The 115343-nt window shown below is 36.3% G+C and carries 104 protein-coding genes and 1 other annotated feature (2 of these 105 cut by a window edge); of the genes, 67 read left to right on the forward strand and 37 right to left on the reverse strand.

The window, feature by feature from the left end; all coding sequences use genetic code 11:
• Together I580_RS04110 and I580_RS04115 are read right to left on the reverse strand one after the other, a co-directional pair.
• On the reverse strand, positions 1-605 hold the 5' portion of the coding sequence (locus tag I580_RS04110) for a lipoate--protein ligase family protein (protein WP_010772568.1). 244 nt of this gene lie to the left of the window's left edge; 605 of the gene's 849 nt are visible here — the first part of the coding sequence; it begins with the start codon at positions 603-605; its stop codon lies off the left edge, out of view.
• On the reverse strand, positions 598-957 hold the full coding sequence (locus I580_RS04115) for a hypothetical protein (protein ID WP_010772567.1): 360 nt from the start codon (positions 955-957) through the stop codon (positions 598-600). Before I580_RS04115 ends, I580_RS04110 begins: the two co-directional genes overlap by 8 nt.
• Before the next feature lie 193 nt (positions 958-1150).
• On the opposite strand from I580_RS04115, the gene I580_RS04120 reads away from it, so the two are divergent.
• The 11 genes from I580_RS04120 to I580_RS04165 all read left to right on the forward strand — a co-directional run bounded on the left by I580_RS04120 (position 1151) and on the right by I580_RS04165 (position 11810).
• On the forward strand, positions 1151-2149 hold the full coding sequence (locus I580_RS04120) for a thiamine pyrophosphate-dependent dehydrogenase E1 component subunit alpha (RefSeq protein WP_010772566.1): 999 nt from the start codon (positions 1151-1153) through the stop codon (positions 2147-2149).
• Positions 2146-3135 (forward strand): alpha-ketoacid dehydrogenase subunit beta, encoded by a 990-nt coding sequence (locus I580_RS04125; RefSeq protein ID WP_010772565.1) that lies wholly within the window; start codon positions 2146-2148, stop codon positions 3133-3135. The genes I580_RS04120 and I580_RS04125 overlap by 4 nt, the downstream gene beginning before the upstream one ends.
• A gap of 2 nt (positions 3136-3137) precedes the next feature.
• Positions 3138-4079 carry a sugar-binding transcriptional regulator gene (locus tag I580_RS04130; protein WP_010772564.1) on the forward strand — a complete coding sequence of 314 codons (942 nt, stop codon included), beginning with the start codon at positions 3138-3140 and terminating at the stop codon, positions 4077-4079.
• Between the two features lie 121 nt (positions 4080-4200).
• Entirely contained in the window at positions 4201-4635 is a 435-nt protein-coding gene (locus tag I580_RS04135) for a YwiB family protein (protein ID WP_010772563.1), read from the forward strand.
• Between the two features lie 75 nt (positions 4636-4710).
• Positions 4711-5343: a DNA-directed RNA polymerase subunit delta gene (gene rpoE / locus I580_RS04140; RefSeq protein WP_010772562.1), complete on the forward strand. Its 633-nt coding sequence runs from the start codon at positions 4711-4713 to the stop codon at positions 5341-5343.
• Between the two features lie 306 nt (positions 5344-5649).
• A complete protein-coding gene (locus tag I580_RS04145) occupies positions 5650-6483 on the forward strand; it encodes a PRD domain-containing protein (RefSeq protein WP_010772561.1) in 834 nt (277 codons plus the stop codon).
• 21 nt (positions 6484-6504) lie between these two features.
• Complete coding sequence (gene nagE / locus I580_RS04150) at positions 6505-8499, forward strand: N-acetylglucosamine-specific PTS transporter subunit IIBC (protein WP_010772560.1); 1995 nt, start codon at positions 6505-6507, stop codon at positions 8497-8499.
• Positions 8500-8835: 336 nt separating this feature from the next.
• Positions 8836-9192, forward strand: a complete 357-nt coding sequence (locus I580_RS04155) for a hypothetical protein (RefSeq protein ID WP_010772559.1) — start codon at positions 8836-8838, stop codon at positions 9190-9192.
• 14 nt (positions 9193-9206) lie between these two features.
• Positions 9207-9368 carry a hypothetical protein gene (locus tag I580_RS17050; RefSeq protein WP_010772558.1) on the forward strand — a complete coding sequence of 54 codons (162 nt, stop codon included), beginning with the start codon at positions 9207-9209 and terminating at the stop codon, positions 9366-9368.
• Between the two features lie 242 nt (positions 9369-9610).
• The gene (gene tuf / locus I580_RS04160; RefSeq protein ID WP_010772557.1) at positions 9611-10798 is read left to right on the forward strand and encodes an elongation factor Tu; all 1188 of its coding nucleotides are present in this window, start codon (positions 9611-9613) and stop codon (positions 10796-10798) included.
• A gap of 115 nt (positions 10799-10913) precedes the next feature.
• Positions 10914-11810 (forward strand): PhzF family phenazine biosynthesis protein, encoded by an 897-nt coding sequence (locus tag I580_RS04165; RefSeq protein ID WP_010772556.1) that lies wholly within the window; start codon positions 10914-10916, stop codon positions 11808-11810.
• A 308-nt stretch (positions 11811-12118) separates the two neighbouring features.
• On the opposite strand, the gene mprF is transcribed toward I580_RS04165, so the two are convergent.
• Both mprF and I580_RS04175 read right to left on the reverse strand, forming a co-directional pair.
• The gene (mprF, locus tag I580_RS04170; RefSeq protein WP_010772555.1) at positions 12119-14707 is read right to left on the reverse strand and encodes a bifunctional lysylphosphatidylglycerol flippase/synthetase MprF; all 2589 of its coding nucleotides are present in this window, start codon (positions 14705-14707) and stop codon (positions 12119-12121) included.
• A gap of 10 nt (positions 14708-14717) precedes the next feature.
• Entirely contained in the window at positions 14718-15437 is a 720-nt protein-coding gene (locus tag I580_RS04175; RefSeq protein ID WP_010772554.1) for an alpha/beta fold hydrolase, read from the reverse strand.
• A 175-nt stretch (positions 15438-15612) separates the two neighbouring features.
• Between I580_RS04175 and I580_RS04180 the strand changes: the two genes are divergently transcribed.
• The 12 genes from I580_RS04180 (at position 15613) to I580_RS04235 (ending at position 29539) form a co-directional block, all read left to right on the forward strand.
• Entirely contained in the window at positions 15613-16230 is a 618-nt protein-coding gene (locus I580_RS04180) for a lysozyme family protein (RefSeq protein WP_010772553.1), read from the forward strand.
• Between the two features lie 142 nt (positions 16231-16372).
• A complete protein-coding gene (locus tag I580_RS04185; protein WP_010772552.1) occupies positions 16373-18709 on the forward strand; it encodes a cation-translocating P-type ATPase in 2337 nt (778 codons plus the stop codon).
• A gap of 39 nt (positions 18710-18748) precedes the next feature.
• Entirely contained in the window at positions 18749-18982 is a 234-nt protein-coding gene (locus tag I580_RS04190) for a hypothetical protein (RefSeq protein WP_010772551.1), read from the forward strand.
• Positions 18983-19034: 52 nt separating this feature from the next.
• Positions 19035-19949 (forward strand): SPFH domain-containing protein, encoded by a 915-nt coding sequence (locus I580_RS04195; protein WP_010772550.1) that lies wholly within the window; start codon positions 19035-19037, stop codon positions 19947-19949.
• Between the two features lie 255 nt (positions 19950-20204).
• Entirely contained in the window at positions 20205-22112 is a 1908-nt protein-coding gene (dnaG, locus tag I580_RS04200) for a DNA primase (protein ID WP_010772549.1), read from the forward strand.
• A gap of 75 nt (positions 22113-22187) precedes the next feature.
• Positions 22188-23294, forward strand: a complete 1107-nt coding sequence (gene rpoD / locus I580_RS04205; RefSeq protein WP_010764887.1) for an RNA polymerase sigma factor RpoD — start codon at positions 22188-22190, stop codon at positions 23292-23294.
• Between the two features lie 158 nt (positions 23295-23452).
• Positions 23453-25432 carry a cell division site-positioning protein MapZ family protein gene (locus I580_RS04210; protein ID WP_010772548.1) on the forward strand — a complete coding sequence of 660 codons (1980 nt, stop codon included), beginning with the start codon at positions 23453-23455 and terminating at the stop codon, positions 25430-25432.
• Between the two features lie 109 nt (positions 25433-25541).
• Positions 25542-26246, forward strand: a complete 705-nt coding sequence (locus I580_RS04215) for an AzlC family ABC transporter permease (protein WP_010772547.1) — start codon at positions 25542-25544, stop codon at positions 26244-26246.
• Positions 26239-26565: an AzlD domain-containing protein gene (locus I580_RS04220; protein ID WP_010772546.1), complete on the forward strand. Its 327-nt coding sequence runs from the start codon at positions 26239-26241 to the stop codon at positions 26563-26565. Before I580_RS04215 ends, I580_RS04220 begins: the two co-directional genes overlap by 8 nt.
• A gap of 19 nt (positions 26566-26584) precedes the next feature.
• Entirely contained in the window at positions 26585-27454 is an 870-nt protein-coding gene (locus tag I580_RS04225; protein WP_010772545.1) for a CvfB family protein, read from the forward strand.
• Positions 27455-27577: 123 nt separating this feature from the next.
• Positions 27578-28063, forward strand: a complete 486-nt coding sequence (gene fur, locus I580_RS04230) for a ferric iron uptake transcriptional regulator (RefSeq protein ID WP_010772544.1) — start codon at positions 27578-27580, stop codon at positions 28061-28063.
• A 120-nt stretch (positions 28064-28183) separates the two neighbouring features.
• Positions 28184-28426 (forward strand) — a binding site (T-box leader).
• Between the two features lie 84 nt (positions 28427-28510).
• Positions 28511-29539, forward strand: a complete 1029-nt coding sequence (locus I580_RS04235; RefSeq protein WP_010772543.1) for a 3-deoxy-7-phosphoheptulonate synthase — start codon at positions 28511-28513, stop codon at positions 29537-29539.
• A gap of 62 nt (positions 29540-29601) precedes the next feature.
• Here the strand turns inward: I580_RS04235 and gap are convergent, their stop codons facing one another.
• Positions 29602-30612, reverse strand: coding sequence for a type I glyceraldehyde-3-phosphate dehydrogenase (gene gap, locus I580_RS04240; RefSeq protein WP_010772542.1), 1011 nt, complete (start codon positions 30610-30612; stop codon positions 29602-29604).
• A gap of 227 nt (positions 30613-30839) precedes the next feature.
• Between gap and I580_RS04245 the strand changes: the two genes are divergently transcribed.
• Complete coding sequence (locus I580_RS04245; protein WP_010772541.1) at positions 30840-31832, forward strand: DUF4003 family protein; 993 nt, start codon at positions 30840-30842, stop codon at positions 31830-31832.
• 197 nt (positions 31833-32029) lie between these two features.
• Positions 32030-33343, forward strand: a complete 1314-nt coding sequence (obgE, locus tag I580_RS04250) for a GTPase ObgE (RefSeq protein ID WP_010772540.1) — start codon at positions 32030-32032, stop codon at positions 33341-33343.
• 112 nt (positions 33344-33455) lie between these two features.
• Here the strand turns inward: obgE and I580_RS04255 are convergent, their stop codons facing one another.
• Positions 33456-33899, reverse strand: coding sequence for an Lrp/AsnC family transcriptional regulator (locus tag I580_RS04255; RefSeq protein ID WP_010772539.1), 444 nt, complete (start codon positions 33897-33899; stop codon positions 33456-33458).
• Positions 33900-34226: 327 nt separating this feature from the next.
• Here I580_RS04255 and I580_RS04260 point away from each other — a divergent pair, with 327 nt between their 5' ends.
• The 14 genes from I580_RS04260 to I580_RS04320 all read left to right on the forward strand — a co-directional run bounded on the left by I580_RS04260 (position 34227) and on the right by I580_RS04320 (position 48694).
• Positions 34227-35408, forward strand: coding sequence for an MFS transporter (locus tag I580_RS04260; RefSeq protein WP_010772538.1), 1182 nt, complete (start codon positions 34227-34229; stop codon positions 35406-35408).
• Between the two features lie 81 nt (positions 35409-35489).
• Positions 35490-36761 (forward strand): kynureninase, encoded by a 1272-nt coding sequence (gene kynU, locus I580_RS04265; protein WP_010772537.1) that lies wholly within the window; start codon positions 35490-35492, stop codon positions 36759-36761.
• Positions 36762-37097: 336 nt separating this feature from the next.
• Positions 37098-37244, forward strand: coding sequence for a hypothetical protein (locus I580_RS16900; protein WP_155855920.1), 147 nt, complete (start codon positions 37098-37100; stop codon positions 37242-37244).
• Positions 37245-37383: 139 nt separating this feature from the next.
• Complete coding sequence (locus I580_RS04270; RefSeq protein ID WP_010772536.1) at positions 37384-38136, forward strand: polyphosphate polymerase domain-containing protein; 753 nt, start codon at positions 37384-37386, stop codon at positions 38134-38136.
• Positions 38126-38803 carry a DUF4956 domain-containing protein gene (locus tag I580_RS04275; RefSeq protein WP_010772535.1) on the forward strand — a complete coding sequence of 226 codons (678 nt, stop codon included), beginning with the start codon at positions 38126-38128 and terminating at the stop codon, positions 38801-38803. Before I580_RS04270 ends, I580_RS04275 begins: the two co-directional genes overlap by 11 nt.
• Positions 38804-38812: 9 nt before the next feature.
• Positions 38813-40687, forward strand: a complete 1875-nt coding sequence (locus tag I580_RS04280) for a carbohydrate-binding domain-containing protein (RefSeq protein ID WP_034860419.1) — start codon at positions 38813-38815, stop codon at positions 40685-40687.
• A 69-nt stretch (positions 40688-40756) separates the two neighbouring features.
• Positions 40757-41329 carry a hypothetical protein gene (locus I580_RS04285; RefSeq protein WP_010772533.1) on the forward strand — a complete coding sequence of 191 codons (573 nt, stop codon included), beginning with the start codon at positions 40757-40759 and terminating at the stop codon, positions 41327-41329.
• Positions 41330-41429: 100 nt separating this feature from the next.
• On the forward strand, positions 41430-42122 hold the full coding sequence (locus I580_RS04290; RefSeq protein ID WP_010772532.1) for a response regulator transcription factor: 693 nt from the start codon (positions 41430-41432) through the stop codon (positions 42120-42122).
• Positions 42115-43410, forward strand: a complete 1296-nt coding sequence (locus I580_RS04295) for a sensor histidine kinase (protein WP_010772531.1) — start codon at positions 42115-42117, stop codon at positions 43408-43410. The genes I580_RS04290 and I580_RS04295 overlap by 8 nt, the downstream gene beginning before the upstream one ends.
• 68 nt (positions 43411-43478) lie before the next feature.
• Entirely contained in the window at positions 43479-44411 is a 933-nt protein-coding gene (rnz, locus tag I580_RS04300; RefSeq protein WP_010772530.1) for a ribonuclease Z, read from the forward strand.
• Positions 44412-44422: 11 nt separating this feature from the next.
• On the forward strand, positions 44423-45223 hold the full coding sequence (locus tag I580_RS04305; protein WP_010772529.1) for an SDR family NAD(P)-dependent oxidoreductase: 801 nt from the start codon (positions 44423-44425) through the stop codon (positions 45221-45223).
• Positions 45224-45295: 72 nt separating this feature from the next.
• Positions 45296-45736 carry a LapA family protein gene (locus I580_RS04310; RefSeq protein ID WP_010772528.1) on the forward strand — a complete coding sequence of 147 codons (441 nt, stop codon included), beginning with the start codon at positions 45296-45298 and terminating at the stop codon, positions 45734-45736.
• A 132-nt stretch (positions 45737-45868) separates the two neighbouring features.
• Complete coding sequence (recJ, locus tag I580_RS04315) at positions 45869-48178, forward strand: single-stranded-DNA-specific exonuclease RecJ (RefSeq protein WP_010772527.1); 2310 nt, start codon at positions 45869-45871, stop codon at positions 48176-48178.
• 3 nt (positions 48179-48181) lie between these two features.
• Complete coding sequence (locus I580_RS04320) at positions 48182-48694, forward strand: adenine phosphoribosyltransferase (protein WP_010772526.1); 513 nt, start codon at positions 48182-48184, stop codon at positions 48692-48694.
• 64 nt (positions 48695-48758) lie between these two features.
• Here the strand turns inward: I580_RS04320 and I580_RS04325 are convergent, their stop codons facing one another.
• On the reverse strand, positions 48759-48959 hold the full coding sequence (locus I580_RS04325) for a hypothetical protein (protein WP_010772525.1): 201 nt from the start codon (positions 48957-48959) through the stop codon (positions 48759-48761).
• A 160-nt stretch (positions 48960-49119) separates the two neighbouring features.
• Positions 49120-49773 (reverse strand): PAQR family membrane homeostasis protein TrhA, encoded by a 654-nt coding sequence (gene trhA, locus I580_RS04330; protein ID WP_010772524.1) that lies wholly within the window; start codon positions 49771-49773, stop codon positions 49120-49122.
• 130 nt (positions 49774-49903) lie between these two features.
• Here trhA and I580_RS04335 point away from each other — a divergent pair, with 130 nt between their 5' ends.
• From I580_RS04335 to I580_RS04415, 17 genes are all read left to right on the forward strand, one after another.
• A complete protein-coding gene (locus I580_RS04335) occupies positions 49904-50746 on the forward strand; it encodes a DegV family protein (protein ID WP_010772523.1) in 843 nt (280 codons plus the stop codon).
• A 169-nt stretch (positions 50747-50915) separates the two neighbouring features.
• Complete coding sequence (locus I580_RS04340) at positions 50916-51803, forward strand: SGNH/GDSL hydrolase family protein (RefSeq protein ID WP_010772522.1); 888 nt, start codon at positions 50916-50918, stop codon at positions 51801-51803.
• A 5-nt stretch (positions 51804-51808) separates the two neighbouring features.
• On the forward strand, positions 51809-52471 hold the full coding sequence (locus I580_RS04345; RefSeq protein WP_010772521.1) for a YpmS family protein: 663 nt from the start codon (positions 51809-51811) through the stop codon (positions 52469-52471).
• Between the two features lie 20 nt (positions 52472-52491).
• Positions 52492-53001 (forward strand): peptide-methionine (S)-S-oxide reductase MsrA, encoded by a 510-nt coding sequence (msrA, locus tag I580_RS04350; RefSeq protein ID WP_010772520.1) that lies wholly within the window; start codon positions 52492-52494, stop codon positions 52999-53001.
• A 4-nt stretch (positions 53002-53005) separates the two neighbouring features.
• Positions 53006-53224, forward strand: a complete 219-nt coding sequence (locus tag I580_RS04355) for a YozE family protein (protein WP_010772519.1) — start codon at positions 53006-53008, stop codon at positions 53222-53224.
• Between the two features lie 97 nt (positions 53225-53321).
• Positions 53322-54755 carry a S41 family peptidase gene (locus tag I580_RS04360; RefSeq protein WP_010772518.1) on the forward strand — a complete coding sequence of 478 codons (1434 nt, stop codon included), beginning with the start codon at positions 53322-53324 and terminating at the stop codon, positions 54753-54755.
• 163 nt (positions 54756-54918) lie between these two features.
• The gene (gene lepB / locus I580_RS04365) at positions 54919-55473 is read left to right on the forward strand and encodes a signal peptidase I (RefSeq protein ID WP_010772517.1); all 555 of its coding nucleotides are present in this window, start codon (positions 54919-54921) and stop codon (positions 55471-55473) included.
• An 8-nt stretch (positions 55474-55481) separates the two neighbouring features.
• Positions 55482-56345: a ribosome biogenesis GTPase YlqF gene (gene ylqF, locus I580_RS04370; protein ID WP_010772516.1), complete on the forward strand. Its 864-nt coding sequence runs from the start codon at positions 55482-55484 to the stop codon at positions 56343-56345.
• Entirely contained in the window at positions 56335-57102 is a 768-nt protein-coding gene (locus I580_RS04375) for a ribonuclease HII (protein WP_010772515.1), read from the forward strand. Before ylqF ends, I580_RS04375 begins: the two co-directional genes overlap by 11 nt.
• 65 nt (positions 57103-57167) lie before the next feature.
• Positions 57168-58049, forward strand: a complete 882-nt coding sequence (gene dprA / locus I580_RS04380; protein ID WP_010772514.1) for a DNA-processing protein DprA — start codon at positions 57168-57170, stop codon at positions 58047-58049.
• Between the two features lie 120 nt (positions 58050-58169).
• Complete coding sequence (gene topA / locus I580_RS04385) at positions 58170-60248, forward strand: type I DNA topoisomerase (protein WP_010772513.1); 2079 nt, start codon at positions 58170-58172, stop codon at positions 60246-60248.
• A 73-nt stretch (positions 60249-60321) separates the two neighbouring features.
• Positions 60322-61647 carry an FADH(2)-oxidizing methylenetetrahydrofolate--tRNA-(uracil(54)-C(5))-methyltransferase TrmFO gene (gene trmFO, locus I580_RS04390; protein ID WP_010772512.1) on the forward strand — a complete coding sequence of 442 codons (1326 nt, stop codon included), beginning with the start codon at positions 60322-60324 and terminating at the stop codon, positions 61645-61647.
• Between the two features lie 224 nt (positions 61648-61871).
• A complete protein-coding gene (gene xerC / locus I580_RS04395; protein ID WP_010772511.1) occupies positions 61872-62771 on the forward strand; it encodes a tyrosine recombinase XerC in 900 nt (299 codons plus the stop codon).
• Between the two features lie 145 nt (positions 62772-62916).
• Complete coding sequence (gene hslV / locus I580_RS04400) at positions 62917-63465, forward strand: HslVU peptidase proteolytic subunit (protein WP_010772510.1); 549 nt, start codon at positions 62917-62919, stop codon at positions 63463-63465.
• Between the two features lie 15 nt (positions 63466-63480).
• Entirely contained in the window at positions 63481-64884 is a 1404-nt protein-coding gene (hslU, locus tag I580_RS04405; protein ID WP_010772509.1) for an ATP-dependent protease ATPase subunit HslU, read from the forward strand.
• 246 nt (positions 64885-65130) lie between these two features.
• The gene (gene codY, locus I580_RS04410; protein WP_010772508.1) at positions 65131-65922 is read left to right on the forward strand and encodes a GTP-sensing pleiotropic transcriptional regulator CodY; all 792 of its coding nucleotides are present in this window, start codon (positions 65131-65133) and stop codon (positions 65920-65922) included.
• A gap of 12 nt (positions 65923-65934) precedes the next feature.
• On the forward strand, positions 65935-66810 hold the full coding sequence (locus tag I580_RS04415; RefSeq protein ID WP_010772507.1) for an aldose 1-epimerase family protein: 876 nt from the start codon (positions 65935-65937) through the stop codon (positions 66808-66810).
• 65 nt (positions 66811-66875) lie between these two features.
• Here I580_RS04415 and plsY read toward each other — a convergent pair whose 3' ends face one another.
• Positions 66876-67502 carry a glycerol-3-phosphate 1-O-acyltransferase PlsY gene (gene plsY, locus I580_RS04420; RefSeq protein ID WP_010772506.1) on the reverse strand — a complete coding sequence of 209 codons (627 nt, stop codon included), beginning with the start codon at positions 67500-67502 and terminating at the stop codon, positions 66876-66878.
• A gap of 116 nt (positions 67503-67618) precedes the next feature.
• On the opposite strand from plsY, the gene I580_RS04425 reads away from it, so the two are divergent.
• From I580_RS04425 to I580_RS04455, 7 genes are all read left to right on the forward strand, one after another.
• Entirely contained in the window at positions 67619-68044 is a 426-nt protein-coding gene (locus tag I580_RS04425; protein WP_010772505.1) for a CoA-binding protein, read from the forward strand.
• 123 nt (positions 68045-68167) lie between these two features.
• Positions 68168-70246 (forward strand): DNA topoisomerase IV subunit B, encoded by a 2079-nt coding sequence (gene parE / locus I580_RS04430; protein ID WP_010772504.1) that lies wholly within the window; start codon positions 68168-68170, stop codon positions 70244-70246.
• Between the two features lie 12 nt (positions 70247-70258).
• Complete coding sequence (gene parC / locus I580_RS04435) at positions 70259-72739, forward strand: DNA topoisomerase IV subunit A (RefSeq protein ID WP_010772503.1); 2481 nt, start codon at positions 70259-70261, stop codon at positions 72737-72739.
• 277 nt (positions 72740-73016) lie between these two features.
• Positions 73017-75263 carry a formate C-acetyltransferase gene (pflB, locus tag I580_RS04440; protein ID WP_010772502.1) on the forward strand — a complete coding sequence of 749 codons (2247 nt, stop codon included), beginning with the start codon at positions 73017-73019 and terminating at the stop codon, positions 75261-75263.
• Positions 75264-75328: 65 nt separating this feature from the next.
• Positions 75329-76093 (forward strand): pyruvate formate-lyase-activating protein, encoded by a 765-nt coding sequence (pflA, locus tag I580_RS04445; protein WP_010772501.1) that lies wholly within the window; start codon positions 75329-75331, stop codon positions 76091-76093.
• Positions 76094-76189: 96 nt separating this feature from the next.
• On the forward strand, positions 76190-77116 hold the full coding sequence (locus tag I580_RS04450) for a manganese-dependent inorganic pyrophosphatase (protein ID WP_010772500.1): 927 nt from the start codon (positions 76190-76192) through the stop codon (positions 77114-77116).
• Between the two features lie 105 nt (positions 77117-77221).
• Positions 77222-78157 carry a DUF1803 domain-containing protein gene (locus I580_RS04455; protein ID WP_010772499.1) on the forward strand — a complete coding sequence of 312 codons (936 nt, stop codon included), beginning with the start codon at positions 77222-77224 and terminating at the stop codon, positions 78155-78157.
• 82 nt (positions 78158-78239) lie between these two features.
• Here I580_RS04455 and I580_RS04460 read toward each other — a convergent pair whose 3' ends face one another.
• Positions 78240-78779 (reverse strand): DUF2179 domain-containing protein, encoded by a 540-nt coding sequence (locus tag I580_RS04460; RefSeq protein ID WP_143141657.1) that lies wholly within the window; start codon positions 78777-78779, stop codon positions 78240-78242.
• Positions 78780-78984: 205 nt separating this feature from the next.
• Between I580_RS04460 and cls the strand changes: the two genes are divergently transcribed.
• Entirely contained in the window at positions 78985-80445 is a 1461-nt protein-coding gene (gene cls / locus I580_RS04465) for a cardiolipin synthase (protein ID WP_010772497.1), read from the forward strand.
• Positions 80446-80610: 165 nt separating this feature from the next.
• Here the strand turns inward: cls and I580_RS04470 are convergent, their stop codons facing one another.
• The 3 genes from I580_RS04470 to I580_RS04480 form a co-directional block, all read right to left on the reverse strand.
• Positions 80611-81033 (reverse strand): alpha/beta fold hydrolase, encoded by a 423-nt coding sequence (locus I580_RS04470; RefSeq protein ID WP_034860352.1) that lies wholly within the window; start codon positions 81031-81033, stop codon positions 80611-80613.
• 218 nt (positions 81034-81251) lie between these two features.
• Positions 81252-81677 (reverse strand): nucleoside deaminase, encoded by a 426-nt coding sequence (locus I580_RS16430; RefSeq protein ID WP_010772494.1) that lies wholly within the window; start codon positions 81675-81677, stop codon positions 81252-81254.
• Positions 81678-81760: 83 nt separating this feature from the next.
• Complete coding sequence (locus I580_RS04480; protein WP_010772493.1) at positions 81761-82072, reverse strand: winged helix-turn-helix transcriptional regulator; 312 nt, start codon at positions 82070-82072, stop codon at positions 81761-81763.
• Between the two features lie 147 nt (positions 82073-82219).
• Between I580_RS04480 and I580_RS04485 the strand changes: the two genes are divergently transcribed.
• Positions 82220-82612, forward strand: coding sequence for a VOC family protein (locus I580_RS04485; protein WP_010772492.1), 393 nt, complete (start codon positions 82220-82222; stop codon positions 82610-82612).
• 53 nt (positions 82613-82665) lie between these two features.
• On the opposite strand, the gene I580_RS04490 is transcribed toward I580_RS04485, so the two are convergent.
• From I580_RS04490 to cysK, 9 genes are all read right to left on the reverse strand, one after another.
• Positions 82666-84009, reverse strand: coding sequence for an FAD-dependent oxidoreductase (locus I580_RS04490; RefSeq protein ID WP_010772491.1), 1344 nt, complete (start codon positions 84007-84009; stop codon positions 82666-82668).
• Positions 84010-84339: 330 nt separating this feature from the next.
• Complete coding sequence (locus I580_RS04495; protein WP_010772490.1) at positions 84340-85563, reverse strand: amidohydrolase family protein; 1224 nt, start codon at positions 85561-85563, stop codon at positions 84340-84342.
• Positions 85564-85583: 20 nt separating this feature from the next.
• On the reverse strand, positions 85584-86939 hold the full coding sequence (locus I580_RS04500) for a hypothetical protein (protein ID WP_010772489.1): 1356 nt from the start codon (positions 86937-86939) through the stop codon (positions 85584-85586).
• A 348-nt stretch (positions 86940-87287) separates the two neighbouring features.
• Positions 87288-88205 carry a homoserine O-acetyltransferase MetA gene (metA, locus tag I580_RS04505; protein ID WP_010772488.1) on the reverse strand — a complete coding sequence of 306 codons (918 nt, stop codon included), beginning with the start codon at positions 88203-88205 and terminating at the stop codon, positions 87288-87290.
• Positions 88206-88391: 186 nt separating this feature from the next.
• Entirely contained in the window at positions 88392-93401 is a 5010-nt protein-coding gene (locus I580_RS04510; RefSeq protein ID WP_010772487.1) for an Ig-like domain-containing protein, read from the reverse strand.
• An 800-nt stretch (positions 93402-94201) separates the two neighbouring features.
• On the reverse strand, positions 94202-95551 hold the full coding sequence (locus I580_RS04515; RefSeq protein WP_010772486.1) for an NADH oxidase: 1350 nt from the start codon (positions 95549-95551) through the stop codon (positions 94202-94204).
• A gap of 254 nt (positions 95552-95805) precedes the next feature.
• Positions 95806-96186 (reverse strand): RidA family protein, encoded by a 381-nt coding sequence (locus I580_RS04520; RefSeq protein ID WP_010772485.1) that lies wholly within the window; start codon positions 96184-96186, stop codon positions 95806-95808.
• A 13-nt stretch (positions 96187-96199) separates the two neighbouring features.
• On the reverse strand, positions 96200-96637 hold the full coding sequence (perR, locus tag I580_RS04525; protein WP_010772484.1) for a peroxide-responsive transcriptional repressor PerR: 438 nt from the start codon (positions 96635-96637) through the stop codon (positions 96200-96202).
• Positions 96638-96840: 203 nt separating this feature from the next.
• Positions 96841-97770, reverse strand: coding sequence for a cysteine synthase A (gene cysK, locus I580_RS04530; RefSeq protein ID WP_010772483.1), 930 nt, complete (start codon positions 97768-97770; stop codon positions 96841-96843).
• Between the two features lie 338 nt (positions 97771-98108).
• Between cysK and I580_RS04535 the strand changes: the two genes are divergently transcribed.
• Positions 98109-99104 (forward strand): 4-hydroxy-3-methylbut-2-enyl diphosphate reductase, encoded by a 996-nt coding sequence (locus I580_RS04535; protein WP_010772482.1) that lies wholly within the window; start codon positions 98109-98111, stop codon positions 99102-99104.
• A gap of 57 nt (positions 99105-99161) precedes the next feature.
• Here I580_RS04535 and I580_RS04540 read toward each other — a convergent pair whose 3' ends face one another.
• The 3 genes from I580_RS04540 to I580_RS04550 all read right to left on the reverse strand — a co-directional run bounded on the left by I580_RS04540 (position 99162) and on the right by I580_RS04550 (position 102749).
• Positions 99162-100019, reverse strand: coding sequence for a glucosaminidase domain-containing protein (locus I580_RS04540; RefSeq protein WP_010772481.1), 858 nt, complete (start codon positions 100017-100019; stop codon positions 99162-99164).
• A 394-nt stretch (positions 100020-100413) separates the two neighbouring features.
• The gene (gene tkt, locus I580_RS04545; protein WP_010772480.1) at positions 100414-102408 is read right to left on the reverse strand and encodes a transketolase; all 1995 of its coding nucleotides are present in this window, start codon (positions 102406-102408) and stop codon (positions 100414-100416) included.
• A 98-nt stretch (positions 102409-102506) separates the two neighbouring features.
• Positions 102507-102749: a DUF896 family protein gene (locus I580_RS04550; RefSeq protein WP_010772479.1), complete on the reverse strand. Its 243-nt coding sequence runs from the start codon at positions 102747-102749 to the stop codon at positions 102507-102509.
• A gap of 306 nt (positions 102750-103055) precedes the next feature.
• Between I580_RS04550 and lexA the strand changes: the two genes are divergently transcribed.
• Entirely contained in the window at positions 103056-103676 is a 621-nt protein-coding gene (lexA, locus tag I580_RS04555) for a transcriptional repressor LexA (RefSeq protein WP_034860350.1), read from the forward strand.
• Between the two features lie 135 nt (positions 103677-103811).
• Here lexA and I580_RS04560 read toward each other — a convergent pair whose 3' ends face one another.
• From I580_RS04560 to aroA, 12 genes are all read right to left on the reverse strand, one after another.
• Positions 103812-104312, reverse strand: coding sequence for a dihydrofolate reductase (locus I580_RS04560; protein ID WP_010772477.1), 501 nt, complete (start codon positions 104310-104312; stop codon positions 103812-103814).
• 18 nt (positions 104313-104330) lie between these two features.
• On the reverse strand, positions 104331-105278 hold the full coding sequence (locus I580_RS04565; RefSeq protein ID WP_010772476.1) for a thymidylate synthase: 948 nt from the start codon (positions 105276-105278) through the stop codon (positions 104331-104333).
• 12 nt (positions 105279-105290) lie between these two features.
• The gene (locus I580_RS04570) at positions 105291-107177 is read right to left on the reverse strand and encodes an ABC-F family ATP-binding cassette domain-containing protein (protein WP_010772475.1); all 1887 of its coding nucleotides are present in this window, start codon (positions 107175-107177) and stop codon (positions 105291-105293) included.
• Between the two features lie 56 nt (positions 107178-107233).
• Positions 107234-109297 (reverse strand): cation:proton antiporter, encoded by a 2064-nt coding sequence (locus tag I580_RS04575; RefSeq protein ID WP_010772474.1) that lies wholly within the window; start codon positions 109295-109297, stop codon positions 107234-107236.
• A 19-nt stretch (positions 109298-109316) separates the two neighbouring features.
• On the reverse strand, positions 109317-109595 hold the full coding sequence (locus I580_RS04580) for a hypothetical protein (RefSeq protein ID WP_010772473.1): 279 nt from the start codon (positions 109593-109595) through the stop codon (positions 109317-109319).
• Between the two features lie 158 nt (positions 109596-109753).
• Positions 109754-110140, reverse strand: a complete 387-nt coding sequence (locus I580_RS04585; RefSeq protein ID WP_245558656.1) for a hypothetical protein — start codon at positions 110138-110140, stop codon at positions 109754-109756.
• 151 nt (positions 110141-110291) lie between these two features.
• A complete protein-coding gene (locus I580_RS04590) occupies positions 110292-110483 on the reverse strand; it encodes a hypothetical protein (RefSeq protein ID WP_010772471.1) in 192 nt (63 codons plus the stop codon).
• Positions 110484-110703: 220 nt separating this feature from the next.
• Entirely contained in the window at positions 110704-111552 is an 849-nt protein-coding gene (locus tag I580_RS04595; protein WP_010772470.1) for a DegV family protein, read from the reverse strand.
• A 75-nt stretch (positions 111553-111627) separates the two neighbouring features.
• Positions 111628-112773 (reverse strand): LCP family protein, encoded by a 1146-nt coding sequence (locus tag I580_RS04600; protein ID WP_010772469.1) that lies wholly within the window; start codon positions 112771-112773, stop codon positions 111628-111630.
• Between the two features lie 111 nt (positions 112774-112884).
• Positions 112885-113733 carry a prephenate dehydratase gene (gene pheA / locus I580_RS04605; RefSeq protein ID WP_010772468.1) on the reverse strand — a complete coding sequence of 283 codons (849 nt, stop codon included), beginning with the start codon at positions 113731-113733 and terminating at the stop codon, positions 112885-112887.
• Positions 113734-113745: 12 nt separating this feature from the next.
• Positions 113746-114246 (reverse strand): shikimate kinase, encoded by a 501-nt coding sequence (locus I580_RS04610; protein WP_010772467.1) that lies wholly within the window; start codon positions 114244-114246, stop codon positions 113746-113748.
• Between the two features lie 14 nt (positions 114247-114260).
• A protein-coding gene (aroA, locus tag I580_RS04615) for a 3-phosphoshikimate 1-carboxyvinyltransferase (protein WP_143141656.1) crosses the window boundary here: on the reverse strand, positions 114261-115343 show its 3' portion. It continues 180 nt past the right edge of the window; only the last 1083 of its 1263 coding nucleotides appear in the window; its start codon lies beyond the right edge, outside the window; the stop codon is at positions 114261-114263.

Genomic DNA, 115343 nt, shown 5'->3' on the forward strand with positions numbered 1-115343 from the left:
TCGTGTAAACTGGCTTCATAAAAACGTCGAACACTTTCACCACGCTTTTGCTGGTCACCATTGATGCTTAAATAAATCATGATTGCCGTTCCATTTTTTACTCGACGTTGGGCAATTCCGGCAAATTTCTTCCCATCGATGCTTAAATCAAATGTACCAGGACAATAAGAATTGGTGATTTCAAAGGCTTCTATAGGATGTAGGGAATCTTCAAAACCAAGTCTGATCCAGTTCCACATGTGCGTATAAGCTTCATCAATACTCAATTTTTTATGTTCAGTATTTGGCAAAATCAGCGAAAGGTTTAAAATACCAGTGTCTGCAATCACACCCAAACCTCCTGCATTACGGATCACTACATTATAGTCATCCTTTTTTAAAGAAGCCAAGCCACTTTTTAAGTCATTAACTCTAGTATCTTTCATACCAAGAATCATAGCTTGGTCCAGCTGCCAAAAATGAACGATCGGTTGTTGATTTATCCCTGCAAATGTGGTTAAAGTATCTGTTAATGCAAAAGGAAGAAAATAATCTTTTACGGTTAAGCAGTTTTGATCATATAAAAACACTGTGTCTGATGTAAAGAGTTGATTTAAATTAGTCATTTTGGTCTTCATCCTGTTTTACGCGAGAAACGTAGTCCTTCACTTCTTTATTCATTTGATTATATTCGTTCGTAAAACGCATTGGTTTACTGATAATTCTCATGGGCATGGTAGCTAAAAACTTACTAAAATCTTGTCTAGCTTCCTCAGTCAAACGACCAGGTTTAGAAACCAGTCGTTCATATAGATAATGATAAAATTGATTCATTGCATCAATATCGATACTCATTTGATTATGACACTCGGTACATTCGATACTGGAAATGATTTCATTCATGTATTGAATATCATGGAGTGTTTCTTTTTGGCAATGCATGCAAAATAGCATCGCTTCTTCATCATGAAATAACATTTGTATCCACCTCCATGTTCTATTATAAACGATTTAGATGAAAAATCATGCTAATCTGTGTAGAAATAACAAGGAAAGTAGATAATCTTTAAGGAAAACAAAAAAATGGCAAGAAAATCTTGCTATCGGATAGAGAAAACTATAGAATATTTACATATGATTCAGGAGAGAACAATTGTAAAGGAGTGAGAAAATGAACCGAGTCAAAGCAAAAAGTGTACAACCCATATCGCTAAATGAATTAGATGCATTAAAAAAAATGTGGGAAATTCGAATTTTTGAAGAAACAATTCAAGAGCTTTTCGAGACTGGGGAGCTATATGGTACGATGCATTTGTGTATCGGACAAGAAGCAACAGCTGTTGGGGGAGCGGGTATATTAAAGCTAAGTGACTGGATGGTTTCGACACACCGAAACCACGGGCACTGTATTGCTAAAGGAACTGATATTAGAAGTATGTTTGCCGAGATGTTGGGGAAGAAAACTGGAACTAACGAAGGGAAAGGCGGAAGTATGCATATTGCAGATCTTGCGGTAGGCAATTTGGGCTCAAACGGGATTGTAGGTGCGGGTTTTCCGATTGCAGCAGGGGCTGCTTTGAGTGCACAGATGCAAGGAACAGACCAGGTTGTACTATGTTATGCTGGAGACGGTGCTACAAACGAAGGTAGCTTTCATGAAGCATTAAACTTGGCCTCTATTTGGCAATTACCAGTTATTTATTTTATTGAAAATAATCAGTATGGAATGAGTAGTTCAATTGAACAAATGGTCAATATAGAGAAACTTTCTGATCGTGGACAAAGTTATGGCATTGAAGGCATAACAATCGATGGAAACGACTTAGCTGCCGTGTCTGACACGGTCTCACGGGCAGTGCAAAAAGCTAGAAATGGTGACGGGCCAACCTTGATTGAAGCCTTAACCTATCGACATAAAGGACACTCAAAATCGGACAAATTGAAGTATCGTTCAGAAGATGAATGCCGGAAATGGCAAAAAAATAATGATCCAATTGTACGCTTAGAAAAAAAACTACTTCAAAATACAGCACTTGAAGAAGCTGAGATTAGACAAATAGAACTGAAAATCCGAAAAGAGATGGCAGACTTAGTTGCTTCAGTCAAACTAGATCATGAACCAACAGCTGAGGATTTATGGACACATGTTTACGCGGAGGACGAAGTATGAGAACAATAACCTATTTACAAGCCATAAACGAAACGTTAGATGAAGCGTTGGCACTTGATGAACATGTTTTTCTTTTAGGTGAGGATATTGGCGTGTATGGTGGAGGGTTCGGGGCCACTAGCGGACTTCAGGAAAAATACGGCAAGCAACGTGTTCGTGACACCCCTATTTCAGAAAGTGCTATCGCTGGTGCTGCGGTAGGAGCTGCTATGACGGGGATGCGCCCGATAATGGAGTTGCAATTTTCTGATTTTATTACGGTTGCAATGGATCAATTGGTCAACCAAGCAGCAAAAATGCATTATATGTATGGTGGAAAAGTGAACGTTCCTTTAGTCATGCGAACTGCGGCTGGATCTGGTACAGGAGCTGCTGCACAACATTCTCAAAGTTTAGAAAATTGGATGGCTCATATACCAGGTCTGAAAGTAATCCAGCCAACTACTGCATATGATGCTAAAGGGTTACTCCATGCGGCTATTAAAGACAACAATCCTGTTATGTTTTATGAGCACAAACTTTTATACAAAACAATCGGAACAGTTCCAGAAGAACCATACGCGATACCTATTGGGGTTGCAGATGTCAAACGAGCTGGTGAAGATGTTACGATCATTGCTACAGGGATCATGGTCAATAAAGCTTTAGAAGTGGCAGAACTCGTAAAAGAAAAAGGGATTTCTGTGGAAGTCATCGATCCGAGAACTTTAGTACCACTTGATAAAGAAACCCTCTTAACCTCTGTCGAAAAGACTAAGCGTGTTATTGTTGTGACTGAAGCTGTAAAAAACAGTGGGTTTAGTGCAGAGCTTACGTCTGTTATCGCTGAATCGCCAATCGGAACGAAGTTAAAAGCGCCAATCATTCGCTTAGGTGGAGAATTTGTACCAATGCCTGCACAAAAGATGTTAGAGTCACAAGCGATTCCTCAGGTTAATTCATTAATACAAGCGGTGGAGCAAATCATGACAGAAGTTGAGGTTTAGCGATGAAGATTAGTGAAGATCGTAGAAAAATGTTAAAAATTGTTACAATGTACTATGAGCAAGGATTAACACAAGCGATAATTGCAAGAAAAATGGGGATTTCACGACCTGTTATTTCAAAAATTTTACAACAGGCAAAAGAATCTGGTATTGTTTCGATATCGATCAAGGATGAGTCTGCTTATGCAGTTGAATTAGGATTACGTATTGAGACAAAATATCAGTTAGATGATGTGATCGTGATACCAACAAATGAACAAAAACAACCTCAGACAATAAAAAGAGAAGTTAGTCAAATTGCTGCTTTCTATCTCAAAGAACGGTTGGAAATCGGGATGAATATTGGGTTGTCATGGGGAACAACATTGGCAGATATGATCGATGAGATGCCCTATTGCTCATTTCCGACGATTAATGTCTCACCTTTAGTCGGGGGTATTTCTAGCGAACATCTTTATTTCGATACAAATCATTTAGTCTTTAGATTAGCGGAAAAGCTCAACAGTCGTTGTCAATATTTTTATGCACCAGCATTGGCTGAAAGTATTGAATTAGCAGACGTTTTAAATAAGACGAACTTAGTTGGAAATGCTCTAGAACAGGCAAAAAAAGTCGATTTTGCGATTATTGGCGTAGGAAACCCTAATGAGAGTTCTACTTGGAAGCAATTAGGGTATATTGAAGAGAAAGAATTACAAATCATCAAAGAAACAGGTGTTAAAGGCGATGCTGTAGCGTCCTTATTTGACAAAAATGGTCAAACGGTGAACAATGAAATAAGTAAGCGGATGTTAGGGATTAAGGTAGAAGATTTGGTGAACATACCAGACCTAATGATTATTGGTTGTGGCAAGGAAAAAGCTGAAAGTATTAAACCATTATTGGTTGGTAAATGTTGTACAATATTAGTTGTTGATCAAACGATCGCAGAAGCGTTGCTTTAAAATTTAGCTCAGCCTAAACAATCCTACTCCGCTGACCATTCTATCTAGGTTCAAAGGCTAGTCTTTCATGTGAATTTTGAACGAGGCCTATTGAGTTTTTAATTGAAGGAGAGTGTTTTTAATGGATCTATCACAAGGAACTCCAGTATCCATCCAACTGAAAACAGTTGTGGAGCAAGCTGGTGACAAGAAGAATTTTTATTTTGATTTGGAAGGTCAAATCGTAAAAATTGGCGATACATTGTATATTCGCTATAAAGAAGAGCAAGAAGAAGGTGATCCTGTTCCTGTAACAATCAAAGTTGAACCAGATGGTAAAATTCAATTGATTCGTGCAGGTGGTCTTAGAATGCGTTTGAAATTTGCGTATCAGGAACGTTTGGAGACAAGCTACAAAACACCTTATGGTTTATTCCAAATCACTACTTTTACACGTAACTTACGCTTTAGTTTGAAAGATCAGCCAGTTGCAGGTAGTATTTTGATTGACTATGATTTATACTCTCAAGCCGAAAAAATCGGGGAATATCATTTAGAACTAGAATTTACTGCGTAATTATGCAATAATCAATTGATTTTTTCTTCATGTTTTTGTATGATAAGGAGTAGACTGTGAAAGGACGTGTACCGTTTGGAAATTAATGTATTTGACGGGTTGAACAAAGATGAATTATCCATGATCGAAGTTGCGCACGCAATTTTAGAACAACGTGAAGATGTGATGGACTTCTCTGATTTAGTAAACCAAATTCAAAATTATCTTGGAAAATCTGACAGCGAAATTCGTGACTCTTTAGCACAATTTTATACTGACTTAAATATTGATGGCAGTTTTATCTCTCTTGGAGATAACCGTTGGGGCTTGCGCTCATGGTATCCGATCGATTCTATCGACGAAGAAGTAACACATGGTTTAGATGAAGACGAAGAAGATAAACCACGCCGTAGAAAACGTAAGAAAGTCAATGCGTTCATTATTGATGCGAATGATGAAGATGTAATCGACTACAACGATGATGATCCGGAAGATGCTGAATTAACGGATGATGATGACGATGATATTCTTTACGATGATGATGACGATGAAGAAGATGAAGAGATCAAAGCATATAACTCAGATCTTCAAGAAATCGGTGCAGATTCTGATGATGAAGAAGAAGAGTTACCAGGAATTGAAGAAGATCTTACAATTATCGATGAAGATGATGTAGACGATGATTTTGATGATGACGATGAATATGCAGATCCTGAAGAGGAAGCATAAAAGTTTCATGTATGAGTGTTCTTAACCTAAGAACACTCATATTTTGATTTGTTAAACTATGAATAACTAGATTTTTTTGTTTAGTAGAAAAAAACGAATCAAAATGATTGACAAATGGTCTATATCTTTGTAAACTATCACTGTTAACAAAACTAAATAGCGTTTTCATGTGACTAGATAATACTAGGCATGGAAGAATTTCATTAAAATATGATATACTCATATTTTGACGGGATTGTTCTATGCTTTTTTTGTTGTCTTTTAACAAGGGAACGGACAATCTACTTCTGCAGAAGAGGAATGTTTATGAAAATCAAAAAGGTGCTCAATCAAAATGCTGTACTCGTCATCGACAAAGAACAAGAAAAAGTAGCTGTTGGCAAAGGCGTGGGTTTTAACAAAAAGAAAAATGATGTATTATCCCCACAACAAGTGGAGCGAATGTTTGTAATGGAACCAGAAGGCTTGAAAAAGTTGCAAGTTTTATTATCACAAATCGATGAAAAGTATTTTTTTGTCACAGAAGAAATCATTGTTCATGCTGAGACGATTCTTGGTGAGAAGCTGAATGAACACATCAATATTGGTTTAAGTGATCATATTGCGTTTGCAGCTGAGAATATTCAAAATAACATCATTGTGAGAAATAAGCTTTTACACGAAATCGAAATTCTGTATACTGAAGAGTTTTCGATTGCACAATGGGCAGTTGATTATTTGACACAAACGTTGGGGATTCCTTTTAGTTATGATGAAGCTGGCTACATCGCGATCCATATTCACAGTGCTCGTAGTGGACGAACGGATAATAGTAAAAGTATTCGTGAAGTCACAATTGTTTCAGAAATTATTCATTTGATCGAGCAAGAATTGGGGATCAATATCCATGATGAAAAGATGAGTCTAAGTTATTCACGATTAGTCAATCATCTACGCTTGTTTATTCACCGTTTTCAGCAAAGTCAGTATGCGGTTTTGGACGATGAAATTTTGGATATTGTGCGCAAAAAATATGCAGAAAGTTACGAGATATCGAAAAAGGTTCAAGTTTTGTTAATGAGAAATTTTCACTACCAAGTTCCAAATGAAGAATTAGGTTATCTGGCTATTCATATCGAACGGCTGAAGATGATCAAATAAAAGACAAAGGAAGAGACAAAAATGAAAGCATATATGCAAAGAATGGGACGCTCGTTGATGCTTCCTGTAGCGGTATTACCAGCTGCTTCTCTATTAGTAGGGATTGCAAACTGGATCGTAGGAACTGTTGGACCAAGCGCTGCTACAACATTTTTAATGAATGGCGGACTCGCTATTCTTGATAATTTAGCACTATTATTCGCTGTTGGTTTAGCACTAGGTATGTCAAAAGACAAGGATGGTTCTGCAGCACTTGCAGGGTTAGTTGCGTATTTAGTTCCTAAAGCGGTTTTGAGTACAGCTTCTGTTCAATCATTAATGGGATTGAAAGACATTGCTGACGTAAGTCCAGCATTCAACAGCATGGGAAACAATGTGTTTGTTGGGATCGTAGCAGGTTTAACAGCTGCTGCAATGTATAATAAGTTCCATAATGTGAAATTGCCAATGGCTCTTTCATTCTTTAGTGGTAAACGTTTAGTTCCAATCATGTCAGCTATTGCTATGTTGGCTATTTCATTTGTATTATTATTTATTTGGCCAGTTGTTTATGATGGACTAGTGGCATTTGGTGAAGCAATTTCTAGTTTAGGTTTTGTTGGAGCTGGGTTATATGGATTCTTCAACCGTCTATTGATTCCAACAGGCTTACACCATGCGTTGAACTCAGTTTTCTGGTTTGATGTTGCAAATATCAATGATATCGGTAACTTCTTAGCTGGGCAACAAGCTTTAGATTCAGGTAAAGCAATTATTGGTCAAACTGGTATGTACCAAGCTGGTTTCTTCCCAGTAATGATGTTCGGTTTACCAGCTGGAGCATTCGCAATTTATCAATGTGCTCGTCCAGAGAAGAAAAAAGTAACGGCTTCATTAATGTTAGCCGCAGGCTTCGCTTCTTTCTTTACAGGTGTTACTGAACCCTTAGAATTTTCATTTATGTTTGTTGCATGGCCATTATATGTAGTACATGCTATTCTTACAGGTCTATCATTAGCGTTCGCTGCATTTATGCATTGGACTGCTGGATTTGCATTTAGTGCTGGATTTGTTGACTTCTTCTTAAGTCTAAAAAATCCAGTTGCAAATCATCCTTTGATGCTAGTTGTTCAAGGTGTAGCTGTAGCTGCTATTTACTACTTTGCTTTCCGCTTTGCAATCACTAAATTTAATTTAATGACTCCTGGTCGTGAAGAGGGTGAAGGCGAAGAAACACCTGACTTAGATGCTACAGGTGATAACAAATTTGCAATTTTAGCAAATAAAATCTACCAAGGTCTGGGTGCTGATGCGAACGTTACATCAATTGATAATTGTACAACTCGCTTGAGATTAACTGTAAAAGATACAGGCAAAGTCGATCAAGCGAAAATTAAAGCAACAGGCGTTCCTGGTGTGAAAGTCATTGATGATACAAATATTCAAGTAATCGTCGGTACGGAAGTGCAATTTGTAGCAGATGAAATGAATAAAATCCGTAACGGTGCAGCTCCTGTTACAGGTGAACCTGCAAAAAAGCCTGAAGTGAAAACAGAAGCACCAAAAGTAACAGCAAAAGAAACTGAATTATATGCTGTTGCAAACGGAAAAGTTATACCAATTTCTGAAGTACAAGACGATGTTTTTTCAGCAAAAATGATGGGTGATGGTTTTGCAGTTATCCCAACTGATGGTGAAGTAACAACTCCTGTTGCAGGTAAAATCACAAGTATTTTCCCAACAAAACATGCGTTAGGAATTCAAACAGATTCTGGTATCGAAGTGTTGTTACACATGGGCTTAGACACAGTTGAGCTAAAAGGTGCACCATTTACTTTACATGTTGAAGAAGGTCAAGTATTAAAACAAGGTGATAAAATTGCAACAATCGATCTAGCAGCTTTAGAAACTGCTGGTAAAAAATCTGATTTGATCGTTGTATTTACAAATCAAGATGTTGTTGAAAGTTACGATTTAACAAAAGCAAATCAAACAGTTGCCGCTAATGATTCAATTGGTAAAGTAACTGTAAAATAAGCTGATAAAAGCTACCTGAGACTATTCTTAGGTAGCTTTTATTGCTTTTCTTGCTTTATTTTTTTTCTATGATATGGTTAAAGTGTAATTGATTTATGTTATTTAGCTTCAAGAGCTAGCCTATCGGTAAAAGATAAAAAAACAAATAAGGTAAACTGTACCTTAGTTATTTTTTTTATTTTTTTGTTGAGGTTGAACAAGCTCTTTCAGCTTTTAAATTAGGAGGAGATTATCTTGCATGAATAACGCTGGACACAAAGAAGTGCCAGTTGATGATCATACGGTTTCTTTGTGTCATATTGGGTAAATATGATAAAGATGAAGGAGCGTAATCACATGATTATTATTAAAGGAAACAATCCGAGAAAAATCGACAAAATTTGGGAATTAGTAAAAAAAGAGCATACAGGGAAAAAAGTGGCAATCGTTGGCTATCCTGGAGAAATTCCACATAATTTTATTCGCGCAAAGCAAATGCCTACCTACGAAACAATGACAAAACACAATACACTTGACGATTTAACACGCTTTTTAAAAGACACAAAAGATCGATTTGAAGCAATCATTCTATATCTTGATTGTGAATCTCATTTGATAGAGTCAATAAAGGAAACAACAAAGTCTTATAAAGAAAAGTTTATTTTAACTGTTTATGATGAAAATGTATATGAGCAAGTGGTGCATAGAGAATAAAGGTGGTAAATGGTATGAAAGAAAAGACGGAACAATTGTTAGGACTGATCAAAAAATTCCAAACAGAAGATCTTTCATTAGATGATGCAATAGAACTTCGACGATTATCTGCAGAATTTACGAATGTCTGTGGTGAAACCGTTGAGCAGAAGATGGATCAGTTTTATAAGAAATGAGTAATTAACTGAAGGAGTTGCTTCTGCTCCTGCCGATTATTCAGATTTCTTGTGGCTGAGATATGACTCGTAGAGTTATGTTTCAGCCACTTTTTTATAGTTAAATCCTATCACTTATAAATAGTAAGCAAATAAGTTGTCTATTTGGTTTAAAGGTATATAATAACACTATAAAGGTCAGGGAAGGTCAACGAGGAATTGATTTTCTACTGAATCTTTAAACAAAATAGGAGGTTTGTAAAATGGCAAAACAACATTATGACAGAAGTAAACCACATGTAAATATCGGCACAATCGGACATGTCGATCACGGGAAGACAACATTGACCGCTGCAATCACAACAGTATTAGGAAAAAAAGGCCTAGCAAACCCACAAGACTATGCTAGTATTGATGCAGCACCAGAAGAACGTGAACGTGGGATCACAATCAACACATCTCATGTCGAATATGAAACAGAAGCTCGTCACTATGCTCATATTGATGCGCCAGGGCACGCAGATTATGTTAAAAATATGATTACAGGTGCGGCACAAATGGATGGAGCAATTTTAGTAGTATCAGCAACAGATGGTCCAATGCCACAAACACGGGAACATATCTTGTTATCTCGTCAAGTGGGCGTAAAATATTTGATAGTTTTCCTTAACAAAGTCGACTTAGTTGATGACGATGAATTGATCGATTTAGTTGAAATGGAAGTTCGTGAGTTACTAAATGAATATAATTTCCCAGGAGATGATACACCTATCATCAAAGGTTCTGCTTTAAAAGCCTTACAAGGAGATTCAACTGCAGAAGCTGCTATTATGGAATTGATGGATACTGTGGATGCATATATTCCAACACCTGAAAGGGATACAGATAAACCATTATTACTACCAGTGGAAGATGTCTTTTCAATTACAGGACGCGGAACAGTTGCATCGGGTCGTATCGATCGTGGAAAAGTAAGTGTTGGGGATGAAGTCGAAATTGTCGGAATCAAACCTGATACACAAAAAGCTGTCGTTACAGGAATTGAAATGTTCCGTAAAACATTAGATTATGGGGAAGCTGGCGATAATGTTGGAGTTCTTTTAAGAGGGATCACTCGTGATGAGATTGAACGTGGTCAAGTTATTGCAAAACCTGGTTCGATTACACCACATACGAAATTTATCGCAGAAGTTTACGTATTGACTAAAGAAGAAGGTGGACGTCATACCCCATTCTTTACGAATTACCGTCCGCAATTTTATTTCCGTACAACAGACGTGACAGGGGTTGTAGAATTGCCGAGTGGTGTTGAAATGGTCATGCCTGGAGATAACGTAACGATGGATGTCGAATTGATTCATCCAATTGCAGTAGAACAAGGAACCACATTTTCAATTCGTGAAGGCGGACGAACTGTTGGTTCAGGTATTGTAACTGAAATCGAAAAATAAATGAAAAAGAATCTTTGATGCTATGGATCAGAGATTCTTTTTTTGATTTATAAAAAATTCGAGAAGTGATCAATCTATGCTATACTATTTAACAAAAAGAGTAGGGGTAAAATAAATGAAATGTACGGTTGTACAAGTAGATGCATTTACAGAAATTGCTGGACAAGGAAATCCAGCTGGAGTTGTGTTTGAGGGAGACAAGTATACCACTGAAGAAATGCAGGCAATTGCAAAGAAAGTCGGTTTTAATGAAACAGTTTTTATTTGCCTCAGTAAAAGTAAAAACGCTGCACTTAAATTAAGATATTTTACGCCTGGTCATGAAACACCCCTTTGCGGACATGCAACAATAGCAGCTATTTTTGCTCTATATAATGAAAAAAAAGACCAGCGGCTACACATTGAAACAGGTGTTGGTATTCTGCCAATCAGATATGTTGAAAAAACAAAACAAATTACAATGAAACAAGCGGAACCAAAATTTATTGAGTTTAAAGGAGATAAAAGTGCACTGTGTCTAAGCTTGGGGATTGAACAAAATGATCTCCACCCTAATTTGCCAATCAAATATGGGAATACTGGATCATGGACCTTAATCATACCGGTTGTGAATGCTTCAATTTTAGACAAAATGAAGCCAAGTCCAGAAATGTTTCCAGATGTTTTGAACGAGTTACCTAAGTCATCGGTCCATCCGTTTGCGGTTATTTCTGAACATGAAGGCACATTCACAGCGAGGCATTTTTCTTCACCGTACTCTGGAACAATAGAGGATTCAGTCACAGGTACAGCTTCTGGAGTGATGGGAGCTTACGTATTGAATCACATTTATGAGAATGATGAAGAGAAAGAGATCCGTGTTTCACAAGGGAAACATGTTCAAAGGCAAGGGGTAGTTTCAGTTCATGTTATTCGTTCTAAAATTGGTGCGCACCAAGTCAGTATTTCTGGAACAGCTTGTCTAAATAAACAATTTGAAGTAATGATAGAAGATAGAAAGCAAGAAGAGTGAGGTAAAAGAGTCTAATGTTTGCCACTGATAGCTAAGTATGGACAGTTTTTCATTCGTACAACCTTGTATTTTTCAGCAAATTCAGCTTATTTCCGAGGGCATCAAATCTTAATGCTTCAGCATATAGAAACTAAAGAAAGCCACGCATCTATCAGATATTCTGTATTGTATACCATCGAATTACTTCGTTTTTTTGCGAGGGACAACAATGTGCTGGAAGTTTAACATAGTAGCTGAATTTTCACCATCTTTTATTCGGATTTTAAGGGGCTGAGATATAACTCAAACAGTTAGCTCAGCCCCATTTTTTATCGTTGATATCTATTTCTCAGAATCCGACGAACACCATGTACTTTCTTTTGTTTTTCAATAGGAGCATTATCTATGATCAACAAAGCAATCATCACGTAAGCGATAAAGCTATTTCTTGAATAGAGAGTATATCTGGATGCCCATTGTGCGGCATATTTTTCTTTGTAATCCCGAAGTCCTCGGAATGAATAAAAACGTGAGCCGAATTCATAGACAAGATAAGCGACTCGTTCTTGAATGAAGCTCTTTTTTGATGTACCAACATTGGACAGGGGAGCCATCCCTAAATTAAAATAGTTGAATCCTTCTTCATTCATATAATTGAATAAAGAAATAAACAAGTAATCCATTACACCAGACGGAGCTTTTTTACTATAGCGCATCAAATCGATCGTAGCTTCTTCTTTGCTATATGTGGGCATAATGTTTGCGAATGCAATGATTTCACCAACCTGATTCTTTGCGACAGCAATTTTTCCCCGTTGTAAGTAACGCTCAGAAAAGAATCCTAGAGAGAATCCTTTTTCTTTGCGGCTGCCTAACCACTCATCTGAAACCTGTTTTAATTCTTGCATTAGTTCTCTAGAAAAAGGCGGAGTTAGCACTTCAAAGCGATAGTTTTCCTTTGTAAAACGATTCATGACTGCTCTTTCGCTTTTCATTTTTTTACCTGACAGTGTAAAGTTTGGCAGGTCAACATGAGCTTCTTCTCCCATTTTAATAAAGTCATAGCCGAATTCATGTAAAAACATGACTACTTCTTCAGATGCTTCATAGAAAACAGGTAGATATCCCCAACGATCGGCATCATTGATGAATTGTTCAACAGCTTTGGGAAAATCTTCTTTTTTACCAGAGGGATCGCCCATGACAATACATTTATTGTTTAACGTTTTAAACTGTAGTAAAACGGTATCCTCATTATTTTGGTCAGTATAGATAAACATATCTTTATCTTGAAGAAAGATTAATTGACTATCCGTATTTCCGCCATAAGTAGTGAATAACGTCAAGGCACGATCCTCATCCAACGGCATCCCAATAGTGTGGCGATGCCCTTCCAGATAGCGGATGAACAAATAGCTAACCAATGTTACTAGCAAAATACCAACAAAACCAGAGAACCAGATTTTTTCTGATGGAAACAAAAAGAATTCGATAAAACGATGATTCCGATGAGGAAATGTCGGTAAATTGTATACGCCGATCACAATATATAAAATAGTCAACGCCAGAAAGATGATTCCGTCGATTGTCATCATTTCCCATGAGTAAACAAGTTGTTCTCTGAAAAGTTCTGTTTTTGAAAAAATAATGATTACTAACAGAAGTGAGAGGAAAATAATAACACCCCAACTGAAGTCTTTAATAAACGTATAGATCAAAGTAGTCAAAATCAAACCGATTGTTGGAAGATAAGCCCGTTTGACTCTTGCTGCAATTCCTCGGCCTGTGAGCAACAAGAGAAACCCAAGTAAAATTGCAGGAAGTTGCGTAATAAGATGAAAGGAAAGTGGGTTTAATTGTTTTAACCATTTAAATTGACTAAAGGCTTCAGGAATCGTTGCGGAAAGAACAATCATAATACCAGAAAAATACATAAGAAAAACGACGAATTTATGCGCCAGTTCGGTCGATAATTCTCTAGGAATACCAGAATAGCGTATATTTAAGCTAGTACTTAGATTTTTTATAAAGAAGATGGCACCAATTATAAAAGGCACAATATAATAGAACAAGCGATAAAGTAAAATCCAAGCAATTACAGTTTCTCGGTCGATCCCTAGCGCTGATAAGCCGATGATCATCATGATATCAAAACTGCCTAACTCACCTGGGATCATCGAAACAATTCCGATAACAGAAGCAGCGATAAAAAGCGGCATAACTTGTAGCGGATTCATTTGAACGCCCATCAACATCCCGATCAGCAAGAAGCTTCCTAGAACACCAGTCCATTCTAAAAAAGAAGTAACAATAAGACCAATTCGGGTTTTAGCATCAATATCACCAACATAGTCATCTTTCCTAAGTAAACTTATGATTAAAACACTTGGGAAATATAAACCGCCACCAATCAACCAAATCCAATACTGTTGCAAATAATCATTAGTATGACCAAACATAACGAGAAAAAAAGCGAATAAACTATAAATAGACAAACCGGACATTAAGAAAATCAAAATTTTTGAAAGAGCCCTAACAACTGATTTCCCATCTTTTTCTTTACCGTAAAATTCTGAACGTAAGCCGATACTGACCAATCCACCAAATCCAGCGATATTATTGATTGTATTGATCAACCAACTACTCTCTAGTAGAAAAAGTTTTTTCGGTTTTTGTTTTAAAATATTGTTCAAAATCACGTCATAGCCAATCATGGGAAAAACGGCAACAAGACCGATCAAAAACATGAGGAAGACTTTCCATACGGCAATATCTTGGAAAATAGTGCTTAGCTGATCAAGTGAGATTGTTTTACTGATCGATAGTAATTCACGAATAATAATAATAACGACTGAAAAAATGAAAATACTTTTAAAGTAACTGACATGATCTTTAAACCATTGGAACATTTTTTTCATTTAATTACACCTACTTTTCTTTTAAAAACCTTAAAATTTCTTGATTGAATGTCTCTGGATCTTTTTTAGCAAAAGAATGACCCTTCTTTGGTACTAGAACAAAAGAAGCACAAGGGATTTCTTTGGCCAAATAAATTGAATGACTTTGCTTGATAATATCATATTTACCCACAATCACTAATGTTTTTTGAGTGATTTGCTTTAAATCTAGCGTCGAGATACCTATATCATGTAGCATTAAGCTAGTAACTAATAGTTGTTCTCTAGCTTTTTTACTAAACAAAGCGACTAGTTTTAGAACCATAAACTCTAATACAGTGATCACCCTTATAGGAAAAATTACACCTTGAACTAGAGTGTTTCCAGCATTTAACACAAGACGCTGAACATAGCTAGGATATTTTTTTACAAAAACAATGGCCAGATTGGCACCATCACTAAAACCGACAACATTTGCTCGGACGATGTGTTCATGCTCCATGATGGAATGAAGATCTTCCGCCATCTGCTCAAACGTTAAAGTCTCACTCTGATTCGTTGAGCGACCATGACCGCGACTATCTATTGTATATACAGTGAAATAGCGGCTAAATTCAGGTACTTGTTTTTTAAAATAGTTCCCACTTCCACCGTTGCCGTGAAGCAAAAATAAAGGCATGCCCTTTCCGGAAACTTCATAATAAATCAAACTATTATCAGCAGTTAGCAAAAACTTTTTTTGTTTTTTCATATTTTTACCACCTATCGTATTCAGTATATCGGTTTTTCATTCTATTTTAAACTAAAATACGTACGAAAATAGGTCAAATTTTTATTAAAGAATCATAAAGAATTCGTTTTTTTTTAGATTTTTTTTGAATAATCAAGTATGATAAACTCTACTCACAAAAAGTTTGGATGATAAAATGAGCAAATTAATGAAAATCGTAAAGCGGATATTTTTATTAGTGCTACTACTCTTAGTAGTTGGTTTAGGTTATTTAGGTGTTAAAATTCGCCAAAATGTTCAACAAGTTGTGACCTACGAAACGGAAGTAGAGCAGGCAGTCAAAGCAAACAATATTCCTGAATACAAAAATTTAGTTTTAGCAATTATTTACACAGAATCAAAAGGTCGTTCTGAAGATTTGATGCAAAGTAGTGAGAGTGCATACGGCAAGCGACAAATGATCGGAACTTCTAAAGAGAGTATTGATACAGGGGTTTCTTTTTTGGCTCAGTCGATTAAAAAGGCAGATGAAGCTGGTTGTGATATTTGGACCGCTGTCCAAGCTTATAATTTCGGGTTAGACTACATTGATTTCGTAAAAGGGCGCGGCGGGGAGAATTCCATTCGTCTAGCGGAAGAATATTCAAAAGAAGTGCTGTCACCATTATTAGGAAATACTGATCAAAAAACATATCGTTACTATCGTCCGCAAGCTGTTATTTATAATGGGGGTTTTCTATACAGCAATGGTGGAAATATGTTTTATGCGGATTTAGTCAAAATGAATCAGCAATTTATTAAATGGTTAAAGTAAATGTACTACTCAAATATTGATCCTCGAGAATATCGTCTATTAAATAGTACGAATTCTCGAGGATTTTCTTGAACTTCTTTCTATTTACAAGTAAACTAAAGAGGATATATTTTTAACAAGGAGAAAGTAGGGAATCAAATCCATGACAAATAAGTTCGACTTGAAACAAGGATTAACTCAATCAGAGGTTGAGGAACGAAAATCAAAAGGGTTACAAAATGACTACGAAGAAAATGTTGCCAAATCGACCAGAGATATTATTTACGATAATGTAATGACATTGTTCAACTTTTTAAATTTCGGAATTGCACTTTGTTTATTATTTGTTGGAGCCTATTCCAATTTAGCATTTTTGGCAATTATATTAGTAAATATGGGGATGGGGATCTACCAAGAAATCCATGCAAGAAATTTAGTACAGAAATTATCAATTGTTGCTAAAGAGAGCGTTCATGTTATTCGTGAGGGCAAGCAATTGGAAATCGACACTAAAGAATTAGTGATAGATGATATTGTGGTGATCTCTGCTGGAGAACAAGTACCTTCAGATATGGAAGTTTTAGATGGGCAAGCAGAAGCAAATGAAGCGTTATTGACTGGTGAGTCTGACCTGATTGAAAAAACAGAAGGAGATATTTTATTGTCGGGTAGTTTTCTGGCAAGCGGTCAAGTATATGGAAAAGTCATCCATGTTGGTGCGGATAATTATGCGGTTAAAATTACAGCTGAAGCGAAAGTGCATAAACCAATCCAATCAGAATTAGTGAATTCTATTCGTAAAGTTTCTAAATTTACAAGTTTAGTCATTATTCCTTTGGGAATCATTTTGTTTATTGAAGGATTTATGATTCGTGATTCTGGTTTAGAAGCTTCTGTTGTTGCCTCTGCAGCAGCACTACTTGGAATGCTGCCAAAAGGTTTGGTTCTTTTAATTAGTATCACATTAACCACAGGTGTGGTTAAGCTTGCAAAAAAAAGAATACTTGTGCAAGATATGTATTCAATTGAAACGTTAGCCCATGTTGATACTCTTTGTTTAGATAAAACAGGAACCATCACAGAAGGAAAAATGAAAGTTCAAAAAGTAGAAGTATTACATCCGAATTATCATGAGAATTTTTTTCAAGTCATTGGTAGCTATCTTGCAGAAAGTACAGACAACAATATTACGATGCAGGCTATTCGTGATCATTTTGAACTGTCAAATCGCTATGGAGCGGTTAAAACTTTACCGTTTTCTTCTGAGCGAAAATGGGGCGCAATCGAATTTAAAGAATTAGGAACCGTTTACCTTGGTGCACCTGAAAAATTAGTTGCTGTTGATCGTTTGCCGAAAGAAGTGACTGAAGCTCAAGAAAATGGGTATCGTGTGTTGATGTTAGGAATTGCTGAAAATATGTCGTTAAACGAAGAGAAGATGCCATATTTAGAACCATTGGCAGTTATAGAAATCGATGACCCAATCCGCCAAAATGCCAAAGAAACGTTAGCATATTTACGTGAAGAAGGTATTGATCTTAAAGTGATCTCTGGCGATAATCCAGTCACTGTTTCTAATATTGCGCGTCGTGCTGGTTTATTTGGTTATGAGTCATATATTGATATGTCAACGATGAAGACAGAAGAAGAAGTGCGCAGTGCAGTAAATAATTATACTGTTTTTGGTCGCGTAACGCCTCAACAAAAACGGACGATCGTTCGCGAATTAAAAGATAATGATCATGTGGTTGCCATGACTGGTGATGGTGTAAATGATGTTCTAGCATTAAGAGAAGCAGATTGTAGTATTGCCATGGCAGAAGGGGATGGCGCAACAAGACAGATTTCTAATTTAGTGTTACTAGATTCTGATTTTACAACGTTGCCAGATGTCTTGTTTGAGGGAAGACGTGTTGTTAATAACGTGACGAAGGTTGCAAGTGTCTTCTTTATTAAAACAATCTATTCCTTTATTTTATCCATGATTTGTGTATTCACGACAATTGCATTTCCATTTATACCCATTCAAATCACGTTGATCGATTTAGCTATCGAAGGATATCCTGCATTCTTCTTGTCCTTTGAAAGTGATAAACGAAAAGTACGGGGGAAATTTTTACCGACAGCTTTAAGAAATGCTTCGGTTAATGCAGTGTTGGTAGTGTTAAACATTGTTGTGGTTTATTTGCTAGGACAAAATCACGGATTTTCGCAAATCGACACAACAACATTGATGTATTATCTATTGATTGGTATCAGTTGTATGGCAGTTGTTCGTGCGTGTTTACCATTCAATCCATTACGAATCTTCTTAGCTGTTACAACAGTAGGTGGGATTTATGTGGCAGCTATGTTATTCCATAGTATCTTAGAAGTAGGATTTTTAACTTCGCAAACGTTACCTATTTTTGCGGTGTTAATGTTAATCAATGTTATTATTCGAATCACGATCGGCCTTTTTCAAATGAAAAAAGCAGGGAAAACGATCAAAGATCTTTAAAATATGAGGGAAAAGTATGAAAAACAGGGAGGGATATTTATGAGTGGAGAATATCAAATGCGTAAAACGATCGGGAAATGTTTTCGATCGGTTACAGATAACTTTAATGGAGTTGTTCGGATTTACGGAAGTCCATACACCTATCGTGTCATAAATGGCATCCCTGAAAAGGGGGCGATGTTGGAAGTCGTGGATTTTTCAAGTACTGAATTATTTGTAACGGTAAACAACTACTTATTCGAAAGTGATGTGAATTATATTGATAATCCTTAATATTCTAATCTTTATTATTGTTCTTGTATTAATTCTGGTGCTTATTTCAAAAATGGTCATCATTGTTCAACAAGGTGAAGTCAAAATCGTTGAGAGCTTTGGGAAATATGTTAAAACAATCGATCCAGGGTTGCATTTTTTGATCCCTGTGTTATACAAAGTAAGGGGACGCGTTTCTTTAAAACAGACACCTTTAGAAATCGAATCTCAAAGTGTAATTACTCGAGATAATGTAATCGTAGAAGTTGACGAGGCAATCAAATATCATGTGACAGATGTTCGAGCATTTGTTTATGATAATGAAGATTCAGTGACCTCTATGATTCAAGACTGCCAGTCAAACTTACGTGGGATCATCGGGAAAATGGATTTAAATGAAGTACTTAATGGTACTGAAGAAATCAACGTTAGCCTTTTTGAAAGTGTTAAAGATATCACTGCAGGTTATGGTTTATCGATCGATCGTATCAATATCGGTGAGATATCTGTTTCAGATGAAATTGTAAATTCAATGAATAAACTGATCACGGCTAGTCGAGATAAAGAATCAACAATCACCATTTCTGAGGGGAGAAAACAATCGATTATTTTAGATTCTGAAGCGAATGCATCACAAATGCAAATTGATGCTGAGGCAAGAGCAAAACAAACGAAAATTGATGCTGAGGCACGCGCAGAGCGGACGAAGATTGATGCAGATGCTGAAGCTGAAAGAATTCGTATTACAACAGAAGCTGAAAGACAACGTATTTTAGCATTGAATCAAGCAATTAAAGATAGTGATTTAAATGAGCAGGCTTTGGCGTATTTGGGGATTGAAGCATTTAAACAAGTCGTTAGAAGCGAAACTAATACGGTTATCTTGCCAAGCAATATGACAGAGCTAGGAAATATTCCTGTAGCAAAAGAATTATGGAATGTGCAAGATACTAAAAACCAAACAAATCATAGCCATGTTGAAAAGTAACTTAGATAATATGAAAAAACAGATAGTCACTATCTGTTTTTTTCATATATTCAAGTCATTGAATTAACCATAAAAATATTATGTAAACATAGAATGACTATGAAAATAAAAATGCAATTTACTTGAAAATTATGTTTAATATGATACAATGAATCATGTGTAATTGTGTCTTTTGAAAGTCGCGCTGAAGATTTCAGTGCTTTTTTACTGACTATCGCATAAATTAGCTTTCAGCTATTTTTGGAGGTGAGAACAGTGGCACAAAGAATTCCTCAGGAAGTCATCGAGGAAGTAAGACAACGTACGAATATTGTTGATGTGGTTGGACAGTATGTTCAATTGAAAAAATCTGGCAAGAATTATATGGGTCTATGTCCGTTTCATGAAGAACGTTCCCCTTCATTTTCAGTAGCAGAAGACAAACAAATTTTTCATTGTTTTGGCTGTGGAAAAGGTGGAACTGTTTTTAATTTTTTGCAAGAAATTGAAGGAATCAACTTTCCCGAATCAGTACGTAGGGTAGCCGAATTAGAACAAATTCCAGTCAATATTGATTGGGCAAATACGACAGAGACTGATTCGATAGAAAATTTACAAAATCGCAAATTGGTCGAACTGCATAAAAAAGCAGCTGAATTATATCATCATGTTTTGATGAATACGCAAATTGGTGAACCAGCATTGAATTATTTGTTGGAACGTGGTTTGACAAAAGAGCTCATTGAAACGTTCAAAATCGGTTTTGCTCCGCAGAAACGTGATTTTTTAAGTCAGGTATTCCAGAATGAAGATATCGCTGAATCATTATTTAAGGAATCTGGTTTGTTTATTCAAAGAGATAATGGAGAATTTCTGGATCGTTTTTACCAGCGAGTTATGTTTCCAATCAATGATGATCGTGGCAATGTAATTGCTTTTTCTGGAAGATTGTTGAAAACAGAAGACTTTTCAGGCGACGACATGCCAAAGTACTTAAACAGTCCGGAAACTGTCTTGTTTAATAAAAGAGATACTCTCTTTAACTTTGACAAAGCGCGTAAAGAGATTCGTAAAGAAAATACTGTATTTTTATTTGAAGGATTCATGGATGTGATTGCCGCTTGGCAAGCAGGGATTACAAGTGGTGTTGCTTCAATGGGGACTAGTTTAACGAATGAGCAGATTAGAAAGCTTGAGCGAGTAGCCAAAGAGCTAGTAGTTTGCTACGATGGAGATAAAGCAGGAGTTGAAGCAACGAATCGTGCCATTTCATTACTGAGTGAACACAGTCGTTTCCAATTAAGTATTGTTAGTATTCCAGAAAAATTAGACCCAGATGAGTATTTAAGAAAATACGGTAATGAATCATTCCGTGAGTTGGCTTTGCATGGTCGAGAAACTGTGTTCAGCTTTAAAATGCAATATCATCGTTTAACAAGAAACATGAATAACGAGAAAGAACAGCTGGATTACGTAAATGCTTTACTACAAGAATTAGTATCAGTACAATCACCTTTGGAACGTGATCGTTATTTAAATCAGTTAGCGCAAGAATTTCAGCTATCTTTTCATTCATTAGAAGAGCAGTTCAAGCAACTCGAAACACAACAGCGTTCTAATAAGAGAAGGGAAAGACAGCAGTCGGCGGTCCAGCCACCTGAATATTTCGAAATCGATGAGATGCAGGAACCACCGGAAACATTTGAGCAATCGGGCAATCCAACTGTTCAAAACACATTACCGTTGACTAAGGTGGAAAAAGCTGAGCGAACATTGTTGTATCGTTTGATGAATGAACAAAGTATTCGTAATCAATTGATTCAACGACCTGATTTCAGTTTTGCTCATGATCACTATCAGGAACTATACTTGTTGTTGGATAGTTACATGAGTATACATTCTGACTTTCTACTTGCTGATTTTATTGATTATTTAAAAGAAGCGACGATTAAAAAATTGGCAATTGATATTTCCCTACAGACGATTTCAGAAGAAAGTTCTGAGCGGGAAATAGCAGATGTGATAAGAGTGATCGAAAATTCTAGTCTAGAAGATCAGATTAGTGAAAAGCAACAACAAAAAAAAGAAGCCGAAAGATTAGGGAACAAACAATTAGTTGATGAACTGTCAATTGAAGTAATCGGCTTAGTAAGACAACTGCAAAAAAGTCGTACAGTGTCCTAAAAAACTCTTTAGACAATGTATCTGACTATTATTTATATATTCATCCGAATGGAAAAATGAAGGGGGCCTTCTTTCATGGAAAAAGAAACAGAAAAAAAATATGCAGCTGCATTGGCAGCCTTTATCAAAGAAAATAAGCCTAAAGGCAACGTTTTTTATGATGATCTAACAAACACATTAGCAACGCCATTTACATTGAATGCTGACGAAATGGAAAAATTAATTCAAAAAGTTGAAGATGCTGGTATCAGCGTGGTCGACGAAAATGGTGACCCAAGTGAACATAGTCTTAAAAAAGACGCAAAAGTTGCTGAAAAAGCCCAAATGGAAGATTTATCTGCCCCGACTGGTGTTAAAATCAATGACCCTGTTCGTATGTATTTAAAAGAAATCGGACGTGTTCAATTATTAACAGCAGCAGAAGAAGTAGAACTAGCATTAAAAATCGAAGAAGGCGATCAAGAAGCCAAGCAACGTTTAGCAGAAGCTAACTTGCGTTTAGTTGTTTCAATCGCAAAACGTTATGTTGGACGCGGTATGCAATTTCTGGATTTGATTCAAGAAGGAAATATGGGTCTAATGAAGGCTGTTGAGAAATTCGACTATCGCAAAGGATTTAAATTTTCGACGTATGCAACTTGGTGGATTCGTCAAGCAATCACTCGTGCGATCGCTGACCAAGCTAGAACAATTCGGATTCCTGTGCATATGGTGGAAACGATTAATAAATTAATTCGAATTCAACGTCAGCTACTACAAGATTTAGGTCGGGAACCGACACCTGAAGAAATCGGTGCGGAAATGGATTTACCAACTGAAAAAGTGCGTGAAATCTTAAAAATTGCGCAAGAGCCAGTGTCTTTAGAAACACCAATTGGTGAAGAGGACGACTCACATCTAGGTGATTTCATTGAGGACCAAGATGCAACGAGTCCTGCTGAGCATGCAGCATATGAGTTATTGAAAGAACAGTTAGAAGATGTACTTGATACGTTAACTGACCGTGAAGAAAATGTTTTACGATTACGTTTTGGTTTAGATGATGGACGTACAAGAACATTAGAAGAAGTAGGAAAAGTTTTTGGTGTAACTCGTGAACGGATTCGACAAATCGAAGCAAAAGCATTGCGCAAATTACGCCATCCTTCTCGTTCTAAACAATTGAAAGATTTCCTAGAATAAGAAATTTTTTTTGGAAATTTGAACAGCTCTTTTCGATTTTTTTCGGAGAGAGCTGTTTTTAAACAATCGTAACAAAAAAGTTAGATAGTACATATTGGAAGAAACGCGATTTTATGGTAGATTAGATTTACGAATGTTTAGAATGTGAGGCGGAAAGAATGACGAAGCAATGTCCGAATTGCGGAACTGAAATAGATAACCAAAAAGATGCATGTCCAAAATGCGGTTATTCTTTTAAAAAAGGTCAGTCTACAGAGGAAAAAACACCTAAAATAGACGCTAAACCTAGTGAAGAATCGGAAGATACTTCTAGTTTTTCTAATAAAGAAAAAAATGAAAATATCGAATGGTCTGAATTAAAAGATATGAGCATAGGCCACGTCATGACGATGTTTAATGAACAGCGACCAGAAGAAAAAACAACAGATTTAGGAAGAAATACAAATAATGAAGAAAAATCACCGTCAAACGAAGAAAATAGCAAGAATCTCAATGATGAGACCGTTTCACAAGATTCGAAGGCTGACGACCTTGTAAATACTGCTGCTTTGGATCAGTATATCAATGACCATAAAAATGATAATCCAACTGTTGAAACACCATCTGAAACGAGCAGTTCAGTAGAATCTGATGAAAAAACAGACACAGATGAGCAACCTGAGCTGTCTGGTGAACCATTAGATTCCAAAGCTACAGAACAAGATGAAGCGAACAAAAACGAAGCGAATCAAAAATCGACGCAACCATCCGATGAAAAAGTATTACAGGAAAAAAATAAAGCTCCTAAAGAAGAAATCACCAAATTTGCTAAACCAAATACTGAAACAACCGAATCTAAAACAATCGGACCTAAGGCTTTGCCAACAAAGGCAACTGATATTCCGTCAAAAAGTAAAAAACCTGAAGAAATCGAGATGGATGCAGCGCCTATATTCTTTAAAGATGCAGAGGAAGCTAAGTCTGCTAAAAATCAATTTGAGCAACCTGTAGTCGAAAAGAAAAGTTCAAAAGAAGGAGAAAACAACTCTTCAAAAGATGTTTCTATTAAAAACTACAAAAAAATGTCAGTCATTTTAGCTGCAGCGGTCGTTCTTACGGCTGGTTCATGGTTTGCATATAGTCAGACTCAGAAGAAATCGACAACTGGTGGAGAAGTGACTCAAAAACAAGAAAAATTAGCGACTCAAACAGAAAAAGAGTTAAGGAGCTATTTTACGGATGACAAACAACAGTTTCTTAAACCAGAAATGGTAAGTGTCAATCCGAAAACGATCAAAGAAAATCTGTCTGCTCTAAAAAACGAAGCTAACTATAATGAGCTTGAAACACTTTATAATAAAGTGACAGATAAACAAACTGCAATCACAAAGATAAATGAGCTGTTTGCTCAACCGATTATTGATGGCAGTAAGTTGAAAGATGTAGTAATTAAAGCTGACAAAAAAGTTGATATTGCTAAACGAGAAGAAAAAGATGATTTTGATAAATTATTGAATCAAGCAAGAGATCAAGCAATGAGTCAATATGATCAATTACAAAAAGCAAAAGCGTCAGTGGATGTTTTTTACCAAAACAATGAATTCACTGGATCACTGACAAGAGAAAATTACGCAATAGCAAAAGCCGACGTTGACAAGGTTAAAAGTGAAGTATTACGTAAACCATTATCGGAAGTTTTGGTTAAAGCAGATAAATCATTGACAGAAGCCGAGTCAGTTGTTTCTTCACAACAAGAACTTACAGACCAAGCACCTGTTCAAGCAAGTGAAACTCCAGTGGGAGATTATCAAGAGAGAAACACTCAAACGCCAAATGGGTTACAGCCGGATTCTAATACTTTTTCAGCACCTAATGCGGATGGTGTCTATACAGATCCTGTATATTCAGTCAATGCAAATGATGTTAGCGACATGAGCAATCCTGCTTGGAGTTGGGCGCCTGGTATTCAAGAAAAAGTTATTGCAACTTGTATTGAACGTGGCTATATTACAGCAGGCGCTTACTCATTACAACCTGCCAGAATCATTAATGGCGAAGGGTATTATAATTTATATGGATCAGATAACCAATATCTAGTAACGATCAATGCAAAAACTGGTTGGTTTAAAGGAAATGCCTCAAGAAACGCTGGAAGGTAACGTCTATTGTTTACAGAAAATGAACGTGAGACAAAAGTGATAGACTTTTGTCTCGTTTTTCTTCCATAACAGCATCAATGACGATTGATTTTATTACAAGGAGAATAGTATGGAAAAAAAAGAATATCTAACTTTTAGAGAAGGAGTAAATGCATGTATACCAACAATTTTGGGGTATTTAGGCATCGGGATCGCAGCCGGAGTTGTTGGTAAAAATGTTGGGTTATCAATTATAGAAATTGCATTGATGTCGATTTTAGTCTACGCAGGTGGAGCGCAATTCATTATCTGTGGGATGTTGGCGATCCATTCGCCGATTTCAGCAATTATCTTTACGACATTTTTAGTGAATTTACGTCACTTTTTGATGAGTATGTCAGTGGCTTCATATTTTAAAAATGAACCGTTGATTACAAGTATTGGAATTGGAACGCTTCTAACCGATGAATCATATGGCGTTCTTATGTCATCATTAGCAAATGATCATCGCATTAGTTCTGCTTGGACTCATGGCTTGAATATTACCGCTTATGTAGCTTGGATCTTTTCAACTATTCTTGGTGGTTTGTTAGGTACATGGATTCCAGATCCTTATCTGTTAGGATTAGACTTTGCTTTGGTTGCAATGTTTGCTGGATTATTTATTTTACAAGTCGATGTACCGATAAAAAAACATACGAAAGAGACATTGATTGTGTTAGGTACAGTTTGTCTATCCCTTTATTTTTTTATGGGCTTTTTTTCACCAGAACTCTCAGTTTTATTCGCAACTCTTTTGGGTTGCACAGTTGGGGTGGTGAATCATCATGAGTAATAATTATGTATTATTAACAATTTTAGGTTGTTCGATCGTAACCTGGATTCCACGGATTTTGCCTTTTTTGATTTCTAAGCGAGTTGATTTTCCTGAGTGGTTTCTTCGGTTTTTATCCTATATCCCGATTTGTATCTTGACGGCACTCTTATTTCAGAGTATTTTAGAAGTTCAGGCAACGGGCTTTCCTAAAGTAAAAACGTTAGAAGCGTTAAGCTGTATTCCTACTTTACTTGTTGCGATTCGAACCAAAGATTTAATGAAAACAGTTGTCGTAGGAATCGTTACAATTGCATTACTACGTATTTTTTTAGGCTAAGTGCCAGAAGGAGAAAATTATGAACGAACTATTAGCGAATGTTTTTACAGCATTAGTCATCGATGAAAATGACAGTTATTACTTTTTACAAAAAAACGGCATCACGTTGCGCTTATCCAAAGAAGAAGGCAGCCATGAAATTGGTGAAGCAGTGGAAGGGTTTGGCTATTTGAATCAAAAACAAGAACCCGAGATGACAACGATTATTCCAACAGCTCGAGTTGGTCAATATGCTTTTGGAACAGTGACGGGCACAAGACGTGATTTAGGCGCTTTTGTAGACATTGGTCTTAAGGACAAGGATGTGGTTGTCTCTTTAGATGAACTGCCTGTTATGCGTGAATTATGGCCGAAAAAAGGAGATCAATTAATGATTGCCTTGAAAGTGGATAATAAAGAGCGTATTTGGGGTGAATTAGCAGACGAGAAAATCTTCAAAGCGATGTCTAAACCAGGAACGCAAGAGCTGAAAAATGAAAATATTAGTGGAATCGTTTATCGCTTGAAAATGATTGGTTCATTTATTTTGACAGATGATTTCTACATTGCGTTTATTCACCCATCGGAACGTTATCAAGAACCTCGTTTGGGTGAACGTGTGAATGGTCGTGTCATTGGCATACGGCCAGATGGGGTGGTAAATATTTCCTTGAAACCTCGTGCTTATGAAGCAATCAGTGATGATGCAGCGATGATTTTGACCTTTTTAGAGCGATCCACTGATCATAAAATACCATTCACGGATAAATCTAACCCAGAAGAAATTAAGCAAACATTTGGTATAAGTAAAGCACAATTTAAGCGGGCAATTGGGAATCTAATGAAGCAGGGAAAAATCACTCAAGACGCTGGTTTTACAATTTTGAAAGAAGAACATCTAGAAAAATAAAGGTTTTTTCATTCTAATTGAGAATCACTTGCAAATGTATTAGAGTTATTTTATACTTATTATAATTTGATACTATTAATTATGGTTCTAGATTAAAATAATTATAAATAAGGGGCTGCATTTATGGATTCTACTGCTGCTTTAAAAAAAACAAAAAAACAATTGCATGAATCTGGTTTCAAACTGACGCCTCAGCGAGAAGCAACAGTTTTGGTATTACTGGAAAATGAGAAAGACCATCTATCAGCGGAAGAAATTTATTTTTTAGTGAAACAAAAAAGCCCAGAGATTGGTTTAGCAACTGTGTATCGTACATTAGAAATTTTAACTGACTTAAAAGTCGTAGATAAGGTAAGCTTCAACGACGGATTAGCGCGTTATGACTTACGTAAAGAAGGAGCCAAACATTTCCATCATCATCTTTTATGTTTGGAATGCGGAAACATTGAAGAAGTGGAAGAGGATTTATTAGGCGAAGTGGAAGAAGTTGTTGAACAACGGTATCATTTCATGGTGAAAGACCATCGGTTAACTTTCCATGGTATTTGTCAGGAGTGTCAACAACAAAAGAAAAAATTACCAACTGAAGAGGCTGCATCAGAAGGCTGAGATTTTAAATAAATGAATCAGGGAACAAAAGATTAATTTTTGTTCCCTGATTCATTTATTTTTATTTGTAAAATAGATTGACAATTCTGAAAGAATCTCTTACAATGACTTCAATAAACAATAAAAGTTTTGATAAGAACTAGTAAGATAGTACAGGTGTACAGAAAGTAGCCGGCTGTTGAGAGGCGCATAAACCTAACGTATCTGAATTCCTCTTTGAACTTCACACCGAATGGAGTAGGCTGTGACGGTTATAGGTGCCCGTTATTGTGCCAAGGTATAATTTTGTACCTGACAAGTCAATGAGTGTAAGCTGATTGTAAACAAAGGTGGTAACACGGATCGTTCGGTCTCGTCCTTTTCAGAAATGAGAAGGTCGGGGCTTTTTTATTTTATGGTTCTTTTATTTATTGTTTGAATATAAGTGAAATGAAGGGAAGTTATTGTATGAGTTTTAAAACATTGAGCCAACCAATCAATTTTGAACAAGTCAAATCATTATCTAAGCTAACACCAGAACAAGACCAGTTAAAAGCTGCTCGAGATCAAGAGTTAAAAGATATTATTGAAGGGAAAAGTGATAAAATTCTATTAGTGATTGGACCTTGTTCTGCTCACAATGAAGAAGCTGTCATGGAATATGTTATTCGTTTAGCTAAACTACAAGAAAAAGTCCAAGATAAAATCTTTATGGTACCACGAGTTTATACGAATAAACCAAGAACCAACGGCGACGGCTATAAAGGGTTACTTCACCAACAAAATCCAGAAGGAGAAAGCAACTTAATTAAAGGTATTGCAGCAGTTCGTAGCTTGCATAATCGTGTTATTAGTGAAACGGGTTTAACAACAGCGGATGAAATGCTTTATCCTGAAAACTTGGAATTTGTTCAAGATCTAGTGAGTTATATTGCTGTTGGTGCGCGTTCTGTAGAAGATCAACAACATCGTTTTGTTGCCAGTGGAATTGACCAACCAACAGGGATGAAAAATCCAACTAGTGGAAATTTGAATGTGTTATTCAATTCCTTATATGCAGCGCAACAAAAACAAGAGTTTATTTTTAATGGATTGGAAGTAGAATCAAGTTCAAATCCTTTAGCACACGTAGTGTTGCGGGGAGGATTAAATGAATATGGGGAAAACATTCCTAACTATCATTATGAGGATTTGTTGAAGGTAGTGAATCTTTACAAGGCTGGAAACTACAAAAATCCCTTTATTTTGATCGATACAAATCACGATAATTCAGGAAAACAGTATAAAGAGCAAATTCGCATCGTTAAGGAAACCTTGATCAATCGTTCTTGGAATGCAGACATGAAAAAATGGGTTCGCGGTTTTATGATTGAAAGTTTTCTTGAAAGTGGACGTCAGGAAGCTGATGGTAAAGTCTTTGGTCAATCAATTACTGATCCATGTTTAGGGTGGACTGAAACGGAAGAATTGGTTAATTACATTGCTGAACACGCTTAATAGAACGATAAAAAGAGTTGCTCATGAAATAAATAGGAGCAACTCTTTTTGTTTCATATAGATTATAAATTTGCAAATTTTTCCAATAAACGAATCATTTGACAAGTAAATCCATACTCATTATCATACCAAGCAACTGTTTTAACTAGTTGGAAATCGCCAGAAGTTGTTACTTCTGTTTGAGTCGGATCAAAAATTGATCCTTCGGTTGTACCAATCACGTCGCCAGAGACGATCTCACGATCATCGTAACCAAATGAAGGGTTGTCGATTGTATGTTTTTTGATCGCTTCATTGATTTGATCTGCTGTTACTTTTGTTTTTAAGATGGAGACTAATTCCGTTAATGATCCATCTACCACAGGTACACGTTGTGCATGACCTTGTAATTTTCCATTCAGTTCAGGGATAACCAATCCGATTGCTTTGGCTGCACCAGTTGAATGAGGGATTGTATTATCAGCAGCTGAACGAGCAGCTCGTAAGTTACCACCTTTTACAGGTCCGTCCAATAACATTTGCGTAGATGTATATGCATGAACTGTTGTCATAGTCCCTACTTCAATGCCAAATTCATTATTTAAAAAGTAAGCCATTGGTGCTAAACAATTGGTTGTACATGATCCGGCTGAAATAATTTTATCATCAGGTGTTAAGGTATCATCATTAACATTATAAACAATGGTTTTCATATCACCAGCAGGTGCTGAAATCACTACTCGTTTTGCACCTGCATCTATATGAGCTTGGGCTTTTGCTTCAGAAGTATAAAATCCAGTACATTCTAAAACAATATCAACACCATTTTCTGCTACCCATTTAAGTTTGCTGGCATCAGCTTCTGCGTAAACTTTCGTTTCCTCACCATCAACTACGATTGAATCTTCCGTTGCAGTTACTTTTCCTGGATAAGTACCATGAGTAGAGTCGAATTGTAATAACTGAGCCAACATCGTTGGACTTGTCAAATCATTGATTGCTACAACTTCAATATCATCGGAAACTTCTTTGATGCGGCGGAATGCAAGACGACCAATTCGACCAAATCCATTAATTCCTACTTTTACTGTCATACTAAATTTCCTCCTTTGATAATTTAGAGCAAATATACAAACTTGTCTTATTTGATCCAAACTACTATCTGATAGACAAGTTCGTCGCGCTCGACAAATTTAAAATGACCAGCTTTTTATAATCACTCATTTAAAAAAGCAATTATATCAGCTATACTTGTAGCATGAACGCTTTTCAGATTTTTGTCAAAAATCTTGTCTTTTACAATGGAAAAGGGGGTAGTAAAATGAATAGAGACCACGTTATTGATTTGCTTCAAATGAACTATCGAGAAATTAAAGAGGGAAAAGGGAGAGGATTTGACAAAAGAGTTGCGTATACCATTGCGCAATCATATACGGCTAAAGCGCATCATTTTTCAGACTATGACTATCGCCGCATGGAAGAAATACTTAAAGCAGAGCTAAGTGTTTTCAATTTGTTACGCCAGCCAGTCAGAGGGCTTTTACTAGGAATGATGTTAGCGAATAATAAATCGAAAGAGTTAGACATTCAGACACTACTCCTTGATTATCAACGTTTATGCGATGTTGGTTTTCAACGATCTTCTTATTCCTATTTTTCGGCTTACTTGCTTCTGTTTACAAAAACAGCTGAGAAAGAATTTATCGTTCGTAAGGCTCGAAGTATTTTTGAAGAATTAAAGAGTCATCATTATTTTCTCACAGGCGCTAAAGATGGAGCGATTTCAATTACTTTGGCACAACAAGAAAAATTAGAATCATTAACAAGTAAACAAATTGCTTATCTAGTAGAAGAGTACTATCAGATTTTAAACAAGAATGGGTTTTATAAGTCAAGTGAACTTCAATTTGCTGCAGCAACAGCAGCGATGCTGACTGGATATTTTTCTCATGAATTAATTGAAGTGATTATTCGCTTGATAGTAGATTTGAAACAAATCGGGATCAAATTTAAAAAGTCACTGTATAATAATGTAGTAACGCTTGCTTTTTTAGCTACTATAAAAGAGATTGATTTTCAAGCATTGAGAGGATATTTAGAATGTCTTGAAAAAAAGACGAATTTACGTTTTTACAAAGAATTTCGTCAGTCATTAGCTTTAAGTCTAATGATTCAAGAAGAAATGAACTACTTAATGAAGGATGACAATTTAAATATGTCGGCATTAACAATTACTATGATAATGGCGCAAGAAGCTAGTGCAGCAGCTGCGGCTATCGCTGTATCGATGGCAGCGGTGAATTCTAGTTCATAAAAACGAATTTGGCTAGACAAATTCAGGTTTAACCTTTACAATAAGAAAGGCTTTCAAACAGAATATGTTATCGAAAAGCGAATAAAAACGAATAACTAAATTTGTAAAAAAGTAAACTAAAAGAAGTGATAAGGAATGGTGTTCATAGTGGGAGCCCAGTACCTTAGCATAATTTCTTTAAGATAGGAGGACAAAATATGTCCATGTTTTTAGATCAAGTAACGATTGACGTCAAAGCCGGTAAGGGCGGAGATGGAATGGTTGCTTTTCGTAGAGAGAAATATGTACCAGATGGTGGACCAGCCGGAGGAGATGGTGGTCAAGGAGGAGATGTGATTCTTGTTGTAGAAGAAGGCTTGCGTACTCTGATGGATTTCCGTTTTAATCGTCATTTTAAAGCACAACCTGGTGAAAACGGTATGAGTAAAGGAATGCACGGACGGGGTTCAGAAAATACTTTTGTAAAAGTTCCGCCAGGCACAACGGTTCGCGATGCTGAGACTGGTACATTGATCGGGGATTTGATTGAAAATGGTCAAACTTTGACTGTTGCAAAAGGCGGACGTGGCGGTCGCGGTAATATCCGCTTTGCATCTGCAAAAAATCCAGCCCCTGAAATTGCTGAAAATGGTGAACCAGGCCAAGAAAGAAAAATTGAATTAGAATTAAAAGTCTTAGCTGATGTCGGTCTAGTTGGTTTCCCATCAGTTGGAAAGTCGACATTGCTATCTGTTATTTCGTCAGCTCGTCCAAAAATCGGCGCTTATCACTTTACAACATTAGTACCTAATCTTGGAATGGTATCAACAAGTGATGGTCGGAGTTTTGCAGCTGCGGACTTACCTGGTTTGATTGAAGGTGCCTCTCAAGGAGTTGGTCTTGGAACTCAATTCTTACGTCATATTGAGCGGACAAGAGTTATTTTGCATGTAATTGATATGAGTGGGATGGAAGGACGCGATCCTTACGAAGATTACTTAGCGATCAACAAAGAGCTAGCATCTCACAACCTGCGTTTGATGGAACGCCCACAAATTATTGTAGCAAATAAAATGGATATGCCTGAAGCAGAAGAAAATTTAAAGAAATTTAAGGAAAAAATTGAAAAAGAACGAACAGATGAGTATGCAGATCATCTCCCAATTTTCCCAATTTCGGGAGTGTCACGTAAAGGAATCGAACCTTTACTTAATGCAACAGCCGATTTAATCGACGTTACACCAGAATTTCCGTTATATGAAGAAGAGATCATTGAAGATACAGTTCACTATGGTTTCCAACCAGAAGGACCAGAATTTACAATCGATCGAGATTCAGATGCAACTTGGATTTTATCTGGAGAGTCCTTAACAAGATTATTCGAGATGACCAATTTTGAGCATGATGAAAGTATTATGCGATTTGCTCGTCAATTGCGCGGTATGGGTATAGATGAAGCATTACGTGCACGTGGAGCGAAAGATGGGGATATCGTTCGAATCGGTGAATATGAATTTGAATTTGTAGATTAAATGAAATCCAATATAGAAAGAAGCTGATGATTCTCATCGGCTTTTTTTTAAGAAGTATTGGTGATTTATTTCACAAACGTAAAAAATACTTAAACAAAAGAGAAAATGGTTTTCATTCATTGTCTGTATCAAGGCACAACTGATTTTCCACAATTGTTTCTAAAACAACCGAGCTTTTAACTTGAGCAAATTGCATCCATTTTGCAAGTAAATCTTTCATTTCAGTTGTACTAGTCACGGTTGCTTTCACTAAGTAGTTAACTTCTCCACTAACGATATGAACCTCATTAACATAAGGATTGTTTTTTAGCAGTTCTAACACTTTTTCTACAGAAAGGGTGACTTGGGTTAATTCTGTAAAAAAGGTAATTGTTTGTAAAACATGCTCCAGAGAAATTTGAACCGTAAAGTTTTTAATGATTTCTTGTTCAACCAATTTATCAATTCGTTCTTTTACACTAGGGCGACTTAAATTAATTTTTTGGGATAATTCAACGATAGAAATTCGTGAGTTTTCATGAAGAAGTTTTAACAGTTTGCGATCGATTTTATCCAAAGGTATACGTCCTCCTATTTTTTCTCTTTTGTAGGTTTATTATAGTGGATAATACGTAAGTTTTCCATAGAAAATTTAATTCATGGAGAAGGATATCGATGATTTTCTTGAAAAATAACAGATATAAAAATACTGTTTTCATATTGTAAAAATATGTAGCTTACTTTTTCTATTTCAGAAGAAAAGCGCTTGCATTTTGTTCATAATTTTATATACAGCAAACATGAAAGTTGGTTATGATTGAGGTATCTTAAGATTACTTGAGTATTTATTGGTAAATGAATTGTTTCTACATGTTAAAAGGCAGACTAAAAAGGAGCATTTTTTATGGTGAGAAACAGGTGGTTAAAATTTTTTTTGTTGTATTTAGGTGGGGTTGTAGTCTCGTTAAGTCAATTAAAATTAGTTCCGATTCAAAATGAAATAGGGACTGAGCTTGACGTAAGCCTCTCAAGTGTATCGTGGTTAATGTCGATTTTTACGATTTCTGGTATTTTTTTGGCAGTTCCTGGCGGTACATTTGTCACACGTTTTGGTCCCAAAAAACTATTGATGGGGTTGATGGGATGTCTGGCCCTTGGAAATATCGGAGGAGCTGTTTCAAGTAGTTTTTGGACTTTAATGATTTCAAGAGCTATTGAGGGGATTTCTTTTTCAATGATCATTATGGTTGGAGTAGTCTTGATCAATTTTTGGTTCAAAGATGGTAATAGTGGTACCGCAACTGGTCTATGGGGGACGTTTTCAGCATTAGGATCCATGCTAGCAATGAATCTTTTCAAACCCGTGGCACAAGTTTGGGGCTTACGTTCACTTTGGATGATCATTGCAGGAGTATCATTATTCTTGTTATGTTTGTACTTTCTTTTGTTAGACGAACCAACTAGTCGAACGATTGCTGAGCAAGAAAAAGACAAGGGATCATTTAAAATAGCGATAGAAAATAAATCGATATGGTTGTTGGCACTTGCCCAAGGAGCTATGGCTTTCATATTATTCACATTTATTAACCTTTACCCCGTGATGTATACCCAGCAATATGGAGTGTCAGAGACAGTAGCGAATAATTACACGGGGTATTTCGGGTTATTTGGTATCCCCTTTGGTGCATTTGCGGGTTATTTGATTGATAAAACCAAAAAAGGGCGGATAATCATTTTCTGTTCATTTTTACTCATGTTAATAGCTATTTTTGGGATGGGCTATTTATCAAATGAAATTAGTTTTATAGTACAGCTTTTCGCGCTTTCAGCAGGTGCCAGTTTATCTTCTTCATGTGTTATGATTTTAGCTCCTAAAGTGGTAGCTGAGGAGCGATTGATTGGTGCTAGTATTTCATTTATCAATTTATTTTATTATATCGGAATTTTTATAGGGCCACCTATTGTTACCAAAGTTAGTGAAGTGAGTCAGTCATGGGTGGTCCCTATCTATTTACTCGGTGGTGTAGGCATTATCGCACTATTAGCGGTTTTGGGTTTTATTAAAGTAAATACAGAACAACAATGATTATGATTGAGTTTGTTAAAAATGTAGTGTTTTTTCAAGAAATGACTACTTTAAAATAAAAAATTGGGATGGTGGCAAATCATGGAAAGAGAATTTCGAACAGAGCTTACGTTTGCAAAAGAATTGGATGCAAAAGATCCGCTTAGAAACATTAGAGATCGTTTCTATGTTCAGTCAAATGAAATATACATGGATGGTAATTCACTGGGTCTAGCATCAAAAGACGCAGAGAAGGCATTACTTAAGATGATGGATATTTGGAAAAATGAAGGAATTAAACTATGGGATGGTTTGTTTCATTATGCTGGCAAATTAGGAGAGATGTCGGCACCGTTGATTAATGCATATCCAGAAGAAGTAGTAATAACAGGCAGCACAACAATTAATATCCATCAATGTATTAGTACATTATACAAACCGAATAAAGAACGCTATAAGATATTAGTTGATGATTTAAATTTCCCAACAGATCGTTATGCGATTGATAGTCAAGTTCGCTTACATGGCTATGATCCAAAAGAAGCGGTCAAGGTAGTGAAAAGTGCTGATGGCCGCTTTATTGATGAATCTGCCATTATTGAAGCAATGACAGAAGAGGTCGCAATCATTTTACTGCCAACAGTTTTATATCGTAGTTCACAAGTATTAGATATGAAGCGAGTAACTGCAGCTGCTCACCAAAGAGGTATTCTGATTGGTTGGGACTTGTGTCATGCGATTGGCGCGATTCCGATGGACTTTAAAGAGATTGATCCTGATTTTGCAGTTTGGTGTACGTATAAGTATTTGTCTGCAGGACCAGGTTCGATTGCAGGTCTTTATATGAATCAAAAACATTTTAAAGAAACACCAGGTTTGGCAGGTTGGTGGGGAAATAAAGATGATACGCAATTTGAATTGAAACATGAATTTGAACATCAACGTGATGCTAGTGGCTGGCAAATCGGCTCACCAAGTTTTTTAGCGATGGCACCATTAGAGGGGACACTATCCATTTTTAACGAAGTAGGAATGACCAAAATTCGTGAAAAATCATTATCGATAACCGCTTACTTAATGTACTTAATTGATGAAAAACTTACAAAATATGGTTATTCAATCGGAAATCCTCGTGAAGATAATAAGCGTGGCGGTCATGTGTGTTTGGAACATGAGGAAGCATACAGAATTTGCAAGGCGTTAAAAGCAGCAAAAATTATTCCCGATTTCAGAGAACCAAATGTCATTCGCTTAGCACCAATCGCTTTATACAACACATATGAAGAAGTTTATACATTAGTTGAAACACTAGAAGATATTGCAATGAATAAAATATATGAGCAGTTTAGTAATGAACGGACATTAGTTGTATAAAATAAATCGGTAAGGTGAAAATCATCCGTATCGATATACCTAAAGAAATCAAGAAAAATGAAACAGAACTGCAATTACTCCAGCTGGCATGTCAGTTTAATATGGTCATTGAGCTAAAAGAACTCTTAAAAAAAGAGTTCCAATATGTTCTGATGAGTTGAGTATATCTCGATTTAGCACCAAAGCTTGAACTAACGGATTCGTTGTCCCAGGCGTCGCAAGAGTGGAGATTATTATGATTGGTAGCAGCGTAGATAGAGCAAATACAGCAAAAATTACCATTGGTTTAGGGGCAGTTGAATTAGATAATCTTTTATAGTTGCTTTGACAAAGGTAATGACACACTATGGCATCGTGAGGGCTACTTTAGAAAATGAAACTGTTTCAACTGGGATCAATACTTATAAAAAACATCTAACAATGGAAGCTGTAGCAAAAGATCAAAACAAAAAATATACACCTGTTGTTGAGTTATTTAAATAGATAATTTCCTTTTTCACCAGTGTTTATTCAAAAAAGAGAACGAGACAAAACTAATGATTAGTTTTGTCTCGTTCTTTTTTTTAAGCTTCGTTTATGGTTGCTTTTATATACTGAGTGTAGTTCAAAGGAGGAGAATATAATGGTTAAACTAAAAAATAACTTTCAAAGAAAAGAAAAAAAATACACATTGTCAAATCGACAATATCGTTTATTACGAGAAAAACTACAAGCCTTTATGAAAGAAGATGCATATGGACTACATACAATTATTTCAGTTTATTTTGATACCAAAGATTACGAAATGATCCGCCACTCTGTAAATAAACCAGTCTATAAAGAAAAATTTAGAATTCGCAGTTACGGTATTCCGAAAGAAGAATCTAATGTTTATTTAGAAATAAAAAAGAAAGTCAGTGGTGTGGTTTATAAAAGAAGGGTTGCAATGGCTTATCAAAAAGCAAAAGGATACATTCAACATCCTCATGCGCTTAAACTAGAGGCGAGTAAAGATCAACAAATCAAACAAGAAATCGACTGGTTGCTTGCTAGAAAAAGGTTAGAGCCTAAAGTGATGATTGCATATGATAGACGTGCACTTTTCACTTCTGAAAACGAAGATTTTAGAGTGACCTTTGATTTCAACATTCGCTATCGAAAAGAAAATTTAACACAAGCTTTAAATGATGAAGGAGAACGAGTAGCGCCAGAAATTGATGTTTTGATGGAAGTCAAAGCATTAGGAGCCTATCCATTGTGGTTTTCGGAAATACTAACAGAGTTAGAGATTTATCCGACCTCATTTTCAAAGTATGCGCAAACATATCAGCGTTATCTATATGTGCCTAGCCCATCAAGACTTAAACAAAGAGAGGAATTTAGTTATGTTGTCTAGTTTATTAATTGAAAGCTCTGTTGACTTATCATTCAAGCAGCTTTTAGTCTGTGTTATCACTTCCATTATATTTGGACTGTTAGTTGCCAGTGTCCATATGTATCGAAATGTATATAGTAAAAATTTTGTAATCACGTTAGCAGTTTTACCCGTATTGGTTCAACTAGTAATTATGTTAGTCAATGGGAATCTAGGTACAGGCGTCGCTGTTTTAGGAGCGTTTAGTTTAATCCGATTCCGTTCAGTTGCAGGTGGTGCTAGAGAAATCACTAGTATTTTTTGGTCAATGGGTATTGGTTTAGCAACTGGGATGGGCTTCGTAGGTTATATTGTTTTATTTTCGATTACTATTGCTTTCTTTTTATTGATTTTGAATACGATCCACTTCGGCGAGAAACAAAAAGTTGCAGAAAGAGAAATAAAAATCACGATTCCCGAAGATCTTGATTACCCAGATCTCTTTGACGATCTCTTTCAACACTATACCTATGCAGCAAGTCTAGACTCAGTAAAGACGACTAACATGGGTAGTTTATATGAACTACGTTACCGGGTCACATTGAAGGATAATCGAAAAGAAAAAGAATTAATGGATGCAATACGTGTAAGAAATGGCAATTTAACGATTATTTTTGGTAAAGTTTCGACTAATAGAGAGGAATTGTAGGTGAATTTAATGAAAAAAAAGAAATTTGGTTGGGCAATAGCAACTGTATTACTCATTCCATTTACCGGATGCTCAACTAGTGAAACTACTAATACAACGACATCAACTTCAAAAAATAAAGAGCAAATTGTTGCAGTTCAAGACGCAAAAAAAACAGTCGAAAATAAATATGGTGTATACAAGGATGAAGATTTTGATGAAAGCTATGATGAAAAGACAGCGACAAAAATAAAGTTAAATGACTCTGGTAGTACAATTACTGGTTCAGGTGTTTCTGAGAAAGATACTACGATTTCGATTACTGCTGGTGGAACGTACATTGTGTCAGGTGACTATCATGGTCAAATAAAAGTAAATGTGACTGACGAGACGGTTCATTTAGTGTTAAACAATGTTGAAATATCGAATGATTCGTCTTCTGCAATTTATGTGCAACAAGCTAAAAAAGTGATCACAACTTTGGTACAGGGAACAAAAAACATTCTGTCAGATGGTACTGACTATTCGTTAGCCTCTGCGGATCAAACAGAGCCGGATGCTGCATTTTACAGCAAAGATGACTTAACGATCAATGGGACTGGTAATTTAGAAGTTAGTGGAAACTATAGTAATGGTATCCGTAGCAAAGACGATTTAGTGATTACAAACGGAACGATTGAGGTCTCTGCTAAAAACAATGCAATCAAGGGAAAAGACTCTGTATCGATTGCGGATGGCGTATTCACTTTAAATACAGTTGAAGGTGACGGTATCCAAGCAAATAATAGTGCAGATGCAGATAAAGGGTGGATCGCAATCGATGGGGGAGATTTTACAGTCCAATCAGGAAATGACGGTATTCAAGCAGAAACAAACTTATCGGTCTCAAACGCTAAGCTTCAAATTCAAACAGCAACTGGCTATGACGATCAATCAATAAATGCCACAGCCAGCTACAAAGGACTAAAAGCTTCTGGAAATATTGTTATAGAGGATGGGACATTTGATTTGAATACGACAGACGATGCTATTCACTCAAAAGCAGCTGTCACTATTAATAATGGAACTTTTTCGTTAGCTAGCGGTGATGATGGCATTCACGCAGATAATGAGCTATTGATTAATAACGGAACGATCAAGGTAAGTCAATCTTATGAGGGATTAGAAGGTGCCACAGTGACGATCAACAATGGTGATATTTCTGTCACGGCTTCTGATGACGGGATCAATGCTGCAGGAGGAAGTTCTGGAGAAACAGATACAGGAGGGCAATTCGGTGCAGACTCATTCGATGAGCCAAATGGACAACCCGGAATCGGTGGCGATAACACTAAGTTTATAGAAATAAATGGCGGAACCACCTATGTTAATACCGATGGTGACGGTATCGATAGCAACGGTGATGTTAGAATGACTGATGGAACGCTAATTGTAAATGGTCCTACCGATAACGGAAATGCAGCACTTGATTATGATGGGACTTTTACTATGAATGGCGGCGTATTTGTTGCAAGCGGTAGCTCTGGAATGGCAATGAGTGCTAGCGATTCTTCTGCTCAAGCAGCACTAAGTTTATATTTTGATAAAACACAAAAAGCTGAAACTTTGATCAATTTAAAAAATTCTGCAGGGGATACAATCATTTCTTTTGCACCAGAAAAAGACTTTTCTCACATAGCAATTAGTTCACCTACTTTAAAAGTTGGTGAAACGGTGATCTTATCCACTGGTGGTAGTGAATCAGGTACAGCTAAAAATGGGGTATATAGTAATGGAAACTATTCAAAGGGAACAGAACTAGCTAAAATTTCAATTGACAATATCTTAACATCAGTTGATCAATCTGGCACAGAAGTAACAGTCAATCAAATGGGGAACGGGCCTGGGGGACAACCACCAAGATAATTGATTTTCATTGATTTATTGACTAGTTTATTGATAGAATAAGAATATCAAATAGAACGAGGTGGTCGTATGTCTAAACGTGTTATTATTATGCATTTCGAAGTCGAGAGCCAAGCTTACCAAGCATTTTCAGAAATAAAAAAATTGTATACTGAGAGAAAAATAAAAGGGGAACAAATGGCTGTAGTAACCCATGTCAATGATGGTGTTCATCAGTTTAAAATCGATGATTTTCTTGATTTTACAGGTAATGACCACACAGCAAAGAATAGTATGATTGGGATGCTCATTGGTATATTAGGTGGCCCGTTAGGTATTCTATTAGGCTGGTTTGCAGGAAGTTTATTTGGCGCTTCGCAAGATGCCAAAGAAATTCAAGGAGCCCAAACAGTTTTCGAACATGTAACAAAGCAAATCGGTGAAGGGGAAACAGGTTTGATCTTGATTGCTGAAGAAGACGACAATCGACCATTAAACCAATTGATCATGAACGAATTAGGTGGAGAAATCACTCGTTTAGATTTTGAAGACGTTGAAAAAGAAATCACAGATGCTAAAGATGTAGAAAAAGAAACAAAAGATTCTGCTCAAAAATCTTGGCAAGATAAAAAACAAGACTCAAATGAAAAAGAAGAAAACTAATCGATGATCAATGTTAAAATAAATAAATAAGCAAAACGAAGACGTGACAAAGAAATTCTTTCTACTCGTCTTCTTTTTTGCTTATAAGGATGTGAAAACAATGCTGAAAATACTATTAGTCGAAGATGACGAAATCCTATCGGACAGTATTTTAGAAATTTTATCTGAAATTGGAGAAATCGTTCAAATTTTTGATGGAGAAGAGGCGTTATATGAAGGTGAACGAGGAATTTATGATCTGATCGTACTGGATTTGATGTTGCCTTCAATGTCCGGTGAGCAAGTCTTAACCGCTTTACGAAAGAAAAATATCTATACACCTGTTTTGATTTTAACTGCCAAAGATGGGTTAGAAGATAAAGTCAATGGCTTTAAAAATGGGGGCGATGATTATCTAACTAAACCATTTCATCGGGAAGAATTATTGCTACGTGTTCAAGCACTAGCTCGCCGTTCTTTAGGAATGAATGATAAGAATAAGTTGATTGTGAACGAGTTGTGTTTGGATCTCGATAATCGACAAGCTAGTTTTAAAGGAAATGAACTCACTCTTCAAGGAAAAGAATTCGATTTATTACATTATCTAATGCAGAATCAGGGACGGATCATCACCAAAGATCAATTATTCGATCGCATTTGGGGCTTTCAATCAGACACAACGTTAACAGTTGTTGAAGTTTATATGAGCAATCTAAGAAAGAATTTAAAACCGTTTAGTATTGATCGTTGGATCAAAACACTGCGTAATGTTGGTTATCTTTTTGAAGTACCAGAGGGGATGGAGCATGAATAAACAACTAAGCAAAAAACAAAGATTCAATTATTTTTTGATAAACTTAATTTCTTTTGCGAGTATCTTTTTAGTGTTAGGGTTAATTGTTTTTCAGTTAGTACAAACCTCTATTTACCAAACAGTGGATCATGACTTACAACGACTCGCAGGGGATCAAAAATTTCTAGAACACCAACTGATACAAACGGAACGATCACAAGGAAATTCGCTACAGGTAGGTAAATTTGATACACCACCGCCCAATAATTTCCAACAGCAAGTAATTCTTTGGTCAAAAGATGGGGACATACTGAATGAAGCTGAGTTAGGATCTCGCTTCTATGATTTTCAAAATTTGAAATTATCAACTGATAATTTACGTAAAATCAGTAATATCCAAACGAAAGACAGCAATGATCGTTCGTTGCAATTTCGCTCAATCACTCTATCGATTAAAAATCAGAATCAAGTTGCTTACATCCAGCTGTTAGTAAATACCGATCCGATCAAAGGAACCGTAGAACGGTTTAAACAAATACTAATCGTCTGTATGATTATTTTCGGCTTATTATCGATTGCTCTAAGTTATTTTCTCTCTAAATGGTTTATGAAGCCTATTTTAATTTCTTGGAAAAAACAACAAGAATTTGTTGAAAATGCGTCTCATGAGTTACGAACACCGTTAACGATTATTCAAGCAAAATTAGAAAAATTATTCACCAAACCAAATCATACGATTTTAGAAGAATCTGAAACGATCGCCTTATCGTTGGATGAAGTTCAACGTTTAAGTCAACTTACAAGTGACTTATTGTTGCTAGCTCGATCAGATTCCAACTCTTTAACGCTAGAAAAAGAACCTGTAAAAGTCAACAGTTTCTTAAACACACTCCTTTTACCATACCAAGATTTGGCAACAGCAGAAGAAAAGGAGTTTGTTATCGATCTTGGTGAAGAACAGCAAATAATTTTCGATAAAAAAAGGATTCATCAATTATTGATCATTTTGTTGGATAATGCACTTAAATATACTGCACCTGGCGAAAAAATTACCGTCTTTTCAAGTATTAAAAATGGAGAGTGGCAAATTAAAATCAGTGACACGGGGATTGGTATTGCTGAAGAAAAGAAAAAAGCTGTTTTCGAACGGTTCTATCGTGGAGAAGAATCTAGAAATCGGAAAACGGGTGGCTATGGAATCGGGCTAGCGATTGCTAAGTGGATTGTGGACGAACACCAAGGAAAAATCGAATTAACGGATACAGACCCCAAAGGAACGACAGTTGCTCTGCGTTTTCCCGTAAAATAAATATTATTTGCTAAAGCGACGACTTTCTTCTAAAATAAAGAAGAAGTTTAAAGAAAGTTAGGTAGCCAATGGAATTACAATTTTTAGGTACAGGCGCTGGGGTTCCAGCAAAACATCGTAACGTGAGCAGTATTGCTCTGAAATTATTAGACGAAAGAAATGCAGTCTGGCTGTTTGACTGTGGTGAAGGAACACAATTACAGATTTTGAAAAGTAACATACGTCCAAGAAAAATCGAAAAAATCTTTATTACTCACTTACATGGAGATCATATTTTTGGCCTTCCAGGTTTATTGAGCAGTCGTTCGTTTCAAGGTGGGAATGAAAAATTGGAGATTTATGGACCAGTTGGGATTGCTGATTATGTTCGAACAGCACTAAAAGTTTCACAAACTCGTCTTGCTTATGAACTAAAGTTTATAGAAATTACTAAAGCAGGGACTGTGTTTTCAGATAAGCAATTTACAGTGTCTTGTTTACCATTAGATCATGGGATCGAAAGTTTCGGTTATCGAATTGTAGAAGCGGATCACGAAGGTGAATTACAAGTAGAAAAACTAGCTGCTTTAAATATTCCTTCAGGTCCTATTTATGGAAAAATCAAACGAGGTGAAACTGTAGAATTACCAGATGGTCAGGTGATTAACGGGAAAGAATTCGTTGGTGAGAAGAAAATAGGCAGAATCGTCACCATTTTAGGGGATACAAGAAAAACTAAAAATAGTGTATCACTTGCAGAAAATGCAGATGTTTTAGTTCATGAGAGCACTTTTAACAAAAAAGAAGAGAAAATGGCAAAAGCCTATTATCATTCTACCAGTCATCAGGCAGCACAAGTTGCACTAGAAGCAAATGTCAAAAAATTAATATTGACTCATATCAGCGCTCGTTACTTAACTGGTGATATTATCCAATTAGAAAATGAAGCGAAAGAAATATTTCCAAAAACAAAAATTGTGAAAGATATGGAAATTGTCGAGATACCATTTAGAAGCGAGTAAGGAGGAAAAACATGTTTAATGGGCAAGATTTAACAGACAAGGTTATTGTCGTAACAGGTGGCTCCGCAGGTTTAGGGGAACAAATATGTTATGAAGCGGCAAAACAAGGGGCAATCGTTGTTGTCTGTGCTAGAAGGATCAACTTAATTGGAAAAGTGAAAGAAATGTGTGAAGAATTGAGCGGTAAAACAGCGCATTCTTTCCAATTAGATATTGCAGATCCTGACAATGTAGATGCAGTTTTTGAAAAAATCGAGACAGAAGTGGGGCCTGTGGATATCCTAGTCAATAACGCTGGCTTTGGGATATTTGAAAACTTTATAGATATTGATTTGGCGGTCGCCAGAAATATGTTTGAAGTGAATGTTTTAGGTATGATGGTCTTTACTCAAAAAGCTGCTGTTCAGATGGCTGAAAGAGGGACTGGACATATTATCAATATAGCTTCGATGGCTGGAAAAATGGCTACAGCAAAATCAACTGTTTATTCAGCTACTAAGTTTGCTGTTTTAGGTTTTTCAAATGCCTTGCGTTTAGAATTAAAACCTTTAGGAATTTCTGTCACAACGGTCAATCCTGGCCCTATTAAAACTGAATTTTTCGATAAAGCGGATCCTACTGGCGACTATTTAGCTTCTGTTGATCTATTTGTTTTAGAGCCAAATAAACTAGCAAAAGAAATCGTGAATGTGATGGGTACCTGGAAACGTGAGATTAATCGTCCTCGAATCATGGAAGGTGCGTATCGTTTGTATACTTTATTTCCGCACATAGGCGATTTATTAGCTAGTGGCGTATTAAACAAAAAATAATTTATCTAGCTGTATGCAGAAATACAATGAAATTAGTCTGTTATATTTTTTGAATATAAGGAGGGAATACTTATGAAAAATCAGTGGCGTGTAGTTATTGGGCTTGTTTTAGTTCTGATCGTAGTCATTTTTGCGGTATTGAATAATCAAACAGTTCCAGTCAGCTTCGGTTTTGCAAAAATCTCAGGTCCATTGATCCTGATCATCCTAGGATCTGCTATCGTGGGTGCTTTGATTGGTCTTTTGACCTCAACAACAACGATGTGGAAGCAAAAAAAACAGGTCAAAGAATTAAAAAAAGACATCGAAGCCTACAAAAATGATGCAGATAAAGTGACACAAGAAGAAGTAGAAAAAGTTAAACGAGCATATGAAAACCAATTGACTGAATTACAAGCAAAATATGATGATGCACTTGCGCAAACACCTTTATCAGTTGTCAATGACGCAGAACCAGTCGGTAGCCGAGTAGATCATTTTACGAAACCGAGAAATAACGACGAAAAAATATAAAGAATATAAATAAAAAAAGCGAAGATAAAAGGATAAATATTTTGTCTTGGCTTTTTTATTTGCGGATATTTAGGATACATTCTTTAGTTTTCCTGTTCTATTTGATATAATTACTTGGTTAGGAGTGACGTCGTGAAAAAATCAAAATATACATGGCAATTAAGGGAACAGTCAGAATTGCCAGAAGAGTTTTCAACTATACTAACAAATGAACAGATTAATCCATTATTAGGTCAAATTTTATGGCATCGTGGCATTCAATCTCAAGAAGCGTTGGAGATGTTTTTACGCCCTACGGTGGAAAATCTTTATGACCCTTTTTTGATGTACGACATGGAAAAAACAATCATTAGAATCCAAGACGCTGTGGCTCAAGGCGAAAAAATCTTAGTGTATGGAGATTATGATGCTGACGGGATTACAAGTACGACGGTCATGAAAGAGGCGATCGAGCTTATTGGTGGAGAAGTAGACTATTTTCTGCCAAATCGATTTATTCATGGATATGGACCGAATGTAGCAGTTTTTAAAGAACAGATTGAAAATGGAGTTCAGTTGATTATAACTGTAGATAACGGTGTTGCAGGGCATGAAGCAATCAATTATGCAACAGAGCAAGGGATCGATGTGATTGTTACTGACCATCACGAGCTACCACTAGAATTACCCAATGCCTTTTCGATTATTCACCCAAAACATCCCCAAGGACATTATCCATTTGGTGATCTGGCAGGTGTTGGAGTAGCCTTTAAAGTTGCAACAGCTTTATTAGGAGAACTACCTGCTGAATTTTTAGATTTGGTTGCGGTCGGAACTATTGCAGACTTAGTTTCACTGACGGATGAAAATAGAGTTCTTGTCAAAATGGGGCTAGAAATGATTCAAAACGGCGAGAGAATTGGTTTAGATATCTTGATCCATCTAGCCGAACTCAAAAAAGAGTCGATTAGTGAAGAAAATATCGGTTTTACGATTGCCCCGCGTTTGAATGCTTTAGGTCGATTAGGTGATGCAGCTCCAGGGGTCGAATTGATGACGACCTTTGATGAGGAAGAAGCAGAACAGATTGCACTCTATATTAACAGTCAAAATGATGAACGGAAAGAAATTGTTGCTACAATCACAAAAGAAGCGTTTGAGTTGATAGAACCGACAGATTCAATTCATATTGTCGCTAAAAAGGGTTGGCATGAAGGGGTTCTAGGGATCGTTGCTGGAAGAATCATGCAAGAGACTGGAAAACCAGCGCTCGTGTTAACGATTGATGATCAAGATGAATTTGCCAAAGGGTCTGGTCGTAGCGTATCAGCTCTAAACTTATTCGACGCATTAAGTGAAATTCGTGAGGATTTTACTCATTTTGGTGGCCACCATATGGCTGCTGGGATGACATTACCTGTTGCGAATATTCAGAAAGTACAAGAACACCTACTCAATTATCTAGAAATAAATCAAATCGATCTTTCGCAAGGGCAAGAATTAATGATCGATGAATCATTAAAAGTCTCTGAAGCAACGATTCCATTTATTCAACAATTAAAAATCCTTGCTCCCTTCGGCACGGATAATCCTGTACCAAATTTCTTGTTCGAAGATGTTTCAATTGAACAAAGTCGGCAAATTGGGGCGGATAAAAGCCATCTTAAATTTCAGTTAAGTCAAGCAGGAGCTAAATTAGATGCTATCGCCTTTCAAATGGGAAACCAAGCGGATGAATTTGGTCAAGGGGTTACGAATATCGCTGGTCAATTATCCATAAATGAATGGAACGGAAATAAAAAACCTCAGTTGATGGTCAATGATTTTTCAGTAGATGGTGTTCAGCTTTTTGATTTTAGAGGGAAAAATGGGCGTCAAAAGGAAATACCTACTAAAAATACACTTTATATTTATTTTAATAAGGAAAGTAAAAAGTTAATCGATGATCAAGCAACGCAGCTGTTGTTTTCTACTGTGGAGGAGGCCGTGGCAATCATCGAGACATCGAACAGTCAACAAGTTGTTTTTGTCGATTGTCCTGATGATATCGATTCTTTAAAACAAATCACCCAAGCAGGAAAAATAGAACGTGTTTATGTGATGGGAATTTCTCAAGAAGAAGCCTATTTAAATGGGACTGGCACTAGAGAACAGTACGCTCAACTTTATACGTTTGTCAGACAACAAGAACAAGTGGATGTTCGATATAAATTGAATGTGGTAGCGCAACACTTAAAAATTCAAGAAAAATTATTAATTTTTATGATTCAGGTGTTTTTTGACTTAGGATTTGTTACAATAGAAAACGGTGTTTTAAGAAAAGTTGAAAGTCCTGAAAATCATCCATTGACGGAAAGTAAGGTCTATCAAACTCGCTTAAAAAAAATCAAAATAGAAGAGTTTTTGTTATACAGCGATCGTGAGACATTACAACAATGGCTGTGGAATGAGGAGGAAGTATAAAAGATGGATTTAAAAGATTATATTGCTAGTATTCCAGATTATCCAGAAAAAGGCGTTATCTTTAGAGATATCTCGCCGTTGATGGCAAATGGCGAGGCCTATCGTGAAGCGACGAAACAAATCGTTGATTATGCTAAAGAAAAAAGAATCGACATGGTTGTAGGACCTGAAGCACGTGGTTTCATTGTGGGCTGTCCTGTGGCATATGAATTAGGTGTTGGATTTGCTCCTGTTCGTAAAAAAGGGAAGTTACCTCGCGAAACGATCGAAGTAACATATGATTTGGAATATGGTACAGATACATTGACTCTTCATAAAGATGCGATTACTCCTGGCCAACGAGTATTGATCTGTGATGACTTGTTAGCAACAGGCGGCACAATCAAAGCAACTATTGAATTGATCGAGTCGCTAGGTGGTATTGTAGTCGGTTGTGCCTTCCTAATTGAGTTGATGGATTTACATGGGCGCGATAAAATCACTGGTTATGAAATTGTTACATTGATGGAATATTAAAAAAATCTTTACTCTAGAAGAATCTAGGGTAAAGATTTTTTATTTTCGAAATAGAAATAAATTTCTATGGGTATTTGCGATAGACATATCGTTGTTGTTCATTTTTTTTTCTAGTATGAGAGTATCTTTTCTCATCCCATAGCATGAACCATATAATAAATAGAGGGCTAACAATAAGTAAAGCGGACTGTAACCCTAACGTACCTAAGAAAATGCCAATAATTAATACAACAAATAATAACCCGCCACGACGAACTGCTTTCATTCTTAATCACCTCATAATTTTTATCGAACAAACGTTTGTATAGTTATTATACGAATGTTTGTTCGGTTTGTAAAGAGATAAATTCAAAAAAAGAGACTTCTTTTTGATTTCTCAAACAGAAGTCTCTTAAATACTGTATTTAAAAGGTTTACACAAAATTTTAAGTATAAAGTAAAATTGAAAAGAACATGAATCCAGCACCCAACATAACAAACAGATGCCAAACTACATGCATAAAGCGAACACTTTTTAAACTGTAAAATGCAGCGCCTAGTGTATAAGACACACCACCTGCTACTAGTAAAGCGATTCCTGTCGCACCTAAGGAGTTGTAAAGCGGCTTAGCGGCAATAATACAAAGCCAACCCATAATGATATAGATTACAGTGGAGACGTGTTTCACAGTTTCTTGTTTATGGAGTGTTAAAGATTTGTAAACTACTCCGCTGATTGCCATGACCCAGATTAGTACAAACAATAGCCAGCCTAGCCACCCTTTGATACTTAACAAACAAAATGGTGTATAGCTTCCAGCAATCAATAAGAAAATCGAACTATGATCAAAAACTTGAAATACTTTCTTTGCTCTAGTAAAAATCAAACTGTGAAACAACGTTGAAGATAAGAACAAAAGAATGAGCGTTGCTCCATAAATAGCATACGAAACAACATGAACTGGGGAACCAAGGCGTCCACCTTTGACTAATAATATCACTAGTCCAGCAATACTTAATCCAGCCCCAATCCCGTGAGTCACAGCGTTAAGTACTTCATTTAAAATCATATATTTTCTGGAGAATTTTACTTTTTCCAAGAAATCAACTTCCTTCATTTTAATTTGGTGAAAAATAATTCTTAGTCTGTTATAATAAAAACAGACATTCAAGCCTCAAAAGTATTTTACCACGAATTGAGGTTGTTTTTAAAGAAAGAGTGATAAAATTATGACAAATGTTAAAATTGTGACTGATTCTTCATGCACAATGCTGAAAAGTGTACGCGATGATTTAGATATCCAAATGATGCCTTTATCTGTAATGATTGACGGCGTGGTTTATGCTGATGATGATCATTTAGATGGAGAACATTTCATGGAATTGATGAGTACGGCTAAAGCTTTACCTAAAACGAGTCAACCACCAATTGGCGAGTTTGTGGAGTTATATGACCGTTTAGGCGCGGACGGCAGCGAGGTCATTTCGATTCATATGACAAAAGGGTTAAGTGGCACTGTAGAAGCTGCTAGACAAGCTGGAAATCTTAGCTCTGCTAATGTTACAGTGATTGACAGTGATTTCACTGACCAAGGTTTATCATTCCAAGTAATTCAAGCGGCTAAGCTAGCTAAGAATGGTGCAAGTGTGCCAGAAATCTTAGCTGAAATCAATCACGTTAAGGAAAATACTAAACTTTTTATCGGGATATCGACGTTGGACAACCTAGTTAAAGGCGGTCGAATTAGCCGAGCAACAGGTCTTTTATCCAGCATTTTTAATATGAAAGTAGTAATGGACTTCGATCAGACAGAACTGATTCCAGTTGCCAAAGGTAGAGGGATGAAAACATTTAATAAGTGGTTTGATGAGTTGAAAAGCGAGTTGAGTTCACTGTCAAATGTTCGCCAAATCGGTATTTCTCATGCTGATGGGTTAGAATTAGCCAACGGTTTTAAAGAAGGTCTGCAAGCACTTTTCCCTGATATGGACATTCCTGTGTTGCATACAAATCCTGTTATCGCAACACACACCGGCAAAGGCGCTTTTGCTATTATGTACTATACAGATTAAACAGTGAGTTTTGAGCGGATCAAACTGATCTGCTCTTTTTTTACAACATTTTTAAAACTTTTACTGTACAAATGGATATAAAATAGCGATAATTTATTTTAATAGAACTAAAAAGCCATCTAATGGAATCACTATTGTTTTGGTGATTTCTGGCAAGGGAAGGGATACAATGAAATTATTTTTTCAAAAAAACTGGTCTAGTTTTGTACTATTTTTAGTCACGATACTTGGGGTATTTTTAGTACTGATCATGGCAGTTCCTAAAGCTAAACCGATCTTGGGAACTGGCGCAGCACAGACGGCAACTAGTGAAACAAAAGAAGTAATACGCTATACAGCAATCGGAGACTCACTGACAGAAGGTATTGGTGATTTGACAAATTCAGGTGGATTTGTTCCACTTGTTGCCAGTGATTTGCAAGAACAGTATCGTTTAAACGGTGTACAAACGGATAACTTCGGAAAAAATGGAGACCGAAGTGATCAAATTTTGAAACGAATCAAAAAGAATGAAGACATCCAAAAAGGGCTGACTGCTGCAGATGTCATTACCTTAACGGTTGGTGGAAACGACTTAATGAAAGTCATTAAAGGTGATGTATTCCGTTTAACAAAAGACTCATTTAAAAAACCGTTGAAACACTATCAAAAAGAAGTTGAGAAATTACTAACAGAGATTCGCAAGTATAATGAAAAGGCCCCCATTTACGTTTTAGGTATATATAATCCATTCTACCTTTATTTCCCTGATATTACTGAAATGCAGGAAATAGTAGATGACTGGAATGAAGGAACGCAAACGATCGTTACTGCTGAAAAAAATGCCTATTTTATTCCAATTAACGATTTATTGTATAAGGGGGTTGGAGATGAAGTTGGTATCGTCAGCAGCGAAGAAACTGCAACATCTAGCGGAGAACATGATATCAAAAATAATGCATTGTATGAAGAAGACCATTTTCATCCTAATAATTTAGGCTATCAGATCATGGCTAGTACTGTTCGTGATAAAATGGTCAAAACTCAAGATAAATGGCTTGAAAAAGGAAGTGAGTGAGAAGGATGAAAAAGGAAACAGAAGAAAAAAAAGAAGGAAAAAAAATTAGTCAGCGCAGAAAAAAAAATCCTGAAGTAAAAAAAACAATCAATCGTTGGAAGGTTGCTTTTATTATTTTGATCGGAGTTATAATTGGAAGTCTGGCTTTTGTATTCATAAGAGTCACTCAAGTTCGGGAACCAAACTATCAGCCCGTACCTGAACTAGTTGAAAAAGATGGCACGCCAGTTATTGCAATCCAATCAAAGAAAAAGCAAATAAACGCATTAATTGATTTTTATCTTGGTGATTTTCAAAAAGGCTCAGATATTACCTATAAATTCTATTTAGAAAATGAAGCGATGTTAAATGGAACATTTGAAGTTTTAGGTCACCCAATCCAATTTTATCTGTATTTTGATCCTTATGTAATGGATAATGGCAACGTTCAATTAAAAGCCAAAAGTTTATCTATTGGAACGTTAGGCTTACCAATGAAAGAAATCTTAAAATTTGTTCAAAGAGATTATAAACTGCCGAACTGGGTGGAAGTCAATCCAGATGAACGTACTGTTTTACTACGCCTAGATCAATTTAGAATGCAAAATGGTTTATTCATCCGTGCAGAAAAGATAAACTTAGTGGACGATGATATTCGAATGAACATTTATTTACCAAAAGAGAAATAGTCCATCAAGGAGGAAACGTAATGAGTGAAAAAGCTATTTTCGCTGGTGGTTGTTTTTGGTGCATGATACAGCCCTTTGATACACAGCCAGGCATAATTTCAGTGATATCAGGATATACAGGTGGTCACGTTGAAAATCCAACCTATGAACAAGTACGAACTCATACGACCGGCCATACAGAAGCAGTTGAGATAGAATTTGATCCTGCTATTATGCCTTATGAAAAATTAGTAGAGATTTACTGGCAACAGACTGATCCTACAGATGCTCTAGGTCAATTTGAGGATCGTGGTGATAATTATCGACCAGTTATTTTTTACACAAGTGAACAACAGAAAGCAATTGCAGAAAAGAGTCGGCAAAAGTTACAAATAAGTGGACGTTTTAGTGAACCAATCGTAACAACGATTGAACCAGCAACTATTTTTTATCCTGCCGAGGAGTATCACCAAGACTTTTATCAAAAAGATCCTAAACGCTATAAAGAGGCACACCTTAATCGAGAAAATTTTATAAAAGAAAATTGGTGAATATATGAGAAGAAGTTTTTATCATTATTTAATGACCTTAAGAGCTCCTAAAAAAACAGCAGAAAGTCAATTTGCTAATGATGCAGCAAGAGATATTCAGTTCCCTAAGCAGTCGGAAGATTACCATGAATTATCTACTTATTTAGAAATGAACGCTGATTACTTGACTAACATGCACATTTTTGACGAATTATGGGAAAAATACGTAGAAAATAATAAATAAAAAAAAGAAGGAAAGGGCAAAGAAAGCTTTTCCTTCTTTTTTTTTCATGTTAAACTGGAAAACATGCAATGATAATTTTACAGAAAGAGATGACTCCATGAAAAATACACAACAAGTACCTTTTCATCAATATATTATTTCTATTGTCTGTGTAGCTTTTTTGGTTGGTGGCGGTAGTTATATCTATTTTGATCACCAATATAAAAAACAGCTTGCAAACAATCCAGCTCAAAGTGGTGACTTAAGAAAAGTTGATAATTTATATAATGAAATCGTTACGAATTATGTCGGGAAAATTGATGAAAAAAAACTAATTGATGGTGCCTTAAAAGGAATGACAGAGGCGTTAGACGATCCGTATTCTAGCTATCTGAATGAACCCGAGGCAGATGAATTGGACCAAAGTCTTGCAGGCAGTTTTGAAGGAATTGGTGCAACTATGACTATGACAAATGAGCTACCATCAGTGGCACAGGCGCCTATTGAAGGTTCTCCTGCTGCTAAGGCTGGAATGAAAACTGGTGATACGATCCTAAAAGTCGATGAGGAAGAAACAGAAGGGAAGACGCTTTCTCAGGTAGTCAGCAAAATTCGTGGGAAGAAAGGAACGGAAGTTCGTTTAACCATTGCTCGAGGCGATGAGACTTTTGAATTAAAACTTACCCGAGATACTATTCCAATTGAGACAGTTAAAGGCGAATTAGACAAATCTGACTCTACAATTGGTTCAATCAAGATTATTTCTTTTGGTGAAAACACATATAATGAACTAAAAAAAACAATCAAAACATTAAGAAAAGCTGGTGCTAAATCGTTTGTTATCGATTTACGCCAAAATCCAGGTGGACTACTTGATCAAGTAGAACAAATGGCCAGCATGTTTCTCGAAGACGGAAAAACAATTATCAAATTTGAAGATAAAAACGGGAATACGAGTGAAGATACCGCTTCCAGTAACTTAGATGGTGGATTTAAAGTAACCGAACCGACTGTTGTTTTAGTTGATGAAGGTAGTGCTAGTGCTTCAGAAATTTTTGCAGCAGCTTTAAAAGAATCTGGCAATAAAAAAATCATTGGAACAAAAACCTTCGGTAAAGGAACCGTTCAAACTGTTAAAAATTTAAGTGACAAGAGCGAAATCAAATTAACTGTTTTAAAATGGCTAACACCTAATGGAAAATGGATTCATGAAAAAGGGTTGGAACCTAGCATCAAAGCAGATTATCCTGATTATGCATACTTGTCTCCTATTTCTAGAGATAAAACATTCAAGCAAGGAGATTCGTCCCCTGTTGTTAAAAATATCAATGCTTTATTACATGCCCTTGACTATGAAGTTGATGGAAACAGCAGTGATTTTTCAGAGCAAACTAAAACGGCTGTTAGTGCACTACAAACAGGCAGTAATCTACCTATCACAGGAGAAGTCGACAACGACACAGCTACCCAAATCGAGTCTGAGGTAGGGAAAAAAATCAAAGAAAACGATCAGGCTTATGATGTTGCTCTAAAAGAACTTCAAAAAAAATAGAAGAAATTAGTATGAAAAGAAAAGTAACAATGTTGCAAAATCACCTTTTCATACCAATTTCATATTTTACTCAAAGAGGGTTCAACTTTTCTTTTAAATTAGTCGCTTTTTCTAGTGTTTTTACTTTATAATAGAATCAGTATGAGAAAGGGAGATAAGCAGAGTGGAAAAGCGAAAATCGTATATCGGTTATTTTATTTCTTTCATGAAATTGCTCGTTCCTTCTTTAGTATTGTTATTTATACTAAGAGGTTTTATTTTGATCCCTGTACCAGTTGACGGAAATTCAATGGAAAAAACACTGAGTCAAGGTGATATGATCATGATGGAAAAATTTTCTTCGATCAAACGTTTTGATGTCATCGTGTTTAAATTACCGAGTGGCGCTATTTATATTAAACGAGTAATTGGATTGCCAGGTGAAGCTGTTCGATATGAAAATGACCAACTCTATATAAATGAAAAAAAGATTGAGGAACCTTTCTTAGAAAAGAATATAAAAAAAGATCACGAAACAGCTCCATATACAACTAATTTTAATTTAAGTGATCTTACCACGGAAAATACATTGCCTAGAGATACTTATTTTGTGCTAGGTGACAATCGGCGAATGTCTAAAGACAGCCGCTCATTTGGTGCAGTTCAAAGCAAGTATATTTTAGGAAAAGCGCAATTCGTATACTACCCAATAACACATATGAAATTCATACCAAGATAGGTGATAAAATGACAATACAATGGTTCCCAGGACACATGGCAAAGGCCAGAAGAGAAGTATCTGAAAAAATAAAATATGTTGACATCGTCTTTGAATTAATTGATGCGCGCTTACCTCTTTCATCGAGAAATCCGATGATGGATCAAATTGTTCAGCAAAAACCGCGATTAATCCTACTAAATAAGGGGGATTTAGCTGATAGAGAGCAAAATCAAAAATGGCAGCAATATTTTCAAGAAAAAGGGTATCACACACTAATCATTAATGCTCAGCAAAATAAAGGCGTCAATAAAATAGTACTTGAAGCAAAAAAAGCCTTAAAAGAAAAAATTGATCGGGAACGTTCAAAGGGAGTGAAACCACGTGCGATTCGTGCGATGTGCATCGGTATTCCTAATGTAGGAAAATCAACTCTTATGAATCGTTTAGTTGGAAAAAAAATTGCGCAAACTGGGAATAAACCCGGCGTGACAAAAGGACAGCAGTGGCTTCGTTCAGGTACAGACTTAGAATTACTTGACACACCGGGAATCTTATGGCCCAAGTTTGAAGATCAAGAAATCGGAAAAAAGCTTGCGCTAACTGGAGCCATTAAAGATCAATTGCTTCACTTAGATGATTTGGCTATTTATGGATTAACATTTTTTTCACATTTTTACCCAGAGCGTTTGGTTGAGCGCTATAAATTAACACAAGAGCAAACTTTTTTACCAGGTGCTGAACTTTTGATGTTAATCAGTGAAAAGCGTGGATTTAGGGACGATTATGATCGTGCAAGTGAGATGATCATTCAAGAAATCCGAAGTAGCAAATTAGGACCATATACTTTAGATCGTTGGGAAGAATTAGGAGTTACAGAAAATGAAAACTGAATCAATCCAGCAAATCAAAGCAGAATTAGCAACTATCAATACTAGAGAGGATAAACGCATCAAGCTATGGCAAGCAGATGAACGCAATGGTGTTCAACAGGCTTTAGCTCAATGGGATAGGAAACTCCAACGGCATGAAAAAGAAGTGGCGTTATTTGAAGAAATGCAACAGTTTGAAAATAGTGCACGCGCTCAAGGACACCGTTTAATAGTCGGGATAGATGAGGTAGGGCGCGGCCCGTTAGCTGGCCCTGTTGTTGCTGCAGCAGTCATTCTTCCCGAAAATTTCCAACTTTTAGGTGTTAATGATTCCAAAAAATTATCTGCCAAAAAAAGAGATGAACTCTATGATGAAATTCAAAATCAAGCCATCTCTATCGGGATTGGTATGGTAGATCACAATAAAATTGATGAAATAAATATTTATCAAGCCTCTAAATTAGCTATGGGAATAGCGTTAGAAGACCTTTGTTTTATACCAGATTATTTATTGATTGATGCGATGAAATTAGATGTTAAAATCCCTCAAGAAAGTATCATCAAAGGGGATGCTCGTTCAGTTTCAATTGCCGCTGCAAGTATTGTAGCTAAAGTGATTCGTGACCGACTGATGGAAGATTACGGCAAAATGTATCCTGGATATGGTTTTGAAAAAAATGCAGGTTATGGGACAAAAGAACATTTACTTGGTTTACAAAAACAAGGAATTTGTACGATCCATAGAAAAACCTTTGCTCCAATCAAAGATATGTGTTAAAAAATAAAAAAGACCTTTTTTTGCGGATACTTATTATAACAAGTATTTGTGAAAGAAGGTTTTTTATGGAAGCAAAACAACGCAAACTTTTATTTAAATTAGCCGTTTGTAGTGGGATCGGCAACTTGGGGATGCTCAAAGTTTTAGATTTTTCAATGCGATACAACAATAGTACGGATTTTTCAAAAGAAGAAATCATTCAGATTGCAGGCATCACAACCTACCAAAAGAACTTTTCCGAGTCTTGGGATCATTGGACAAATAATCCCGAAAAATTAACAAAGTATTATGATGCGCATACGTTTATTACGATAGTAGATCCAGTGTATCCTTATTATTTGAAGCAAATTTATAACTGCCCCGTTTTATTATTCTATAGAGGGAACTTATCACTTTTAGAAGAAAACTGCTTGGCCTTTATTGGTGCAAGAGCTGCTTCGGTTTATGGAATAAATGTTGCGCGCCAGCTGATTCCTGAAATGATCGGTCATAATCTAACGATTGTTAGCGGATTGGCAAAAGGAATTGATAGCATCAGCCATCAAGTGGCGATGCAAAATGGCGGAAATACGATAGGGGTTATTGGAACGGGATTAGATATATGTTATCCAAAAGAAACGGCTCATATCCAACGGAAAATGATGGAAGAACAATTAGTTATAAGCGAGTATCCGAATGGAACCGGACCGAATAAATATCATTTTCCGATGCGAAACCGAATTATTGCTGGTATGACCTTAGGTACATGCGTGATCGAAGCACGTAAAAAAAGCGGTACTTTAATTACGGCACAAGCTGCTTTAGAATATGGCCGTGAAGTTTTTGCAGTTCCTGGTAATCTCTTTGATGCCCAATCTGATGGCTGTCACGCTCTTATACAAGACGGCGCAAAGTGTACAATTTCTGCACAAGATATTTTAGAAGAAATCCAGTTTTTTTCTATTTAACTACATCAATCCTTGACAAACTTGTGATGAATAGATATGATGAAGTACGATTTGTGAGTTCTCTACATTTTGATATATATAATAGAAGAAACACAAAAACCGAAAGGAGCCACACGTTGAATGGCGTATAAATATCTAGTTATTGTAGAATCACCAGCTAAAGCCAAAACGATTGAAAAATATTTAGGAAAAAACTATAAGGTTGTTGCCAGTGTTGGACATATACGTGATTTACCCAAAAGTAAAATGGGCGTTGATACTGAAAATAATTACGAACCACATTATATATCTATCCGTGGTAAGGGCGACGTTATCAAAAGTTTGAAAGCCGCTGCAAAAAAAGCTGACAAAGTTTATCTCGCAGCCGATCCGGACCGAGAAGGGGAGGCCATTGCTTGGCATTTGTCTTTCCTTCTTGGCTTGGATTTAAACGATAAAAACCGTGTTGTATTTAATGAAATTACAAAAGAAGCAGTGAAAGCTGCTTTTAAAGAACCTCGTACGATCAATTTGGATCTAGTCGATGCACAACAAGCTCGCCGTATTTTAGACCGCTTAGTGGGTTATTCACTTAGTCCTATACTTTGGAGAAAAGTAAAAAAAGGGTTAAGTGCTGGACGAGTTCAATCTGTAGCACTCAAAATAATTATTGATCGCGAAAATGATATTCGCAAATTTATTCCAGAAGAATATTGGAGTATCGATGGTAATTTTCAAAAAGCAAAGAAAAAATTCAAATCCAGTTTTTGGGGTTTAGACGGCAAAAAGAAAAAGTTGCCAAATGCTGAAGCTGTAAAAGAAGTAACTACTCGTATCAAAGGAAAAGAGTATGATGTTACGAAAGTTGAGAAAAAAGAACGTAAACGCAACCCGGCATTGCCTTTTACTACAAGTAGTTTACAACAAGAAGCCGCTAGAAAGCTGAACTTCAGAACAAGAAAAACCATGATGGTTGCGCAACAGCTTTATGAAGGAATTGCCTTAGGGAAACAAGGGACAGTCGGTTTAATTACCTATATGCGTACAGATTCAACTAGAATTGCAGATTCTGCGAAAGCAGAAGTAGCAGAGTATATTGAAAAAACATATGGTAGTGAATTTTCAGCTCATGGTGGCCGTAAAGTTAAAAATGCCCAAGGGGCTCAAGATGCACATGAAGCTATTCGTCCTTCCAGCGTAATGCGTACACCAAATGAAATTAAGCAATACTTGGATAAAGATCAACTAAAACTGTATACCTTAATTTGGTCACGTTTAGTTGCCAGTCAAATGACACCAGCTATTTTAGATACAATGAAAGTAACTTTAGAACAAAATGGTGTGATTTTCATTGCTAACGGCGCGAAAGTGAAGTTCAAAGGATTCATGCAAGTTTATGTTGAAGGTCGGGATGATGGGAAAGAAGATAAAGAAAATATTTTACCTGACTTAGCTAAAGGAGATAAAGTTAATGCGCTAGATATCGAACCAAAACAACATTTCACACAGCCACCAGCCAGATTTAGTGAGGCTACTTTGATTCGAGCGTTAGAAGAAAATGGTGTAGGACGTCCATCAACCTATGCACCAACATTAGAAACTATTCAAAGACGTTACTATGTTAAATTAACAAATAAACGTTTTGAACCAACCGAACTAGGCGAAATCGTCAACTCACTGATTGTCGAATTCTTCCCACAAATAGTCGATGTTCATTTTACCGCTTCAATGGAAGGAGACTTGGATAAAATCGGTGTTGGTACAGAAAAATGGGTGGAAGTTGTTGATCGTTTCTACCGACCGTTTGAAAAAGAATTGACAAACGCTGAAGAAAAAATCGAAAAAATCCAAATCAAAGATGAACCAGCTGGATTCGATTGCGATCTTTGTGGTCATCCTATGGTGATTAAATTAGGACGTTACGGCAAGTTTTATGCATGTAGTAATTTCCCAGAATGTCGTAATACAAAAGCAATTGTTAAAGAAATTGGCGTTACTTGCCCAGTCTGTAATGAAGGTCAAGTCATTGAACGTAAATCTAAAAAGAATCGTCTATTCTACGGTTGTAGTCGTTATCCTGACTGTGATTTCACGTCTTGGGACAAACCAATCGGACGTCCGTGTCCAAAATGTGGACAATATCTTGTTGAGAAAAAAGTCAAAGGTGGAAAACAAGTCGTTTGTATCAATGGCGACTATGAAGAAAATATTCAAAAATAGAATTATTTATGACAACAGAAATGTAAGAGCCTACGGATAAAACCCGTGGCTTTTTGAAGAAAAGAGGAAATGTATGTCTACTTCAGTAACAGTTATTGGAGCCGGCTTAGCCGGCAGCGAAGCCGCTTGGCAAGTCGCACAAGCAGGCGTAGCTGTAACACTTTATGAAATGCGCCCTGTAAAAAATACACCCGCACATCAAACGGAAAACTTTGCTGAGTTGGTTTGTTCAAACTCTTTAAGAGGGAATAACTTAACGAATGCAGTAGGTGTTCTAAAAGAAGAAATGCGTCGTTTAGACTCGATTATTATTAATAGTGCTGACAAAACAGCTGTTCCCGCTGGTGGCGCATTAGCTGTAGATCGAGATACTTTCTCAAAAGAAATCACAGATAAAATTAGAACGCATCCTCTAATTACTGTAAAGAACGAAGAAATCACAGAAATACCAGATGGCATTGTCATTGTAGCAACAGGTCCTTTGACTTCCGAAGCTTTAGCAGATCAGATTAAAGAGTTTAATGGTTCTGAGGGGTTTTATTTTTATGATGCAGCTGCTCCAATCGTTGATAAAGCAACTATCGATATGGATAAAGTTTATTTGAAATCTCGCTACAATAAAGGCGAAGCAGCTTACTTAAACTGCCCAATGACAGAAGAAGAGTTCAATGCATTTTATGAAGCCTTGATTTCTGCTGAAGTCGTACCCTTAAAAACATTTGAAAAAGAAAAATTCTTTGAAGGTTGCATGCCGATCGAAGTAATGGCTAAGCGTGGCATTAAAACAATGTTATTTGGTCCTTTAAAACCTGTCGGGCTAGAAGATCCTAAAACAGGTAAACGTCCATATGCGGTTATTCAATTACGACAAGATAACGCAGCTGCTTCCTTGTACAATCTTGTTGGTTTCCAAACTCATTTAAAATGGGGGGAACAAAAACGTGTGTTCCAAATGATTCCTGGTTTAGAAAATGCTGAGTTTGTCCGTTATGGTGTTATGCATCGTAACAGTTTTATGAACTCTCCTGAATTATTAAAACCAACCTATCAGTCTCAAAAACGCGAAAACTTATTTTTTGCTGGACAAATGACTGGTGTTGAAGGATATGTAGAAAGTGCGGCTAGTGGGTTATTAGCTGGTATTAACGCGGCACGACTAGCAAAAGAAGAGGAGCTTGTTGTCTTCCCAAGAGAAACAACATTAGGAAGCATGGCGTATTATATTACGCATGCCGAAGGAAAACATTTCCAACCAATGAACGCTAATTTCGGACTTTTTCCTGAATTACCAGAAAGAATCCGCGATAAAAAGGAACGCTATGAGGCGATCGCAGACAGAGCGCTGACTACATTAGCTAAAGTAACAAAAGAAATGAATCTTGAAGTACAGGCAAAATAAACAGAAACCCAAAACAAACTACCCAAATTGTTTGTTTTGGGTTTCTGTTTTTAAGTGACAACAAACAAAAAAATTAAATTACACTTATAATTTATGAGCATTTGAAGGGAAATATGAATAAATTGTTACCAAATTTGAAAATATTGATTAAATTCTGACAATTCGTTTGTTTTTTCAAAATGGTTATGCTAAAGTTACTTTGTAATTTATTGGAGGAAGCCTATATGCAAGAAAAAAACTGGTCAGAATTGTTTTTAAACTATCTGATCGTTGAACGCGGCTATTCTGAAAAAACCAAAATTGCTTATGAAGAAGATATTCTTAACTTTTTTGATTTTTTAAAGAATTCAGGAGAAGCTGATTATTTAAGTGTCGATCATTTAGATATTCGTACTTACTTAAGTTTTCTTTACGATAAAAATTATAGTCGAAATTCTATCAGCAGAAAAATTGCCAGTTTGCGATCTTTCTATCAATTTTTACTTAAAAATGAAGTAATAAAAGAGAACCCTTTTTCATACGTACACATGAAAAAAAAACAACTCCGACTCCCGCGATTCTTTTATGAAAAGGAGATGGATGCGCTATTTGATAGCGCTAAAGGTTCCGCCCCTCTAGATTTAAGAAATCAAGCACTACTTGAAACGCTGTATGGGACTGGGATTCGAGTAAGTGAATGTTCCAATTTAACAGTACAGGCAATTGATTTTTCTACAAATGTATTGTTGATTCACGGAAAAGGCAATAAGGATCGCTATGTACCTTTTGGCTCCTTTGCACAAGATGCACTCAAAGAATATCTAGAAAATGGACGAGCAGTTTTGATGAATAAATATCACCGTGAGCATGCATTTGTCTTTGTTAACCATCATGGTGAGCAGATTACGCCAACAGGAATTGAATATATTTTAAATCAACTAATTAAAAAAAGTACATTGAATAGCGATATCCACCCACACATGTTACGCCATACGTTTGCAACACATTTGTTGAATAATGGTGCTGATATGCGGACTGTTCAAGAATTATTAGGACACTCTGATTTATCTACTACACAAATTTATGCTCATGTAACAAAAGAAAGTTTACAAAAAAATTATCGAACATTCCATCCTCGTGCGTAATAGATGGACGTTCAGCTAGCTATACAGGCTAGCCTCTCTGCAGAAGATAAAACCTGTTTGCGGCTAGTGATGCCTCCTTCATGTTTTCCTATTTTTTGTTAAGATTGAGCTAGTTTGCACAGCTTTTAAATTAGGAGGAATTATAATGGTCGAATCACAATTTCATTCAACAACGATTTGTGCTGTTGAAAAAGACGGTAAATTCGCAATGGCTGGTGACGGTCAAGTGACGATGGGCGAATCAGTGGTCATGAAAGGGACCGCAAAAAAAGTTCGTAGAATTTATAATGATGAAGTAGTTGTCGGATTTGCAGGAAGTGTTGCAGATGCGTTTACACTAGAAGAAAAGTTTGAAGGAAAATTAAATGAGTATAACGGTAACTTAACTCGAGCTGCTGTTGAATTAGCACAAGAATGGCGCACACAACAATCTATGCAAAAATTAGAAGCCATGCTGATCGTGATGAATTCAAAAGAAATGTTACTAGTCTCTGGAACAGGAGAAGTCATTACACCAGATGATGGAATTTTAGCGATTGGTTCTGGTGGTAATTTTGCTTTATCTGCAGCTCGAGCGATGAAACATTATGGAGACAAAGAAATGTCTGCTAAAGATATTGCGAAAAATGCGCTGAATATTGCAGCAGATATCTGCGTTTTTACAAATCACAATATTATTGTAGAAGAATTATAAGTGGAGGAAACGGCCTTGAACGAATTAAACAAAACACCAAGAGAAATCGTTAAAGAATTAGATGAATATATAATTGGACAAGAAACTGCTAAAAAATCAGTAGCCGTTGCGTTAAGAAATAGATATCGTCGCTTGCAGCTAGATGAAAAAATGCAACAAGATGTTACCCCGAAAAATATGCTGATGATTGGACCAACGGGTGTTGGTAAAACGGAAATTGCTAGACGTTTGGCAAAAATCGTCAATGCTCCGTTTATCAAAGTTGAAGCAACTAAATTTACAGAAGTAGGGTATGTAGGGCGCGATGTCGAATCAATGGTTCGAGATCTAGTTGAAAATGCCATTCAGATCGTTGAAAAACAACAATACAGTCGTGTCTACTCTCAAGCTTTAAAAAAAGCAAATAATCGTTTGGTAAAAGTACTTGTACCTGGTATCAAAAAAGAACAAAAGCAAACAACCAACAACCAATTTGAGCAAATGATGCAAATGTTTAACAATGCGCAACAACCTCAAGATACACAAGAGGAAATCACTGAAGAAATCAAAGTCAATCGAAAAACAATCTTGGAGCAACTTGAAAAAGGAATCTTGAACAATCGTGAAGTGACGATTGAAATAGAGGAGCCTAAAAAAACAATGCCTGCAATGAATACTGGTATGGAACAAATGGGGATCGACTTAAATGAAACGTTAGGAGCACTATCACCTAAGAAAAAAGTTGAGCGGACAGTCACTGTCAAAGAAGCCCAAGAATTGTTGGTAAAAGAAGAATCTGCCAAAATCGTTAAAGATGCCGATATTCATAGTGAAGCGATTCGTCTAGCAGAAAGCAGTGGGATTATTTTTATTGACGAATTTGATAAGATCACTTCAAAAAGTCAACAAAATTCAGGAGAAGTTTCTCGTGAAGGTGTACAACGTGATATTTTGCCAATCGTAGAAGGCTCGCAAGTCAATACAAAATACGGACCGATTCAAACAGATCATATTTTATTTGTCGCATCGGGTGCCTTCCATCTATCCAAACCAAGTGATTTGATTCCTGAATTGCAAGGTCGTTTCCCGATTCGTGTGGAGCTAGATGATTTGACAGCGGAAGATTTTGTTCGAATTTTAACTGAACCCAACAATGCATTGATCAAGCAATATATTGCTTTGATTGGTACAGAAAACGTCAACGTAATATTTACAAAAGAAGCCATTGAACGTATTGCCAACATTGCATTTGATGTCAATCGAGACACAGATAACATAGGCGCCCGTCGTCTGCATACGATTTTAGAGCGTCTTTTAGAAGATTTATTATTTGAAGCACCAGACATGCAAATGGGAGAAATAACGATTACTGAAGCCTATGTCAATGAAAAACTAAACAGTATCGTTCAAAATGAAGATTTAAGCCGCTATATTCTGTAATAGTATTAGGAAAATTATAAGTGACACAAGGACGATGTTCGATTTTTTCACAAGATTAATTAACTTGTTCCATCTAGCTTCAAGGCTGAACAAACTCTTTCAGCTTTTATGTTATCCAACCTCGCGGGTTTGCTCCTCGGAAAACAGATAAAAATGCAGCGTGGCAAAAAAAGCCATTCTCCAGTTGTCCTGTTTTCTTGTCCGAGCAGGCAAGCCTGCGTAGCTTTTAAATTAGGAGGAGTAAAAATGACTACTTTATTAGAAAAAACTCGTCAAATCAATAAGCTTTTGCAACAGAAAAATACGTTTGATCAAAAAGCCGACTTGCCTTATGATAAAATGGCAGTGATTTTAGGGGATGTTTTAGAGAGTAATGCGTATATTATTAGCAACAAAGGTGTTTTGTTGGGGTATAACGAAAAGTTGGATGTTAATAATGCACGTGTAAAACATATGTTTGAAGAAAAACGTTTCCCGCAAAGTTACACAGATGCTGCGGACAATTTAATAAAAACTGAAGCAAACATTTCGATTACCAGTGATTTAACAGCATTTCCTGTTGAACTACGTGAAAAATATCCTTTTGGATTAACAACGATTGTGCCTATGTTTGGTGCTGGTGAGCGTTTAGGAACAATTATTTTAGCTAGAGTAGAACAATCTTTTGATGAGGAAGACTTAGTTTTAGCAGAATACAGCGCTACAGTTGTTGGAATGCAGATTTTATATCAACAATCAAGAAATATCGAAGCCAGTGTTCGTAGTGCAACGGCCGTACAAATGGCAATCAATACATTGTCTTACAGTGAATTAAAAGCAGTACAAGCAATTTTCAAAGCTCTGGATGGAGAAGAAGGTAGATTGACAGCTTCTAGTATTGCCGATGAGATTGGCATAACTCGTTCAGTAATTGTGAATGCTTTAAGAAAATTAGAATCTGCTGGTATCATTGAATCAAGATCTTTAGGAATGAAAGGTACCTACCTAAAAGTCTTGAATAAGCAATTTATCAAAGAATTGGACAAAGACAATAAGTAGGAGGCAGTGGACATGACTGTACAAATCGAAAATGAATTTCTGATTGCAACAATCGCAGAAGATGGTGCTGAATTAATCAGCTTAAAATCAAAAAAAAGCACTATTGAATACATTTGGCAAGGAGATCCTGCCTTTTGGGGACGTCATGCACCAGTTCTTTTTCCTGTAGTGGGTCGCTTAAAAAATGATTGTTATACCTACCAAAACCAAACATATCCAATGGGCCAACATGGCTTTGCTCGAGATAGTCTCTTTGAAGTGGTCGAACATGGTGCTGAACTAGTTTCATTATCATTGAAAAGTAGTGATGAAACGAAAAAAGTTTATCCTTTTGATTTTGAATTGATTCTATCCTATATGTTAGAAGAAGATAACTTAGTCGTTCGATACCAAGTTGAAAATACGGGGAAAAATGATATGTATTTTTCAATTGGTGGACATCCAGCATTTAATGTTCCTTTAGAACAAGGTTTGACTTTCAATGATTACTATTTAAGTTTTTCACCAAAAAAATCTCGTACTCAAATTCCTTTAGCAGGACCATTTGCAGATTTCGAACATAAAACATTAGGCCAAACCAATACTAGCCTTGATATTCGTCGGGGATTATTTGCAGAGGATGCTATTATTTTTGAAACTAAAGGAGCAAATACCTTTAAAATTGAAACGGATGAAGGCGAACACAGTATCAGTTTAAGCTATACTGATATGCCTTATGTAGGGATTTGGTCTCCATATCCTAAAGAGGCACCATTCGTCTGTATCGAACCATGGTGCGGTATAGCTGACGACGTAAACGCCACAGGAAATCTTGTTGAGAAAAAAGGCATTAATAAGATAGCTGCATCAGCTATCTTTAAAACACAGTACACACTTACAGCAAGATAAGTCCAAATAAAAACGAAGATATGAAGCTGTGTGACTTCACGTCTTCGTTTTTTTAACTCTTCATTTTATTTTTTTGACCCTAATCCAAAAGGAACGCGACTTTCAGTTCCATCTTTGATGCGTTGAATATTCTCCTTATGGCGAATGAAAATAAAAATCGTCAGAGCAATCGCGATCAATGTCAACAACCAGTCAAATTGAGGTAAAATACCGGGAATAGCAAATGGTAAAATAATGGTTGAAAGAGTAATCAAGACAGCACTGATCATACTGGTCAAACTTACCATGCTGGTAATGTATAACGTAATAATAAAAATTAAGGCAGAATAAACAAAAAACGCTGGGTTGTAAGCCAAAATCATCCCTGCACTTGTCGCAACAGCTTTTCCTCCTTTAAAATTTGCAAACACTGGAAATGTATGACCTAAAACAGCAGCAACACCAAATACTAACGGATTGACATCTAAAGAAAATAATAATGGTAAACTAGTCGCTAATGTACCTTTTAAAATATCCATTAACAACACCGTTATACCCGCTTTTTTCCCCAACACTCTAAACGTATTTGTCGTTCCTGTATTACCGCTACCAAATTGACGCAGATCTTTTTTGAAAAACAGTTTCCCCACCCAAACACCTGAAGGAATGGACCCTAATAAATAGGCGATAATCAATAGCACGAAAAATTTCATTGCGCAACCTCTTTCTGTTCAAACTAGCATTTATTTTATCATGAATAGAAACAGCTAACAATAATTAAATATTCGTTGTATAATGAAAATAAGAGAAATGAGAGAGGATGAACAAAATGCCTATCGAAAACCCATCACAAGAAGAAATTTTTGACTACTTAAAACAAGCAGAAAGGATTGCAGTCGTTGGTTTGAGCGCGAAAGAAGACCGGACAAGCTATAAAATAGCCAAACTATTACAAGAATATGGGTACAAAATCATTCCTGTAAATCCCGTATTAGCTGGCCAAACAATCTTAGGTGAAAAAGTTTACGAAACATTACAAGATGTCCCTGGACAAATCGATATTGTAGATATTTTCCGTCGAAGCGAATTTTTACCAGAGGTTGCTCATGATTTTTTGGAAACAAATGCAAAAGTTTTCTGGGCTCAATTAGGGCTGGAAAGTCAAGAAGCTGCAGAATTGTTGAAAAACGCAGGAAGAAATGCTATTATAATGAATCGTTGCATTAAAATTGAATTAGCAAAAATGCCGAAATAGATGCAAAATAATTTTAAGAAAGAGTTACCGAATAGGAAAGCTCTTTTTTTTTGAGAGCTTTTAGAGTATTATTGTAATGATGTGGCGAAAAGCCCTATAATTCAAGTATAAGGAGTTTTTTCTTTGGCGAAAAAAGTAAACAATGAATACAATGACGCCTCCATCCAGGTCTTAGAAGGATTGGAAGCGGTAAGAAAAAGACCAGGAATGTATATCGGCTCCACAGACAGCCGCGGATTACATCATTTAGTCTATGAAATCGTTGATAACGCAGTCGATGAAGCATTGTCTGGGTACGGAAATGAAATCAGCGTGACGATTCAAAAGGATAATAGTATTAAGATAACTGACTCAGGTCGTGGAATGCCCGTGGGAATGCATGCATCTGGCATTCCCACTGTAGAAGTGATTTTCACAGTGCTTCATGCCGGCGGAAAGTTTGGCCAAGGTGGATACAAAACTTCAGGTGGCTTACATGGGGTAGGAGCCAGTGTTGTTAATGCACTATCTAGTTGGCTGGAAGTTCGAATCGTTCGTGATGGCATTGAATATATGGAACGTTTTGAAAATGGCGGCAAACCAGTTGGAACACTGAAAAAAGTTGGAAAAACAACGAAAAAGAATGGTACTTCTGTAATTTTTCTACCAGATGATACTATTTTTTCTACCATTCATTTTTCATATGATACATTAGCAGAGCGTTTGAGAGAGTCCGCTTTTCTATTAAAAGGAGTCAAAATTTCTTTAGCAGATTTCAGAGGGGAAGAACCCAAAGAAGAAATTTTTCATTATGATGAAGGAATCAAAGAATTTGTTGCCTATCTGAACGAAGAAAAGGATACATTAACGCCAGTCGTCTATTTCTCTGGTGAAAAAGATGGTATTGAAGTAGAACTTTCTTATCAATACAATGATGGTTATTCAGAAAATGTTCTTTCTTTTGTAAACAATGTACGAACTAAAGATGGCGGTACACATGAAGTAGGTATGAAGTCTTCTATGACAAAAGCCTATAATGAATATGCGCGTAAAGTCGGTTTATTAAAAGAAAAAGATAAAAATCTTGAAGGTAGTGATTTCCGCGAAGGATTAGCAGCTGTCTTGTCGATTCGTGTTCCAGAAAACTTATTGCAATTTGAAGGCCAAACGAAAGAAAAACTTGGTACTCCAGCCGCTCGTAATGCAGTAGATAACATAGTGGGAGAGCAAATGGGCTTTTACTTACAAGAAAATAGTGAGATGAGTCAACAATTGATTCGTAAAGCAATCAAAGCTCGTGAAGCGCGCGAAGCCGCTCGTAAAGCCCGTGAAGAAAGCCGCAATGGGAAAAAACGAAAAAAAGGGGAGTCTCTTTTATCTGGTAAACTAACACCAGCCCAATCGCGTAATCCTAAACGAAATGAATTATACCTTGTCGAGGGGGATTCTGCCGGCGGTTCAGCTAAACAAGGACGCGACAGAAAATTTCAAGCGATTTTACCTTTACGAGGAAAAGTGTTAAATACTGAAAAAGCAAAAATGCAGGATATTTTGAAAAATGAAGAAATCAACACAATGATTTATACAATTGGAGCAGGTGTTGGGCCAGAATTTTCAATTGAAGACTGTAATTATGATAAAGTTATCATCATGACCGATGCGGATACCGATGGTGCACATATCCAAGTGTTATTATTGACCTTCTTTTATCGTTACATGAAACCATTGATTGAAGCTGGAAAAATCTATATTGCTCTGCCACCTCTATATAAAGTATCAAAAGGGATCGGTAAAAAGGCAGTAACTGAATATGCTTGGACAGACGAAGAATTATCTAACGTAACAGAACAAGTCGGTAAAGGTTATATGCTACAACGATACAAAGGTCTTGGGGAGATGAATGCAGATCAGCTGTGGGAGACCACAATGGACCCTGAGACACGTACTTTGATCCGTGTAAGAATAGATGATGCTGCACAAGCAGAACGTCGTGTAACGACTCTTATGGGCGATAAAGTCGAACCAAGAAGAAAATGGATCGAGCGCCATGTACAATTTACTTTAGAAGAAGATGGCAGCATTTTAGATAGAAAAGATGGCGAAACAGAGATTTCCCCATCCATTTCAAATGAAGTACTAGATGAAGAAAAAAAAGAAGAAACTGAACGTAAAAATACAGAGGCCGAAGCGGCAGAAGAAATCAGTTTATTCGATTTAGAGTAGGGAGTGACAAATTTGGAAAAACGCCAAGATATTCAAGAATTAACGCTTGAAGAAGTAATGGGCGATCGTTTTGGAAGATATTCCAAATATATCATTCAAGAACGGGCCCTACCTGATATTCGTGACGGGTTAAAACCTGTACAACGTAGAATTTTATTCTCCATGAACAAAGACGGAAATACCTTTGAAAAAAGTTTTAGAAAATCCGCAAAATCTGTCGGAAATATCATGGGGAATTATCATCCCCACGGTGACAGCAGTATTTATGAAGCAATGGTACGTTTAAGTCAAGACTGGAAGCTTCGTGAAGTATTGATTGAAATGCACGGAAATAACGGAAGTATGGACGGTGATCCTCCTGCTGCTATGCGTTATACCGAGGCTCGTTTGTCTGAATTAAGCGGAGAACTTTTAAAAGATATCGAAAAAGAAACAGTCGATTTCGTTTGGAACTTTGATGATACCGAAAAAGAACCGACTGTTTTACCTGCAAAATATCCTAACTTACTTGTGAATGGTTCGACAGGGATTTCAGCAGGTTATGCGACAGAAATTCCTACGCACAATTTAGCGGAAATTATTGACGGTACAATTTATTTGATTGACCATCCAAATGCAACATTAGATAAACTGATGGAGTTTATTCCAGGACCAGATTTCCCGACAGGTGGTATCCTGCAAGGAAAAGAAGAAATCAAGAAGGCCTATGAAACAGGTCGTGGAAAAGTAATTCTTCGTTCTAAAACAAGAATTGAACCTCTAAAAGGAGGCAAACAACAAATCGTTGTCACTGAGATTCCTTATGAGGTCAATAAAGCGACATTAGTGAAAAAGATGGACGAGGTTCGATTAAACAAAAAAATCGATGGTATCGCTGAAGTCCGCGATGAAAGTGACCGTACAGGGCTGCAAATCGCTATTGAATTAAAGAAAGATACGAATGCTGAAGGTATTCTAAATTATCTTTTCAAAAATACTGAATTGCAAATCAACTATAACTTCAACATGGTAGCAATCGATAATATGACACCTCAACAAGTCGGTCTAAAACGTATTTTAGATAGTTATATTGCGCACCGTAAACAAGTAATTACTAATCGCAGTCAATATGAATTGAATAAGGCTAAAAAACGTCAGCATATCGTTGCTGGTCTAATCAAAGCCTTATCGATCTTAGATAAAGTGATCGAAACGATCCGTGGTAGTAAAGATAAAAAAGATGCTAAAATGAATTTAGTTAAAGCCTATGCCTTTACTGAAGAACAAGCAGAAGCGATTGTGACGTTACAATTGTACCGTTTAACTAATACAGATATTACGCAACTTGAAAAAGAAGCGGAAGAGTTAAACCAGCTTGTTACTGAGTTGACAAAAATTCTAAGTGATGAAAAAGAATTATTCAATGTAATGAAAAAAGAATTACGTGAAGTCAAAAAACAATATGGCAATCCACGCTTAACTCAAATAGAAGACGAAATTCAAGAAATTAAAATCGATACCAAGGTTTTAGTAGCCCAAGAAGATGTCATTGTGACGGTTACTCACGAAGGGTACATCAAGCGCAGTAGTTTGCGTTCTTATAGTGCGTCGAAACCTGAAGAAGTTGGAATGAAAGAAGGGGACTTCCTTCTATATACGGGTGAGGTCAATACGTTGGATCACATCTTATTGATCACCAATAAAGCAAATGTGATTTATCGCCCAATCCACGAACTACCTGATTTAAGATGGAAAGAAATTGGTGAACATATTTCACAAGCTATACTGAATTTATCAGTTGATGAATCGATTATTGCTGTTTATACCTATAAAGAACTGTCACCAACCAAAACATTTGTTTTCATGACCAAAGAAGGAATGATCAAACAAACAAAAATGGCTGATTTCGAGCCTTGGAGAACCTATAAGAGTCGTCCGACAAATTGTATGAAACTTAAATCTGAGACAGATGAGATCGTAAATGTCTATTTAACTAATGAACAAAAGACCTTAGACGTCTTCTTAGTCAGTCACCGTGGCTTTGGGTTGCGTTATCCTTTAGATGAAGTACCAGTAGTCGGTGCAAAAGCAGCTGGTGTGAAAGCAATGAACTTAAAAGAACAAGATTACGTTGTTAACGGGCTACTTGTGCACGAGGATGGGGATACACCGATTGTCATCTTGACACAACGTGGAAGCATTAAAAGAATGCTTGCCCAAGAGTTGCCTCAATTAGGGCGAGCCAAACGTGGTTTAATGGTTCTTAGAGAGTTGAAGAAGAATCCTCATCGAGTGACATTTATGTCCGAGAGCAGCCCACTAGAGTTATTAGTTACTACGCAAAATGATAAACAATATACTCTTGATTCTGAGAAATATCCAATCAATGATCGAACATCTAACGGCTCATTTATGCTTGATGAAAAACAAGACGGTGAAATTTTAGAAGTTCATGAAATGCATACAGCAGAATTAGAACAAAAAACAGACGAACAGATGAATGAAACCAACTAGCTGTTCTATAGAATTAACAAAAACGTCCTTCTGTACTAGTACAGAAGGACGTTTTTTTATAACAGATTTCTTACTTCAAAAATTCATTAAAAACAAATTAGTTAATCAAATCACAAACACGAAACGCTTGTTTAAAAGCTTTTATAGCGCATTTTATCTAAAAAATCAGGAATAAGTTCAAAATATAGTAAAGAAATACTTGCATAAAAACAATCGTGTGTTATACTAATCACATAAAGCTGTTACAATAGATTTCAGCATACTAAGGAGGCCCACAATGGAGCAATGGAAAGGCTTTAAAGGCGACAAATGGAAAAAATCAGTAGACACACGTGATTTTATTCAAAGAAACTACACTGAATACACAGGTGATGATTCATTCCTAGAACCAATCGCGCCAAGCACAGACAAATTATGGACAAAATTACAGGAATTATTTGAAGTACAACACGAAAAAAATGGTGTCTATGATATGGACAACAACATTCCTGCAACAATTACATCTCATGAACCTGGATATTTGATTAAAGAAGAAGAAACAATCGTTGGTTTACAAACAGATGTGCCATTGAAACAAGCATTCATGCCATTTGGTGGTATCAATATGGCAAATAATTCTCTAACTTCAAATGGTTACGAAGTAGACGCCGATATGTCTAAAATCTTTACTGAGTGGAGAAAGACACATAACCAAGGTGTTTTCGATGCTTATACACCAGAGATGAGAGCTGCTCGTAAAAATAAAATCATCACAGGTCTTCCAGATGCTTATGGTCGTGGCCGTATCATCGGTGACTACCGTCGTATTGCATTATACGGAATGGACTTCTTGATCGCCGAGAAGAAAAAAGATTTAAGCAACACTGGTAACAAAGTAATGACAGACGATGTTATTCGTTTAAGAGAAGAAATCTCTGAACAAATCAGAGCAATGGCTGATCTTAAAGAAATGGCTTCAACATACGGTTTTGATATTTCTAAACCAGCTGAAAATGCAAAAGAAGCGATCCAATGGTTATACTTCGGTTACCTAGGTGCAATCAAATCACAAAACGGTGCAGCAATGTCTATCGGACGTATTTCAGCATTCTTAGATATCTATATTCAACGTGATTTAGAAGCTGGATTGATCACTGAATTTGAAGCACAAGAAATGATTGACCACTTGATCATGAAATTACGTATGGTTAAATTCGCTCGTACACCAGAATATAACCAATTATTCTCAGGTTATCCAATTTGGGCGACATTATCGATCGCTGGTATGGGCTTAGATGGCCGTTCATTAGTGACTAAGAGCGATTTCCGTATCTTACACACATTAACAAACATGGGACCGTCTCCAGAACCAAACTTAACTGTGTTATATTCTTCACATTTACCAGTTGGATTCAGAACATTTGCTTCTAAAATCGCGAAACAAAGTTCATCTATCCAATTTGAAAATGACGACTTATTACGTGCTAACTGGGGATCAGATGACTGTGCAATTGCATGTTGTGTATCTGCAACAGTTATGGGTAAAGATATGCAATTCTTCGGTGCTCGTGCGAACTTAGCAAAAGCTGTTCTTTATGCAATCAACGGTGGAGTAGACGAAAAAACGAAGATGCAAGTAGCACCTAAATTCCGTCCTATGACTGGAGATACATTGGACTACAATGAATTCATCGATCGTTATAAAGACATCATGGACTGGTTAGCTGAATTGTATGTAAATACTTTAAACGTTATCCACTATATGCATGATAAATATTCTTATGAAGCAGCTCAATTGGCCTTCATGGAAAGTAACTTACAACGTACATTTGCTACTGGTATTGCAGGGATTTCACATGCTGCTGACTCAGTAATGGCAATCAAACATGGTAATGTACAAGTTATCCGTGACGAAGATGGTTTAGCAATTGACTATGTTCCTCAAAATGAGTTCCCAACTTATGGTAACGACAATGAAGAAGCAGATGCAATGGCTAACTGGATCCTTGAGTACTTCATGACTCAAATCAGACGTCAACACACATACCGTAATGCGAAACCTACAACATCATTATTAACAATCACTTCAAACGTTGTTTATGGTAAAGCAACTGGTAATACACCAGACGGACGTCGTGCGGGTAAACCATTAGCACCAGGTGCTAACCCAAGTTATCAAGATGGTAAATTCTTAGGTGAGAAAAATGGTCTTTTAGCATCACTTAACTCAACAGCTAGATTAGAATATACAAGTGCATTAGATGGAATCTCTAATACACAAACAATCAACCCTAATGGTTTAGGTAAAGATGATGATACAAGAATCGACAACTTACGTAACGTAATGGATGGCTACTTTGATAAAGGTGGTTACCACTTGAACGTTAACGTGTTCACAAACGAATTATTATTAGATGCACAAGCTCATCCAGAAAAATACCCTAACTTAACAATCCGTGTATCTGGATATGCCGTGAAATTCCGTGATTTAACTCCTGAGCAACAAGCAGACGTTATCTCAAGAACTTCACACGACAGACTATAATAAACAAACAACTGAAGGGTTGACCTCGTGTCAGCCCTTTTTTTAAAAGAAATGAGGAACAAAAAATGACAACTCCTGTTATCGGTAGAATCCACTCTACAGAAAATTTTGGGACCGTTGATGGCCCCGGCGTTCGATTTATTGTCTTTACACAAGGTTGCCGTATGCGTTGTCAATTTTGTCATAACCCAGACACTTGGAAAATTGGTTTTGGCGGACGCGAAGTTACAACAGATGAAGTTTTAGATGAAGCAATCAAGTATCGTTCTTATTGGGGCGAAAAAGGTGGCATCACCGTCAGCGGTGGCGAACCGTTACTTCAATTAGAATTTTTAACTGACTTATTCAAAAAAGCCAAAGAAAAAGGAATACATACAACAATCGATACTTGTGGCAAACCATTCACGAGAGAAGAACCTTTCTTTAGCCAATTTCAAGAACTGATGAATTACACTGATTTATTATTATTTGATATCAAACACATTGATAATGAACAGCACAAATTACTGACTTCATTAGGAAATGAAAATATTTTAGAAATGGCCCAATATCTTTCTGAAATTGGTAAACCGGTTTGGATTCGTCACGTTTTAGTTCCAGAGCGTAGTGACTACGATGAGTATTTAATCCGTTTAGATACTTTTATTAAAACATTGAAAAACGTCGATAAAGTTGAAGTATTGCCGTATCATACAATGGGCAAATATAAATGGGATGAATTAGGCCTAGAATATCCACTTAATGGTATCGAACCGCCTAAAGAAGACCGTGTAGAAAATGCTAAAAAACTACTTCACGTCAATGACTATCAAGGTTTTGCGACAAGATAGTTTATAAAAATAGAAAAGAGCGGCAATTATTGTTGTTTCTTTTCTATTTTTTGTTATTATTAGTAATGAAGAAAAAAGAAGGAGTGAACTATTTTTATGTCAAAAATTCTTGTTTTTGGACACCAAAATCCTGATACAGATGCAATTGGAGCTGCAATCAGCTTTGCATACTTACAAAAAGAACTAGGTAAAGATACAGAAGCTGTAGCATTAGGTGCACCAAGCGAAGAAACTCAATATGCACTAGATTACTTTAATGTGGATGCACCACGAATCGTAGAAAGCGCTGCTAATGAAACAAAACAAGTCATGCTTGTAGATCACAACGAATTCCAACAAAGTATTGCTGATATTGCAGAACTAAATATCCTCGCTGTAGTCGATCACCACCGTATCGCTAACTTTGAGACAGCTGATCCATTATACTACCGTGCAGAACCTGTAGGCTGTACAAGTACAATCGTTTTAAAGATGTTTAAAGAAAACAATGTCACTATTCCTAAGCAAATTGCTGGGATGATGGTGTCAGCGATCATTTCAGATACGTTGTTATTCAAATCACCAACATGCACACAAGAAGATATCGATGCAGCAAATGAATTAGCAGATATCGCAGAAATCAACTTAGACGGCTATGGTTTAGATATGTTAAAAGCGGGTACAAATTTAAGTGATAAATCTGCTGAAACGTTATTAGATTTAGATGCTAAAAGCTTCCCAATGGGAGATAAAAACGTTCGTATTGCACAAGTCAACACAGTTGACCTAAACGAAGTATTAGACCGTCAGGCAGAGCTAGAAGTAGCAATGAATAATGCAAACTCAGCGAATGGATATGACTTATTCGTCTTGATCATCACAAATATTTTAAATAGTGATTCTGAATTATTAGTGATTGGAGATTCATTAGATAAAGTAGAAGCAGCATTTAAAGTGAAACTAGATAATAACCGTGCATTTTTAAATGGGGTTGTTTCTCGTAAAAAGCAAGTTGTCCCTCAATTAACGGAAGCATTTAGTTAAAAACTATACATCTGATTTAGCAACTTAATAAACTACAGGTGGTGTTTTAATGACTCCACCTGTAGTTTTTATTTTTATCTAGGTTAAAGAAAGAGTGATCTTATCGTGAAAAATACAACCTACTATTTTACAACGAACAAAAATGAAACAGAGTTAAGTAACTTGATTTTAGATCCATTATTCAAAAAAATAGTGGATTATCTTTCTGAGCACAAAGAGCAAGAAGTCATATTACGTCAAATAAAAGCCGATATTTCAACAGAAAATAATTTAGAATTATATTTGGATAAGTTAATCAAATATGGTCTTCTTGAACGAAAAAATAGAAGATATTATTTAACATTTCCAATATATTCTATTGAAAAAACTATACAAGTTCCCGAATCAATATCCATTCAATTAAAAAATATTGTTCAAAAGAATACATCACAAGTCAATTTCTTTATATTGGGGGAATGGCTGTGGTCCTTGCTTTTTGAAGAAGAGCAAGATGGTTACTTTTTCGGTATTAAATCTGTGCCAGCGTCTTTACCACTCTATCGCAAAAGGGAAGAGGGGAATGATACATTACGATTTGTGTCCGTTTATCAAGAAAATCAGATTCCGTTTGACTTGGCCAATTATTTCCATTTACTTTCGAGAAGAGGAGAGCTACCGGAACATTTTAAACCCTTACAAGACATACTTGGTGATGTGGATATCCATTATTTTATAGCTCAAGTTCAAAAAGTACTTCGTTCAGTTAAGCGAAATCCTTCAAAGATAAGAAGACCAAATATTTTTGAAGAGGCTTTGATAACAACAAATGACTTAATCAGAAATACTGAAGGAGAATTATTCCTAGAAGCAACTTGTCTAGAAGATGATAAACTTTCAGAAGAAAACCAACATACTCTAGATAAACTAGAAACAGAATTGAGGTTGTTATGGGAGACTATTGACGATCAGAATCAACGTGCATTCTATAAGATGCAAGTATATAGCATTTTGTTTAGCACATGTTTTCCAAAACAAAACCAAATTCGTTACTTTAAACAGTAAGTCACTATAATTATATTATGTAAACTTATATACTAATTAAACAACGTCCTTCATTTTTAATAAATCAAGAGACGTTGTTTAATCAATTATTTCTTTTGCGCACTTTCTTTGTCCAAAAACCTCCGGAGATAAACTTAGGTTCATATGAAATGATAAATGCTCTAGGTTCTTTTTCATTGATTAGTTTATACAGGCTACGTTCATTTTTACGTGGAGATAAAATTTCTAATATCATCCGTTCACCTTCACGGCCAGCACCAAAACTTTGCGTGACACCATAGCCATGATCTCTTAGTATTTCTGGCAGATTGAGTTGCTCAGTGGAAGAGGGTAGGATAGCCGTTACCATAATATAACCTAGCGCTAAATAATCTTCAATTTTGATTCCAACACTAATACCTACTGCATAACCCAGTGCATACACAATCAAATTTAGTGGATTATCCAAGCGGTTTAGTACCATGCTAAGCCCTAACACATAAATCGTTATCTCTGCCATACTAACTAAGGGCGCAATCAAACGATAACCTTTCATAGTCAGCATAAAACGAATTGTATTCAATGTGATATAAGAAAAATTAACCACAAAGATAGTTATTAACATTTTGATATCCATTTTAATAATACCTCTTTTCAATTAACGATATCAGCATATTATAGTACAACATTATGAGAATTAAAATAGTGAATATCAAAATATAAATATAATTTTGATTTAGACAGTGTACACAACGGCTTTTTTGTTTAAGCGATGTTATTTGTTGGATGAATCTATGGTTTTTGCTATAATCACTATATTACGTATTTTAAGGGAGACATGAAATCGGATGAGAATTTTTATCATCATACTTTTGGTATTATTGTTATTAAATACCACTGCAGCACTTATTACTGTTTTTAGAAAACCACGTAGCATTTCAAGTGTTTTAGCCTGGATTATGACTTTATTATTTTTACCAGGAATCGGCTTTATTATTTACCTTTTTTGCGGTAGAGGTATCAATGGGCAAAAAGTGTTCAATCTGACTGCTTACGATAAAGAAAAAATTACTGAAATCAAGAAAATGGTTGACGAAGACAATCTAAAATCAGACGGAAAATTGGATATCAATTTATTAACTGATGCACGTGTATTGAATAAATACTTTAGAAATATGGATTCTTCACCATTAAGTAAACGAAACAGCCTGGAAATATATACAGATGGAAAAGAAAAGTTTGATGCCTTATTTGACGATATCCGTCAGGCTAAAGAAACCATTCATGTTGAATATTATTCCTTTTTTAACGATCATATCGGGAATCAGTTTTTAGATTTATTAGGGGAGAAAGTTAAAGAAGGGGTATCCGTTCATTTGATTTATGACCCTTGGGGCTCTCCAGGAGCAAACAAAAAGTTCTTTTCAGGATTCGTTGCTTTAGGAGGAAAAGTAGCACCTTTTATTACCTCAAAAAACATGATCAGCAAAACACGTTTAAACTATCACTTACATCGGAAAATCGTCGTAATAGACGGGAAGATAGGGTGGACTGGCGGATTTAATGTTGGTGATCAATATTTAGGGGAAAGTAAGAAGTTCGGTTATTGGAGAGATACACATATCCGTTTGGTGGGCACGTCTGTTTTCTCATTACAGGAGATTTTTATTATGGATTGGAACGCTTCTGTACAGCATGTTTCACAAAAAATGGATTATTTAGAAAACTATTTCCAAATTGCTGAAGACAACAAACTTGGAAATTTAGCCTTACAGGTGGTTTCTGACGGACCGGACTCTGAAGAAGAAATCTTAAAAAGCGGTTTTATAAAAATGATTTTATCTGCTGAAAAATCGGTTTGGATTCAAACACCTTATTTAATACCAGATGACAGTATGATCAATGCATTGTTGATTGCTGTTCGATCTGGTATCGATGTGCGCATCATGATTCCGTGCATGCCAGACCATCCATTTATTTATCGTGCAACTCAGTATTATGCCAATTACCTACACAAAAGAGGTATCAAGATCTATATGTATCAAAATGGCTTCTTGCATGCTAAAACGATGATTATCGATAATGAAATCTGTATGGTCGGTACCACAAATCAGGATATTAGAAGTTATGCATTGAATTTTGAAGTAAGTACGTTTATTTATGATACAAGAATTGCTTGGAAGCTAACACAAATATTTGAACAAGATATGGCTCAAAGTAACTTGCTTACTGACAAGATCATACAAGAACAATCACATTGGTTACGGTTTAAGCAAAACTTTTCAAGATTATTATCACCGATATTATAGTAAAACTGCGAGTAGGCGAAATGTGCTGCTCGCAGTTTTTTATAGTTGGGAGATGAGGTTTATTAATTCTATATTCTAGTTAACATAATATACATTATACAAAGTAGTTTTTAAACTGCAAAATATGAATCGATTTATATGTTTTGTCCTTATACTTAATAAACTCTATTGTGATTCTAAAAATGCACTAATTTCGTTCGTTACTTTTTCACGCTCATCTAGTTGCAAATTATGACCAGCGTTTTCTAACAGAATCAAAACTCCTTTCGAAAAGTCTTTTTGATTTTCGAGCATGCCTTTAGAGTCGTTAATTTCATCTTGTTCACCTAAAATAATCAACACTTCACAATTGACAGCTTCACCAAAAAGACTTCTTCGAAACTGGATGAATGACCATTCTCCTAAAAGACTTTTGAAATCCATAACCTCTTTTAGAAAGTCTTTTAGGGATTTCTGAAGCATAGTTTTCAGATCCGTTTTTAGTGATCTTAACAGCTTTGTTTTTGCGTTTTCCGAAAAGGGTTTTATCTTCAACTCCAAAACATGCCGATTTTCCTTTGAGTCTTTTTGGCAATCACCTTTGACCAAAAACAGCCTTCACTACAAATGCTAATAAGAAATCCATTTTACTCTTTAGTCTGAAGAGACTCTTCAACAGGACCTTCAACATCTCTGTGGTCAATAGAAAAGCCGTGGATAATTGGTAACGGATCCCCATGACCAACAACTGTATAATATATTTTTGCAATCTCATTAGAACAATACATTTCTCTCTCCCCTCTCTCGTTAACGTTGAAAAAACTTTTTCATTTCTGATGTCTAATGAAGTATCTTTTTATATCATCTAACATAAAATTTTTGATTAAATTCACTTGATGTATATCAGTACCTTGTTTTAGAACATCTTTGCACTTAATAAATGACCAATTTGGTAAAGTTCTCCTAAATCTAGGGTCATTAGCATACACAACCCCATCGAGACCACTCCAGATGATGGCAGATGAGCATAATGGACAAGGTTCGAATGTTGAATATAACCAATAAGCAGTTGGTAAAATATCGGTTTTTAAAAACTTACATGCTGCTCTGATTGCATTGACTTCAGCATGTGCTGTTGGATCATTATTTTCGTGAATAGTCGTTTGACCAATAGTAACGATTTCCATTTCTTTATTTACAATTGCGGCATAAACAGAGTGTGTACTCCATTGCTTTTGGATTAACTCTGACATGATTCTAGTACTTGGATGCTAGTTCATCATCTGATTGTCCCTCTTTCACTTCAATTATTTGTTTAGTTAACTAAAAGTTTTTTTCACGAACTAATTGTTTTTCCAAGCTCAGCTAATTGCGAAAGAATTGGAAATAAAAGTTGCGTTTTTTCTGTCGTATAATATTCCACATGAGGAGGAACAGTTTTTTTGTCGATCCGTTTGATAAATTTATGCTCAGCTAAACTTTTTAAACATCTAATTAAAGCGACATTTGTGACGCCAGGTATGTTTCGCTTCAGTTGGTTAAATCGAATACCTTCATCATTCAATATTTGCCACAATATTTCTAGTTTCCATTTCCCACCTAAAATATTCATTATGTTACTTATAGCACAGTTTTTTTCTTCGTTCATAAATTCAAAAACTCCTTTTTAAATCAAAAATATCTAGGTAACAAAAATGTTAGTACTAGTATCTTTGTTTCCATTATTATAATATCAATACATATCAAATAAAAGCATAAATTTGATACAAAAAACTCGACGAAGGAAGTGCAATATATGTCAACAACATTTCGTAATTTACAAATAGGAATAAATCCTGTTAACTTTGAAAAAAGTAAAACATTTTATGAAGAGATTCTTGAGTTACCCTACATTGGTGTTTTAGAGACAAATGGTATCTCGCTTCACCGATTCTCTATTGATGGTTCGATTTTGAAACTCTTGGAAGATGGAATCGGCAGTGTAGAAAAGAATCCTTTGGGAGGACCAACAGCAGCGACTGGTTTACGCTGGTTAACTGTAACTGTTAACGATTTAGATAGGCTGTTTGAAAAAGTTTCAAACGCTGGAATTCCTGTTGTTGCTCCAATTTCTAGTGATGAAAATGGAGTTCGGTTTGCTATAGTAGAAGATCCAGATGGTATTTGGGTCGAACTTCTTGATCGCTAAAATAAAAAACCAATTGCTAAAAAATATTTAGCAATTGGTTTTTTACTATAAAATTATTGTTCATTCTTCATAGCTGCTAGTGCAGCTGTGTTGATAATATTCCAAGGTTTGTCAAACGATGGTTGGAAGAAGAAATCAGCATAGGCTAAATCTTCGATTGTCATTTTCGCTTTGATTGCTAAAGAAATAGCATTGATGTTTGCAGTTAAGTCTGCTTTTGACATCAATTGTGCCCCTAATATTTGTGTTGTTTCGGGATCATATACAAGTTTGAACCAAGCTTTTTGTTTGTCTGGATTGAAATCCATTAAATAATCTTCCACAACTAAGGCTGATTTCGTTGTTTTATTTAATTTTTTGGCCATTTCTTCATTGATACCAGTAGAGGCGAATTTGTAGTCGAAAACGGCTAGACCTGATGAACCTTGAATACCTGGGAATGGCTTTACAGGACCATTTAAATTTTTCACTGCAAACCGACCTTGTTTTCTTGCGTTTGTTGCTAACGCAATATTAACTTCTGTTTCACCTGGATTATATTTGATCATTGTCGCATCTCCTACAGCAAAAACGTCTGGAGCACTTGTTTGCATGTACTCATCCGTTTTAATCAGCCCGTTAGGATGTAACTCTAATGTATCTTTTAACCAACCCGTATTAGGACGAACACCAACTGCTACAACAACAAGATCAGTATCGTATTCCGCTTTATCTGTTACAACTTTTTGAACATGTCCTTCACCTTTATAACTTTGAACAGTTTCATTAGTCACTACGTTGATATTGTTAGCTTCCATTTCTTCTGTCAAAACATCTGTGAATTCTTTATCTAAATACACACCTAAAGGTCGATCTAAAATATCGATCACTGTTACTTTTTTACCAGCTTTAGCAAATGACTCAGCTGCTTCTATACCAATATAGCCGCTTCCAATTACGACAACATTGTTCACTTCAGGATCAACCGTTTTTGCCTTTAATTTGATAGCCCATTTTCTGCCACGCATCAAATAAATATTTTCTAAATCTTTTCCTGGGACGTTTAATTCAAACGGAACCGCTCCTGGACTGATGATCAGTTTGTCATAAGATTCGACGCGCTCCTCACCTGATAATAAATCTTTAACTACTACTTGATGGCTCTCAGGTTTGATTTCGGTGATTTCAGTATTCGAGAAGACATTGACTCCTCTACTCTCCATCTTTTCACCTGTCATATATCGAACGGAATTGACATCTTTTACCTTACCTTCTAAATAAAGCTGCATGCCACATGATAAGAAAGAAATAAAATCTCCTTTTTCATACCACTGAATCTCTGCATCTGGATGTATATTTAATAATTCCTCAACTGCTTCGTAACCTCCGTGCGATGAACCTAAAACTATTACTTTCATTTCATATTCCTCCTATATTCTTTATTATATAATAAAGAGTATCATATAATTGTGGATGATTACAAGTTTTTCCGCTCATTATTCTCAATTAACTAAAATAATTGAGAATAATAAGCAATTGTTTCATTTGTATTCTTTACATATTGTTTTTGTATCACTATATTTATTTGATTTTCTCATATTTGTTGCATACTCAGTTTTTTGGTCCAAGTGACAAGCGTTCCCAAGCTTAGTTTACATAAACATATTATGATAAACTATGTTGATTAGACATAATAAAAAGCCAACTATAAACAATTGAATCTGTTCATAGTTGGCTTTAAAATCAGATTATTTAAAAATAGTCACTTCTTTTTTTACTTCAACAGTAATTTTGCCATTCTTAATGACGTAATTTCTTTCTGGGATATCAATTATCGCATCAGCTTTTACTTTCGTGTCTAACAACACAAGGTCAGCATTATCCCCTACTTGAAGGCCATAATGTTGAAGCCCTAGAGCTTTAGCCGGATTGTCTGTAATCATAGGTAAGACAGTTGGCAAATCATCTGCTCCGCCTAAATGCCCCACAGGAATCGCTAACATTGCAATTTGCATTAAATCGCCATTTCCATAAGGAGTAAACGCATTACGAATATTATTGGTAGCTAGGCAGACATTCACGCCAACATCACGAAGTTTTCTGATTGGTGTTACCGCTCTTCTCACATTATATAGATCATTTCTAGCGCCTAAATGTAAATCTGTAGCAGGTAAAGCCATAACACTGATTTGTGCTTCAGCCATCAAGGCAATAATTTCATTTAGTCGTTCAGGTTCCAATGCGTGAAGCGCAGTCAAATGTCCAACAGAAACTCTGCCATGATAGTTTTCTGCAATTGTCTTTTTACATAGATACTCAATCGAAATATCTGTTGCTTCATCACTGAAGTCTTGATGAAGATCAATGTCTTTATCATATTTTTTTGCAATTTCAAAAACTAAATCGATATGTTTATCTGCTGGTGCATCATTGTAAGGAATCCCCCCGACAACATCTGCACCCATTTCCATTGCTTCATACATCATTTTTTCAGTCCCAGGAGCTTTAAAAATCCCTTCTTGAGGAAACGCAACGATTTGCATATCGATCAAATCTCGATATTCTTCTTTTAATTTCATAATTGTTTTAAACCCCGAAAAACCTTGTGCAGGATCAAATTCTGCATGGGTTCTCACTGCTGTCACACCGTGAGAAATAATCATTTCCAAAGCTCTTTTTGCCCGTGCGTAAATGTCCTCTTCTGTAAATGTGGGTTTCAATTCAGCTGTAACACTAATAGCTTCTTGTAAAGTTCCAGACTTATTTGGTTTTCTATCTGCAATCAGTGCTTTATCTAAGTGAATATGACTTTCTACTAATCCGGGAATCAATACCCGACCTTGAGCCTCGATCACAGTAACTGAATTCTCAGTTATACTTTCTGAAATTGCAACGATTTTCCCATCTTTAATTCCAACATCCTGCAACGCTTCTCCATCACTTAATCTTGCTTGTTTAATTAAAATATCCATTCTTGAACACCCTTTCTATTTTAAATAAAGAATCCAATTGCAATCAATACAACTGAAGCTAAACTGATCCATTTTACATTACCTTTTACCACATCTAAAATCGGAATTTGGAATCCAGATGATAAGGCTTGCATCGTGATATTAACAAAACTCATTTGGCTCCCTAGCCCTACTCCAACCGCAACTAATCCAAGTTCAATAGATGAAAAACCTAATGACACAGCTACAGGGAGAACAAGCGTTAACACGGAACCTACATAAGCACCCGCAGGAACACCGATTAAAATTCCTGTTAAAATCGCAACTGGAACCATGATCAACGTAGGAGCAGCACTTGCAATACCCGCAATAACAGCAAATGTACCTGTTTGAGCAATGATATTAATAAATGCTAAGAAAATACCCACTTGGAACAAACGTGTCAGAATATAAGTAGAACCATCCACCATGGCTTCTACAGACTGATTCAACGTGAAATCTGAACAAATAAAAATCAAAGCTAATGTCAAAACCATATAGACTAATGGTGTCAATAATGGGAATCCTACAAGATCATTGACCACAGGACCGAAAATTACAGCGAACAATAAAAAGATTGCAGGCAAAGTCAATTTAAATAATACCTTATTACTCATTTCCGCATATTCATCATCACTATTTTCTTTAAAACCAATATTTCGACGTTTTGTTCCCCAAAAAGCTAAAATAATAGCTAATGCACAAAAAAGTAACCAAATCGGACGCATATCTGAAACATATTTCGCTACACTGAAATCGCCTAATTTAGAAACGATACTAGACTCTAACGAAGCTGGTGAAGTCGTAAACGAAACAGCTGCTGCAAGAGACATCGCCGCAATCAGCTCAGGAACGGCCCCCACCGCTACAAATGCTAAAGGTGCGATAACCATTGCACTTCCGCCGCCAATACCTGACATATATGTCGCTGCAGCTAACAAAATCACAATAAAAGCTGAAACATATTCGACTTTTCCTTTTGTCCCACGTTTGGCAAGTGTTAATGCTGCTGAATAACCGCCTGACTTAAACACGGCCATCGCAATCGCGGAATTGATGATTGGAACAGTGATACCAAGCATCATTGGGATTGTTTCTAATAATTGTTTGTTTGCTTGTTCCAAACCAATACCGCCAATAACCATTGCTAAAACACCACCAACAAACCCAGCAATGATCATATCAACTTTCATAAATAATAAAACTAAAACTAAAATTAATGGAATAATTACGATAACCGCTTTTATTCCCGTAGGTGCTGTAATCGCATCAATCTCTTGTGCAAATACAGGTACAAATGAAAAAAGAAACAGTATTGAAAGTAGTAGCCCACTTAAAAATTTTTTAGGTATTTTCATCATTATTCCTCCAACTTTGATTAATTAAAATCTCTTCATTTTTAACAAGTAATAATTGCTCTTTTTAAACAAGTTATTTATTCTCGAATATAAACTATAATAAATAACCGTTTGTACCACAAAAATAGTGTCCCTTATTGCACCGTTTCTAATGCCTTGTTCTCCTTCCTTCTCCTTATAATACGTTTATTTTCTCAAAAAAGGAACAAGAATGCACTAATATTTTATAAGAATAAAAATATAAAGATACCGCTTTCGTTTTTGTATCTACAGTATTTATAAAAAAATTACTGAAACAAACTGAGGGGAACCATTTGCTTCAGTAATTCATATTTAAAACACTTTCCTTTACAACAATTCAGTCAAATCATAAGGTGTATTTTGATAGACTGCATAGTTTAACCAGTTAGAAAATAACAATGATGCAGCCATGTGCCATCGTAATTTTGGAGGTTCATCCAGATTATCATTCGGAAAATAATTTCTTGGCAGTTTAGGGTGAATTCCTTTTAATTGATCACGTTCAAATTCTTGTTGTAATGTTTCGCGATCATATTCTAAGTGTCCTGTTGCGTAAAATGCTCGATTATTTTTATTTCCAACTAAAAATATCCCAGCATCTTTTGATTCAACCAAAACTTCTAATGCTTCAACCTGATCCACATCATGCCTTTTAATACCGGTGTACCGTGAATGAGGGGCGAAAAATAAATCATCAAACCCTTTTAATATACTCCATGTCGGTGCCAACACATCATGAGCATAAATTCCTGTCAATTTTTGGTCTAATAGGTATTTATCAATTCTATGATGGTAATAGAGTCCAGCTTGTGCACCCCAACAAATATGGAATGTTGAAAATACATGAGACTTGCTCCACTCGAAAACCCCTTCCAACTCTTCCCAATAATCAACATCTTCAAACGGCATCTGCTCAACTGGTGCACCTGTGATAATCAAACCATCATAAAACTTATCTCTGACTTCTTTAAATCGATAGTAAAAACGGTTCAGGTGCTCACTTGATGTATTTTTTGCCTCATGACTACTCATATGCAAGAATTCAACATTGATTTGCAATGGCGTATTACTTAGCAATCTCAAAAGTTGAACTTCTGTTTCATTTTTTTTGGGCATTAAATTTAAAATTAAAATTTCTAAAGGACGAATATCTTGATGCATGGCACGATCTTCATCCATTACAAAAATGTTCTCTTTCCTTAATACTTTAATTGCAGGTAGTTCTTTTGGAACTCTAATCGGCATGCTTATATCCTCCCTTTCTATTTGTCTAAATTCATTTTACGATAAATAGAGAAAGAAAGGAAGTTTCTTTCTGAGAAAATAGTAAGTAAATTTCTAATATACATTTATATTCTAAAAAAATATGAGACGGGATATTAATCCCGTCTCATATTTCCCTTATAGAAGTACACGTGTTAATTCTTTACATTATTCTTCTTTGTTTTTACGTTTGAATGTGAAGAAAGCAAATATACCAAGTAGTAAAGCACCTACCACTCCCCAATTGCTGACAATTTCTCCATTATTAGGAAGATTTTTTTGTGTACCACTTAGGTTTTTCACCCCTGAACCTCCATTATTACCTGAGTTGTTACCATTACCAGTTCCATTACCGTTTCCATCACCTGGGTCGGCCGGAATTGTAAATAGTGTTGGTAAACTTGTGTTAAGCGCATCATCAATTGCAACAGCATTTAATTGTTGTAATGGGTTTACAACCTGAGCTGCCAATTTAATTGAGAATTTACCACTGTCATCTACTTCTCCAGACCCTACTTCAGTACCAGCAAGGGTTCTAAGTGATATAGAGTCGCCAGGCGTTGCTGTACCAGTTACTGTATAGCCTGTTTGGGAATTACCTGACACACCTGTGATGATTGGTGCGACTACTACTACTGGATCTGCCGGTGTGGTAAACGATGTTGCTGGACTTTGATTACCTGCACTATCAGAATCTATTGCTCTCAGTTGTTCAAGCTGAGTAGCTGCACCTGCTGGAATCACTACTGAGTAATGTCCACTACTATCTACTTGAGCTGAGCCAATTACGGTTCCGTTTAGTTTCTTGATTGAAACTGTATCACCTGCAACAGCTGTTCCCGTTACAGTATAACCTGTAGCAGATGTTCCTGTTACACTTGTAACAACTGGTGCTTGAATTGATACTGAATCGGCTGGTGTCGTAAAGACTGTTCCAGGACTTGTGTTACCGGCCGCATCTTTAGCTGTCGCAGTTAATTGCTCATTTGGTGATGCTGAGCCTGCTGGAATGGTAACAGTGTAATTGCCACTACTATCTGCTACGCCTGTTCCAATAATTGTTCCGCCTGTGTTTTTAATTTCTACAGTACTTCCTGCTGGTGCCGTACCTGTTACAGTGTAACCTGTTGTTGAATTGCCCGTTACACTATCAACCGTTGGCGCTGTGACTACCACAGGATCTGCTGGTGTAGTGAATGGTGTTGCTGAACTTTGGTTATTATCCCCATCTACAGCGATAGCAGAAAGTTGTTGAAGTGGTGATGCTGAGCCTGCTGGAATCACTACTGTGTAATTACCACTTGGATCTGCTACAGCAGTTCCAATAATTGTTCCGCCAGTATTTTTCACATCAACTCTATTACCAGCTGTTGCGGTACCTGTTACTGTATACCCTATTGTTGAGGTACCTGTTACACTATCGACGGTTGGTGCTGCTACTGCTACTGGATCGGCTGGTGTAGTGAATGGTGTTGCTGAACTTTGGTTATTATCCCCATCTTTTGCTACTGCAGATAATTGTTGACTCGGTGATGCTGAGCCTGCTGGAATCACTACTGTGTAATTGCCACTTGGATCTGCAATCGCTGTTCCGATTACTGTTCCACCTGTATTTCTAACTTCAACAGTATTACCTGCTGTTGCCGTACCTGTTACTGTATACCCTGTTGCTCCAGTTCCAGTTACACTATCAACCGTTGGTGCTGTAACAACTACTGGATCTGCCGGTGTCGTAAATGATGTCGCTGGACTTTGATTACCGGCCCCATCTTTTGCTGTTGCTGTTAATTGTTCATTTGGTGATGCTGAGCCTGCTGGGATGGTAACAGTGTAATTGCCACTTGGATCTGCAACTGCTGTTCCAATTACTGTGCCACCTGTGTTTTTGATCTCTACAGTACTTCCTGCTGGCGCCGTACCAGTTACTGTATATCCTGTTGCACCAGTTCCAGTTACACTATCAACTGTCGGAGCTGTAACAACTACTGGATCTGCTGGTGTTGTAAATGATGTTGCTGGACTTTGATTGCCGGCCCCATCTTTTGCTACTGCAGATAATTGTTGATTTGGTGTTGCTGAGCCTGCTGGTATCACGACTGTATAGTTGCCGCTTGGATCTGCAATCGCTGTTCCGATTACTGTTCCACCTGTATTTTTAATTTCTACGGTATTACCTGCTGTCGCTGTACCTGTTACTGTGTACCCCGTCGCTGAAGTACCTGTTACACTATCAACCGTTGGTGCTGTAACAACTACCGGATCTGCTGGTGTCGTAAATGATGTCGCTGGACTTTGATTGCCGGCCCCATCTTTTGCTGTTGCTGTTAATTGTTCATTTGGTGATGCTGAGCCTGCTGGGATGGTAACAGTGTAATTGCCACTTGGATCTGCAACTGCTGTTCCAATTATTGTGCCACCTGTGTTTTTGATCTCTACAGTACTTCCTGCTGGTGCCGTACCTGTTACTGTATATCCTGTTGCTCCTGTTCCAGTTACGCTATCAACTGTTGGAGCTGTAACAACTACCGGATCTGCTGGTGTTGTAAATGATGTTGCTGGACTTTGATTGCCGGCCCCATCTTTTGCTACTGCAGATAATTGTTGACTCGGTGTTGCTAGACCAACTGGAATCGTAACACTGTAATTGCCGCTTGGATCTGCAATCGCTGTTCCGATTACTGTTCCACCTGTATTTTTAATTTCTACAGTATTACCTGCTGTCGCTGTACCTGTTACTGTATATCCTGTCGCTGAAGTACCCGTTACACTATCAACCGTTGGCGCGGCCACTGCTACAGGGTCTGCTGGTGTAGTGAAAGCTGTTGCTGGACTTTGATTGCCGGCTCCATCTTTTGCTACTGCAGATAATTGTTGACTTGGTGTCGCTGAGCCTGCTGGAATCACGACTGTATAGTTGCCGCTTGGATCTGCAATCGCTGTTCCGATCACTGTTCCGCCTGTATTTCTAATTTCTACTGTGTCTCCAGCTGTCGCTGTACCCGTCACCGTGTATCCTGTCGCTGAAGTACCCGTTACACTATCAACTGTTGGGGCTGCGACAACGACTGGATCTGCTGGTGTGGTGAAGGCTGTTGCTGGACTTTGATTGCCATCAGCGTCTTTTGATATTGCAGATAATTGTTCGTTTGGTGTTGCAGATCCAGCTGGAATAGTCACTGTATAATTACCACTTGGGTCCACAACAGCCGTTCCGATTATCGTTCCACCTGTATTTTTAATGTCAATAGTATTTCCCGCTGTCGCTGTACCTGTTACTGTATACCCTGTCGCTGAAGTACCCGTTACACTATCAACCGTTGGTGCCGCAATAACTACTGGATCTGCTGGTGTCGTAAATGGTGTTGGAGTACTTTCAGTTACACCAGATTTTGCAACTGCAGTTAGAGACTCGCTTGCTGTTGCTTGACCTTGTGAAATTGGAATACTGAAATTTCCGCTACCGTCCGCCGTGCCCGTTCCGATTACCGTTCCACCCGCATTGCGAATTTCAACTGTATTTCCTGCTGTTGCTGTACCTGTTACTGTATAACCTGTTGCTGAGGTACCTGTTGTATTGGTTACTACCGGTGGGGCTACTACAATTGGATCGGCAGGTGTAGTAAATGCTGTTGGCGTACTCTCATCTGATCCAGATTTTGCAACGGCGTTTAAAGATTCATTTGCTGTTGCCTGACCTTGCGGAATTGAAATGCTGAAATTTCCGCTACCGTCTGCTGTACCTGTTCCAATTACTGTTCCACTTGTATTACGAATTTCTACAGTATTACCTGCTGTCGCTGTACCTGTCACTGTATAGCCAGTAGTTGATGTACCTGTTGTATTGGTTACTACTGGTGGGGCAATCACTACTCCATCTGCTGGTGTGGTAAATGACGTTGGCGTACTTTCATCTGATCCAGATTTTGCAACGGCAGTTAATGGCTCACTAGCTGTTGCTTGACCTTGCGGAATTGAAATAGTGAAGTTACCACTACCATCCGCCGTACCTGTTCCAATCACAGTTCCACCTGCGTTACGAATTTCAACTGTATTTCCTGCTGTCGCTGTACCTGTCACTGTATAACCTGTTGCTGAGGTACCTGTTGTATTGGTTACTACTGGTGGGGCTACTACTGCTGTAGTCCCAGCGTAATAAATATCAGATACACCATCAGCAGTAGTGATTAAACTGACATCAATAGCATCTGCTTTTATGACCGTACCAACAAATCGTGCATCTAAATTTTGAGCTAAACTTGTTGGGCTAGTAACGGTAGTTGGAATCGTAATTGTTGTACTGCCTAATACGGATGCATCAGCTAACTGATTAATTCCAGCTCCTCCAACATCTACTAGAGGAAGTGCGACATCAATTGCAGTATCAACAGCACCTTTTACCGGAAGTAATGCTGCATTGATGGCAGCAGCTACTATGTTACTGGCAATACCACTTCCTGTGGCATTTAAAGCATCAACTGCAGCTTTCAAATCTTGTAAAATAGTCTTAACATTTTGTGCTATAACTAAACCTAGTCCATCATCGATATCAGCACTAATATATGTGCCATCTGGAGCCAATGTTGCGGTTGACTCAAATTGAGCACTGCCGAAATTTTCAAGATTATTTAAAGCATCGATTTTTTGGTTAACTGTTGTTAAATCTAAAGTAACGCCTGTCAAACTTCCTAGTGATCCATCAACTATATCGGTTAGTAAAGTTGATAAATTATTAACTGCATCCAGTGTCCCTGCCAAAAAGGTTAAATCATCAATAGTTAATGTAATATTTGTATTAATTTGAGTTGGTCCGTTTGTAGCAACATTTCCATTCAATGCATTCGGAATAGCTAAAACTGCTTGTTTTGTTCCGCTAGTAATAACTGAACCACCAACTAACTCACTTCCAGAAATCGTAAAATCAACATTATTAGAAGAACCGTCCGCAGACCAGCGATTTACTGTTGTCGTTCCACTGTTATTTGAACTAGTAATATTAGACAAAATTTCTGCATCTAAAATTGCGGCAGAAGCAGTAATTCCATTTGTTAAGTAAAACGTCAACGGAACGGTCAATGGTGCAATAACTAAACTACTTGTTAACACTAATGATAATGCACGATACTTATTTTGTTTTTTTGACTTATTAGTGTTTTTTTTGCTCTGTTTGTCATTTTTCATGATTATCCTCCTCTTGCATTTAAATTAATACCACACATAGAACAACTAGAAGCTTGTTACCACTACAAGACACTCTCCTTCCATAAAATTTGAACAACATAAAAATTTAATTAAGCTTCTACCTTTGGATTTTATAACCTTTATAATATTTTTGGAAATGATATGATTCGTAAATGCTAATTTTTTTCTAATAAAGAGAGAGGAGATGTCATATACATAACAAAAAAAACGTTGAAAAAGCTAATTAATAGACTTTTGAAAATACCTATAATTATCTCCCTTATAATTAAAATGAGATGTATTTTCATTTTTAATATTAATTGTATAATAACTGATTACTCTATTTTAGATTTGAAAACGCTGTTATTTATTGTTTTGTTTTTATTATAAAATAAATTTAAAAGTAAATAAAAAATAGCTCAATTGCTTTTTATACGTTTATCGATTGTTGATTCACGAATGTTCTTATTCCAAATAACCATTAACAGTCCTATGAAAAATGCATTAGCTACGGTTCCAATACTGATTTATTTCTTCCCGAATATAAATAGTAAAACTAAAATACCACTAAAGAACGATCAATTCCTTTTTTTGACCTTCAGCGTCTAATCTCGTATCCATTTTACCTATTGATTTTCGCGAAAATACACTTAAAAAGTGAAATACCCTACTTCCGAAACTAAAAAAGAGCTGATACATAACTATTTAAGTTATGTATCAGTCTCTCAAAATTGGAATAAATGATGGTAAAAAAAGTAGTTCCTTTGGAAATTGCGCTTTTTTACCAACCTCATGGATTATTAATTATTTGCAATATCTTTCAACGCGGCTTGTGCTAATAAATTCAAGTAATTCCAAGGACGATCAAAATGTGGTTGGAAGAAGAAATCTGACAATGCCAGATCTTCAACCGTCATTTTATTTTGAACAGCTAAAGATAACGTATTTGCTGACTGAGTAATATCATATTTAGACATTAATTGTCCTCCAACAATACGATTTGAATCTTTTTCATAGACTAATTCCATCATTACATTTTCAGTTGTCGGCATGAACTCTGGACGATAGTTGTCTTCAAATTGTGTTGCCGCTACATCTAAATTGTTCAATTTTGCACTTTCTAAAGTAACACCAGTTGAACCAATTTTCCAACCGAATAAGTACAGACCAGAAGTTCCTTGAGTTCCACGATATGCAAGCTTTTCTTCTGTTAAATTGTAACCAACTAACATCCCTTGGCGAACAGCGTTGGTAGCTAACGGAATATAATTCGTTGTATTGCTTGGGTTATAGTGTACAACTGCACTATCACCAGCAGAAAGAATATCAGGATTGCTTGATCTCATATATTTATCAACCACAATCGCACCATTGGGCAACATATCTACTTTATCTTTAAGTAATGTTGTATTTGGGCTGAAACCAACGCACATAATCACCATGTCTGCATCGAATTCTTGGCTAGGAGTAATTACTTTATTCACATGTCCACTTGCATCAGCTTGAAATTCTTGTACATTTTCACCCAGTGCTAACGTAACTCCTCGATCAACAAGTTCTTTTTCTAAAACATCTGTGAAAGGTTTATCTAAATATTTATTCAAAATACGATCTAAGCCATCAATCAAGGTAACCTCTTTACCTGATTCAACAAACGCTTCAACTAATTCGATACCAATATACCCGCCGCCGACTACGACAACTTTTTCAGCATCTTTCGCACGTTCGATTATCACATTTGCTTGATTAAAGTTTTTGCATAATAAAATATTTTCAGCTTCAATCCCTTTGATTGGCGGTATAATTGGCCATGAACCTGTTGTCATAACTAATTTATCATATGAAACGGTTTCTTCAATACCAGTGCGTAAATCTTTAGCAGTTACTGTTTTATGATCAACATCGATTGTTTCGACTTCATGTTCCATTTTAACTGTAGCACCTAGAGACGCTAATTCTTCAGGACTAGAATAAAATAAGCTATCAGCCTCCTTGACTACCCCTCCAACATATAGAGCGATACCGCATGATAGAAACGATACATTATCATTTCGTTCATAAACGATTACCTCCGCATTTGGGTGATTTGTTAAAATACTTTTGACTGCAGCTGTTCCTGCATGCGTACATCCTACGACTACGACTTTCATTTTGTAAATCCCTTCTTTCAAGTTAAATTTTTCACCATCAAACTTTCTATGAGTCTGGTGGTATAGTAAAAATATAACAAAGTGAAAGCCCACATTCGAGTTCTTTGCTTGTGAATCGCAAAGATATTTTTTCACAAACTCCCCTATTTTTAATTCTTTTTTCATCTAATTAATAAACACATTAGTTATAAACGTTACTTTATCAACAAAAAAAGCTGAGAAACTCTAGTTTCTCAGCTTGTGAAATTAAATTGCTATTCAATTATTTCTGCAATAATTTCTATTTCAATAAGAACATCTTTAGGTAAGCGGGCCACTTCTACTGCAGAACGAGCAGGCAACTGATTGATGAAAGCATCTGCGTAAATTCCATTGAAAGTAACAAAATCATCCATATTTTTTAAAAAGCAAGTTGTTTTTACGACATGATCAAAATCACTTCCTGCTTCTTCTAAAATCGCCGCAATATTTTTCAATACTTGTTTTGTTTGCTCTTCTATAGTTGTTCCAACAACTTCCCCTGTTTCAGGGCTTAAAGGAACTTGACCTGAGGCAAATAATAAACCATTCACAATGTTTCCTTGCACATAAGGACCAATTGCTTTTGGTGCCTTGTTCGTATTAATTGACTTCATTTTACTCCTCATTTCAATCTTTTTTTGCTTTTTGACAGTCTGGACACAAACCGTATAATTCTAATCTATGTTCATTAATTTCAAAACCAGTCAATTTACTTGCTGCCATTTCCACATCTTCCAAACCTGGATAATGGAAATCAACAATTTTACCACAATTTTGGCAAATGGCATGATAATGTTTTTTAGAACTAAAATCAAAACGACTAGATGCATCACCGTAACTCATCTCTTGTACAAAACCAATATCCGTAAACAAACGTAAATTATTATAAACAGTCGCAACACTCATATTCGGAAAACGATCTTCTAATGAACGATAAATTTCATCGGCAGTTGGATGGCTATGATTCTCAATTAGATATTCTAATATCGCATATCTTTGAGGAGTAATACGAATATTGGCTTCTTTTAATTCTTCAAGTGCATTCTTTACCAATATGTTATCCATTTGGTTCCCCTCCTAGTCTTCTTTACTAGATGATACTATTTCTAATCTAACTTGACAAGAATAATTACGCAAATAGTAAAAGAAATACCCAATTTATTTCTACTTTTTGTGAATTATAAATAAATTGTATACTTTTTGTGCATAGATTTGCGCTCACAATAAAAAGGAAGCTAAAAAACTAACTTCCTCTTTATTGTGATATATTATTCTGGAAAATCATACAGAGCTGTTGATAAATAACGTTCTCCATTATCTGGAATAACCGTTAATACTTTTTTCCCTGTTCCTAATTCTTTTGCTACTTCGATTGCTGCATTAACAGCAGCACCAGCAGATATACCTACCAGCAACCCCTCTTGAACAGCTAATTGACGAGCCGTTTCCATTGCAGATTCACTAGAAACAGCAAGAATACTTTCATAAATCTCAGTATCTAAAATCTTTGGAATAAAACCTGCCCCAATTCCTTGGATTTTATGAGGACCTGGAGCACCGCCTTCTAAGACTGGTGATTCTGTTGGTTCAACAGCAATAATTGCAATTTTAGGATAAACGCGTTTTAATTCTTTCCCAACACCAGTTATGGTGCCGCCTGTACCTACTCCAGCTACAAATGCATCCAATCCACCTGGACCAAAAACATCTTGGATCTCTTTTCCAGTTGTTTTTTCATGCGCTTGAGGATTAGCGGGATTATCAAATTGCGTTGGCATGAAGTAACCATCTTTTTCAGATAGTTCCGAAGCTTTAGCGATTGCCCCTTTCATCCCTTCTGCTCCTGGAGTCAGTAATAATTCAGCCCCATATGCCTGCATCAATTTTCTACGTTCGATACTCATGGTATCTGGCATAACAATAACAACTTTGTACCCTTTTGCTGCCCCAACCATTGCTAAACCAATACCAGTATTTCCACTTGTCGGTTCTATAATGGTGTCACCAACTTTAAGCTGCCCACTTTTCTCAGCATTTTCAATCATACTCAAAGCGATTCGGTCTTTTACACTTCCACCTGGATTAAAAAATTCAAGTTTTACAAAAACATCCGCTGCTCCATTGGGAACGATGTCCCCTAATTTTACAATCGGTGTTTTGCCAATCAATTCGGTCACAGAATTAAAAATTTGAGTCATGGTCTAGTCCTCCATTTTCGTATTTCCTACAGGTAAAAAACTTTCTTGTGTTTATAATAGCCTAAATGAACTCATCTGACTATCAATTTGCTATTATTATAAAGACTTTAACCAATATCGATGTTATATATTACTATTAAATCAGATAGACTATTTAAAAGTTCTGTATTTCTACTCCTGCTACCATAGTAAAGCCCTTTATTTCGTTTCATTTTTCTCAACGTTTAGTTATAATAAACTATGGATTGTCTAACTGACTATATAAATTATGAAGCTGAGATTGCAATAGGATACAATAAAAAGATATCATTTATTCAAAAGAGGAGAGTTAATCATTTATGGAAATTGTCAATATTAGCCCACGGGGGTATTGTTATGGTGTGATTGATGCAATGGTCATCGCTCGAAATGCTTCTCTTGATGAAGATTTACCACGGCCAATCTACATATTAGGGATGATTGTACACAATAAACATGTGACAGACGCATTTGAAAGTATTGGGATTCATACACTAGACGGAGAAAATCGTGAAGAGATTCTAACGAAGGTAACACAAGGAACTGTTATTTTCACAGCACACGGAACATCGCCAAAAGTAAAACAATTAGCAGTTGAAAAAGGATTAACTGTTATTGATGCAACGTGCCCTGATGTGATGATCACACATGAGTTAATTGAAAAAAAAGTTGCAGAAGGATATGAAATTATTTATATCGGTAAAAAAAATCATCCTGAACCTGAAGGGGCGTTTGGTGTTTCTCCAGAGCATGTCCATTTAGTTGCCAATCAAGTAGATATTGCTGATTTAAAACTAATCGCAGATAAAATTTTTGTGACAAATCAAACAACAATGAGTCAATGGGATGTTGGTGAGTTGATGGATTCAATTCAAAAAAAATACCCCAACGTGCTAATTCATAAGGATATTTGTAAAGCTACTCAAGTTCGTCAAGAGGCGGTAGTTGAGCAAGCGGAAGGTTGTGATTTAACACTTGTTGTTGGTGATCCTAAAAGTAACAATAGTAACCGTTTAGCTCAAGTTTCTATCGAACAAGCTAAGGTCCCGGCCTACCGAATCTCAGATGTTTCAGAAATAGACCCTTCTTGGTTAGATGGTGTTGAAAAAATAGCAGTAACAGCTGGTGCTTCTACTCCAACTCAAATTGTCCGTGAAGTTCTTGACTATTTAAAACAGTTTGATTTAAACAATTCTGAAACACATAAGATGGATTCAAAGACAACATCTGATGCGATCTTACCTAGACCTAGAATAAAGGATCTAACTAAAAATCGTCAACGTCGATTAGAGGAGTTAAGATCAGGAAAAAGATAAAAATAAAGCAATTAGCAAACGGTCATTTGAATGACCAAGTGCTGATTGCTTTATTTTTCATACTATTTGTAATACTTGACCAACTGTAATCAATTCGGCTGTGATACCATTTGAAGCCATAAGTTGATCCACAGAAACACCAAATTTTTCTGCAATTCCCCAAAGTGTGTCACCAGAAACAACTGTATACGTTTGTCCAGAAGCAGTGGCGCTGCTTTGTCCAATTGTAGCTTGATCTCCAGACTGACTTTCATAAGTTGTGCTCGCTACAGTATTTCCGCTATCATAAGCAGTTAAACCATAGGCAGAGATCAACCAATTCAATTTACTAGCATAGTTAGGGTCCGTTGCGTAGCGTCCAGCTAATGCAGCTGTTGCATCCATATAACTCGTTGTATTGCTTTTCCATACGCCAGAATAATGATAATTTCCACTTGAAGCTAATGTTGTTCTGAGAACGTTAGCATGATCTTGAAACGACTCTGTGTATGATGGATAACTTCTAAACGGTTCTGTTACAGTGACCCACTCACCGTTCAAATACTCTGCTGTAGGCATATAAACTGTTTGGCCACCGTAACTACCTTTCACACCAAACAGATTATAATTTGGTGCTGCAGCTAGACCTGAAGTGCCATAACTACTTTCTAGTAATGCTTGTGCAATCATGACTGAAGCATATAAATCATTTGCGTCAGCCACAGAGGCAGCTGAATAGCCAATAGAATCAATAAATGCTTGTTGAGAAACTGCTCCTTGTGTTTCTGCTTCTGTAGCTTCTACACCTAAAGGCAATAAATTACCTACGATTGGAAGAAATACTAGGGAAGTTCCAATCACAGATACCATTCGTTTGTGATTATTTTTATACATTTTTTGCTCGTGTCTACTACTTCTTGTTCTGATCTCGTCCATTCATTTGTTCCTCCTCAATAGAACATCATATCATCATTCTACTAGGGGTTATTTTTATAAACAATTATTTACTCCTGAAATTTGAAGTTTTAAAATTAGCGTAATCAAGCTGAAATTTTTGTTTTATAGGTTAACTTTATATTTGTTCCATAGAGTTTACATGTTGTCTGCTATTCCCTTGGCTCTTCTAACAGAAATCCTTATTTACTCTATTTATTAACATTTTTTTAATAAACGAAAAAACATTGCAATTATTACATTTAGATGACAAAAACATTTAACATATTCTACTAATATATTCATACAATTTCGAAAAAAATTGCTTACATTCACAAAAAAGCAAAAATCCCCCGAAATAGGATTTTTGCTTTTCTCACAATTAAATTTCTTTTATTTATAAACTATTATATTTTGACACGACATTTTCAACTGTAAATCCAAATTCCTTCAAGACTAAATCACCAGGAGCTGAAGCGCCAAAATGATTGATGGTCACAGTTGTACCCGTTGTGCCAACATAACGCTCCCATCCAAACGGCGAAGCAGCTTCTATCGCTACACGTTTAGTGACACCTTTAGGCAAGACAGATTCTTTGTATTCTACAGTTTGTTTTTCAAATAAGTCAAAGCTTGGCATTGAAACGACCGAAACGTCTTTTCCTTGTTCTGCTAAGGCTTTTTGGGCTTCAATCGCTAAGTTCACTTCTGAACCTGTTGCAATCAAAATACCTTCGGGTTGTTCACCTTTTTGTTTAGAAATTACATATGCACCTTTTTGAACAGACTCTACTGCATGTTCTTTTGTCCCTTCAATAACAGGTAAATTCTGACGACTTAAAACTAACACTGTTGGAGCGTCTTTTGTTGTCATAGCAATTTTCCAAGCAGCAACCGTTTCATTTCCATCAGCTGGTCTAATAACCTGAACACCAGGCATACAACGTATGCTTGCTAATTGCTCAACAGGTTCATGTGTCGGTCCATCTTCTCCAACTGCTACAGAATCATGTGTCAATACATACGTAACAGGTGTATTTTGAATAGCTGCCAAACGTACAGCAGGACGAAGATAATCTGTAAATACAAAGAAAGTTCCGCCATAAACACGGCTTCCTCCGTGTAGTTGAATCCCATTCATTGCTGCGGCCATTGCAAATTCACGAACACCGAACCAAATATTACGTCCATCATATTGACCTGGTTCAAAATCTTTTTCAGCAGCGACCATCGTGTTATTTGATGCTGATAAATCAGCAGATCCCCCCCAGAAACTTGGAACAGCTTTAGAAATTGCTTGGATCGTTTCTTTACTTGTTACACGACTAGCTGCACTTGAACCAACTTCATATGTTGGTAATTCACTATCCCAATTTTCAGGTAGTTCATCTGCAAAAGCTTGTTTAAATTGTTTTGCTAATTCAGGATGTGTTTTGGTGTAGTTATCAAACATACTGTTCCAATTAGCTTCAGCTTTCTCACCTTCATCTACCATTGTTTCTTTGAAACGTGTAGCAACTTCTTCTGGAACTGTAAAATCAGGATATTCCCAGCCGTAGACAGCTTTAGCAGCAGTAATTCCCTCCGCTCCAATTGGGGCACCGTGGACAGAAGATGTTCCTTCTTTTGGAGCGCCATAACCGATAACTGTTTTCACTTCAATCAATGTTGGTTTATCTAGCTCAGCTTTTGCGACGTCAATTGCTTTAGAAATCTCTTCTAAATCATTACCATCTTTCACTAAGATATGTTGCCAACCATATGCTTCGTAACGAGCACCAACATTTTCCGTGAATGCTTTTGATGTTGGTCCGTCTAAAGAAATATCATTTGAATCATATAACACAATCAGTTTACCTAGTTTCATGTGTCCCGCCATTGAGCTTGCTTCTTGGGAAACACCTTCCATTAAATCGCCATCACCACATAGAGCATACGTATAGTGATCGACTACTGGAAAACTATCACGATTATACACTGCAGCAGTGTGCGCTTCAGCCATTGCCATACCAACTGCCATTGCGATTCCTTGTCCTAAAGGTCCAGTCGTTGCTTCAACGCCATCCGTATGATGTACTTCTGGATGACCTGGCGTTTTACTATCCCATTGGCGGAAATTTTTAAGGTCGTTCATTGTTACGTTATAGCCTGCTAAATGAAGTAAGCTATATAGCATTGCAGAACCATGTCCAGCAGAAAGGATGAAACGATCTCTATCTACCCAATTTCTTGACGTTTTTGGGTTTACTTTTAAATGTTTTGTCCAAAGTGCATAAGCCATAGGGGCAGCACCCATTGGTAATCCAGGATGTCCTGAATTTGCCTTTTGTACTGCTTCAATACTTAATGTACGAATCGTGTTGACGCCTAACTGATCAGTGTTATCGAACAAAAAAATCATCTCCTATTTAGGTTTTTTTTACCTTTATTAAGTATATTTTAGCGTATTTCCTTTATGAAAGCAATTACTTTCAGTAAAAAAAACTAAAATTATTTTCTATTGTGTAGTCCTTTTTCTTTTTGAATCTTTTTTAACTTCTCTGGCGTTACATCATTTCCTTTAGGATCGACTACTTTCATTCCTTCAATATGATGACGCATCCCTCCACGGAAAGCTGCCAGATATTCTTGTCGAAGTCCTTTTTGTTCTTCTATTTCTTTGTCAGTCAATTCATTTTCTTTCGCTTTTTTGGCAAGCTCATTGATGCGACTCATTTTTTCTGACGATAACATATATTTTTTGCCTCCTTATTTTAAAAACTGAACAGTTCATTCAAGCTTTTTCCGACTGGTTAGCCCATTTAGATAGACAGGTTTACTTTCCATGTCTATCTTATAAGATGAGCACAAAAAATACAACTATATTCTTATTAAAAAAGTGATACGATTGCATTTGCTTACTAAAATTACTTTTTTGAATGTCACTATTTTTTAAAAAAATTCAGGTATAAATAATTTTCTAAAAAACACGAACGCTTGTTTGATTCCTGTATAAAACTATGGTACACTAAAATTATAAATCGAAAGAAGGTGCGGGTTTTGGTGAAACGTACAGACACAAGACAGATAGAAGTATTAAAATATATATATGAACAAGTCGAACTTAAAGGCTATCCCCCTACCGTAAGAGAAATCGGAAAAGCAGTAGATCTTTCTTCAACTTCCACTGTTCATGGCCATTTAGCACGTTTAGAGAAAAAAGGGTTGATCTTACGAGATCCTACTAAACCAAGAGCAATTGAATTGACCACAGATGGTTTGGACAGAATCGGCGTGAAACCAACAGTTATTCCGATGCTTGGAGTGGTGACCGCTGGTGAACCTATCTTGGCTGTTGAAGAAGCTTCAGACTTTTTCCCTCTACCACCTGATTTAAGAGCGGAAGAAAATGCTTTATTCATGCTAACAATCAGAGGAGAAAGTATGATCAATGCCGGAATATTAGATGGTGATCAAGTTATTGTTCGTAAACAAAGTGCCGCATCAAATGGTGATATCGTTATTGCCATGACTGACGAAGATGAAGCGACATGTAAACGATTCTTTAAAGAAACGGATCACATTCGTCTACAGCCAGAAAACGATGCTTTAGATCCAATTATTTTAAATAATGTAAGTATTTTAGGGAAAGTCGTAGGATTATACCGCAATCATATTTAGAGTAATAAAACCATATTGGAAATCCAGTATGGTTTTTTATTTATCCCCTTATTTTGAATACGACACATGTATAACAAAATAACTTATGAAAAAGCGGCTCAGGTGAACCACCATCTCATAAGCTAAAAATTACCTTTATTCTGCCGTGACTTTGTGCTGATACGTTTCAAACTGGTAATCATAGTTATTTTCTTCGTCTTTTTCCCCTTCACTTAAGTTGATCAAGGTCCATTCTTCCCAAGCGACAGGAGGGAATTTTGTATCCCCATCAAAGGAATGATGAATAACCGTACGGTAAAGTACATCGCAATGAGGTAAAAAATCCTCATACACAGCTGAACCACCAGCAATAAATGTAATTCCAGCAAATGTTTTTGCATATTCAAGTACCTCTTCGACAGTGTGAAAGACAAGAACTCCTTTTGCGTGGTATGTTCGGTCTCTAGTTAGAACAATCGTCTGGCGATTTGGTAATGGACGGCTCCCCATTCCCTCAAAAGTTTTTCTTCCCATAACGATCGTATTGTCTTCGGTCATTTGTTTAAAAAATTTCAAGTCATTTGGCAAATGCCAAGGTAAGCGATCGTCTTTTCCAATCGTTCCTTTTTCATCTTGTGCCCATATGGCTGCTAACATAGGGAAACTCCTTTCAAATTAAACGGCAATTGGCGCTTTGATGGCAGGATGAGGATCATATCCTTCTATAACGATATCTTCCATTTCAAAGTCAAATACTGATTTTTTATCTTGATTAAGTCTCAACTTAGGGAAAGATCGAATATCCCGACTAAGTTGTTCATTCATTTGATTGATATGATTCGTGTATAGATGTGCATCTCCTATGGTATGAACAAAATCTCCCACCTTTAACCCTGTTTCATGGGCAATCAAGTGAGTCAACAATGCATAGCTAGCAATGTTGAACGGTACGCCTAGAAAAACATCTCCGCTACGTTGATATAATTGGCAACTTAATTTCCCATCATTCACATAAAACTGAAACATTGTATGGCAAGGTGGTAAAGCCATTGAAGGTACATCTTCAGGATTCCATGCAGAAACAATCAGCCGACGAGAATCAGGGGTCTTTTTGATCATATCAATCACATTTTTTAACTGATCGATAAAATCACCCTCTTTTGTTTCCCAATGACGCCATTGTGCACCATAGATATTGCCCAATTCGCCGTGTTTAGAGGCAAAATCTTCATCATTTAAGATTTTGTCGCAAAATTCTTGATGTTCTTTCTGATAACGTACTTTAAACTCTTCGTCTTTTAATACTCTTCGACCAAAATCTGTCATATCAGGTCCATGGTAATCTTCGCTCTTAACATATCGTTCAAAAGCCCATTCATCCCAAATATGGTTATTATGCTGTAGCAAATAACGAATGTTTGTATCCCCATTTAAAAACCATAAAAGTTCGCTTTTGATCAATCCAAACGGTACTCTTTTTGTCGTTAAAAGTGGAAACCCCTTTGATAAATCAAATCGCATCTGATGACCGAAAATACTACGTGTACCTGTTCCAGTACGATCTTCTTTTAAGTGACCTTCATCTAAAATTTTGCGGCCCAATGCTAAATATGCTTCTTCCATAGTTACTGCCTCCTAATTTTCTGCAAATTCACTCAAATATTCCCAGCGTTCCATTTTTTCTTCTAGCTCTTGTTCTACCGTTGATAACTCTGTCTGAAGTTGTTGTAAAGTTGTAAAATCATCTCCTTGATGATTCATCTCTTCTGTCAGTTGTGCCACTCGTTCTTCGAGTGAGCTAATCTCTAGTTCGATCGAGTCCCACTCTTTTTGTTCCATATAAGTCAATTTCGTTTTTTCTTTCTTTTCAATTGCTTTAGCTGGTTTCGCTTCGTTTTTAGTTATCTTTCTCGACTCTTGCGTAATTTTTGTTAAATACTCACTCATTGATCCGAAATAAGTAGTAATTTGACCTTCACCATCGAACACGAGAAGTTTATCCATCGTTTTATCAAGGAAATAACGGTCATGAGAAACAGCAATAACGGCACCTTTAAACGTCTGAATATAATCTTCTAAAATTGTCAATGTATCGATATCCAAATCATTCGTCGGCTCGTCCAATAATAACACATTCGGCTGACCAATCAAAAGTTTTAACAAATATAACCGACGCTTTTCACCACCTGAAAGTTTTCCAATAACTGTTCCATGCATGAATCGAGGAAACAAAAATCGTTCTAGTAATTCGGCAACACCTATAGTTGTTCCGTCTGATCGCTGCACTTGTTCTGCTGCCTCTTGTAAATAAGAAATCATCCGTTGGTTGGGGTCCATAGCCTCATTTTGTTGCGTGTAGTATGCTAATTTAACAGTTTCTCCAATTGAGTACATTCCACTATCCAATTCTAAACGTCCAGCAAGAATATTTAGCAAAGTCGATTTTCCAGCCCCATTCTTTCCAGTAATCCCTATTCGATCTCTTGCTTGAACAAGTAAATTGAATTCTTTTAGAATCGTTTTAAGCTCGACTTGATAGTATCCATCCTTGATTTCTAAAACTTTTTTACCTAATCTTTGTGTTGCAACATCAATTTCCAACTGTCCTTTTTGATTGACTTGATGTAGATTTTCTTTAAGATCATGAAAACGATCTTGACGTGCTTGTTGTTTAGTTCCTCGCGCTCTCACTCCTGCGCGCATCCATTCTAACTCTTTTTTGTAAAGCTGTTTTCTCTTTTCTTCTTGCTCGATACCAACTCGTTCACGTTCAGACTTCGCGATGATATAAGCTTCATAATTTCCTTTATATTCGTACAACTTTCCAAACGATAGTTCAAAGATTCGATTTGTGACACGGTCTAAAAAGTAACGATCATGTGTCACCATCAAAATTGCTCCACGGTATCCATTTAAAAAGCTTTCTAACCAGCTAATGGCTTCATAATCTAAATGATTTGTTGGTTCATCTAATAATAAAAGATCAGGAGATTCTATCAATACTTGTGCAAGACTAACACGTTTCTTTTGTCCACCTGATAGTTCACTTATTTTTTTGTGCAGATTTTCAATACCTAACTTTTGTAAAATAATTTTAGCATCTGTATCAGCGGTCCAAGCATCTTCTTTATTCATACGTTCTTCTGCTTGGGCATATTGTTTTTGAGCCCCAACACTTAGACCATCCTCAGCTAGCGCAAGCAAGGCCAACTCATAGTTCTTGACTGCTTGAATAATTGGAGTTTCACCTTGGAAAACTGCTTCAACAACCGTTAATTCTGGATCAAATTCTTTGTCTTGAGAAAGATAACCAATTTGATAATCATTGGGTTGTTGAATTGACTGACTATCACCATCTCCGCTATCTTTACCAGCAAGGATATTCAGCAAACTAGTTTTTCCTGTTCCATTGGTACCAATCAAACCAACCCGGTCTTTATCACGAATATGGAAAGAAATCGCATCAAATAATGTTTTTTCTCCATACGTTTTAGTTAATTCGTTTACTTTTAGCTCATTCATCTGCTCACACCCTTTTCATCCTGCTTATTGTATCAAAAAAAAACAAAAAAAAGAAGCTAGTTTTCTTCTTCTGCTTCTTTTTTTAATTCTCTTGTCAATTTCCTTAGTGGAAGAGCACCAGAAATATCATTAATTGAATAAGATTCTAATAAATTAACATTTTTCCGATACTCATTTGCTTCAAACGAAGATATTTTTTCAGATATCTCATATTCATCAATTACTCTTCTCTCTTCTTGATACCCAATCAAGAGTTCTTTCACATAATTAGACTGGGAACGAACAATAAAGGAATCAATAAAGGTACCATCTTCCAATCTGTGGGCTAATTGCAAGCGTCCTTCAATGAAGAAGCGGATGATTTCCTCATCGTAAACACCCTTTAAGTTGTCCAAACTTTTCAAAATAACTTCTGTATTTTGTAAAAAAACTTGTCGAACATTTTCCAACTCTTCTTTTTTAAATTCTCGGCGATTCTCTTCATCTTTTTTTGCAAATAAATGGTTGGGATGAATAAAGAAAGCAATGATTTGTCGAACAAAGAGTAACCAAAAGCCAATAATAGACAACAATTGTCTAGCAATGGAACGTTCCATCCTCGAAATCAATCGTTCGTACAAACGGTACCCTTCGATACCAATCTCTTTTTGACGAAAGCTCTCTTCCAAGCCATCGCGTTCAATTGAAACAATCAAAGCTCGTAACTCTTGTACTTCTTGCCGTTGATCCGATGGCAGTTGCTCTGTATATAATTCTTTTACACGATCTTGATAGTTTTCGATCACTACATTCATTTCCACATGTGGATCTTCTTGATTGATTTTTTTGAGTTTCTCAATAACTTCTTGTAATAACGCAATCCCTTGCATATTTGTACTTTCAACTTCATCTGAATCCGTTAAAAATGGTAATACAAGAATTCCTCCAACTAATGTGACCAAAATCACACAAGCTGTGATAAATAACAGTAAAGAACGCTCAGGAAACTCTTGACCATTTAATGTTAAAGGTAAAATAAAAATCGTTGCCAAACTAACCGTCCCTTTGACACCACCAAAGGTTAAAATCAGCATTTCATTCATTGAATTCCAGACATTCTTCAATCCGTTTTTCACACTATATATCAAGAAAATAGAGAAAAAGCGGGCAACAAACAATGTCACACTTAAAATTAAAATAACAAGCATCAAAAAGCTATTAGAATACGTCTCACTATTCCAAATCGGTGAAAAAACCTGAGATAATTCAATCCCTAAAAATAGAAAAACTAGAGCATTTAACATAAAGGTAATTGTTCCCCAGGTACTTTCAGAAACATTTGAAAGTTCTGCTTCAAATAAAGAGACCTTTTTAAAACTAGCAGCTTGCATAACCCCAGCTACAACAGCCGCAATAATTCCGGAAACATGAAACAGTTCAGCCACCATATAAGCTAAAAATGGCAATAATAGTTCTAGTAGCAAATAACCAGTGACATCTCTTGCTGAAGCTTTTTCTAAGATCATGACAACTTGACGCTTAATCATAACTAATATAGCTCCTACAAATGCTCCACCGATACTAGAGACTACCAAGGTTATTCCAGCATCTGCTGCTGAAAAACTCCCTGTCAATAACGCTGCCAAAGCAAATTGAAACGCTGTAACGCCAGACGCATCATTAATGAGGCCTTCCCCCTCTAATATATGCATCGCTTTTGGTGGTATCTGAATTTTTCCAGATAAAGAACCTACAGCTACTGCATCTGTAGGTCCTAATGCTGCACCTAATGCGAAACAAGCGGCGATCGGTAAAGCTGGAATAACGATATGCAAAGCCCAACCTACACTAACAAGGGTGATTAAAACACCGATGAAAGCTAAAAATAAAATCACACTAAAGTTTTTCATTGTAGCTGAAGTATCATTTCGCTCTCCTTCTCTGAATAACAAAGGTGCGATGATCATCACTAAAAATATTTCTGGTTCAAATACGATTTCACGACCAATCGAGGTCAGTCCAATCAAAACACCTACAATTATCTGTACGATCGGTAACGGAATGATCGGCACGATTCTATTAAAAACATTTGAGAAGGTGATAGCAAAAGCAAATACAATAATTAAATAAACAAACTCCACCTCGTATCCCCCTTATTCATTACTGATTGAGTTGTTTTCCTAAATACCGTAATAATTTTTCTTTTTTACAGGTAATTTTCTTTTCTATTAATCCAAGCTCTTTTTCTTTATCACATAGCTCTAACTGTGCTCGTCGAGCTTCTAAACGTAACAATTCAGACTTGATCAATTCAATTTTTTTATAATTCAAAAAATTTTTCTTTTTAATATGTCGTTCCCACTCAGCCTTTTTCTCTGGAGGCAACTCTTTATATTTTTCACGTAATTCAGCAATTCGTTGCTCTATTTCTTTATTCACAACAATACTTCCTTTCAGAATTTCTCTGCACATTATAGCAAATTGTTTAAGAAATACCTACTAAAATTGACTATTCTTTTAGAAAAACTTTATGAATGCATTTTCTCTTCTTTACTTTGACTAAAAAGAAAAGATGACTTCGTTTTTTCTTACTCAGATTACGTATCTTCCTCAACTAAAATATTGATTTCAGCGTCTTCATTTAATCGATCAGAAAGGAAGGACAATAAATCTTCTAACGGAATCGAAAATTTCATCATCGGACCTCGACGGCCATTTTTAAAATAATTTAAACGGATTTCATTTTCTTTGAGTAATAACGCCATTTTTTCTATATCTTGATACATCACACCATTCTTATCAAAAGGACCTAAAATAAGTCGATCATCCGCAAGCCCTTTCGTATCAAGTAAAAAACTTAAAATAAGTAAAGTCGATAAAAATCCACGAATTGTTTGATCACTTGTTTGGCTAACCAGTAAAGTATTAACGAAAATAAACAAACTTAAACCAATTACTATTCCATAAACAAATTTTCTCTTCACACATCTGATTAAAATGCTTTTCCTAACTATATATAAATATATATACATCACTACAACAAAAATTATCAGTAGTATCGTAAAAAAATCTATATCCAAAATACGCTCCTTTTAAAGTTATTTATCCATGTTACAACTGCGAAACGGATTGCAATTAGTCATTCTTATTTAATTCTGTTAATTGCTTATTGATTTTTTTTATTTTATCTTTGCAAGCTAAAATATCACGGATCATCTGATCCCTTTCATCACCAAGCGGTAAACGATTGACTACTTGATAATACGCCGCGAGTAGCTGAACCTGCTTCATTTTTTCTTTTTGTAAACGCTCTTCAATTAAATTCATCCACTCGCCTCCTTTTCTTTAAGTATACCTTACTTTTAAAAGAAAATGACTATTGAATCGTGATTTTCTATCGATTATTGAACTGAAATCGATAATTTCTCTGTTATTGTAACATACTACTTCTCTTTAGCTGAACCATACAGACCCTTTTGCTAAATGAAATAAGAATGAAACAAAACTAAAGAAAGTTTTGTTTCATTCTTATTTCCCTATAAGCTGATTATTGGGCTGAGATACAAAGCGCAATCGCTTTTTCTCCTAAATGAGTTCCGATAACAGGATTAAAATGACCAATTTCAATAATTGCATTTGGATATTTTTCTTGAAGTTTTGCTTTTTCTTCTTCAGCAACTGCTAAGTTATTTGCGTGGATCACATATAATTTAACCGGTCTACCAATTTCTTTATCTCGTTTACCAATGATCTCTTCCGCACGAGCAAATGCTTTTTTCGTTGAGCGAATTTTTTCGAACAAAACGATTTTACCGTCTTCAAATGTCAAAATCGGTTTAATTTTCAATAATCCAGCAATCAACGCAGCTCCATTGGTTAAACGGCCTCCACGAACTAGATTATTTAAATCTTCAACAATTAAATAGGCATACGTATTATCTCGGATAATATCTAATTTAGAAAAGATAGCTTCCAAGCTAGCATTCTCTTTTACTAAATCTAGAGTGGCTTCAACCATATGCCCCATTGGCACACTAGTAATTTTAGAATCATAAGGATATAAGGTAATTCCTTCTATCGAATCTGTTAGTGAAAATAATGTATTCACAAAACCTGAAATTCCAGATGAAAGGTGAATACTAATGATGGTATCATATCCTTTAGCAGCAATTTCTTTGTATAATTCAATAACTTCACCTAATGCAGGTTGAGAAGTCGTAGGAAACTCACTACTATTATTCAATAAATCATAATATTCATCCGCTTCAATGTCGACTCCTTCATTATAAATCTTACCATCTAAAATAACAGGAATAGGAATAATAAACAGATTAGGGGAGTTTTTAATTCGATCAGGTAAATAGGCTGTACTATCTGTCACAACAGCAATTTTCATTTTGTAACCTCGTTTCACTAATTTTACACAGTACTATAAATATAGCATAAATCACTTTATATTTAAACAAAATCCTTATTGCCCAAGAAAATCTTGAACAGCCTTTTGATTCGTTTCCAAATCGATTTGAAGAATACTACCGGCGTAATAACTTTCATCATTGCTCCATGAGCCTTCAACTGGAACAGTCAAACGTTCAATCCCACTACCACCTTTTAACATTAAGGATGGGCCGTTTTTCAACATAAAACTTGTAGGAACATCTGTCGACATATATCCTACCAAACGTCCTAAAGATTCAGGTGTACGGATTAGGGCTAAAGGATTTTTCAACTGTCCCATAACTGCAGTCATCACTTGCTGTTGACGACGAACACGACCAAAATCTCCCTCTTCATCTTTTCTGAAACGTGAATATTGCAACAGGGTATGACCGTCCATACTTTGGTTCCCTTTTGCGATATCAACACCATCTAGATTCAAGTCTTTTTCAGCATCGATTTTGACCCCGCTTGGAAACATCGAATCAATAATTTTTTCAAATGATTGGAAATCAACTTTTGCATAATATCTAGTCTGGATATTAAAATTTTCAGCTAAGGTCTGACGAACTAAGTCAGCTCCGCCTAATGCATACGCCACATTAATTTTATTTGGATCATATCCAGGAATATCAACAAATGTATCTCGCATAAACGAAATTAATTTGGGCTTTTTAGAAGGACCGTCTAATTGTAGAACCATGATCGTATCAGCACGTCCAGCATCTTCTCCTCTGGTGTCGCTACCCAAAATCAAGATATTATTAGCGCCATTTGCACTTTTTACACCATTAAAGGTTTCAAGTGCCTCTTTAGGTAAGGACGCATCATTTTCCGCATATGATTTGCCCTTGAAAAAGAATCCTACAGCCAACACAATAAGCAGGACAAGAAACAACGCAATCCTTTTCGGCCAGCTAAAACGTCGCTTTTTCTTTATTTTTTTTGGTTTTTTTTCTTTTTTAGGAATTTGCTTCGTTTGTTCATTAATATTATTTTGACCCAGATACCGTTCTTGATTATTTGTTGGTTCCTGTTCATAAAATGACTCTGATTCCTGATAATAGCTTTGTCTAGGCTCTTCGATGTATTTTTTTTCTTTTCTAGGATTAAATTTGTTTTTTTCTTCTACTGGTTTTGCTTTATCATGTATATGTTTATAACGATCCACGCGGCTCATTATTTCCACCTCACTATTCATTAACAACAGTTATAAGCATACCTTATTTTGGAGAAAATTCCTATTAGTTCGTTGAAATTTTAAAAAAAATAAAAAGACCTTTTCAGATCTTTATACTCCGTTGATTGGATGAATTTTATAATTTCCGAATATTTTTACTGTCCCACCCATTAAACGTATTTCTTCCAAAGCATTATCAAGTAATTTTTGTGGTTTTTGAACATTGATGTCGATTAAAAAGAAATATTCTCCCAAAGTTGTTTTCAGTGGACGAGATTCAATTTTACTTAAATCAATATCTCGCCAACTAAATACAGATAGCGCTTTATGCAATGCACCTGGCATATTATTTGGCATCGTTAAAGCAATTGTCAGCTTATGGTCTGCAGATTTAATGGGTAAATCAATTTTTTCAGCTCCTAATACCCAAAATCTAGTTTGATTGATTGCAACATCTTGAATGTCCCTCCCGACAATTTCAAGTTCATAGGTCTCAGCAGATAATTTGGGCGCAATGGCGGCGATTTTTTGCTCTGGATGACTGGCAACAAAACTCGCCGCATATGCTGTAGAAGGAGTTGATTCAAGCTCAGCCATTGGAAAATATCTGCGGATAAATTCCTGTGATTGTGCTAACGCTTGTGGATGAGACAATATCTTTGTCGTTTCTAACCAAGTATCACGATTATTTTTAGACACCATCAATTGTTGATAGATTGGTAAAACAATTTCCGCACCAACTGGAATGGTCGTTTGATGAAAAAGATAATCTACAGTTGTATTCACAGATCCCTCAATCGTGTTTTCGATTGGTACAACGCCTAATTCAACCTCACCAAATTCAACTCCTTTGATACAGGCTGGGATTGAATGATAGGAAACTAATTCATCATCAGGAAAAGCAGTTTTTGTTGCATTATGAGTAAAAGAAGCTTCTGGACCTAAAAAACCGACTTTCATTGGCTCACCTACTTATATATTCTCTAAAATTTCGCTTACGATTTCTTCTGGCGTTCGATTATCTGTAGGAACAACTAAACTAGCACTTTCCTCATAGAAAGGAATACGAGGTTCAAATACCTGCCTAATCTCTTCTGGAGATTTCGATACAACCAAAGGTCTAACCGTAGTATGGTCGTGTTTTAACCGAGGGATAAAAACTTCAGGTTTAGTCTGTAAATAAACTACAGGTGCCATTTGTTTTAGAAGTTCTCGATTTTCCGATCTCATAACAATGCCTCCACCAGTTGAAACTACTTGATTATGATCAAGATAGCGTTTCAAGACATTGGTTTCTTTTTCTCTAAAAGCTTCTTCACCGTGTAAATCGAAATACTCTTGGATCGTCATCCCGATTTCTTCAACAATCTTATCATCAAAATCGATGTGTTCCATACCTGTTTTTTCTGAAAGCAGTCTTCCAACCGTTGTTTTCCCTGCTCCCATAAAACCAATTAAAATAATTCCCTTCATCTTCATTCCTCCGCCTATTGATATAATTTATTTAAATCATCAAAGAATCTTGGATAAGAAACAGAAATAGCTTCTGCTTTTTCTAATTCTACCGTGCCATTTTTTACCAATAGAGCAGCAATTTGCAACATCATGCCAATACGATGATCTCCATAACTAGTAACTTTTGCTCCATGTAGTGGTGTTTTCCCCTGAATAATCAATCCGTCATCAGTAGGTTCGATATCGGCTCCCATTTTATTCAATTCAGTAGCAACCGCATCAATTCGATTCGTTTCTTTTACTTTCAATTCTTCGGCATCGCGGATAATAGTCGTCCCCTCTGCCTGAGTAGCCAGTAAAGCAATAATCGGCAATTCATCAATCAACCTTGGAATGATCTCTCCACTGATTTCGATTCCTTTTAAATTACTCGTTTCAACGACTAATGTTCCAGCTTTGTTAGTCTCACTACCTGTTTCATGAATCGTTAAGTTCCCCCCCATTTGCTGAATGACATCAATAATACCGGTACGAGTGGGATTTAAGCCAACATTATTTAACGTAATTTGGCTATTAGGAACAATCAGTCCTGCGGTAAGGAAAAAAGCTGCTGAAGAGATATCGCCTGGTACAATAACTTTTTGTCCTACTAAACTTTGAGGTCCTTTAATTCGGATTTCTTTTCCTAAAACGTCAATTTCACCGCCAAATTGACGAATCATATCTTCTGTATGATCACGCGTTTTTTCTTTTTCAACAATAATTGATTCACCTTGAGCTTGTAGGGCAGCGAACAAAATAGCTGACTTAACTTGAGCACTTGCAACGGGCATTTGATACGTGATTGGTTTCAAATCGGTTGTCCCTGTTACAGTTAATGGTGGAAATTCGGTCCCATCATGGCCACTACAATCAGCACCCATTTGGTTGATTGGTAACATCACTCGATTCATCGGTCGTTTCGCAATTGAATGATCACCAAATAACTCGGTAGTAAACGAAGTGCCTGCTAAAATTCCCATGATCAAACGAATTGTAGTACCTGAATTTCCCACATCAATCGCTTGTTTTGCTTGCGTCAATCCAGAAAATCCTGTACCGTGAACTGTTATCGT

The sequence above is a fragment of the Enterococcus caccae ATCC BAA-1240 genome (assembly GCF_000407145.1).
In the GTDB taxonomy this organism is placed as follows: Bacteria; Bacillota; Bacilli; order Lactobacillales; family Enterococcaceae; genus Enterococcus_L; species Enterococcus_L caccae.

Excerpts from the sequence above, each read along its gene's own strand:
- I580_RS04115 (WP_010772567.1), bottom strand. The coding sequence starts at position 957 with ATGTTATTTCATGATGAAGAAGCGATGCTATTTTGCATGCATTGCCAA.
- I580_RS04120 (WP_010772566.1), top strand. The coding sequence starts at position 1,151 with ATGAACCGAGTCAAAGCAAAAAGTGTACAACCCATATCGCTAAATGAA.
- I580_RS04125 (WP_010772565.1), top strand. The coding sequence starts at position 2,146 with ATGAGAACAATAACCTATTTACAAGCCATAAACGAAACGTTAGATGAA.
- I580_RS04130 (WP_010772564.1), top strand. The coding sequence starts at position 3,138 with ATGAAGATTAGTGAAGATCGTAGAAAAATGTTAAAAATTGTTACAATG.
- I580_RS04135 (WP_010772563.1), top strand. The coding sequence starts at position 4,201 with ATGGATCTATCACAAGGAACTCCAGTATCCATCCAACTGAAAACAGTT.
- I580_RS04145 (WP_010772561.1), top strand. The coding sequence starts at position 5,650 with ATGAAAATCAAAAAGGTGCTCAATCAAAATGCTGTACTCGTCATCGAC.
- nagE (WP_010772560.1), top strand. The coding sequence starts at position 6,505 with ATGAAAGCATATATGCAAAGAATGGGACGCTCGTTGATGCTTCCTGTA.
- I580_RS04155 (WP_010772559.1), top strand. The coding sequence starts at position 8,836 with ATGATTATTATTAAAGGAAACAATCCGAGAAAAATCGACAAAATTTGG.
- I580_RS17050 (WP_010772558.1), top strand. The coding sequence starts at position 9,207 with ATGAAAGAAAAGACGGAACAATTGTTAGGACTGATCAAAAAATTCCAA.
- tuf (WP_010772557.1), top strand. The coding sequence starts at position 9,611 with ATGGCAAAACAACATTATGACAGAAGTAAACCACATGTAAATATCGGC.
- I580_RS04165 (WP_010772556.1), top strand. The coding sequence starts at position 10,914 with ATGAAATGTACGGTTGTACAAGTAGATGCATTTACAGAAATTGCTGGA.
- mprF (WP_010772555.1), bottom strand. The coding sequence starts at position 14,707 with ATGAAAAAAATGTTCCAATGGTTTAAAGATCATGTCAGTTACTTTAAA.
- I580_RS04175 (WP_010772554.1), bottom strand. The coding sequence starts at position 15,437 with ATGAAAAAACAAAAAAAGTTTTTGCTAACTGCTGATAATAGTTTGATT.
- I580_RS04180 (WP_010772553.1), top strand. The coding sequence starts at position 15,613 with ATGAGCAAATTAATGAAAATCGTAAAGCGGATATTTTTATTAGTGCTA.
- I580_RS04185 (WP_010772552.1), top strand. The coding sequence starts at position 16,373 with ATGACAAATAAGTTCGACTTGAAACAAGGATTAACTCAATCAGAGGTT.
- I580_RS04190 (WP_010772551.1), top strand. The coding sequence starts at position 18,749 with ATGAGTGGAGAATATCAAATGCGTAAAACGATCGGGAAATGTTTTCGA.
- I580_RS04195 (WP_010772550.1), top strand. The coding sequence starts at position 19,035 with ATGGTCATCATTGTTCAACAAGGTGAAGTCAAAATCGTTGAGAGCTTT.
- rpoD (WP_010764887.1), top strand. The coding sequence starts at position 22,188 with ATGGAAAAAGAAACAGAAAAAAAATATGCAGCTGCATTGGCAGCCTTT.
- I580_RS04210 (WP_010772548.1), top strand. The coding sequence starts at position 23,453 with ATGACGAAGCAATGTCCGAATTGCGGAACTGAAATAGATAACCAAAAA.
- I580_RS04215 (WP_010772547.1), top strand. The coding sequence starts at position 25,542 with ATGGAAAAAAAAGAATATCTAACTTTTAGAGAAGGAGTAAATGCATGT.
- I580_RS04220 (WP_010772546.1), top strand. The coding sequence starts at position 26,239 with ATGAGTAATAATTATGTATTATTAACAATTTTAGGTTGTTCGATCGTA.
- I580_RS04225 (WP_010772545.1), top strand. The coding sequence starts at position 26,585 with ATGAACGAACTATTAGCGAATGTTTTTACAGCATTAGTCATCGATGAA.
- fur (WP_010772544.1), top strand. The coding sequence starts at position 27,578 with ATGGATTCTACTGCTGCTTTAAAAAAAACAAAAAAACAATTGCATGAA.
- I580_RS04235 (WP_010772543.1), top strand. The coding sequence starts at position 28,511 with ATGAGTTTTAAAACATTGAGCCAACCAATCAATTTTGAACAAGTCAAA.
- gap (WP_010772542.1), bottom strand. The coding sequence starts at position 30,612 with ATGACAGTAAAAGTAGGAATTAATGGATTTGGTCGAATTGGTCGTCTT.
- I580_RS04245 (WP_010772541.1), top strand. The coding sequence starts at position 30,840 with ATGAATAGAGACCACGTTATTGATTTGCTTCAAATGAACTATCGAGAA.
- obgE (WP_010772540.1), top strand. The coding sequence starts at position 32,030 with ATGTCCATGTTTTTAGATCAAGTAACGATTGACGTCAAAGCCGGTAAG.
- I580_RS04260 (WP_010772538.1), top strand. The coding sequence starts at position 34,227 with ATGGTGAGAAACAGGTGGTTAAAATTTTTTTTGTTGTATTTAGGTGGG.
- kynU (WP_010772537.1), top strand. The coding sequence starts at position 35,490 with ATGGAAAGAGAATTTCGAACAGAGCTTACGTTTGCAAAAGAATTGGAT.
- I580_RS16900 (WP_155855920.1), top strand. The coding sequence starts at position 37,098 with ATGACACACTATGGCATCGTGAGGGCTACTTTAGAAAATGAAACTGTT.
- I580_RS04270 (WP_010772536.1), top strand. The coding sequence starts at position 37,384 with ATGGTTAAACTAAAAAATAACTTTCAAAGAAAAGAAAAAAAATACACA.
- I580_RS04275 (WP_010772535.1), top strand. The coding sequence starts at position 38,126 with ATGTTGTCTAGTTTATTAATTGAAAGCTCTGTTGACTTATCATTCAAG.
- I580_RS04280 (WP_034860419.1), top strand. The coding sequence starts at position 38,813 with ATGAAAAAAAAGAAATTTGGTTGGGCAATAGCAACTGTATTACTCATT.
- I580_RS04285 (WP_010772533.1), top strand. The coding sequence starts at position 40,757 with ATGTCTAAACGTGTTATTATTATGCATTTCGAAGTCGAGAGCCAAGCT.
- I580_RS04290 (WP_010772532.1), top strand. The coding sequence starts at position 41,430 with ATGCTGAAAATACTATTAGTCGAAGATGACGAAATCCTATCGGACAGT.
- I580_RS04295 (WP_010772531.1), top strand. The coding sequence starts at position 42,115 with ATGAATAAACAACTAAGCAAAAAACAAAGATTCAATTATTTTTTGATA.
- rnz (WP_010772530.1), top strand. The coding sequence starts at position 43,479 with ATGGAATTACAATTTTTAGGTACAGGCGCTGGGGTTCCAGCAAAACAT.
- I580_RS04305 (WP_010772529.1), top strand. The coding sequence starts at position 44,423 with ATGTTTAATGGGCAAGATTTAACAGACAAGGTTATTGTCGTAACAGGT.
- I580_RS04310 (WP_010772528.1), top strand. The coding sequence starts at position 45,296 with ATGAAAAATCAGTGGCGTGTAGTTATTGGGCTTGTTTTAGTTCTGATC.
- I580_RS04320 (WP_010772526.1), top strand. The coding sequence starts at position 48,182 with ATGGATTTAAAAGATTATATTGCTAGTATTCCAGATTATCCAGAAAAA.
- I580_RS04325 (WP_010772525.1), bottom strand. The coding sequence starts at position 48,959 with ATGAAAGCAGTTCGTCGTGGCGGGTTATTATTTGTTGTATTAATTATT.
- I580_RS04335 (WP_010772523.1), top strand. The coding sequence starts at position 49,904 with ATGACAAATGTTAAAATTGTGACTGATTCTTCATGCACAATGCTGAAA.
- I580_RS04340 (WP_010772522.1), top strand. The coding sequence starts at position 50,916 with ATGAAATTATTTTTTCAAAAAAACTGGTCTAGTTTTGTACTATTTTTA.
- I580_RS04345 (WP_010772521.1), top strand. The coding sequence starts at position 51,809 with ATGAAAAAGGAAACAGAAGAAAAAAAAGAAGGAAAAAAAATTAGTCAG.
- msrA (WP_010772520.1), top strand. The coding sequence starts at position 52,492 with ATGAGTGAAAAAGCTATTTTCGCTGGTGGTTGTTTTTGGTGCATGATA.
- I580_RS04355 (WP_010772519.1), top strand. The coding sequence starts at position 53,006 with ATGAGAAGAAGTTTTTATCATTATTTAATGACCTTAAGAGCTCCTAAA.
- I580_RS04360 (WP_010772518.1), top strand. The coding sequence starts at position 53,322 with ATGAAAAATACACAACAAGTACCTTTTCATCAATATATTATTTCTATT.
- ylqF (WP_010772516.1), top strand. The coding sequence starts at position 55,482 with ATGACAATACAATGGTTCCCAGGACACATGGCAAAGGCCAGAAGAGAA.
- I580_RS04375 (WP_010772515.1), top strand. The coding sequence starts at position 56,335 with ATGAAAACTGAATCAATCCAGCAAATCAAAGCAGAATTAGCAACTATC.
- dprA (WP_010772514.1), top strand. The coding sequence starts at position 57,168 with ATGGAAGCAAAACAACGCAAACTTTTATTTAAATTAGCCGTTTGTAGT.
- topA (WP_010772513.1), top strand. The coding sequence starts at position 58,170 with ATGGCGTATAAATATCTAGTTATTGTAGAATCACCAGCTAAAGCCAAA.
- trmFO (WP_010772512.1), top strand. The coding sequence starts at position 60,322 with ATGTCTACTTCAGTAACAGTTATTGGAGCCGGCTTAGCCGGCAGCGAA.
- xerC (WP_010772511.1), top strand. The coding sequence starts at position 61,872 with ATGCAAGAAAAAAACTGGTCAGAATTGTTTTTAAACTATCTGATCGTT.
- hslV (WP_010772510.1), top strand. The coding sequence starts at position 62,917 with ATGGTCGAATCACAATTTCATTCAACAACGATTTGTGCTGTTGAAAAA.
- codY (WP_010772508.1), top strand. The coding sequence starts at position 65,131 with ATGACTACTTTATTAGAAAAAACTCGTCAAATCAATAAGCTTTTGCAA.
- I580_RS04415 (WP_010772507.1), top strand. The coding sequence starts at position 65,935 with ATGACTGTACAAATCGAAAATGAATTTCTGATTGCAACAATCGCAGAA.
- plsY (WP_010772506.1), bottom strand. The coding sequence starts at position 67,502 with ATGAAATTTTTCGTGCTATTGATTATCGCCTATTTATTAGGGTCCATT.
- I580_RS04425 (WP_010772505.1), top strand. The coding sequence starts at position 67,619 with ATGCCTATCGAAAACCCATCACAAGAAGAAATTTTTGACTACTTAAAA.
- pflB (WP_010772502.1), top strand. The coding sequence starts at position 73,017 with ATGGAGCAATGGAAAGGCTTTAAAGGCGACAAATGGAAAAAATCAGTA.
- pflA (WP_010772501.1), top strand. The coding sequence starts at position 75,329 with ATGACAACTCCTGTTATCGGTAGAATCCACTCTACAGAAAATTTTGGG.
- I580_RS04450 (WP_010772500.1), top strand. The coding sequence starts at position 76,190 with ATGTCAAAAATTCTTGTTTTTGGACACCAAAATCCTGATACAGATGCA.
- cls (WP_010772497.1), top strand. The coding sequence starts at position 78,985 with ATGAGAATTTTTATCATCATACTTTTGGTATTATTGTTATTAAATACC.
- I580_RS16430 (WP_010772494.1), bottom strand. The coding sequence starts at position 81,677 with ATGTCAGAGTTAATCCAAAAGCAATGGAGTACACACTCTGTTTATGCC.
- I580_RS04480 (WP_010772493.1), bottom strand. The coding sequence starts at position 82,072 with ATGAACGAAGAAAAAAACTGTGCTATAAGTAACATAATGAATATTTTA.
- I580_RS04485 (WP_010772492.1), top strand. The coding sequence starts at position 82,220 with ATGTCAACAACATTTCGTAATTTACAAATAGGAATAAATCCTGTTAAC.
- I580_RS04490 (WP_010772491.1), bottom strand. The coding sequence starts at position 84,009 with ATGAAAGTAATAGTTTTAGGTTCATCGCACGGAGGTTACGAAGCAGTT.
- I580_RS04495 (WP_010772490.1), bottom strand. The coding sequence starts at position 85,563 with ATGGATATTTTAATTAAACAAGCAAGATTAAGTGATGGAGAAGCGTTG.
- I580_RS04500 (WP_010772489.1), bottom strand. The coding sequence starts at position 86,939 with ATGAAAATACCTAAAAAATTTTTAAGTGGGCTACTACTTTCAATACTG.
- metA (WP_010772488.1), bottom strand. The coding sequence starts at position 88,205 with ATGCCGATTAGAGTTCCAAAAGAACTACCTGCAATTAAAGTATTAAGG.
- I580_RS04510 (WP_010772487.1), bottom strand. The coding sequence starts at position 93,401 with ATGAAAAATGACAAACAGAGCAAAAAAAACACTAATAAGTCAAAAAAA.
- I580_RS04515 (WP_010772486.1), bottom strand. The coding sequence starts at position 95,551 with ATGAAAGTCGTAGTCGTAGGATGTACGCATGCAGGAACAGCTGCAGTC.
- I580_RS04520 (WP_010772485.1), bottom strand. The coding sequence starts at position 96,186 with ATGAAGTCAATTAATACGAACAAGGCACCAAAAGCAATTGGTCCTTAT.
- perR (WP_010772484.1), bottom strand. The coding sequence starts at position 96,637 with ATGGATAACATATTGGTAAAGAATGCACTTGAAGAATTAAAAGAAGCC.
- cysK (WP_010772483.1), bottom strand. The coding sequence starts at position 97,770 with ATGACTCAAATTTTTAATTCTGTGACCGAATTGATTGGCAAAACACCG.
- I580_RS04535 (WP_010772482.1), top strand. The coding sequence starts at position 98,109 with ATGGAAATTGTCAATATTAGCCCACGGGGGTATTGTTATGGTGTGATT.
- I580_RS04540 (WP_010772481.1), bottom strand. The coding sequence starts at position 100,019 with ATGGACGAGATCAGAACAAGAAGTAGTAGACACGAGCAAAAAATGTAT.
- I580_RS04550 (WP_010772479.1), bottom strand. The coding sequence starts at position 102,749 with ATGTTATCGTCAGAAAAAATGAGTCGCATCAATGAGCTTGCCAAAAAA.
- I580_RS04560 (WP_010772477.1), bottom strand. The coding sequence starts at position 104,312 with ATGTTAGCAGCCATATGGGCACAAGATGAAAAAGGAACGATTGGAAAA.
- I580_RS04565 (WP_010772476.1), bottom strand. The coding sequence starts at position 105,278 with ATGGAAGAAGCATATTTAGCATTGGGCCGCAAAATTTTAGATGAAGGT.
- I580_RS04570 (WP_010772475.1), bottom strand. The coding sequence starts at position 107,177 with ATGAATGAGCTAAAAGTAAACGAATTAACTAAAACGTATGGAGAAAAA.
- I580_RS04590 (WP_010772471.1), bottom strand. The coding sequence starts at position 110,483 with ATGAATTTAATTGAAGAGCGTTTACAAAAAGAAAAAATGAAGCAGGTT.
- I580_RS04595 (WP_010772470.1), bottom strand. The coding sequence starts at position 111,552 with ATGAAAATTGCTGTTGTGACAGATAGTACAGCCTATTTACCTGATCGA.
- I580_RS04600 (WP_010772469.1), bottom strand. The coding sequence starts at position 112,773 with ATGAGCCGCGTGGATCGTTATAAACATATACATGATAAAGCAAAACCA.
- pheA (WP_010772468.1), bottom strand. The coding sequence starts at position 113,733 with ATGAAAGTCGGTTTTTTAGGTCCAGAAGCTTCTTTTACTCATAATGCA.
- I580_RS04610 (WP_010772467.1), bottom strand. The coding sequence starts at position 114,246 with ATGAAGGGAATTATTTTAATTGGTTTTATGGGAGCAGGGAAAACAACG.